The sequence below is a fragment of the Constrictibacter sp. MBR-5 genome (genome assembly GCF_040549485.1).
GTDB lineage: Bacteria > Pseudomonadota > Alphaproteobacteria > JAJUGE01 > JAJUGE01 > Constrictibacter.
Genome location: NZ_JBEPTK010000010.1, coordinates 56,356 through 168,062, shown reverse-complemented (window position 1 = coordinate 168,062; position 111,707 = coordinate 56,356). Strand labels below are relative to the sequence as shown.

105 protein-coding genes, 1 tRNA gene and 1 other RNA gene (1 of these 107 running past the window's edge) are annotated in these 111,707 nt (G+C 67.8%); 44 read left to right on the top strand and 63 right to left on the bottom strand.

The window, feature by feature from the left end; all coding sequences use genetic code 11:
- The first annotated feature begins 36 nt into the window (after nt 1-36).
- Both ABIE65_RS19390 and mdoH read left to right on the top strand, forming a co-directional pair.
- Nucleotides 37-285: a hypothetical protein gene (locus tag ABIE65_RS19390; RefSeq protein WP_354080034.1), complete on the top strand. Its 249-nt coding sequence runs from the start codon at nt 37-39 to the stop codon at nt 283-285.
- A gap of 37 nt (nt 286-322) precedes the next feature.
- Complete coding sequence (gene mdoH / locus ABIE65_RS19385; RefSeq protein WP_354080032.1) at nt 323-2,380, top strand: glucans biosynthesis glucosyltransferase MdoH; 2,058 nt, start codon at nt 323-325, stop codon at nt 2,378-2,380.
- A 45-nt stretch (nt 2,381-2,425) separates the two neighbouring features.
- On the opposite strand, the gene ABIE65_RS19380 is transcribed toward mdoH, so the two are convergent.
- The 7 genes from ABIE65_RS19380 to ABIE65_RS19350 all read right to left on the bottom strand — a co-directional run bounded on the left by ABIE65_RS19380 (nt 2,426) and on the right by ABIE65_RS19350 (nt 8,198).
- Complete coding sequence (locus ABIE65_RS19380; protein ID WP_354080031.1) at nt 2,426-3,292, bottom strand: isocitrate lyase/PEP mutase family protein; 867 nt, start codon at nt 3,290-3,292, stop codon at nt 2,426-2,428.
- A gap of 16 nt (nt 3,293-3,308) precedes the next feature.
- Nucleotides 3,309-3,881, bottom strand: coding sequence for a cold-shock protein (locus ABIE65_RS19375; protein ID WP_354080030.1), 573 nt, complete (start codon nt 3,879-3,881; stop codon nt 3,309-3,311).
- A 405-nt stretch (nt 3,882-4,286) separates the two neighbouring features.
- Nucleotides 4,287-5,036: an SIR2 family NAD-dependent protein deacylase gene (locus ABIE65_RS19370; protein WP_354080029.1), complete on the bottom strand. Its 750-nt coding sequence runs from the start codon at nt 5,034-5,036 to the stop codon at nt 4,287-4,289.
- A 46-nt stretch (nt 5,037-5,082) separates the two neighbouring features.
- Entirely contained in the window at nt 5,083-5,886 is an 804-nt protein-coding gene (locus ABIE65_RS19365) for a CDP-alcohol phosphatidyltransferase family protein (RefSeq protein ID WP_354080028.1), read from the bottom strand.
- On the bottom strand, nt 5,883-6,614 hold the full coding sequence (locus ABIE65_RS19360) for a phosphatidylserine decarboxylase (protein WP_354080027.1): 732 nt from the start codon (nt 6,612-6,614) through the stop codon (nt 5,883-5,885). Before ABIE65_RS19360 ends, ABIE65_RS19365 begins: the two co-directional genes overlap by 4 nt.
- 99 nt (nt 6,615-6,713) lie before the next feature.
- Complete coding sequence (locus ABIE65_RS19355) at nt 6,714-7,664, bottom strand: LLM class F420-dependent oxidoreductase (protein ID WP_354080025.1); 951 nt, start codon at nt 7,662-7,664, stop codon at nt 6,714-6,716.
- 60 nt (nt 7,665-7,724) lie between these two features.
- Nucleotides 7,725-8,198 (bottom strand): methylated-DNA--[protein]-cysteine S-methyltransferase, encoded by a 474-nt coding sequence (locus tag ABIE65_RS19350; protein WP_354080024.1) that lies wholly within the window; start codon nt 8,196-8,198, stop codon nt 7,725-7,727.
- A 138-nt stretch (nt 8,199-8,336) separates the two neighbouring features.
- Here ABIE65_RS19350 and ABIE65_RS19345 point away from each other — a divergent pair, with 138 nt between their 5' ends.
- Entirely contained in the window at nt 8,337-8,918 is a 582-nt protein-coding gene (locus ABIE65_RS19345; protein WP_354080023.1) for a DUF2889 domain-containing protein, read from the top strand.
- Here the strand turns inward: ABIE65_RS19345 and ABIE65_RS19340 are convergent.
- Both ABIE65_RS19340 and ABIE65_RS19335 read right to left on the bottom strand, forming a co-directional pair.
- Entirely contained in the window at nt 8,879-9,082 is a 204-nt protein-coding gene (locus ABIE65_RS19340) for a ribbon-helix-helix domain-containing protein (RefSeq protein WP_354080022.1), read from the bottom strand. The genes ABIE65_RS19345 and ABIE65_RS19340 overlap by 40 nt on opposite strands.
- 55 nt (nt 9,083-9,137) lie before the next feature.
- Nucleotides 9,138-9,386, bottom strand: coding sequence for a BolA family protein (locus ABIE65_RS19335; RefSeq protein WP_354080021.1), 249 nt, complete (start codon nt 9,384-9,386; stop codon nt 9,138-9,140).
- Nucleotides 9,387-9,786: 400 nt separating this feature from the next.
- Between ABIE65_RS19335 and ABIE65_RS19330 the strand changes: the two genes are divergently transcribed.
- The 3 genes from ABIE65_RS19330 (at nt 9,787) to cobT (ending at nt 13,106) form a co-directional block, all read left to right on the top strand.
- Nucleotides 9,787-10,155, top strand: coding sequence for a J domain-containing protein (locus ABIE65_RS19330; protein ID WP_354080020.1), 369 nt, complete (start codon nt 9,787-9,789; stop codon nt 10,153-10,155).
- Between the two features lie 76 nt (nt 10,156-10,231).
- Entirely contained in the window at nt 10,232-11,191 is a 960-nt protein-coding gene (gene cobS / locus ABIE65_RS19325; RefSeq protein ID WP_354080019.1) for a cobaltochelatase subunit CobS, read from the top strand.
- Between the two features lie 70 nt (nt 11,192-11,261).
- Nucleotides 11,262-13,106, top strand: coding sequence for a cobaltochelatase subunit CobT (cobT, locus tag ABIE65_RS19320; RefSeq protein WP_354080017.1), 1,845 nt, complete (start codon nt 11,262-11,264; stop codon nt 13,104-13,106).
- 41 nt (nt 13,107-13,147) lie between these two features.
- Here the strand turns inward: cobT and ABIE65_RS19315 are convergent, their stop codons facing one another.
- The 3 genes from ABIE65_RS19315 to ABIE65_RS19305 all read right to left on the bottom strand — a co-directional run bounded on the left by ABIE65_RS19315 (nt 13,148) and on the right by ABIE65_RS19305 (nt 14,432).
- A complete protein-coding gene (locus ABIE65_RS19315; RefSeq protein WP_354080015.1) occupies nt 13,148-13,483 on the bottom strand; it encodes a hypothetical protein in 336 nt (111 codons plus the stop codon).
- A gap of 371 nt (nt 13,484-13,854) precedes the next feature.
- Nucleotides 13,855-13,929: transfer RNA gene (locus ABIE65_RS19310), tRNA-Thr, on the bottom strand.
- 116 nt (nt 13,930-14,045) lie between these two features.
- Complete coding sequence (locus tag ABIE65_RS19305) at nt 14,046-14,432, bottom strand: DUF1465 family protein (RefSeq protein ID WP_354080014.1); 387 nt, start codon at nt 14,430-14,432, stop codon at nt 14,046-14,048.
- A 226-nt stretch (nt 14,433-14,658) separates the two neighbouring features.
- Here ABIE65_RS19305 and ABIE65_RS19300 point away from each other — a divergent pair, with 226 nt between their 5' ends.
- The 3 genes from ABIE65_RS19300 to glk all read left to right on the top strand — a co-directional run bounded on the left by ABIE65_RS19300 (nt 14,659) and on the right by glk (nt 18,416).
- Nucleotides 14,659-15,552 (top strand): N-formylglutamate amidohydrolase, encoded by an 894-nt coding sequence (locus tag ABIE65_RS19300; RefSeq protein ID WP_354080013.1) that lies wholly within the window; start codon nt 14,659-14,661, stop codon nt 15,550-15,552.
- A 490-nt stretch (nt 15,553-16,042) separates the two neighbouring features.
- Nucleotides 16,043-17,428, top strand: a complete 1,386-nt coding sequence (otsA, locus tag ABIE65_RS19295; RefSeq protein WP_354080011.1) for an alpha,alpha-trehalose-phosphate synthase (UDP-forming) — start codon at nt 16,043-16,045, stop codon at nt 17,426-17,428.
- A 1-nt stretch (nt 17,429) separates the two neighbouring features.
- Nucleotides 17,430-18,416, top strand: a complete 987-nt coding sequence (gene glk / locus ABIE65_RS19290; protein WP_354080009.1) for a glucokinase — start codon at nt 17,430-17,432, stop codon at nt 18,414-18,416.
- A 49-nt stretch (nt 18,417-18,465) separates the two neighbouring features.
- Here the strand turns inward: glk and ABIE65_RS19285 are convergent, their stop codons facing one another.
- Nucleotides 18,466-19,245: a glutathione S-transferase family protein gene (locus ABIE65_RS19285; RefSeq protein WP_354080007.1), complete on the bottom strand. Its 780-nt coding sequence runs from the start codon at nt 19,243-19,245 to the stop codon at nt 18,466-18,468.
- Between the two features lie 120 nt (nt 19,246-19,365).
- On the opposite strand from ABIE65_RS19285, the gene ABIE65_RS19280 reads away from it, so the two are divergent.
- From ABIE65_RS19280 to ABIE65_RS19265, 4 genes are all read left to right on the top strand, one after another.
- Entirely contained in the window at nt 19,366-20,520 is a 1,155-nt protein-coding gene (locus ABIE65_RS19280; RefSeq protein ID WP_502918551.1) for a quinone-dependent dihydroorotate dehydrogenase, read from the top strand.
- A 55-nt stretch (nt 20,521-20,575) separates the two neighbouring features.
- Nucleotides 20,576-21,796, top strand: a complete 1,221-nt coding sequence (locus ABIE65_RS19275; protein ID WP_354080003.1) for an EAL domain-containing protein — start codon at nt 20,576-20,578, stop codon at nt 21,794-21,796.
- A 121-nt stretch (nt 21,797-21,917) separates the two neighbouring features.
- Complete coding sequence (locus ABIE65_RS19270) at nt 21,918-23,096, top strand: LLM class flavin-dependent oxidoreductase (protein WP_354080001.1); 1,179 nt, start codon at nt 21,918-21,920, stop codon at nt 23,094-23,096.
- Nucleotides 23,097-23,115: 19 nt separating this feature from the next.
- Nucleotides 23,116-23,991, top strand: a complete 876-nt coding sequence (locus ABIE65_RS19265; RefSeq protein WP_354079999.1) for a TIGR01459 family HAD-type hydrolase — start codon at nt 23,116-23,118, stop codon at nt 23,989-23,991.
- 7 nt (nt 23,992-23,998) lie between these two features.
- Here the strand turns inward: ABIE65_RS19265 and ABIE65_RS19260 are convergent, their stop codons facing one another.
- From ABIE65_RS19260 to ABIE65_RS19250, 3 genes are all read right to left on the bottom strand, one after another.
- Nucleotides 23,999-24,883 (bottom strand): RNA polymerase factor sigma-32, encoded by an 885-nt coding sequence (locus ABIE65_RS19260; protein ID WP_354079997.1) that lies wholly within the window; start codon nt 24,881-24,883, stop codon nt 23,999-24,001.
- A 230-nt stretch (nt 24,884-25,113) separates the two neighbouring features.
- Nucleotides 25,114-25,611: a CarD family transcriptional regulator gene (locus ABIE65_RS19255; protein WP_354079995.1), complete on the bottom strand. Its 498-nt coding sequence runs from the start codon at nt 25,609-25,611 to the stop codon at nt 25,114-25,116.
- Nucleotides 25,612-25,874: 263 nt separating this feature from the next.
- Nucleotides 25,875-26,519: a DUF938 domain-containing protein gene (locus ABIE65_RS19250; RefSeq protein ID WP_354079993.1), complete on the bottom strand. Its 645-nt coding sequence runs from the start codon at nt 26,517-26,519 to the stop codon at nt 25,875-25,877.
- 74 nt (nt 26,520-26,593) lie between these two features.
- On the opposite strand from ABIE65_RS19250, the gene ABIE65_RS19245 reads away from it, so the two are divergent.
- Nucleotides 26,594-27,094: a tellurite resistance TerB family protein gene (locus ABIE65_RS19245; RefSeq protein WP_354079991.1), complete on the top strand. Its 501-nt coding sequence runs from the start codon at nt 26,594-26,596 to the stop codon at nt 27,092-27,094.
- Nucleotides 27,091-27,426: a ferredoxin FdxA gene (gene fdxA, locus ABIE65_RS19240; protein ID WP_354079989.1), complete on the top strand. Its 336-nt coding sequence runs from the start codon at nt 27,091-27,093 to the stop codon at nt 27,424-27,426. Before ABIE65_RS19245 ends, fdxA begins: the two co-directional genes overlap by 4 nt.
- Nucleotides 27,427-27,459: 33 nt before the next feature.
- On the opposite strand, the gene ABIE65_RS19235 is transcribed toward fdxA, so the two are convergent.
- From ABIE65_RS19235 to sdhC, 5 genes are all read right to left on the bottom strand, one after another.
- On the bottom strand, nt 27,460-28,716 hold the full coding sequence (locus tag ABIE65_RS19235; RefSeq protein WP_354079987.1) for an SLC13 family permease: 1,257 nt from the start codon (nt 28,714-28,716) through the stop codon (nt 27,460-27,462).
- A 110-nt stretch (nt 28,717-28,826) separates the two neighbouring features.
- Nucleotides 28,827-29,609: a succinate dehydrogenase iron-sulfur subunit gene (locus ABIE65_RS19230; RefSeq protein ID WP_354079985.1), complete on the bottom strand. Its 783-nt coding sequence runs from the start codon at nt 29,607-29,609 to the stop codon at nt 28,827-28,829.
- 96 nt (nt 29,610-29,705) lie between these two features.
- A complete protein-coding gene (sdhA, locus tag ABIE65_RS19225) occupies nt 29,706-31,496 on the bottom strand; it encodes a succinate dehydrogenase flavoprotein subunit (protein ID WP_354079983.1) in 1,791 nt (596 codons plus the stop codon).
- 3 nt (nt 31,497-31,499) lie between these two features.
- Nucleotides 31,500-31,883 carry a succinate dehydrogenase, hydrophobic membrane anchor protein gene (sdhD, locus tag ABIE65_RS19220; protein ID WP_354079981.1) on the bottom strand — a complete coding sequence of 128 codons (384 nt, stop codon included), beginning with the start codon at nt 31,881-31,883 and terminating at the stop codon, nt 31,500-31,502.
- A 4-nt stretch (nt 31,884-31,887) separates the two neighbouring features.
- The gene (gene sdhC / locus ABIE65_RS19215; protein ID WP_354079979.1) at nt 31,888-32,277 is read right to left on the bottom strand and encodes a succinate dehydrogenase, cytochrome b556 subunit; all 390 of its coding nucleotides are present in this window, start codon (nt 32,275-32,277) and stop codon (nt 31,888-31,890) included.
- 222 nt (nt 32,278-32,499) lie between these two features.
- Between sdhC and pdxY the strand changes: the two genes are divergently transcribed.
- The gene (gene pdxY / locus ABIE65_RS19210) at nt 32,500-33,360 is read left to right on the top strand and encodes a pyridoxal kinase (RefSeq protein WP_354079977.1); all 861 of its coding nucleotides are present in this window, start codon (nt 32,500-32,502) and stop codon (nt 33,358-33,360) included.
- 81 nt (nt 33,361-33,441) lie between these two features.
- Here the strand turns inward: pdxY and ABIE65_RS19205 are convergent, their stop codons facing one another.
- The 8 genes from ABIE65_RS19205 to ABIE65_RS19170 form a co-directional block, all read right to left on the bottom strand.
- Nucleotides 33,442-34,401 (bottom strand): hydroxymethylglutaryl-CoA lyase, encoded by a 960-nt coding sequence (locus ABIE65_RS19205; RefSeq protein ID WP_354079975.1) that lies wholly within the window; start codon nt 34,399-34,401, stop codon nt 33,442-33,444.
- 158 nt (nt 34,402-34,559) lie between these two features.
- Nucleotides 34,560-34,979 carry a F0F1 ATP synthase subunit epsilon gene (locus ABIE65_RS19200; protein WP_354079973.1) on the bottom strand — a complete coding sequence of 140 codons (420 nt, stop codon included), beginning with the start codon at nt 34,977-34,979 and terminating at the stop codon, nt 34,560-34,562.
- Between the two features lie 29 nt (nt 34,980-35,008).
- Complete coding sequence (atpD, locus tag ABIE65_RS19195; RefSeq protein WP_354079972.1) at nt 35,009-36,451, bottom strand: F0F1 ATP synthase subunit beta; 1,443 nt, start codon at nt 36,449-36,451, stop codon at nt 35,009-35,011.
- A gap of 86 nt (nt 36,452-36,537) precedes the next feature.
- Nucleotides 36,538-37,425, bottom strand: a complete 888-nt coding sequence (locus ABIE65_RS19190) for a F0F1 ATP synthase subunit gamma (RefSeq protein WP_354079971.1) — start codon at nt 37,423-37,425, stop codon at nt 36,538-36,540.
- Nucleotides 37,426-37,466: 41 nt separating this feature from the next.
- The gene (atpA, locus tag ABIE65_RS19185; RefSeq protein WP_354079969.1) at nt 37,467-38,996 is read right to left on the bottom strand and encodes a F0F1 ATP synthase subunit alpha; all 1,530 of its coding nucleotides are present in this window, start codon (nt 38,994-38,996) and stop codon (nt 37,467-37,469) included.
- A gap of 4 nt (nt 38,997-39,000) precedes the next feature.
- On the bottom strand, nt 39,001-39,558 hold the full coding sequence (locus tag ABIE65_RS19180; RefSeq protein ID WP_354079968.1) for a F0F1 ATP synthase subunit delta: 558 nt from the start codon (nt 39,556-39,558) through the stop codon (nt 39,001-39,003).
- 235 nt (nt 39,559-39,793) lie between these two features.
- A complete protein-coding gene (locus tag ABIE65_RS19175) occupies nt 39,794-41,026 on the bottom strand; it encodes an acyl-CoA dehydrogenase family protein (RefSeq protein WP_354079967.1) in 1,233 nt (410 codons plus the stop codon).
- Between the two features lie 10 nt (nt 41,027-41,036).
- The gene (locus ABIE65_RS19170) at nt 41,037-42,146 is read right to left on the bottom strand and encodes an acyl-CoA dehydrogenase family protein (protein WP_354079965.1); all 1,110 of its coding nucleotides are present in this window, start codon (nt 42,144-42,146) and stop codon (nt 41,037-41,039) included.
- A gap of 109 nt (nt 42,147-42,255) precedes the next feature.
- Here ABIE65_RS19170 and ABIE65_RS19165 point away from each other — a divergent pair, with 109 nt between their 5' ends.
- From ABIE65_RS19165 to ABIE65_RS19130, 8 genes are all read left to right on the top strand, one after another.
- Nucleotides 42,256-42,741 (top strand): response regulator, encoded by a 486-nt coding sequence (locus ABIE65_RS19165; RefSeq protein WP_354079964.1) that lies wholly within the window; start codon nt 42,256-42,258, stop codon nt 42,739-42,741.
- 101 nt (nt 42,742-42,842) lie between these two features.
- Entirely contained in the window at nt 42,843-43,889 is a 1,047-nt protein-coding gene (locus ABIE65_RS19160; RefSeq protein ID WP_354079962.1) for an ABC transporter substrate-binding protein, read from the top strand.
- A gap of 83 nt (nt 43,890-43,972) precedes the next feature.
- Entirely contained in the window at nt 43,973-45,727 is a 1,755-nt protein-coding gene (locus tag ABIE65_RS19155) for an ABC transporter permease (protein WP_354079960.1), read from the top strand.
- 1 nt (nt 45,728) lies between these two features.
- Nucleotides 45,729-46,799 carry an ABC transporter ATP-binding protein gene (locus tag ABIE65_RS19150; protein WP_354079958.1) on the top strand — a complete coding sequence of 357 codons (1,071 nt, stop codon included), beginning with the start codon at nt 45,729-45,731 and terminating at the stop codon, nt 46,797-46,799.
- A gap of 52 nt (nt 46,800-46,851) precedes the next feature.
- Nucleotides 46,852-47,520: a CDP-alcohol phosphatidyltransferase family protein gene (locus tag ABIE65_RS19145; protein WP_354079956.1), complete on the top strand. Its 669-nt coding sequence runs from the start codon at nt 46,852-46,854 to the stop codon at nt 47,518-47,520.
- A 170-nt stretch (nt 47,521-47,690) separates the two neighbouring features.
- A complete protein-coding gene (locus ABIE65_RS19140) occupies nt 47,691-48,887 on the top strand; it encodes an MFS transporter (RefSeq protein WP_354079955.1) in 1,197 nt (398 codons plus the stop codon).
- A gap of 66 nt (nt 48,888-48,953) precedes the next feature.
- On the top strand, nt 48,954-50,543 hold the full coding sequence (locus tag ABIE65_RS19135) for a gamma-glutamyltransferase family protein (RefSeq protein ID WP_354079953.1): 1,590 nt from the start codon (nt 48,954-48,956) through the stop codon (nt 50,541-50,543).
- A 125-nt stretch (nt 50,544-50,668) separates the two neighbouring features.
- Nucleotides 50,669-52,432, top strand: a complete 1,764-nt coding sequence (locus ABIE65_RS19130; RefSeq protein WP_354080082.1) for a sensor domain-containing diguanylate cyclase — start codon at nt 50,669-50,671, stop codon at nt 52,430-52,432.
- A gap of 15 nt (nt 52,433-52,447) precedes the next feature.
- Here the strand turns inward: ABIE65_RS19130 and ABIE65_RS19125 are convergent, their stop codons facing one another.
- The 3 genes from ABIE65_RS19125 to ABIE65_RS19115 all read right to left on the bottom strand — a co-directional run bounded on the left by ABIE65_RS19125 (nt 52,448) and on the right by ABIE65_RS19115 (nt 56,654).
- Nucleotides 52,448-53,941, bottom strand: coding sequence for a M81 family metallopeptidase (locus tag ABIE65_RS19125; RefSeq protein WP_354079951.1), 1,494 nt, complete (start codon nt 53,939-53,941; stop codon nt 52,448-52,450).
- A 70-nt stretch (nt 53,942-54,011) separates the two neighbouring features.
- Nucleotides 54,012-54,347, bottom strand: coding sequence for a heme-degrading protein HmuQ (hmuQ, locus tag ABIE65_RS19120; protein WP_354079949.1), 336 nt, complete (start codon nt 54,345-54,347; stop codon nt 54,012-54,014).
- 36 nt (nt 54,348-54,383) lie between these two features.
- Complete coding sequence (locus ABIE65_RS19115; protein ID WP_354079948.1) at nt 54,384-56,654, bottom strand: TonB-dependent hemoglobin/transferrin/lactoferrin family receptor; 2,271 nt, start codon at nt 56,652-56,654, stop codon at nt 54,384-54,386.
- A 203-nt stretch (nt 56,655-56,857) separates the two neighbouring features.
- On the opposite strand from ABIE65_RS19115, the gene ABIE65_RS19110 reads away from it, so the two are divergent.
- The 4 genes from ABIE65_RS19110 to ABIE65_RS19095 all read left to right on the top strand — a co-directional run bounded on the left by ABIE65_RS19110 (nt 56,858) and on the right by ABIE65_RS19095 (nt 60,652).
- Complete coding sequence (locus tag ABIE65_RS19110; RefSeq protein ID WP_354079947.1) at nt 56,858-57,769, top strand: heme/hemin ABC transporter substrate-binding protein; 912 nt, start codon at nt 56,858-56,860, stop codon at nt 57,767-57,769.
- Nucleotides 57,756-58,835 (top strand): FecCD family ABC transporter permease, encoded by a 1,080-nt coding sequence (locus tag ABIE65_RS19105; protein WP_354080081.1) that lies wholly within the window; start codon nt 57,756-57,758, stop codon nt 58,833-58,835. The genes ABIE65_RS19110 and ABIE65_RS19105 overlap by 14 nt, the downstream gene beginning before the upstream one ends.
- Nucleotides 58,832-59,662, top strand: a complete 831-nt coding sequence (locus ABIE65_RS19100; protein WP_354079946.1) for a heme ABC transporter ATP-binding protein — start codon at nt 58,832-58,834, stop codon at nt 59,660-59,662. The genes ABIE65_RS19105 and ABIE65_RS19100 overlap by 4 nt, the downstream gene beginning before the upstream one ends.
- A gap of 87 nt (nt 59,663-59,749) precedes the next feature.
- Nucleotides 59,750-60,652, top strand: a complete 903-nt coding sequence (locus ABIE65_RS19095) for an HpcH/HpaI aldolase/citrate lyase family protein (RefSeq protein WP_354079944.1) — start codon at nt 59,750-59,752, stop codon at nt 60,650-60,652.
- A 6-nt stretch (nt 60,653-60,658) separates the two neighbouring features.
- Here the strand turns inward: ABIE65_RS19095 and ABIE65_RS19090 are convergent, their stop codons facing one another.
- The gene (locus ABIE65_RS19090; protein WP_354079942.1) at nt 60,659-62,233 is read right to left on the bottom strand and encodes a PAS domain-containing sensor histidine kinase; all 1,575 of its coding nucleotides are present in this window, start codon (nt 62,231-62,233) and stop codon (nt 60,659-60,661) included.
- A gap of 247 nt (nt 62,234-62,480) precedes the next feature.
- Here ABIE65_RS19090 and ABIE65_RS19085 point away from each other — a divergent pair, with 247 nt between their 5' ends.
- The gene (locus ABIE65_RS19085; RefSeq protein WP_354079940.1) at nt 62,481-63,224 is read left to right on the top strand and encodes a hypothetical protein; all 744 of its coding nucleotides are present in this window, start codon (nt 62,481-62,483) and stop codon (nt 63,222-63,224) included.
- A 23-nt stretch (nt 63,225-63,247) separates the two neighbouring features.
- Here ABIE65_RS19085 and ABIE65_RS19080 read toward each other — a convergent pair whose 3' ends face one another.
- Together ABIE65_RS19080 and ABIE65_RS19075 are read right to left on the bottom strand one after the other, a co-directional pair.
- Nucleotides 63,248-65,380 carry a histidine kinase dimerization/phosphoacceptor domain -containing protein gene (locus tag ABIE65_RS19080; protein ID WP_354079938.1) on the bottom strand — a complete coding sequence of 711 codons (2,133 nt, stop codon included), beginning with the start codon at nt 65,378-65,380 and terminating at the stop codon, nt 63,248-63,250.
- Nucleotides 65,381-65,405: 25 nt separating this feature from the next.
- Nucleotides 65,406-66,014, bottom strand: coding sequence for a biliverdin-producing heme oxygenase (locus ABIE65_RS19075; RefSeq protein WP_354079936.1), 609 nt, complete (start codon nt 66,012-66,014; stop codon nt 65,406-65,408).
- Nucleotides 66,015-66,137: 123 nt separating this feature from the next.
- On the opposite strand from ABIE65_RS19075, the gene ABIE65_RS19070 reads away from it, so the two are divergent.
- The 3 genes from ABIE65_RS19070 to ABIE65_RS19060 are packed head-to-tail and all read left to right on the top strand — an operon-like array spanning nt 66,138 to nt 69,172.
- The gene (locus tag ABIE65_RS19070; protein WP_354079934.1) at nt 66,138-66,500 is read left to right on the top strand and encodes a hypothetical protein; all 363 of its coding nucleotides are present in this window, start codon (nt 66,138-66,140) and stop codon (nt 66,498-66,500) included.
- A 45-nt stretch (nt 66,501-66,545) separates the two neighbouring features.
- Nucleotides 66,546-68,348 carry a translation elongation factor 4 gene (gene lepA, locus ABIE65_RS19065; protein WP_354079932.1) on the top strand — a complete coding sequence of 601 codons (1,803 nt, stop codon included), beginning with the start codon at nt 66,546-66,548 and terminating at the stop codon, nt 68,346-68,348.
- Complete coding sequence (locus ABIE65_RS19060) at nt 68,348-69,172, top strand: sugar phosphate isomerase/epimerase family protein (RefSeq protein WP_354079930.1); 825 nt, start codon at nt 68,348-68,350, stop codon at nt 69,170-69,172. The genes lepA and ABIE65_RS19060 overlap by 1 nt, the downstream gene beginning before the upstream one ends.
- 21 nt (nt 69,173-69,193) lie before the next feature.
- On the opposite strand, the gene ABIE65_RS19055 is transcribed toward ABIE65_RS19060, so the two are convergent.
- Complete coding sequence (locus ABIE65_RS19055; protein WP_354079928.1) at nt 69,194-70,225, bottom strand: GSU2403 family nucleotidyltransferase fold protein; 1,032 nt, start codon at nt 70,223-70,225, stop codon at nt 69,194-69,196.
- Nucleotides 70,226-70,383: 158 nt separating this feature from the next.
- On the opposite strand from ABIE65_RS19055, the gene ABIE65_RS19050 reads away from it, so the two are divergent.
- The 7 genes from ABIE65_RS19050 to hpxZ all read left to right on the top strand — a co-directional run bounded on the left by ABIE65_RS19050 (nt 70,384) and on the right by hpxZ (nt 76,540).
- Nucleotides 70,384-71,427: a TauD/TfdA dioxygenase family protein gene (locus ABIE65_RS19050; protein WP_354079925.1), complete on the top strand. Its 1,044-nt coding sequence runs from the start codon at nt 70,384-70,386 to the stop codon at nt 71,425-71,427.
- An 85-nt stretch (nt 71,428-71,512) separates the two neighbouring features.
- Nucleotides 71,513-72,424 carry a LysR substrate-binding domain-containing protein gene (locus ABIE65_RS19045; RefSeq protein WP_354079923.1) on the top strand — a complete coding sequence of 304 codons (912 nt, stop codon included), beginning with the start codon at nt 71,513-71,515 and terminating at the stop codon, nt 72,422-72,424.
- A 135-nt stretch (nt 72,425-72,559) separates the two neighbouring features.
- Nucleotides 72,560-73,204 (top strand): glutathione S-transferase family protein, encoded by a 645-nt coding sequence (locus ABIE65_RS19040; protein WP_354079921.1) that lies wholly within the window; start codon nt 72,560-72,562, stop codon nt 73,202-73,204.
- Between the two features lie 58 nt (nt 73,205-73,262).
- A complete protein-coding gene (locus ABIE65_RS19035; RefSeq protein WP_354079919.1) occupies nt 73,263-74,504 on the top strand; it encodes an MFS transporter in 1,242 nt (413 codons plus the stop codon).
- 73 nt (nt 74,505-74,577) lie between these two features.
- Complete coding sequence (locus ABIE65_RS19030) at nt 74,578-74,766, top strand: DUF4089 domain-containing protein (protein WP_354079918.1); 189 nt, start codon at nt 74,578-74,580, stop codon at nt 74,764-74,766.
- Entirely contained in the window at nt 74,763-76,154 is a 1,392-nt protein-coding gene (locus ABIE65_RS19025) for an AtzE family amidohydrolase (protein ID WP_354079916.1), read from the top strand. Before ABIE65_RS19030 ends, ABIE65_RS19025 begins: the two co-directional genes overlap by 4 nt.
- Nucleotides 76,155-76,156: 2 nt before the next feature.
- Nucleotides 76,157-76,540: an oxalurate catabolism protein HpxZ gene (gene hpxZ / locus ABIE65_RS19020; protein ID WP_354079914.1), complete on the top strand. Its 384-nt coding sequence runs from the start codon at nt 76,157-76,159 to the stop codon at nt 76,538-76,540.
- Between the two features lie 3 nt (nt 76,541-76,543).
- Here hpxZ and ABIE65_RS19015 read toward each other — a convergent pair whose 3' ends face one another.
- On the bottom strand, nt 76,544-77,818 hold the full coding sequence (locus ABIE65_RS19015) for an LLM class flavin-dependent oxidoreductase (RefSeq protein ID WP_354079913.1): 1,275 nt from the start codon (nt 77,816-77,818) through the stop codon (nt 76,544-76,546).
- 161 nt (nt 77,819-77,979) lie between these two features.
- On the opposite strand from ABIE65_RS19015, the gene rpmE reads away from it, so the two are divergent.
- Both rpmE and ABIE65_RS19005 read left to right on the top strand, forming a co-directional pair.
- Nucleotides 77,980-78,204, top strand: a complete 225-nt coding sequence (rpmE, locus tag ABIE65_RS19010; RefSeq protein ID WP_354079911.1) for a 50S ribosomal protein L31 — start codon at nt 77,980-77,982, stop codon at nt 78,202-78,204.
- Between the two features lie 405 nt (nt 78,205-78,609).
- Nucleotides 78,610-80,223 carry an AMP-binding protein gene (locus ABIE65_RS19005; RefSeq protein WP_354079909.1) on the top strand — a complete coding sequence of 538 codons (1,614 nt, stop codon included), beginning with the start codon at nt 78,610-78,612 and terminating at the stop codon, nt 80,221-80,223.
- A 33-nt stretch (nt 80,224-80,256) separates the two neighbouring features.
- On the opposite strand, the gene ABIE65_RS19000 is transcribed toward ABIE65_RS19005, so the two are convergent.
- From ABIE65_RS19000 to ABIE65_RS18985, 4 genes are read right to left on the bottom strand one after another with little or no spacing between them, the layout of a single operon-like run.
- Nucleotides 80,257-81,714 (bottom strand): thermonuclease family protein, encoded by a 1,458-nt coding sequence (locus ABIE65_RS19000; RefSeq protein WP_354079907.1) that lies wholly within the window; start codon nt 81,712-81,714, stop codon nt 80,257-80,259.
- Complete coding sequence (locus ABIE65_RS18995; RefSeq protein ID WP_354079905.1) at nt 81,714-82,853, bottom strand: methyl-accepting chemotaxis protein; 1,140 nt, start codon at nt 82,851-82,853, stop codon at nt 81,714-81,716. Before ABIE65_RS18995 ends, ABIE65_RS19000 begins: the two co-directional genes overlap by 1 nt.
- Nucleotides 82,854-83,675, bottom strand: a complete 822-nt coding sequence (locus tag ABIE65_RS18990) for a hypothetical protein (protein WP_354079903.1) — start codon at nt 83,673-83,675, stop codon at nt 82,854-82,856.
- The gene (locus ABIE65_RS18985; protein ID WP_354079901.1) at nt 83,656-85,101 is read right to left on the bottom strand and encodes a hypothetical protein; all 1,446 of its coding nucleotides are present in this window, start codon (nt 85,099-85,101) and stop codon (nt 83,656-83,658) included. The genes ABIE65_RS18990 and ABIE65_RS18985 overlap by 20 nt, the downstream gene beginning before the upstream one ends.
- A gap of 786 nt (nt 85,102-85,887) precedes the next feature.
- On the opposite strand from ABIE65_RS18985, the gene ABIE65_RS18980 reads away from it, so the two are divergent.
- Nucleotides 85,888-86,316 (top strand): hypothetical protein, encoded by a 429-nt coding sequence (locus tag ABIE65_RS18980; RefSeq protein ID WP_354079900.1) that lies wholly within the window; start codon nt 85,888-85,890, stop codon nt 86,314-86,316.
- Between the two features lie 117 nt (nt 86,317-86,433).
- Here ABIE65_RS18980 and lpxC read toward each other — a convergent pair whose 3' ends face one another.
- The 20 genes from lpxC to ABIE65_RS18885 form a co-directional block, all read right to left on the bottom strand.
- A complete protein-coding gene (gene lpxC / locus ABIE65_RS18975) occupies nt 86,434-87,393 on the bottom strand; it encodes a UDP-3-O-acyl-N-acetylglucosamine deacetylase (protein WP_354079899.1) in 960 nt (319 codons plus the stop codon).
- A 212-nt stretch (nt 87,394-87,605) separates the two neighbouring features.
- A complete protein-coding gene (ftsZ, locus tag ABIE65_RS18970) occupies nt 87,606-89,381 on the bottom strand; it encodes a cell division protein FtsZ (RefSeq protein WP_354079897.1) in 1,776 nt (591 codons plus the stop codon).
- 88 nt (nt 89,382-89,469) lie between these two features.
- Complete coding sequence (gene ftsA / locus ABIE65_RS18965; protein WP_354079895.1) at nt 89,470-90,726, bottom strand: cell division protein FtsA; 1,257 nt, start codon at nt 90,724-90,726, stop codon at nt 89,470-89,472.
- 22 nt (nt 90,727-90,748) lie between these two features.
- The gene (locus tag ABIE65_RS18960) at nt 90,749-91,606 is read right to left on the bottom strand and encodes a cell division protein FtsQ/DivIB (RefSeq protein ID WP_354079894.1); all 858 of its coding nucleotides are present in this window, start codon (nt 91,604-91,606) and stop codon (nt 90,749-90,751) included.
- Nucleotides 91,594-92,505 carry a D-alanine--D-alanine ligase gene (locus ABIE65_RS18955; protein WP_354079892.1) on the bottom strand — a complete coding sequence of 304 codons (912 nt, stop codon included), beginning with the start codon at nt 92,503-92,505 and terminating at the stop codon, nt 91,594-91,596. The genes ABIE65_RS18960 and ABIE65_RS18955 overlap by 13 nt, the downstream gene beginning before the upstream one ends.
- Nucleotides 92,502-93,431: a UDP-N-acetylmuramate dehydrogenase gene (gene murB, locus ABIE65_RS18950; RefSeq protein ID WP_354080080.1), complete on the bottom strand. Its 930-nt coding sequence runs from the start codon at nt 93,429-93,431 to the stop codon at nt 92,502-92,504. Before murB ends, ABIE65_RS18955 begins: the two co-directional genes overlap by 4 nt.
- Nucleotides 93,431-94,858, bottom strand: a complete 1,428-nt coding sequence (murC, locus tag ABIE65_RS18945; protein WP_354079891.1) for a UDP-N-acetylmuramate--L-alanine ligase — start codon at nt 94,856-94,858, stop codon at nt 93,431-93,433. The genes murB and murC overlap by 1 nt, the downstream gene beginning before the upstream one ends.
- Complete coding sequence (gene murG / locus ABIE65_RS18940; RefSeq protein ID WP_354079890.1) at nt 94,855-95,997, bottom strand: undecaprenyldiphospho-muramoylpentapeptide beta-N-acetylglucosaminyltransferase; 1,143 nt, start codon at nt 95,995-95,997, stop codon at nt 94,855-94,857. Before murG ends, murC begins: the two co-directional genes overlap by 4 nt.
- Nucleotides 95,994-97,118, bottom strand: coding sequence for an FtsW/RodA/SpoVE family cell cycle protein (locus ABIE65_RS18935; RefSeq protein WP_354079889.1), 1,125 nt, complete (start codon nt 97,116-97,118; stop codon nt 95,994-95,996). The genes murG and ABIE65_RS18935 overlap by 4 nt, the downstream gene beginning before the upstream one ends.
- A complete protein-coding gene (gene murD, locus ABIE65_RS18930) occupies nt 97,115-98,503 on the bottom strand; it encodes a UDP-N-acetylmuramoyl-L-alanine--D-glutamate ligase (protein ID WP_354080079.1) in 1,389 nt (462 codons plus the stop codon). Before murD ends, ABIE65_RS18935 begins: the two co-directional genes overlap by 4 nt.
- 2 nt (nt 98,504-98,505) lie before the next feature.
- Nucleotides 98,506-99,594 carry a phospho-N-acetylmuramoyl-pentapeptide-transferase gene (gene mraY, locus ABIE65_RS18925; RefSeq protein ID WP_354079887.1) on the bottom strand — a complete coding sequence of 363 codons (1,089 nt, stop codon included), beginning with the start codon at nt 99,592-99,594 and terminating at the stop codon, nt 98,506-98,508.
- Nucleotides 99,595-99,598: 4 nt separating this feature from the next.
- Nucleotides 99,599-101,005, bottom strand: a complete 1,407-nt coding sequence (locus ABIE65_RS18920) for a UDP-N-acetylmuramoylalanyl-D-glutamyl-2,6-diaminopimelate--D-alanyl-D-alanine ligase (RefSeq protein WP_354079886.1) — start codon at nt 101,003-101,005, stop codon at nt 99,599-99,601.
- Entirely contained in the window at nt 101,002-102,468 is a 1,467-nt protein-coding gene (locus ABIE65_RS18915) for a UDP-N-acetylmuramoyl-L-alanyl-D-glutamate--2,6-diaminopimelate ligase (RefSeq protein WP_354079884.1), read from the bottom strand. Before ABIE65_RS18915 ends, ABIE65_RS18920 begins: the two co-directional genes overlap by 4 nt.
- A 4-nt stretch (nt 102,469-102,472) precedes the next feature.
- Nucleotides 102,473-104,233 carry a peptidoglycan D,D-transpeptidase FtsI family protein gene (locus ABIE65_RS18910; protein WP_354079883.1) on the bottom strand — a complete coding sequence of 587 codons (1,761 nt, stop codon included), beginning with the start codon at nt 104,231-104,233 and terminating at the stop codon, nt 102,473-102,475.
- Nucleotides 104,230-104,595 carry a cell division protein FtsL gene (ftsL, locus tag ABIE65_RS27890; protein WP_502918552.1) on the bottom strand — a complete coding sequence of 122 codons (366 nt, stop codon included), beginning with the start codon at nt 104,593-104,595 and terminating at the stop codon, nt 104,230-104,232. Before ftsL ends, ABIE65_RS18910 begins: the two co-directional genes overlap by 4 nt.
- Nucleotides 104,592-105,545, bottom strand: a complete 954-nt coding sequence (gene rsmH / locus ABIE65_RS18905; RefSeq protein ID WP_354080077.1) for a 16S rRNA (cytosine(1402)-N(4))-methyltransferase RsmH — start codon at nt 105,543-105,545, stop codon at nt 104,592-104,594. Before rsmH ends, ftsL begins: the two co-directional genes overlap by 4 nt.
- Nucleotides 105,546-105,562: 17 nt before the next feature.
- Nucleotides 105,563-106,087 carry a division/cell wall cluster transcriptional repressor MraZ gene (locus tag ABIE65_RS18900; protein WP_354079881.1) on the bottom strand — a complete coding sequence of 175 codons (525 nt, stop codon included), beginning with the start codon at nt 106,085-106,087 and terminating at the stop codon, nt 105,563-105,565.
- 250 nt (nt 106,088-106,337) lie between these two features.
- Nucleotides 106,338-106,734, bottom strand: an RNA gene (rnpB, locus tag ABIE65_RS18895) — RNase P RNA component class A.
- Nucleotides 106,735-106,778: 44 nt separating this feature from the next.
- Complete coding sequence (locus ABIE65_RS18890; RefSeq protein WP_354079880.1) at nt 106,779-107,966, bottom strand: CaiB/BaiF CoA transferase family protein; 1,188 nt, start codon at nt 107,964-107,966, stop codon at nt 106,779-106,781.
- A gap of 219 nt (nt 107,967-108,185) precedes the next feature.
- Nucleotides 108,186-108,386 carry a DUF1674 domain-containing protein gene (locus ABIE65_RS18885; protein WP_354080075.1) on the bottom strand — a complete coding sequence of 67 codons (201 nt, stop codon included), beginning with the start codon at nt 108,384-108,386 and terminating at the stop codon, nt 108,186-108,188.
- A 112-nt stretch (nt 108,387-108,498) separates the two neighbouring features.
- On the opposite strand from ABIE65_RS18885, the gene htpX reads away from it, so the two are divergent.
- Both htpX and ABIE65_RS18875 read left to right on the top strand, forming a co-directional pair.
- Nucleotides 108,499-109,377 (top strand): zinc metalloprotease HtpX, encoded by an 879-nt coding sequence (htpX, locus tag ABIE65_RS18880; RefSeq protein WP_502918550.1) that lies wholly within the window; start codon nt 108,499-108,501, stop codon nt 109,375-109,377.
- The gene (locus tag ABIE65_RS18875; RefSeq protein ID WP_354079878.1) at nt 109,368-110,699 is read left to right on the top strand and encodes an RsmB/NOP family class I SAM-dependent RNA methyltransferase; all 1,332 of its coding nucleotides are present in this window, start codon (nt 109,368-109,370) and stop codon (nt 110,697-110,699) included. Before htpX ends, ABIE65_RS18875 begins: the two co-directional genes overlap by 10 nt.
- Nucleotides 110,700-110,734: 35 nt before the next feature.
- On the opposite strand, the gene ABIE65_RS18870 is transcribed toward ABIE65_RS18875, so the two are convergent.
- Both ABIE65_RS18870 and ABIE65_RS18865 read right to left on the bottom strand, forming a co-directional pair.
- Entirely contained in the window at nt 110,735-111,028 is a 294-nt protein-coding gene (locus tag ABIE65_RS18870) for a hypothetical protein (RefSeq protein ID WP_354079876.1), read from the bottom strand.
- Nucleotides 111,029-111,180: 152 nt separating this feature from the next.
- A protein-coding gene (locus ABIE65_RS18865; protein ID WP_354079875.1) for a lysophospholipid acyltransferase family protein crosses the window boundary here: on the bottom strand, nt 111,181-111,707 show its 3' portion. Its footprint extends 196 nt past the window's final position; the window shows 527 of its 723 coding nt (coding positions 197-723); its start codon lies off the right edge, out of view; the stop codon is at nt 111,181-111,183.

The window sequence follows — 111,707 nt, the reverse complement described above, 5'->3', positions numbered from 1 at the left end:
AGTTGGCAGAGTCGCAATCGCCGTTGAGAGGGACGAATGGTGACTAAGGTCGCGGAAGATCAGCAGGGGTCCTGGGACGACGCGATGGATATTCCGGGCGTTCGCGGAAAGCTGGCGCCGTCGCCGGACGATCATCGCGCATGGACGGCATGGCTGAGCGCGACGGCCTTGCCGCAGGTGCAGCCGATGCGGATGCCCCAGCAGCGCTTCGAATATTGGCGGCTCGAGCGGCCGAAGACGACCGGGATCGCCGACGAGGCGGCCCCGGAGGGAGCGCTGGGCTGAGGCGACCCGCAGCAACCCATTCGGAGGTAAAGGGCCCATGTCGCATCGCGACCTCCTCGCCCTTCTGACCGTCGGGACGGCGGCGGCTTTCATCGTGGCGTTCGGCCACATCGTGACGGCGGACGGGCTCGACTGGCTCGACGCCGGCATGATCCTGTTGCACGCTGTTCTGACATTGTGGCTGGTGCACGGCCTCTGGCTCGCGATCGCCGGCTTCTGCGTCGTGGCCTCGCGCCGGCTGCGCGAAAGGTTCGGCGATCAACGGGCGGCGGAGCCGCTGCATGTGCGGCGGCAGCGGCGAAGCACATCGTCTGCCCGCACCGCCATCACCATTCCCGTCTACAACGAGGACGCGGTACGCGTCTTCTCCGGCATCCGCGCCATGCTCGAGTCGATCGACGCGACCGGCCACGGCGACGAGTTCGACATTTTCGTCCTCAGCGATACCCGCGACGGCGATCTGTGGCTGCGTGAGGAGGCGGAGTGGGCGGCCTTGCGGGCGGTCGATTCCCCCCGCGCCCGGCTGTTCTACCGCAGGCGACTGCGCAACGTCGGCCGCAAGAGCGGCAACATCAAGGACTTCCTAGAGCGCTGGGGCGGCAACTACGAGTATATGATCGTCTTCGACGCGGACAGCATCATGTCCGGCGAGACGCTCGTCGAACTGGTCCGCCGCATGAACGATGCGCCCGGCGTGGGCCTGATCCAGGTGCCGCCGCAGCCGACGCGCGGCGAGACTCTCTTCGCGCGTCTCCAGGAGTTCGCCTGCAGCGTCTATGGCCCGCTCTGCTCGGCCGGCCTTTCCTGGCTGGCACGCGGCGACGGCAATTTCTGGGGCCACAACGCGATCATCCGCGTGCGCGCCTTCGTCGAGAATTGCGACCTGCCGCACCTGCCAGGCCGCGCGCCACTCGGCGGCGAGATCCTCAGCCACGACTTCGTCGAGGCGGCCCTGATGCGTCGCGCCGGCTGGGAACTGCGGATGGCCGACGACCTCGGCGGCAGCTGGGAAGAGACGCCGCCGACGATCATCGACTTCGCGAAGCGCGACCGGCGCTGGTGCCAGGGTAACCTGCAGCACTTCCGCCTGCTGTTTGCGCGTTTCATGCATCCGTCGAGCCGCTACTATTTCGGCACCGGCGTCATGGCTTACGCGTCCTCGCTCGCGTGGATGAGCTTCCTGCTGGTCGGCGGCTACGAGATCGTTCGTCGGAGCCTGACCGAGCCCGTCTACTTCCAGGGCGACTCGTCCCAGCCCATATGGCCCGTGTCCGTCGAGCACGAGGCGGTCGCGTTGCTGACCCTCACGCTCTGCGTCCTCTTCGTGCCGAAGATTCTCGGGCTCATCCTGGTCCTGATCGACCCGCACCGGCGGCGCGCCCAGGGCGGCGCCATCCGCGTGACGCTCAGCGTGCTGATCGAGAGCATCTACTCCGCGCTGATCGCGCCGGTGATGATGATGTTCCACGCCAGTTTCGTCCTGTCGGTCCTCATCGGCGGCAGTGTCGGATGGGGAACGCAGCGGCGCGGCGTCGGCGGCACGGCGCTGGGGGAGGCGATCCAGGCCCACTGGCTGCATACGCTGATCGGCGTCGTCGCCGGCGTCGGTGTCTATGTTCTGGCGCCCGACGTGTTCTGGTGGACGCTCCCCATCGTTCTGGGCCTCGTCCTCTCGATTCCGCTCACGCTGCTTTCGAGCAGCACGAGGATCGGTCTGGCGCTGCGCCGCGCCGGGTTCCTTCTCGCCGAGGAAGAGGGCGCCCCGTCGCCGGTCCTCGCACGGCTCGAGCACATCCTGCGCCAGCGGGAGAAGCAGTCGCAGGAGCCGATGGACTTCCCGCGCGCCATCGCGGACGAACGGATGGCTTCGATCCACGCCGGTCTGGTACGGGCCTATGGCGAAGAAGCCGACGTGGATCCGACGGCGCTCGAAGCGATCGAGTCCAAGCTCCGGACCGAAGGGCCGGGGGCGCTGACCGGACAGGAGCGCGTGACGATCCTTCAGAATGCCGGCGCCTTTGAGCAGCTGCATCGCAGCTGGGCCGAGGCAGTTGCGAAGATGAAGCCGGCAGCGAGCCTCGACCCGGCAGCCTGAGCCGGGGCCGTGGCGATCATACCGTCATGAATTGAAGGGCGGCGTTCAGCCGCCGCCCAGATACTCGCCCATCCAGCGCCTGTAGTCGGCGTCGCGGGTAACGCGGTCGAGCAGGTCTTTCGGCGCCACGCCGGGCAGGGTGTCGGGACAGGCGCCGTCGCGGATCGCCTTCAGCGTATCGTGCACCGTCTTGATCGCCGCCATGAACGGCTGGTGGCCCAACAGGCAGATTCGCGCGCCGGTCCTGCCGAGCCACGCGCGGTCACGCAGGTCGCCCGACGCCGTTCCCAGCATCAGCGGTAGTTTGACCTCGGCATGGATCGCTTCGAGTTCCGCGCGGGTTCGCACGCCGACGAAGAAGAGAGCGTCGACGCCGGCGGCCTCATAGGCCTTGGCCCTGGCGATCGTGTCGTCCAGCCCGGTCACGCCGGGGGCGCTCGTCCGGCCGATGATCGTCAGGGATTTGTCCTGGCGGCCGGCGAGGGCGGCGCGCATCTTGCCGACCCCCTCTTCGATCGGCAGGAGGCGCGTTTTCCCAACCTCGCCGAATGGCTGCGGCAGGTCGGTGTCCTCGATCGTCAGCGCGGCGGCGCCCGCCGTCTCGAGTTCCTGAACGGTCCGCATGACGTTGAGCGCGTTGCCGTAGCCGTGGTCGGCATCGACCATCAGCGGCAGGGAACCGGCCCGGCAGATGCGGTGTGCCTGGGCCGCGAACTCCGAGAGCGTCAGCACGATAAGGTCCGGCGCGCCGAGGACGGTCATCGAGGCGACGGAACCGGCGAACATGCCGACCTCGAAGCCGAGATCCTCGGCGATGCGGGCCGAGATCGGGTCGAAGACCGATCCCGGATGCACGCATTCCGTTCCCGCGAGGACGGCGCGGTACCGTTCGCGCTGACGAGCCCAGTGCATCCGAGAGGTCTTCCGCTCAGATGACCGTGATGGAGGCGACCTCGGGGCCCTTGCGGCCCGCCTGGGTGGTCACGCTGACACGGTCGCCCGCTTCGAGCGTATCGAGGCCCGCGCGCTGCACGGCCTTGATGTGCACGAAGACGTCCTTGCCGCCGCCGTCGGGTGTGATGAAGCCGAACCCCTTCTCGGAGTTGAACCACTTCACCGTTCCCTCGAGCGGGCCGGTCGGGACGTCGGCATCGCCGCCGTAGCCGCCGCCATAGCCACCGCCGCTGGGGCCGGCGCCGAAGTCGCGCCGCGGCGGACGATCGGAGACCACTGCGGTCGAGGTGTCGACTTCCTGGACGGCGACGACCTGCGGGCCACGCTGGCCGCGGCCGATGTCACAGATGAGCGTCGTGCCTTCGGGCACTTCCGACAGGCCGGCGCGCTGCAATGCCGACACGTGCAGGAACGCATCGGGCCCGCCGGCGGCCAGGGTGACGAAACCGAAGCCCTTCTGAGCGTTGAACCACTTCACCGTGGCGCTGACGCCGGCCTGGTCGACGGCGATCGAATCGCCACCTCCACCGCCGGTCCGCGGCCGCATCGGCGGGGTTGATGTCGGCTCCCGGCCCATCGCGCGGGGAGGAAAACCCATGTCGGGGGGGGCATCGTCCCAACTCTCACGGGTGCGCCGGCGGCGCCGGCCATCGGTATCGCGAGACCAGTTCATTTCTTTCCGTCGTCCATGATAACAGCCTGAAAAAGCCCGGCGCCAAACTCGATCTCGTAAACCCGGACCATTCGTCTCACCTGAGAACGTCACCGCCCGCTTGACCGCCCTTGGCGGTATCGGCCGACGATCGACGATGCAGATACCTTGCCACGATGCGTCCGGCAATCGGCAATCCCGGAAGGCACCTTTTCCACGCACCGGCGAGGTTATACACAGTGTGCCGCAGTTGTGCGGCCGAAGTCCAGTGCGGCATTACGCCGAAGAACTCTGGAGATATCAATTGAGGCCGACCGCGCCGCCGAGCGTCGGACCGATCTCCGCGTTCACCACCAGGTCCGCCATGTCGTCCAGGTCGGTGGCCTCCCTGTTGACGATCGCGAGCTTCGCACCGTTCCGCTTGGCGACCACGGGGAAGCCGGCCGCCGGATAGACCACCAGCGACGATCCCACGGCGATGAACAGGTCGCACTCCAGGGTGGCGGCCTCGGCGCGCCGCATCTCGGCTTCCGGCATGGCCTGGCCGAACGAGATGGTGGCGGTCTTCACGAGGTCGCTTTCGCAGGCGTCGCAGATCGGCAGGGTTTCGTCGCTGGCGAAGGCGGCCTTGATCGGCCCGATCTCGTGCCGCTGCCCGCATTCCAGGCATTTTGCATAGGTGGCGTTGCCGTGCAGTTCGATCACCTGCTCGGCCGGAATGCCGGAGCGCTGGTGCAGTCCGTCGATGTTCTGGGTGATGACGTGGCTCACGACGCCGCGCCGGACCAGGGCCGCGACGGCGAGGTGGCCGCGGTTGGGTTCCGCCACGGTCATCGACTTGTCGGTTTCGATCTTCCGCCGCCAGGTCTCCCGGCGCGCCTCCACCGAAGAGACGAAGTCCTGATAGTCGATCGGCTTGAACCGGGTCCAGATCCCGCCGGGGCTGCGGAAGTCGGGAATGCCCGACTCGGTGCTGATGCCGGCACCGGTGAAGACGACGGCGCGCCGGGCGCTTCGGATGAGTTCGCGGAGTTGGTCCACCGGCGTCATGCGATCCTCCTTCCGCCACCGTGGGGCGTATGATGGTGTCGCCGGCTCAATGCGCCTCGCCGGAGGAGGCTGCAGGTCCGCCGCCGAGATGGGCGGCGACCGCCTTGCGGTGTGCGAGCATGCTGAACGGAATGCTCGCGGCGTAGACGAGGCCGATGACGGTCAGCGTCGCCCAGGGCACGCCAACCAGGAAGGCCGCCGTCAGCGCGCCGAGCAGCAGCACCGGCAGGACCGCCCGCGGCGGCACGCGCACCCGCTTGAACGAGAAGGTGGGCACCCGGCTGACCAGCAGGAAGGCGACCGTCACCAGCACGATGCCGTTCGGCAGCCAGTGCTGGAGGAAGTCGGCGCCGATCTCTTCCTGGAAGCTGAGCACCATCGGCAGCAGGACGAGCCCCGCTCCGGCCGGCGCCGGGACGCCGGTGAAGAAGCGGTGGGCGAAGGGCAGGGGCGCCGGATCGTCCAGTGCCGTATTGAAGCGCGCGAGCCGCAGGGCGACACACACGCAGTAGAGCAGCACCAGTGCCCAGCCGAGCGTCCCCGCGGTGTTCATCGTCCAGACGTAGAGGATCACGGCCGGCGCCACGCCGAAACTGATCACGTCTGACAGCGAGTCGAGCTCGGCTCCGAAGCGAGAGCTGCTGTTCAGCAGCCGCGCCAGCCGTCCGTCCGAGGCGTCGAGGATGGCGGAGACGATGATCGCCAGAACCGCGTTGCGCCAGTGACCGAGCAGCGCGAACTGGATGCCGGTGAGGCCGGCGCACAGCGCCAGCACCGTGATCAGGTTCGGCATGAGGCGCGCGAGCGACTGCGTGCGCAGCCGCCGCGTGCGGACGCGACCCCGCCTCATCTGCTGACCCCGGCCCGCGGCGCCTCGGACGATGCCAGGTCCGCGACGACCGTCTCGCCGCCGATCATGCGCTGGCCCGGTATGACCAGCGGCGACGTTCCGGGCGGCAGATAGAGGTCGGTCCGGCTGCCGAAGCGGATCATGCCGAAGCGCTGGCCGGCCAGGAGCTGGTCACCCTGGTTGGACCAGAGGATGATGCGCCGGGCGACGAGGCCGGCGATCTGCACCACCGCCATATCGCCCTGGCCGGTCTGAAAGTCGGGTTTCTGGAAGTCGGGTTCGACGCGTAGGGCCATGCGCTCGTTGTCGACGCTCGCCTTGTCGAGAGCCGCATTGACGAACTTTCCGGGTCGGTAATGCGTGCGCACGATGCGGCCGTCGCAGGGCATCCGGTTCACGTGCACGTCGAACACGTTCAGGAAGATGCTGATCCGCGGCAGCGGCGCATCGCCCATGTCCAGTTCCGGCGGCGGCGGCGCGTCCGTCACCTGCACGACGATGCCGTCCGCCGGGGCGACGACGATGCCGTCGCGGATCGGGGTCACACGGTCGGGATCGCGGAAGAAGAAGACGCACCAGACCGTGGCGAGCACGCCGAGCCAGCCCAGCGGCTCCCAGAGCCAGAAGAGGAGGAGGGTGACGACCGCGAAGATCGCGATGAAGCGCCACCCCTCGCGGTTGACCTTGAAATAGTCGAGTTCGAGCCGTTCAGGCGTTCCGAGCCGCAATCCGCCGGCCTCCGATCAAGAGTAAAGTCACACGCAAGAGATTGAGCTGCCGCGCCGCGGGCGCAAGGCGCCGCTGCCGCAAGGGGCGACGGCCGGATGCTAGGGCCGGCCCGCCACCTCGCGCATGAATGCCGTCATCCGGTCGATGGTTTCCGCGCGGGTGGGGCTGTTGAAGTTGAGGACGAGGTCGCTCACCCCCGCCTCGGCGAGTTTCGCCACATCGTCCTGTAGGGCGGCGGTCGGCCCGGTCAGCAGCCGGCGCCCGCCATCGTCGGTCTGCGCGGCCGTGGGATCGCTGAACCAGTTGGCGCTGTAGGCGAGGCCGATTCCGGCGGGGTCGCGGCCTGCCGCCACCGCCGCCCGGTGCAGGTCGGCGACGCCGGCGCGATAGCGCTCGATCGTGTCCAGGGGGTGGCGGGGATTGCTGCCGATCGGGTACCAGGCGTCGCCCAGGCGTGCCGTGCGCCGCAGTGCCGCCGGGCTCTCGCCGCCGATCCAGAAGGGCGGATGCGGCTTCTGCACCGGCTTCGGCGCGAAGGCGATTCCCGAGAAGCGCACGAATTCCCCGTCGAACGACGGATCGTCGGCGCGCCACAGCTCCTTGAACGCCGTCAGATATTCGTCGGCCATGCGGCCGCGCGCGGCGAACGGCACGCCCAGCGCCTCGAACTCCTCCTTCATCCAGCCGACGCCGCAACCGATGAGCAGGCGGCCCTTCGACAGCACGTCCACCGTCGTCAGCAGCTTCGCCTGGAGCAGGGCCGGGCGATACGGGATGACGATGATCGACGTCAGCAGCTTCACCCGCTCCGTCGCGCCAGCAACGAAGCAGAGGAGGCCGAGCGGGTCGAGCCAGTCGCCAACGCTGCCGCCGGGCCATTCGCCGGTCTCGCTGTAGGGGTAGCGCGAGTCGACCTGCCGCGGCAGGACGATCTGGTCGTTGACGGTGCAGTGTCCGAAGCCCAGGCGTTCGCCGGCCCGGGCGATCGCCGAGACGTCTTCCGGGGTCGCGAGCGGGCCCCGGGTCGGAAGGCTGAAGCCGAAGTGCATGCGCTGTCTCCCCGTCTTGTTCTATGCGGCCGCTCCCGCCCCGTCGGCGGCGCGATCGGATCAGATCAGCATCGCGCCTTCGAGCTGGAGCAGCGCCCGTTTCGTCTCGACGCCGTCGCCGCCAGAGAAGCCGGTGAGCCGTCCGTTGCCGCCGACGACGCGATGGCACGGTATCACGATGGGAATGGGGTTGCGCCCGCACGCGGTGCCGACGGCCCGGGCCGTCCCGTCCAGTTCGCAGGCGATGTCCCCATAGGTGCGCACCGCGCCATAGGGAATGGCGCACATCGCCGCCCAGACCGCTTGTTGAAAGTCGGTCCCGGCGGGCGCCAGCGGCAGGTCGAAGCGGCGCAGCCGCCCTGCGAAATAATCGAGGATCTGCCGCCGCGCCTCCGCCAGCAGTGGCGTCTCGTCCCGGGCGCCGTCGGCCGACCCCACCCAGCCGATGCCGACGACGGCGTCTGCGGTGGCGCGCACGGCCACCGGGCCGGTGCGTGTCTCGATCCGTATCTCCGCGAAGCATCTGTCCGACATGTCGGCCTCCTTCCCGGCAGTGTCCGCATCGTACCGCGCATGGCTGTCATTACCGGCACGGCCTTTGCGATCGCGCTGTCAGCACGTAGATAATTCCGCACCTCCCGCCGCGTCGCCAGCCTTCAGCCAGGATCCCCGATGCCTCTCTCTCCGTCCGCTCCGCGCCGGCACATCCATACCCGGCGGATCGAATGCCGCGGCTACCTCCGCGAGGATGGCCTCTGGGACGTCGACGCCTGGATCGAGGACACGAAGACCTATCCCTTCGAGAGTGAGCTGCGAGGAACGGTGGAGGCCGGCGGGCAGGTGCACGACATGGTGGCGCGCCTGACCCTGGACGACAGGCTGCTGATCCATGCGGCGGAGGCGGAGTCGCGCGCGACGCCCTACAGGATCTGTCCGGCCGCGGCCGCAGGCTTCTCGCAGCTCGCCGGCCTGCGAATCCGCCCCGGCTGGATGCGCGAGGTTGGCAAGGTCTATGGCGGCCGCGAGGCCTGTACCCATCTGTTCGAACTGATCCGCCCGATGGCTACGGTGGCGTTTCAGACGATCTATCCATGGCGCGAGCGTGAGGCGCAACTCGCGGGTCGGCCCGCCGCCGGTCGCTTCGCCGGGCCGCCGGTCGATTCCTGTTACGCCTATGCCTCCGACCGCGAGGTCGTCGCCAAGCTGCGCGCCGATCAGGCGCTCGGCTGTTCGACCGCCGCGTCGCGGAAATAGGTGATGACGTAGACCCGCACGGCTGCGGTCAGCGACGCCGTTCCGCGTTTCCGGCCCACCAGCGTGCAGATCTGGTTCACGGTCATCCCCTGGCGCTCGCAGATCACGTCCAACGCCTGCCAGAACTCCACTTCCAGCCGCATGCTCGTGCGCTGTCCGTTCACCACGATGTTTCGTGATTCCTGCCCCTGTTCAGGCATCGCCCCCCGCCGCCCCCGATCAGCCTCGTTCCTGCGCTCTCGAGGCTTCCTCCGGCGTTTCGGCCCGGATCTGCAGCGCGTGCACCGGGCCGGCCATCTCGTCCGCCAGAATTCCGTAGATGCGCCGCTGTCGTTCGACGCGCGTCGCGCCGTCGAACGCGGCGGCGACCACGTGAACCCTGAAATGAGTCTCCCCTCCCGGCCGCGCGCCCGCGTGGCCGGCATGCTTGTGCGAATCGTCGTGGACCTCCACGGCGACCGGGGACAACGCGTTCTCCAGTTTTCGCCTGATCGTCGTCGCTACGGACATTTCGAGTAAGCCCCTACTGTCGATACTACTGCCGTATTCTGCGTGTGTCGATACAACCCGGGTTACACAGGTGTGGTCTGCGTCGCGGTCGGTCGACGCGTACGTCGTGGCCCCGTGGGTCAGCTTGCAAGGCCGCTGGCGAGCGACCATACTTCATCACGTGGATCAGGCGAGACGGCATACCGACCTGCCGCCCTTCGTCGCCCGGCAGAGTGGGGCCCGCCGTTGCGATCATGACGGCTGTTCCGAGCCGGCGACCAACCGGGCGCCGCGGACGCGTGAGAATCCGGAAGAATTCTTCTGGTTCTGCCGCGAACACGCGCGCGCGTACAATGCGTCCTGGAACTGGTGCTCGGGCATGTCCCAGGAACAGATTGAGAAGCGCGTGCGGCGCGACACGGTGTGGGACAGGCCGACCTGGCCGTTCGCCGGGCGGCGCGTCGAGCCCGATCCCGAACCGGAGGATCCCTTCGAGCTGTTCGGCCGCCGCAGGCGCCGGCAGACCAGCCCCACCGAGCCTCTCTGGCCGCGGGGCAGTCCCGAGGCGCGCGCCCTCGACGTGCTGGAGTTCGACGGCCCCGTGACTCTGGCCGCCATCAAGGTGCACTACAAGGAGCTGGCGAAGAAGCTCCACCCCGACCGCACCGGTGGCTGCGCCGTGTCCGAGGACAAGCTCAAGCAGATCAACGAGGCATACGCGACTTTGCGCAAGAGCCTTTCGCCCTGACCATTTGCCCAGAAGCTGGAACCCATTGATGACTGCTCCGCAAGCCTCCGGAAACGGCGCCAAGATCCCTGCCGGCATGCCTGACACCAAGCTCTCGGTCCGCGAGACCTTCGGCATCGATACCGATATGGAGGTCCCCGCCTTCTCGGAGACCTCCGAATACGTTCCCGACCGCGACGAGGCGTACCACTTCGACCCGGACACCACGCTCGCGATCCTGGCGGGGTTCGCCTACAACCGTCGCGTCATGATCCAGGGCTATCACGGCACCGGCAAGTCGACCCACGTGGAGCAGGTCGCCTCGCGCCTGAACTGGCCCTGCATTCGGGTCAATCTCGACAGCCACATCAGCCGCATCGACCTCGTCGGCCGTGACGCCATCGTCGTGCGCGACGGCGTGCAGATCACGGAGTTCCGCGAGGGCATGCTGCCCTGGGCGCTGCAGCACCCGACGGCGCTGGTGTTCGACGAGTACGACGCCGGCCGTCCCGACGTGATGTTCGTCATCCAGCGCATCCTGGAGGTCGAGGGCAAGCTGACCCTGCTCGACCAGAACCGTGTGATCCGGCCGCATCCGGCCTTCCGCCTGTTCGCCACGGCGAACACGGTCGGCCTGGGCGACACGACCGGCCTCTATCACGGCACGCAGCAGATCAACCAGGGCCAGATGGACCGCTGGAACATCGTGGCGACGCTGAACTACCTGCCGCACGACGAAGAGGCGAAGATCATCCTGTCGAAGACACCGTCGATGCGGGACGAGAAGGGCCGCAAGACGATCGGCCAGATGATCAGCCTCGCCGACATGACGCGCCGCGGCTTCATCAACGGCGACATCTCCACCGTGATGTCGCCGCGTACGGTGATCACCTGGGCCGAAAACGCGCGCATCTTCGGCGACCTGGGGCTGGCGTTCCGCCTCACCTTCCTCAACAAGTGCGACGAGGCGGAGCGGCCGATCGTCGCCGAATACTACCAGCGGTGCTTCAACCAGGAACTGCCCGACTCCGTGCTCCGCGGCAGCCGGCCGCACTGAGCGGCCGGACGATCGGGAGCGGCGCGGGATGCGCCGGGGTGTCGCGCGACGGTGAATTGAGAGGCTGCAGATGAAGGAAGCGGAAACGCCGATCGAGGCATTTCGCCGTTGCACGACGGCGACCATGCGGGCGATGGCGGACCGGGGAACCCTGGAGGTGTCGTTCGGCCCGGAGGGCGCGACACGCCAGGGCGACCAGGTGAAACTGCCGATGCCGGCCCGCGATCTGCCGCGCGAGGAGGTCGCCCAGGTCCGCGGCGAAGCCGATGCGATCGCATTGCGCCTGCGCCATCACGACGGGGAGGTCTTCCGGCGCACGGCACCGGCGTCCGGTCCGGCCCGAGCGGTGTTCGAGGCGGTCGAGCAGGCGCGGGTCGAGGCTGTCGGCGCCCGCCACATGCAGGGGACGGCGGAGAACCTGACGGCCGCCCTCGACGAGCGGTGCCGCCGCCAGGGCTATGCGCGGATCCTCGACAAGGCCGACGCGCCGCTCCCCGAGGTCGTCGGCATGCTGGCGCGCGAGGCGCTCACCGGCCGTGCGCCGCCGGAGGCGGCTCGCCACGTCGTCGATCAGTGGCGGGGCGATTTCGAGGGCGCAGCCGGACGGTCGCTTGCCAGCCTGCTCGAGCATGTCGAGGACCAGGAGGCCTTCGCCCGGATCGCGCGGCAGCTCATCACCGACCTCCATCTGATGGACGAGTCCGAGAGCGACGAGAGCGAGGGCGACGAGAGCGAGGGCGAGCAGGACGGCACCGGAGAGGGCGACGCCGACAGCAGCGAGGGCGATTCGGCCAACCCGCAGGCGGCCCAGGGCGAGGACTCCGAGGAAGGCGAGGGCGAGGACGGAGCCGAAGCCGGCGCCGACGAGGCGGCGACCGAGATGATGCCGGGTGCCGGCGACGAGGAGCCGGGCAGTTCCTCGCCGCAGAACCTGCCGCCGGGCTTCGGTGCGAACGATCGGCGCCAGCCGGCCTACGCGCCCTATTCGGCGGAGTTCGACGAGGTCGTGCGTGCCGAGGACCTGTGCGATTCGGAGGAGCTGACGCGCCTGCGCCAGCACCTCGACCAGCAGCTGGCGCATCTCCAGGGCGTGGTCACCCGACTTGCCAACCGTTTGCAGCGCCGCCTCATGGCGCAGCAGCAGCGGTCGTGGGAGTTCGACCTCGAGGAGGGCCTGCTCGACGCCGCCCGTCTCGCGCGCGTCATCGTCAATCCGATGCACTCCCTGTCCTACAAGTTCGAGAAGAAGACCGAGTTCAAGGACACGGTGGTCACGCTGCTCATCGACAATTCCGGGTCGATGCGCGGCCGCCCGATCTCGGTGGCGGCGATGAGTGCCGACATCCTGGCCAGGACGCTGGAACGCTGCGGCGTGAAGGTCGAGATCCTGGGCTTCACCACCAAGGCCTGGAAGGGCGGCCAGTCGCGCGAGAAGTGGCTCGCAGAGGGCAAGCGGCCGAACCCCGGACGTCTCAACGACCTGCGCCACATCGTCTACAAGGAGGCGGATTCGCCGCTGCGCCGGTCGCGCCGCAATCTCGGCCTGATGCTGCGCGAGGGCATCCTCAAGGAGAACATCGACGGCGAGGCGCTGCTCTGGGCGCATCAACGCCTGATCGCGCGGCCCGAGGAGCGTCGGGTCCTGATGGTGATCTCCGACGGCGCGCCGGTCGACGATTCGACCCTGTCGGTCAACCCTGGCAACTATCTGGAACGCCACCTGCGCGAGGTCATCCAGTGGATCGAGCTGCGCTCGTCGGTCGAACTGGTGGCCATCGGCATCGGCCACGACGTGACCCGCTACTACCGCCGCGCGGTCACCATCTTCGACGCCGATCAGCTCGGCGGCACGATGATGGAGCAGCTGGCCGACTTGTTCGAGGAAGACAATCGCCGCGGCCGGCGTGCGGCCTGATCGCGCGTGGAGGCTGACGGGGCGGCCGGTTGGCGCAGGGCCTAGGAGCCCCAGCGTCGCCGGCGTTCCATGGCCTCCAGCTCCAGCCGGACGCAGTCGTGCAGGGTGGCGTAGGTCCGGTCGTATGCATGTGCCGCCCAGAGGCAGCGCCCCTGGGCCGCAGGCGAAAGAGTGGGCCAAGTCTGCGTGAGGATGGCGTGCGCCTCCTGCTCGCGCCGCTCGCAGGCTTCGCGCATCTCCGGAGAGCGTGCCTTGCCGGCGACGACCGCGACACGGCCGCAATGTCCGGAAACGTCGTAGCGCGGCAGCCCTTCGGCCACCGCCGGCCATGCCGGACCCGTCAGCAACAGTGCGGCAACGGCCAGCCGGATCCCCATGGGCCCCTCCGAGACGTCACGTCTCGTCAAGAACGACAGCATCGAGGCTCCGGTTTCCCACGATCGTGGTCCCGTTCAAGAGCAGCCGGCCGCGCGGGACTGCGCCGTCCCACGCGGCCACTCGCGACCCGCACCATCCTGACGCTGGGTCCCTGCTGCCGCCGATCGCAACCATCACCGGACGGACGAAGTATCTCCCGACATATGCCGTCGCGGTGTGAGCTGGATCACATGCGGCGGGCGGAACCCGCGGCGTCTCCGCGTGCGGCATGACACGCGCGATGGCTGTGCGCGGCCAAAGGCTGGCGCGACACCGAGGGGGGCATGCAGACATTATAAAGGGAGGTGCCAGCGCAGGGCGCTGATGTCGATGGTGCCGCCGGACAGAATTGAACTGTCGACCCCACCCTTACCAAGGGTGTGCTCTACCCCTGAGCTACGGCGGCTCCGATCGAAGCGGGCGGACAATGCCACAGCGTCCGTTCCGCGGCAAGCCGAGCGATCCCGTCCCGGCTGCGCGGCAGACATGGTGGATTTCGCCGCGGCTCGCAAGCGTAAAGCGTCAGGCGTGGCCGACGGCCTGTGCGGCGACGAGCTCGTCGAGCCGGCTGACGCGGACATAGAGGCGGTGGCTCCGTTCAAGCAGCACGCGCAGTTCCTCGGGCAGCTGGGCGTTGCCGCTGGCATTGTCGAAGCAGACCGACCGGCCGCCGAGCCGATGCTCGGGGCGTGTGGCTTCGCTCCACGCGAGTTCGCCCTCGGCGATCGCCTTCTGCACCATCAGCCAGGCGATGACCTGGGTGATCTGCGTCGTCATCCGCGTCGCCTCCAGGGTCATCGACAGGCGGTCGGCCGACGCCAGGCGATCCCGTTCTGCGGGCTCGGCGCGGATGAGCCAGTCGCGCGCCTCGATCAGGAGGTCGATCGCTTCGTCATAGGTCCGGTTCATGAAGGTAACCGGTCCGCCTGCGTGTCGAGGCTCTGCCATGGTCCCCGTGGTCTCCAGTGTGTTCTCCATTCCCGGAGGCTACCATGCGCCGCCGGTGCCGGATCGGCCGCGACGGGCTATAAGATCGGTAACGAAGGCTTAACCGTCCGGTTCGCCCTGCTCGCGGTCGGGCCGTCGGCTGCAACGGGGCGATGACACCGCCCGGAGTTGCGCTAGACTTCCGGACATGGAACCGCGCGACGACATCGCCTCCTGGCTTGCCGAGTTGCCCACGCCCTACGAGGTGCTGGCACCGGCCGAGCAGTCGCTGCCGGTGGTCGTGGCGTCGCCGCACAGCGGCAGCATCTACCCCCGCGCCTTCGTCGCGACTTCCCGCCTCGATCCGATGACGCTGCGACGGTCGGAGGATTGTTTCGTCGACGAGATCTACGGTCGCGTTCCCGACCTCGGCGCGCCGCTGATCCGGGCGCTCTTCCCGCGCGCCTTCCTCGACGTCAACCGGGAACCGTTCGAGCTCGATCCGCGCATGTTCGAGGACGCCCTGCCGGGCTGGGTCGTCAGCCGCTCGCCGCGCATCAGCGCCGGCCTCGGAACGATCGCCCGGGTGGTCGCCAGCGGCTGCGAGATCTATCGCAGCAAGCTGCGATTCGAGGAGGCGCTGCAGCGCGTCGGCCGCCTCTATCGGCCCTACCATGAGGCTCTGGCCGACCTGGTGCGGGAAACCCGTCGCCGGTTCGGCTACTGCATCCTGATCGACGCCCATTCCATGCCGTCGATGGGCGGCCGGGCGGGGGACGAGCTCGGCGACAGTGGTGTCGACTTCGTCATCGGCGACTGTCACGGCGCATCCTGCGCCCCGGAACTTCCGGACCTGGTCGAGGGCCTGCTGAGCGGCATGGGGTACAGCGTCGTGCGCAACGATCCCTATCCTGGTGGCTTCACGACCCGACACTACGGCCGCCCGGCGATCGGCGTCCACGCCGTCCAGATCGAGGTCAATCGCGCCCTCTACATGGACGAACAGAGCTATGTGCGGCGTCCGGAACTGACCCGACTGGCGATGGACCTGACCCGTCTGGTCGGCGCCGTGGGCGGCACGCGCCCCTCGCCGATGGAGTGAGCCGTTCCCCGCCCATCCCTTGCCGGCCGATCGTTCGGCGGCCGCCGCTTTCGTTCCGAAACGCGGGACAAAAAAAGGGGCCGTGCTTTCGCACGGCCCAAGTTCAGGGAGGAAACGCCCAAGATGGGTGTACGACAGAGCGGCGGGCGCCGCCCGTGTCGCACTGCAAAAACTAGTGTCTCGCACATGCGGTGTCAAGCGGTAAGGGAAAGCCGCGATATTTCCGTATCTTCCAGGATTTCTGCCGGCGTCGTCCCGGAATTCGCCGCACAATCTGCTGCAATGCAATAAACGCATGGCGCCCCTGCATTCGATGCACGCATGTGCAGATGGTCGAATGTGCGGCGCTGGCAACCCGGTGCGTGGCATAATGGCGAGAATGCTTCGTGAACGGTGGCCTCGATATGACGTTGGTCACACGGAACCGACGAGGCATTCGAACCACCCTCGCGGCCGCATTGGCATCCCGTCCGGAGACAGCAGAGCCCTCATGAGCCGACTGATCGTGATCTCGAACCGCGTCGCCCGGGTCACCGAGGGCAAGGCGGCCGCGGGCGGCCTCGCCGTCGCGATGCTGGCGGCTCTCAAGGCATCCGGGGGGATCTGGTTCGGCTGGAGCGGCGAGACCAAGGCTAGCCCGCCCGAGCAGCCGCACATCCATCGTGTCGGGCGCCTCACCTACGCCACGATGGATCTCAGCCAGCAGGACCTGGACGAATATTACAACGGCTTCGCCAACAGCACGCTCTGGCCGCTGTTCCACTACCGCGTCGACCTGATGAGTTACGCCCGCACGAACTTCGCGGGCTATAGGCGGGTGAACAGCCTGTTCGCCCGCAAGCTGAACCCCCTCCTGCGCGGCGAGGACATCATCTGGGTCCAGGACTATCACCTCATCCCGATGGGGGAAGAACTGCGCCGCGCCGGGGTGCGCAACCGGATCGGCTTCTTCCTGCACACGCCCTTTCCCGCCTACGAGATTCTCACGGCGCTGCCCGAGCACGAGACGCTGATCCGCGCGCTCTGCGCGTACGACCTCGTCGGCTTCCAGACCGAGAACGACCTCAATGCGTTCCGCGACTACATCCGCTTCGAGGCGCGGGGCGAGGTCCTCGGCGACGGACTGTTCCGGGCCTATGGTCGTACCTTCCGCGCCGCCGCCTATCCGATCGGGCTCGACACCGACACCGTCGAGGCGCAGGCGGCGGAGGCTGCCGGCAGCCGGCACACGGAGCGCCTGCGGGCCAGCCTGGGCGGGCGCTCGCTGATCATCGGTGTCGACCGCCTCGACTACAGCAAGGGAATTCCCGAGCGATTCCAGTCGTTCGAGAACCTGATGAGCGCCTATCCCGCGAATCGCGGCCGGGTGACGTTCATGCAGATCGCCCCGCCGTCGCGCACCGACGTGCAGCAATATTCCGAACTGCGCGAGCGGCTCGAACATATGGCAGGCAGCATCAACGGACGCTTCGCCGAGTTCGACTGGGTGCCGGTGCGCTATCTGAACAAGGGCTTCAACCGCCGCACCCTGACGGGGTTCCTGCGGACCAGCGCCGTGGGACTGGTGACGCCGCTCCGCGATGGGATGAACCTCGTGGCGAAGGAGTATGTCGCGAGCCAGGACCCGGAGAACCCCGGCATGCTCGTGCTGTCGCGCTTCGCTGGTGCCGCCCGCGAGCTCGGTGCCGCCCTGATCGTGAACCCGCATGACTGCGAAGGCGTCGCCGACGCCCTGCAGCGCGCGCTCGACATGCCCTTGGGGGAACGTCGCGAGCGCTGGGAGGAGATGATCGCGGTGCTCCGGCGCAACGACATCACCGCCTGGCGCGAGCGCTACGTCGATGCGCTGTCGGCCATGCCCGAGGGAGCGTTCTGACATGTCGGGTGTCGGAGCGGCGGACGGCGCGGCGCTGGTGGCCGACATCGGCGGCACGAACGCCCGCTTCGCCCGGGTCGGGACGGACGGCCGACCGGTCGGGCCGCTCACCCTCCGCGCGGAGGATCATGACGGCCTGGCCGAGGCTGTGGAGGCCTACCTGGAGGCGCTGCCCGCGTTTCCCCGGCCGCGGCGCGCGGCTTTTGCGGTGGCCAGCCCGATCATCGGCGACCGCGTATCGCTGACGAACCGGAACTGGGCCTTCTCGATCGAGGCGGTGCGCCGCCGGCTAGGACTCGACCGGTTGGAGGTCATCAACGACTTCACGGCTGTCGCCCTGTCGCTGCCCCGTCTGCAGCCGCATGACCTGCGTTCCGTCGGTGGCGGCAAGGCTGTCGCTGGCGCACCGCTCGCGGTCCTCGGACCAGGGACCGGGCTCGGGATGTCCGGCCTCGTGCCGGCGATGGGCCGCTGGGTGGCGCTGGCGGCGGAAGGCGGGCACGCGACCATGTCGCCCGCCGACGATCGGGAGAGCGAGGTCCTGCGCCTGCTGCGAAACCGCTACCACCACGTGTCGGTCGAGCGGGTCGTGTCGGGGCAGGGGCTGGTGAACCTCTACGAGTCGCTGGCTATGGTCGAGGGGGCGCGTGCCGACGCCCTCGATCCGGAGGATATCACCCGCCGGGGCGCCGCCGGCGACCCGCTCTGCCGCGAAGCCGTGGACATGCTGTGCTGTATGCTGGGCACCGCCGCCTCAAACCTCGCCCTCACGCTGGGCGCGCGGGGCGGCGTCTTCATCGCCGGCGGCATCGTGCCCAGGCTGGGCGACGTATTCCTGCGATCGGGGTTCCGCGAGCGGTTCGAGGACAAGGGTCGATTCCGCGCCTATCTCGCCGCGATCCCGACCGCGGTCATCGTCGATCCGGTGCCCGCCTTCCTCGGTCTCGCGGCACTGCTCGAGGACGAGAAGCCGGGCGTCGCCGCCTGAGTCCGGTCGTCCGGACGGTCTCTGCTTTCGGAAGCGCGTTGCGGACGCTTCAGCGCGGCAGGGTCGAGAAGCGGATGGTCCCCTCGGCCAGCCCCCGCTCCACGATCGCGCCGCCGCCGGCGCGCAGCATGAACTCCAGCCGATGGTCGCGATATTGCCGCGGCCGTTCTCCCGACAGGGCCTTCGCGCGGATCTCCGCGGCGGTCGTGGTCAGGGCGGCCTTCGCATCGGCGAGCACCCGTCGCGTGCTCTCCCGCGCCCGCATCCGCGCGAGCCAGAGCGCCAGCGGCGACCCCGGCTCGGCACCATGGCCGTGGAAGGTCGCGCTGGCGAGGTAGGGGAAGACGGTAATGTCGCACATGCCGAACCGGTCCCTGCCGAACCAGTCGTGATCGCCGAGTGCCCGCGCGAGCCACCCGCGCAGGCCCGCGAGTTCTTCGCCGGCGCGTGCCAGCATACGCTCGGCCAGTTCGCCCTCGGCGCGGTGCATGACGCGGATCTCCGTCAGCGCCCAGTTGATGGCCTCGAACTGCGTGTCGCAGACTGCGGCGATCATGCGCCATCGGGCGGCGGCCTCGGGCGAGGCCGGCCGCAGCGCGGGCTCCGGCCATTTGTCCTCGAGATAGTCGAGGATCACGTTCGACTCGAAGACCGCGAAGCCGTCGTCGATCAGGGCAGGGACCTCGTGGCGTGGGCTCGCGGTGGCGAAAGCATCGTCGGGCGCCCCCAGCGTCGGCACCCGCACGTCGAATGCCAGGCCCTTCTCGATCATCGCCATCTTCACCTTCTGGGCGAATGGCGAGAGCGCGACATCGTAGAGCAGCAGCATGGCGGGTCCGGTTGACGGTCGGCAGACGCCACGATCCCGCACCACGCCCGGGGCGATGTCAACCGGCCGGCAGAGGGCCGTGCAATCGATCCCTTCGTCCGCGCCCGCGATCGGCATAGCATGCGGTCTCACGAGCTCCCGAACCCGCGAACGACGGCCGGCATTCCCATGAACCTGTCCACCTCCCGGGCCCTGGTACGGCTCGCCGCGCTGCTGCCGCCGGAGACGGCGCACCGCCTGGCGCTCCGCGCCCTGGCGAGCGGCCTGCTGCCGCGCGACACCACTCCCGACGACCCCGTCATGGCGGTCGAACTGTTCGGCCGCCGCTTCCGCAATCCGGTCGGCATCGCCGCGGGCTTCGACAAGCATGCTGAGGCGATCGCCGGGATGCTGGCGCAGGGCGCCGGCTTCGTCGAGATCGGCGGCGTGACGCCGCTGCCGCAGCCGGGGAATCCGCGCCCGCGCCTGTTCCGGCTCGCCGAGGACCGCGCGGTCATCAATCGCATGGGGTTCAACAGCGAAGGCTCCGCGGCGGTGGTCGAAAGGCTGGCGCGCTTCCGGCGCGACGACCCGGCCGCGACCGGCATCGTCGGCGTTAACATCGGCATGAACAAGGAGACGCGCGACCCGGCGGCCGACTTCGCCCACGGTGTGCGCGTCTTCGCACCCCACGCCGACTTCCTGGTCATCAACGTCTCGTCGCCCAACACGCCGGGATTGCGCAGCCTCCAGGGGCGGGCGGCTCTGTCGTCGCTGCTCGGCCGCGTGGGCGAAGCGCTGGGGGAGGCCGTCTCGGCACGCGCCCCGGCCCTGCTGGTCAAGGTGGCGCCCGACCTCGACGAGGCGGGGGTCGCCGACGTCGCGGAGGTCCTGCTGGACCTGCGGCGGCCCGCCGGCGCCCTGCTGGTCCAGGGGCTGATCGTCGGCAATACCACGATCGCCCGTCCCGACGGGTTGCGCAGCCCGCACCGCAAGCAGGCGGGCGGGCTCAGCGGCCGTCCGCTGTTCGACCTGTCCACACAGGTTCTCGCCCGGTTCCACGGTGCGCTGGGCGGGGCGATGCCCTTGGTCGGGGTCGGCGGAATTTCCAGCGGTGCGGACGCCTATGCGAAGATCCGCGCTGGGGCGACCCTGGTGCAGCTCTACTCGGCCCTGGTGTATGACGGGCCGGCGCTGATCGGGCGGATACGACGGGATCTCGCGGCGCTCCTGAAGGCCGACGGCTTCACGTCGGTCGCCGAGGCCGTCGGCACCGCCGCGGTCCGTCCAGTTTAACTCAAAATTCAGCATGGCCGCCCCACTGTCGGGGCATCCTCATCGGAACCGCTTCATGTCCCTCGTCGCGCACGTCTTCATAGCGATCGGTTACGCCGTGTTCGCGATCGGTGGCGCGGTCGGGCTTGCGGCGGAAAGCCCGGATGTCGGCGCGGCGACCGCCGCGGCACTCGGCGGCTGTGCCGCTTTGGCGATCGCCGTCATGCATCTCGGCTGGCTCGGCTGGCGCAGCGAGACGGCGCTGCGCCGGCAGCTCGACGGCCTGCGCGACGACCACGACAAGGTTGCCGCGGAACTCGATCGGGCGCGCGACGAGGCTCGCCAGATCTTCGCCGCGCTGGAGCGCGCCGGACACGCGGGCGGCGGCCTGAAGGAGGTCATGGCCGAGGTGCGTGTGCTGCAGAGGCTGGTCGAGCAGCTGTGGGCGCGGGAGGGCAGTCCGGCCGCACCGCCGCGGATCGTGTCCCAGAACGGTGCTGCCCCGGTTTTGACGCCCCTGGCGTCCGCTTCGGGTCCGACGGCGGAGGCGGACGAGCATTCGGTGCTGGACACCGTGCGCCGGTCGCTCAGCGCCGGCCGGGTCGAGCTGTTCCTGCAGCCGGTGGTCGGCCTGCCGCAGCGGCGCCGGCGCTTCTACGAGTGCTTCTCGCGCCTGCGCGCCGAGGACGGTACCTTCGTCAATCCGGAGGCCTATCTGCCGCTCGTGGCGCGCGAGAATCTGCTCCCGGCGATCGACAACATGCTGCTCTTCCGCTGCATCCAGTTGATCCGCAAGGCACGCACGAAGAATGCCGGGGTCGGCTTCTTCTGCAACATCTCGCGCCGCAGCCTGGCCGACAGCGACTTCATCGGCGACTTCATCGATTTCCTGCGTCAGAACGACGACCTCGCGTCCAACCTGATCTTCGAGATCGCGCAGCCCGACGCCGACCTGTCGGACCCCACGATGATCGGCCATCTCGACCGGCTCGCCCGCGCCGGCATCCGCTTCTCGCTGGACAATGTCGAGGATCTGACGGTCGATCCGGCGATGCTGGCGCAGCGCAATTTCGGCTTCGTCAAGGTCGCCGCGTCGCTGTTCCAGGACGCCGACACCCAGGGCCCGTGGGAGGGCTCGCTCTTTCAGCTGCGGCGCCGGCTGGCGGATCACGGGATCGTCCTGATCCTGGAGAAGATCGAGACCGAGCGGCAGCTCGTCGAACTGCTTGAGTTCAACATCGAACTCGGTCAGGGCTACCTTTTCGGCGAGCCCCGCCTCAGTTCCGACGCCGCCTGAGGGCGTTCCGGGGTCACGTTTACAATCCGCGAGGCCGCCACTTAGAGTCGCTGCCAAGCCGCGCTCAACGGCGACCGGTCGCACGACGGCCGGAGTGGAAACGGCCGAAGGAAACGCCCCGTTGAAGACATCCCTCTTCTACCTGCCGTCGATCGGCAGCCGTGCCGAGATCGAGGCCGGCATGGCCGGCCTGCGCGGCGACCTCTACACGCGCATGCTGGCCGAGCTCTCCGGCCAGGCCCGTCTCGCCGACGACCTCGGCTACGACTCGATCAGCTTCACCGAGCATCATTTCCAGATCGAGGGAATGGAACTCTCCAACAATCCGGTCCTGCTCGATCTCTACATCGCGATGCAGACGAAGCGGATCCGGGTCGGCCAGCTCGGCATCGTGCTGCCGGCCGAGAACCCGCTGCGCGTGGCCGAGAACATCGCCATGCTCGACCACATGACCGGCGGACGCGCCAATGCCGGCTTCGCGCGCGGCTACCAGCGGCGCTGGGTCGACATCATGGCGCAGCAGACGCACGGCATCCACGGCGCCGCGCCGAACCAGCACGACGAGATCGACGCCGCCAACCGCGCCGCCTTCGAGGAGAATTTCCGGCTCATCCGGAAATGCTGGACCGAGGACCTGATCGCGTTCGACGGCACCTACTGGAAAGTGCCGGCCGACGGCACGCCCTGGCGCCTGCCGGCGACCGACATGTTCGGCGGCGGCGTGGAGGATGGTATCGTCAAGGCGGTCGCGGTCGTGCCGAAGCCGCTGCAGAAGCCGCATCCGCCCCTGTTCCAGCCCTTCGCCTCCTCCGAGGCCAGCATCCGCTGGTGCGCGCAGGAGGGCGTCACCGCGATCCTGCCGCCGCTGCACCGCAAGACCGAGCGCCGCCTCTACGAGGTCTACGCTGCCACTTCCGGCCGGGCGCTCGGCGACGGCGTCGGCATCCTGCGCGACCTGGTGATCGCAGACACGGACGCCGAGGCCCAGGCGCTCTGGGAGAATTCCAGCCGCTTCGCCGCCAAGGTCTGGTTCGAGCCGTTCGGCTTCCGCCGCGGCATGGTCGACCCCGACGACGGCAGCATGCCGTCGCCGGAGGAATTCCTGCGCGACGGCTACGCCCTGGTCGGATCGGTCGACACCGTCTGTCGCCAGCTCGAGGCGGCGGCGGCGCGCGTCCCGCTCGACTGGCTCTTCTGCTGGATGTTCAACGGAATGATCCCGCACGAGAAACTGATGCGGACCATCGAATTGTTCGCTACTCAGGTCCTTCCGCGGTTCGGCGTGAAGCCGGCCGCATGAGCGACGCACAAGGCAGGCGATGACCGACACGGCAACGAGGCATATCGAGGGGCTGCGGCAGATCGCGTCCTCGTACGACGGCTATCTGGTCGACCTCTGGGGCACGGTGCACAACGGCGTGGCGCCGCTCCCCGGCGCGCCCGAATGCCTCGCCGCGCTGAAGGCGGCCGGCAAGAAGGTCTGCCTTCTCTCGAATGCGCCGCGGCGCGTACGCTCGGTGACCGCACGGCTCGACGAGATGGGAGTGCCGCGCAGCAGCTACGACCATGCCATGTCGTCGGGCGAGGCGACGCACCTAGCGCTGCGCGACCGCACCGACCCCTGGCATGCGGCGCTCGGCGCGCGGTGCTTTCACCTCGGCCCGCCGCGCGACAACGATGTGCGCGAGGATACGGGGCTCGAGATGGTGCCGAGCGTCGAGAAGGCCGACTTCGTCCTCGCCACGGGCATCGACGACTACGCCGATCCCATCGAGAAGTATGAGGGCGTGCTCGCCGAGGCGGCGGCGCGGCGCCTGCCGATGATCTGCGCCAATCCGGACCTGGTGGTGATCGTCGGCGAGCAGATGTCGATCTGTGCCGGCATGTTCGCCAAGCGCTACGAGGAATTGGGCGGCGAGGTCTTCTATCACGGCAAGCCGCATCCCTCGGTCTACCGGACGTGCCTGGAACTGCTCGACCTGCCGCCCGAGCGGGTTCTGGGCATAGGCGACAGCCTCCGCACGGACATCGCCGGTGCGGCGGCGGCCGGTCTCGACTCGCTGCTCCTCCTGGACGGCATCCACGGCGAGGAGATCGCCGCCATGCCCGGCGCCAGTCTGGACGAGCGCCTCCAGGCCATGGCACGCCGCGAGGGCGCCAGCCCGACCTATGCCGCCGGCAAGATGGTCTGGTAGGGGAAGCTCAGTCTTCGGTCAGCAGGTCGGCCGGTACGGGAAACCGCTCGTCGACCGACGCCTTCAGCCGGTTGAGCGCGCGCCGTTCCAGCTGGCGGACCCGCTCCTTCGAAACGCCGAGTTCGCGACCGAGCGCCTCCAGCGTCACCGGCTCCTCCGTGAGCAGCCGGCAGCGCACGATCCGCTGTTCCCGGTCCGGCAGGGAGGCGAGGGCGCTGCGCAGCCAGCGCCGCCGGTGCGCCCTGTCGTGCAGCCCGGTGACCACCGCTTCCGGCGATGGCCGCGTGTCGGGTAGCAGGTCCTGCCAATTGTCGTCGCCCTCGTCGCCGATCGGCGCGTTCAGCGATTGATCGATGGCGGCGATGCGCATCTCCATCGCCTCCACGTCCCGCCGCGGCACGCGCAATTCCCTGGCGATGCGTTCGCGGCCTTCGCCGTCAAGCGGGCTGCCCGACTGTCCTTCGATGCGCGCCCGCAGGCGGCGCAGGTTGAAGAACAGCGACTTCTGTGCCGAAGTCGTGCCCGTCCGGACGATCGACCAGTTGCGCAGGATGTAGTCCTGCATGGCCGAGCGGACCCACCAGGTCGCATAGGTGGAGAAGCGCACGCCGCGTTCGGGCTCGAAACGGGCCGCTGCCTGGAGAAGGCCGACATTGCCTTCCTGCAGGAGATCGCCGGCCGGGAGGCCGTAGTTGCGGAAGCGGGACGCCATGCCGGCGACGAGGCGGGCATAGGATCGCACCAGTTCGTGAAGCGCGTCCTCGTCTTCGTCCTCGCGCCACCGGATCGCGAGTTCCTGTTCTCGTTCCCGCGTGAGGAGCGGGGTCGACATCGCCGACCGGATGAAGGTGGCGCTGACCTGTCTCGCGGTCTGATTGTCGACGTAACCCATCGTGCTGGCTCCGAACCCGACCTGCCCACACCGGCTATCTATTTACGGTGGAGGGTGGGTTTCGGTTCAAAAAAGCCGAGAGGTATCGTCGGAGGGGCGGCGCACCGGCCGTTCAAGGCCCCGAGAAGCAACGAAGCGGCAGCCCTGGCTGCCGCTCCCTGCGTGGCGTCGATGGGCGGTCGAACAGCCCCCGGCCCGCTTTGCTTCGGCGGGCAGGGCCGCGAAGATCCTCAGATCTCCCTGAGGACCGCCTCGAGCTTCTTCTGGGCCTTGTCCTCGTCGATCTTCTCGACCGCAGCCAGTTCGCGGCTCAGGCGTTCCAGCGCGGCCTGATAGATCTGCCGCTCGCTGTAGGACTGGTCGGGCTGGTCGGCGTTGCGGTGCAGGTCGCGCAGCACCTCGGCGATCGATACCGGGTCGCCCGAGTTGATCTTCGCCTCGTATTCCTGGGCGCGGCGGCTCCACATCGTCCGCTTGGCGCGCGAGCGGCCCTTCAGGGTCTTCAGCGCGTCCTGCATCTCCTTGCGCGAGCAGAGGCAGCGCAGACCGGCGGCCTGCACCTTCCCGGTCGGCAGCCGCAGCGTCATCTTTTCCTTCTCGAACTCGATGACGAGCACCTCGAGACGCATACCGGCGATCTCCTGGTTCTCGATCGTGAGCACCTTGCCGACCCCGTGGGCGGGGTAAACCACGTGATCACCAGCCTCGAACTTCATATGCTTCGCCATCTATGGTTACCCGCTCGCTCTGCCTCGGACACGCGGCTTCCCGACACGCGCCGTTCCGGCACACCAACGAAACGGCCCGCGCGTTCGAGAACGAACGACGATCCTGGATATCGAGGGGTGGCAACGCGGGCGCACGCGTCCTTGGAAAGCGGCGAAGATAATATCACAGAAATGTCACCCGATACAGACCGCGCTGCACTCAGATTCGGCATTTTTCAACCTTCGCCGTCTCTGTTCCGCCGATAAAGCGGGCGATCGCCGGTCTACCGATGCCGGGCGAAGATCAGCGACAGATTGTTGTTGGGCATGCGCACGACCTCCTCCAGTACCAGTCTGTGCGCTGCGCCGAGGTCTGCCACATCCTCGAAGTCGCGCACACCCCAATCCTCGTTCTGCGATCTCAGGTCGCGGTCGAGTTGCGCGTTGCCCATCGAGGTGTGCTGGCCGCCGCGCCGGAAGGGTCCGTAGAGATAGAGCAGCCGGTCGGGCATGAGCAGGCTGGCGGCACCGGCGAACAGGTGGACGGCCGCCGCCCAGGCGCTCGCCTGCAGGACGTTGATGGCCACCACCGCGACCGGATAGGCAGCCTCCGCCGGTACGTCGGCCGGCCAGTCCTCCTTCGCCAAGTCGATCCGGACCGGCGGCAGCAGGTTGGGCAGCGGCCCGGCGAGCCCGGAGCGCATGCGCCAGGCCTCGATACTGGCCAGGGAGGCGTCGTCGCGCTCGCTCGGCTGCCAGACGATCCCGGGCAGCTTCGAGGCCATGTAGACGGCGTGCTCGCCCGACCCGCTGCCCACCTCCAGCACGGTGCCGCGGCGCGGCAGGATCTCGTCCAGGACGCCGAGGATGGGCGCACGATTCAGCTGCGCGGCCGGTGCGTACCGGCGCCGGTCGCCGCTGTCGTCCATGGTTCCGCGCTCTTCCGGTGATTGCTGCATCTGCGAGAGTTGATCTGCTCGGGCTGCGACCGTATCTGACCCCGATGCTGGACAGGATCAAAGAATTTTTCCGCGAATCCGCGCGACCGCAGCACAAAGGCGGTCATGGATTCGACGACCTGCAGTTCGCGGCGGCTGCGCTGATGGCGGAGGCGGCCCTGCTCGACGGCGGCCTGGGCGAGGACGAGCGGCGGCGGATGACGGAGTTGCTGCGCGAGCGGTTCGCCCTGTCGGCCGACGATGCGCGCTCGCTCGTCGCCGAGGCGACCGTCACGATGCAGGACACCCAGCAGCTCCACCCGTTCGTGCGCGCCGTGACGGACGGTTTCGACGATTCCGAGCGCGTCCGTCTCGTCGAGATGCTGTGGGAAGTGATCTATGTCGACGGCCGCGTCCATGATTTCGAAGCCAATCTGATGCGGCGCATCGGCGGCTTGATAAACGTCACGGACCTGGATATCGGATCTGCACGGCGCCGAGTGCTCGCGCGGATCGGCGGCGCGGATGGTGCAGGGGCGATCCGCCGCCCGGGGGAGACAGGATGACCTATATCGTCACCGATCTGTGCATCAAGTGCAAATACATGGATTGCGTCGAGGTCTGTCCCGTCGACTGCTTCTATGTCGGCGAGAACATGCTGGTTATCCATCCCGACGAATGCATCGATTGCGGCGTCTGCGAGCCGGAATGCCCCGCCGAGGCGATCAAGCCCGACACCGAGCCGGACAGCGACAAGTGGGTCGAGTTCAACCGGCAATATTCCGAGGCGTGGCCGAACATCACGCGCAAGGGCGAGGCGCCGGCCGACGCCGACGACTGGAAGGACGTCCCGGGCAAGCTCGAGAAGTACTTCAGCCCGAAGCCCGGCACCCCCTGACGGCCCGCGGCGTTCGTGCGGCGATGCTGCCGTTCAGCTGAGCGGCAGCACCCCGAGTCCCCATAGCCAGAGTATGGCGAAGACGAAGGACAGCAGCGTCATCGGCACGCCGCAGCGAGCGTGGTCGAGGAAGGTGAGGCGCACGCCGACGCTGGCCGCGCGCTCGGCGACGATCAGGTTGGCGAGGCTGCCGATCAGGACGAAGTTGCCCGCCAGCGTCGTCAGCACGGCCAGCGCGTAGAGCGTCCCGGCCGGCATCTCCGGCCAGATCGACAGGATCATGATGACCGCCGGCACGTTGCCGATCGTGTTGCTCGCGATGAGCGCGAGCGGCGCCATCGTGACGAGCCGGTCGGGCAGCAGGCCCGCCGCCGTGATCTGCTCGACCCCCAGCGCGATCAGGCCCGTCTGCGCCAGGGCATCGGTGACGATGAACAGGCTGACGATCAGCACCAGCAGGTGCCAGTCGACCATGCCGATCATGTCGCGGCTGCGCAGCTTGCGGCTGATCAGCAGCGCGCCGGCGACCAGCAGGACGCCGTTCTCGTCCGCAACCGGGCTGGCGAACAGGAAGAGCAGCACGGCCGTCGCGAGCAGCGCCTTGCCGAGCTGGAAGCGGTCGAAAGTCTCGGAGGGCAGCGCTTCCGACGGTGCGTCCGGTACGTGCAGCCGCTTGCGCCACACCGCCCAGACCACGGCGAAGACGCATCCGAGCCCGACCAGGGCCGGGACGCCGCAGACGCCGAGAAAGGCCCAGAAATCGAGCTGCCCGACCTGTCCAATGACGATGTTCTGCGGATTGCCGATAATCGTGGCGGCCGATCCGGCGTTCGCGGCACCCGCCACGGCGATCAGGTAGGGGCGCGGGTCGAGCCCGCGGCTGCGCAGCCCGATGCAGAGCAGGGGGGTCATGGCGAAGACGACGACGTCGTTGGCCAGCATCGCCGAGAGCCCGCCGGCGACCGCCACGGTGCTGGCCAGCAGGACGGCCGGCGATCCCCGCGCGGTGGATACCCGCAGCGAAACCCAGTCGTAGAAGCCGCTGGCGGCGAACTGCGCCGACAGGATCATCAGGCCGAAGAGGATGACGAGGGTCGGGAAGTCGACGGCTTCGACGATGCGGTCGCCGCTGCTGGCACCGGCGACGAACATCACGATCGCCGCCACCAGCGCGATGCCGGTCCGGTCGACGCGGAAGCCCGGAACCCGGCCGACCGCCATCCCGACATAGGTCAGGACAAAGACCGTGAGCACGAAGCCGGGCGATACGGCGAGCCAGTCTTCGGCCAACGAGCTGTCCTGGGCGATCGGGTTATGTCGGGTGACTATAGCCCGTTAGTGCGGAGCCGTCACCGGGCCGGCGCGGGTGCGCCCGACCCGGGGAAGCCGGATGCGGCGGATCAGACCCGTCGCGCCACCATCAGCTTCTTGATCTCGCCGATCGCCTTGGCGGGATTGAGACCCTTAGGGCAGGTCTTCGTGCAGTTCATGATCGTGTGGCAGCGATAGAGCCGGAACGGATCCTCGAGATTGTCGAGGCGCTCACCGGTCATCTCGTCGCGGCTGTCGGCGATCCAGCGATAGGCCTGGAGCAGCACCGCGGGACCCAGATAGCGCTCGCCGTTCCACCAGTAGCTCGGGCAGCTCGTCTGGCAGCAGAAGCACAGGATGCATTCCCACAGGCCGTCGAGCTTCTCGCGCTCGGCCTCGCTCTGCAGGCGCTCGCGGTCCGGCGGCGGCGGCGACGCCGTCTGCAGCCACGGCTCAATCGACGCCAACTGCGCGTAAGGTACCGTTAGGTCGGGGACGAGATCCTTGACCACCGGCATGTGCGGCAACGGGTAGATCTTCACCTCACCGGCGACCTCGTCGATCGGCTTGGTGCAGGCCAGGGTGTTGGTGCCGTCGATGTTCATGGCGCAGCTGCCGCAGATGCCCTCGCGGCAGGAGCGGCGGAACGTGACGGTCGTGTCGACCTCGTTCTTGATCTTGATCAGCGCGTCCAGAACCATCGGCCCGCAATCGTCGAGATCGATCTCGAACGTGTCGAGGTGCGGGTTCTTGTCGTCGTCGGGGCTCCAGCGGTACAGCTTGAACGCCTTGACGCGCTTGGCGCCCGCGGGTGCCTTGTGGGTCTTACCGGGCTGAACCTTGGAATTACGGGGCAGCGCGAATTCGGCCATCGTCCTGGGTTGCCTTCTCGGTGCTTAGGGGCGCCGGCATCGCCGCCGGCCCCGGCCGGGAAGCCCCGGCCGCTGCGTCGCTGGGTTGAACGGCGGTCAGTACACCCGCTTCTTCGGCGGGATGTACTCGACCTCGGACGTCAGCGTGTTGGTATGGACCGGCCGGTAGCCGAGCGACACCTTGCCGTGCTCGTCGACCCAAGCGAGGGTGTGCTTCATCCACTCGTTGTCGTCGCGGTCCGGATAGTCCTCGTGCGCGTGGGCGCCGCGGCTCTCGTGCCGGGCCTCGGCGGAGAACATCGTGACGACGGCGCAGGCCATCAGGTTCTCGAGTTCCAGCGCTTCGACCAGGTCTGAGTTCCAGATCATCGAACGGTCGTTGACCCGGATGTCCTGCATGCTGGCATAGGTCTGGTCGATCAGCTGGCAGCCTTCCTTCAGGACCTCGGAGGTCCGGAAAACGGCGGCGTTGTTCTGCATCGTCCGCTGCATGCTGTCGCGGATCTGGCTGGTGCGCAGCGACCCGTTGGCGTTACGCAGGCGATCGAGGCGCGACAGGGCCATGTCCGCATGGTCCTTCGGCAGCGGCGCCTGGGTGGCGCCCGCCTTCAGCGTCTCGCCGCAGCGCAGGCCCGCCGCCCGGCCGAACACCACAAGGTCGAGCAGCGAGTTGGTGCCGAGGCGGTTGGCGCCGTGCACCGACACGCTGGCGCACTCGCCGACGGCCATCAGGCCCGGCACAACGGCGTCGGGGTCGGCCTCCGTCGGCCGCAGCACCTCGCCGTGAATGTTCGTCGGCACGCCGCCCATGTTGTAGTGGACGGTCGGCAGGACCGGGATCGGCTCCTTCGTCGCATCGACGCCGGCGAAGATCTTCGCCGTTTCGGTGATACCCGGCAGGCGCTGGTGCAGGACGTCGGCGCCCAAATGCTCCAGGTGCAGGTAGATGTGGTCCTTCCCCGGTCCGACGCCGCGGCCTTCGCGGATCTCCATCGTCATCGACCGCGAGACCACGTCGCGCGAGGCGAGGTCCTTGGCCGACGGGGCATAGCGCTCCATGAAGCGCTCGCCCTCGGAGTTGGTGACGTAGCCGCCTTCGCCGCGCGCGCCCTCGGTGATCAGGCAGCCCGCACCGTAGATGCCGGTCGGGTGGAACTGGACGAATTCCATGTCCTGGTTCGACAGGCCGGCGCGTGCCGCCATGCCGTTGCCGTCGCCCGTGCAGGTGTGCGCGCTGGTGCAGGAGAAGTAGGACCGGCCGTAGCCGCCCGTCGCCAGGATGGTCGTCTGGCCGCGGAACGCGTGGATCGTGCCGTCGTCCAGGTTCCAGGCCATGACGCCCCGGCAGCTGCCGTCGGGGTCCATGATCAGGTCGATGGCGAAATACTCGACGAAGAACTCCGCCTGATAGCGCAGGCTCTGCTGGTAGAGCGTGTGCAGCAGGGCGTGGCCGGTGCGGTCGGCGGCGGCGCAGGCGCGCATCGCCGGTGCCCCGCCGAAGTCCTTCGTGTGGCCGCCGAACGGCCGCTGATAGATCTTGCCGTCCTTGGTGCGGCTGAACGGCATGCCGAAATGCTCGAGCTCGACCACCGAGGGCACGGCGTTACGGCACAGATACTCGATCGCGTCCTGGTCGCCGAGCCAGTCGGCGCCCTTGACGGTGTCGTACATGTGCCACTGCCAGCTGTCCTCGGACATGTTGCCGAGCGCGGCCGAGATGCCGCCCTGCGCCGCCACGGTGTGGCTTCGCGTTGGGAACACCTTGGTGATGCAGGCGGTCTTCAGGCCGGCCTGGACCGTGCCCAGCGTGGCGCGCAGGCCGGAGCCGCCGCCGCCCACGACGACGACGTCATAAGTATGCTCGATGACGGGGTAGGCTTGCGTCATGGCTCAAGCGCCTCCGACGGCGATCTTCAGGACAGCCAGGACGCCGATCAGTCCCAGCAGGATGGCGACGGCCTTCATGACCAGGATCGCCGGAATCTTCATCGCCTCGTCGTGGACATAGTCCTCGATCACGACCTGCAAACCGAGCTGGGCGTGGTGGAATGTCGCGACGATCAGCAGGATCATCATGGCCGCCACCGATGGGCTCGACAGCCATTCGATGAACTCGAGATAGCCCGCACCGGCGATGCCGATCACCGAGACCACGAACCAGACCACCAGCGGCACGAGGGCGAGCGCGGTGACGCGCTGGGCCCACCAGTGACCGGTGCCGTCCTTCGCCGAGCCGAGGCCGCGGATCCGGCCGAGGGGAGAACGCATCGACATCCTATCAGCCTCCCACCGCGAGACCGACGATCCAGCTCAGGACCGTCAGGCCGCCCGCCGCACCGACGACCATCCAGCCGGACCGGTAGGCGTCGGGCAGCTCGAAGCCGTAGCCCGCGTCCCAGAACAGGTGCCGGATGCCGTTGCACAGATGGTAGTAGAGGCAGAAGGACCAGCCGAACAGCAGCAGCATCCCGAACCAGGAGCCGATGAAGTCCTGCGCGTCGTCATAGGCCTCGGGTCCTGCGGCTGCCGCCGCCAGCCACCAGACGAACAGCAGCGTTCCGACCGACAGCGCCACGCCCGTGGCGCGGTGGCTGATCGAGAGGACGCTGGTGAGCTGCGGCTTATAGACCTGGAGATGTGGGGAGAGCGGCCGGCTACGGGCTTCCATCGGGCTGGCTGTCCTTGGTCTTGGCTGAACGGCGTCCGGAGATGACGCCGAAGTCCCGGTAACGTGCGGAATTCCTAAAGCGCCGGGGTGGTCAAGTCAACGCGCCCGGCACCCCGATTGTGGCTGTTTCGTGTCGTGCATGCATCCCCCAACGCGCGGTTTCGCCGGTGGGCTGCGGTCTGTTAGGGTCTCGTGCTACCTACGCAGCGCGGCGGCCGCCGGATGAATGCTCCCGTTTTGACGATCCAGTCCGCCGTCGCCTGTGGCCATGTCGGCAACAGCGGCGCCGAGTTCGCGCTGCGCCGGCTCGGCTTTCCGACGGTGCGGCTCGATACCGTCCAGTTCAGCAACCATCCGGCCCATGGTGGCTTCCGTGGCGGTCCGGTGGCGACGGCCGTGCTCGCCGACCTCCTGGACGGCCTGACCGAGCGCGGCATGCTCGCGCGTTGCGGCGCGGTCCTCAGCGGCTATCTCGGCACCGGCGGCAACGCGGCGGTGGTCGAGACGGCCGTGACGCGCCTGCGCGCGGCCCGGGAGGGAGCGGGGACCGGCGTGGACACCGTCTTCTGCTGCGACCCGGTGCTCGGCGACCATCCACGCGGCCTCTATGTCCGGCCCGACATCCCGGAGGTGATGCGACGTCTGGTCGCGCTTTCGGACATCGCGATTCCGAACCGGTTCGAACTGGGATTCCTGACCGGGCGGCCGGTGGAGACCGTGGCGGAGGTCGCCGCCGCCGCGCGCGCGCTCGCTGCGACCGGGCCCGCTCTGGTGGTCGTCACGGGGGTGCAGGCGGCCGGCGATCTCGGCGCACTCGCGGTCACCTCTGAGCGCGCCTGGCTGTCGGTTGCGCCCTATGTCGACGCGCCTGCATCGGGTGCGGGCGACGTCTTCGCGGCCGTTTTTCTGGCCCGGTGGCTGGAGAAGCGCGACGCGGCGCGCGCTCTGTCGCTGGCGGTCTCCTCGATCCACGCCGTCATCGCCGCGACAGCGGCCGCGGGCGGCGACGAGCTCGCCCTGATCGCCGCCCAGGACATGCTGCCCGCGCCGTCGCCGATCTGGCCGGTGCAGCCCGTGGACTAGCCGCCGCCGGAGCGCCGGCGTCCCTCCGTCTCGGGGGTGAAAGGGGCGGGCGAGACGCCCGCGCTGCGATAGGCGACCGCCTCAGTGTGCCGTCGCCGCCCGATGCTTCTTCAGGCTGCCGCCGCGGATCATCTCGCTGGGCAGGATGTGGCCGACGATGTCCTCCGCCAGGTGCGCGCAGTCGAGCAAGCGGTCGAGGTCGATGCCGGTCTCGATGCCCATCTCCTCGCACAGGAAGACCAGTTCCTCCGTGGCGACGTTGCCGGCGGCACCCTTGTGCGCGGCGAACGGGCAGCCGCCCAGGCCGCCGACGGTCGAGTCGAACATGTCGACGCCCATCTGCAGCCCGGCATAGGCGTTGGCGACGCCCATACCGCGCGTGTCGTGCAGGTGCAGGCCGATGCGCTTCTCCGGCCAGCGCTCGCGCACCGCGCCGACGCGACGCTTCACCGACTCCGGGTTGCCCCAGCCCATCGTGTCGGCGAGGCTCAGGACCTCCAGTTCGAGGCCCTCCTCGCGGGCCAGATCGATCAGGCTGGCGCAGGCGTCGACCACCTTCGACACCGCGATCTCGCCCTCGTAGTTGCAGCCGAAGGCGGCCATGACCGAGGCGCGCTTCACCGGGATGCCGTGCTGCTTATAGGTGGCGATCTGGTTGCGCTGCACCTGGAGGTTCTGTTCGAAGCCGCGGTCGGTGTTCCGCCGCATGAAGGTCTCCGAGCAGGTGGTCGAGATCGACCCCACCATCTCCAGGCCCTCATAGTCGAGCGCGCGCTCCAGCCCGCGCTCGTTCAGCCACAGCACGTGATAGTCGACGCCTGGCTTGCGGGCGAAGCCGCGGATCACCGCGTCGGCGTCCGCCCAGCCCGGTACCTTCTTCGGGTTCACCAGCGACGCGACCTGGATCTTGCTGACGCCCGTTTCGGACAGGGCGTCGATCAGCTCGATCTTGCGCGCCGTGGCGATCGGGCCGGGCTCGATCTGGAAACCTTCGCGGGGGCCTTCCTCGTTGATCTGGACGCGGCGGGGCAGGTCGGTCATCGGGGCATTCTCCGTGCGTTTCCCGGAGCGCCGGCGGCTGCGACCGTCGCTCCGTGTCCAGTAAACCCTGTCCGGGGCCGGCGCGCCATGCCGGGCTGCGGGCACAAAAAAAGCGGATGCTCGGGAGCATCCGCTTTCGTACGGCCGACGGCCGGTGTTCAGTGCACGGCGACGCGCCGCACAGCCTCCAGTTTCGCCTCGGCGAGACGGGCGAGACGTTCGGCGGCGCCGCGCTCCTCGTCGTTCTTCGCCTGCGACTCTGCCTCGCGGGCCTCGCGCAGCTGCTGTTCCGTGCGGGCCGCGTCGATCTCGGCGACCGGCATGGCGAGTTCCGCCAGCACGGTGCAGCGCTCTGCGGTCACTTCGGCGAAACCACCCGCGACAAAGATGCGGTCGGTGATTGCGCTGCCCTCGTAGATCTCGATGACGCCCGAACGGACGGTCGAGATGAGCGGGGCATGGCCGGGCAGGACGCCGAAGTCTCCGTCGCCGCCCGGCACGACGACCATGTCGACGGGCTGCGAGACGAGAAGACGCTCCGGCGATACGAGCTCGAAGTCGACCTTGCCCTCGGTCATTGGCGTTCGTTCCTTCTCGGGTGTGCGCGTCAGGCGGCTTCGGCAGCCATCTTGCGCGCCTTCTCTACGGCCTGCTCGATGGTACCCACCATGTAGAAGGCCGCCTCGGGAAGGTCATCGTAATCGCCATTCACGATTCCCTTGAAGCCCTTAATCGTGTCCTCGATCGCGACGAAGACGCCCGGAGAACCGGTGAAGACCTCGGCGACGTGGAACGGCTGCGACAGGAAGCGCTGGATCTTGCGGGCGCGGGCCACGACCAGCTTGTCGTCTTCGGACAGTTCGTCCATGCCCAGAATGGCGATGATGTCCTGCAGCGACTTGTAGCTCTGCAGCACGCGCTGCACGCCGCGGGCGACGTCGTAGTGCTCCTGGCCGACGATGCGCGCGTCGAGAATGCGCGACGTCGAGTCGAGCGGGTCGACCGCCGGATAGATGCCGAGTTCGGCGATCTGGCGCGACAGAACCGTCGTGGCGTCGAGATGCGCGAAGGTCGCGGCCGGCGCCGGGTCGGTCAAATCGTCCGCGGGCACGTACACGGCCTGCACCGAGGTGATCGAGCCCTTGTTGGTGGAGGTGATGCGCTCCTGCAGGCCGCCCATGTCGGTGCCCAGGGTCGGCTGATAGCCCACTGCGGAGGGAATGCGGCCGAGCAGGGCCGACACTTCCGAGCCCGCCTGGGTGAAGCGGAAGATGTTGTCGACGAAGAACAGCACGTCCTGGCCTTCCTGGTCGCGGAAATACTCCGCGAGCGTCAGGCCGGTCAGGGCGACGCGCGAACGCGCGCCCGGCGGCTCGTTCATCTGGCCATAGACCAAGGCGGCCTTGGACTGGTCGTTGTCGAGCTGGATGACCCCGGACTCCATCATCTCGTGATAGAGGTCGTTGCCCTCGCGGGTGCGCTCGCCGACGCCGGCGAACACGGAGTAGCCGCCGTGGCCCTTCGCGATGTTGTTGATCAGCTCCATGATCAGCACGGTCTTGCCGACGCCGGCGCCGCCGAACAGGCCGATCTTGCCACCGCGCAGGTACGGGGTCAGCAGGTCGACGACCTTGATGCCCGTGGCCAGCTGCGAGGCTTCCGTCGACTGCTCGATGAACTCCGGCGCGCTGCGGTGGATCGGCAGGGTCATGGTGGCGTTGACCGGGCCGCGCTCGTCGATCGGCTCGCCCAGCACGTTCATGATGCGGCCGAGGGTGCCCGGACCGACCGGCACGGTGATCGGCGCGCCGGTGTCGATGGTCTCGGCGCCACGGACGAGACCCTCCGTCGCATCCATCGCGATGGTGCGGACGGTGTTCTCGCCGAGATGCTGAGCGACCTCGAGCACCAGGGTCCGCCCGTCGGGGCGCTTGACGTGCAGCGCGTTCAGAATCGCCGGAATGTCGGCGTCGAAGCGGACGTCGACGACCGCGCCCATGACCTGGGTGACGCGGCCGATGGCATTGCTGGGCGTCGGATTGGTCGCCATGTCCCTCTGCTCCTCACATCCTCAAAAGGCCCGGTGAAGCCGGCGCCACCCGCGTGGGGCGGCGTCGGCGGCCGGGCCGAGCGGTCTTAAAGGGCTTCTGCGCCCGAAATGATCTCGATCAGTTCCTTGGTGATCATCGCCTGACGCGTCCGGTTGTAGCTCAGGGTCAGGCCCTTGATCATGTCGCCGGCATTGCGCGTGGCGTTGTCCATCGCGCTCATCCGGGCGCCGTGCTCGCTCGCCGAATTCTCCAGCAGCGCCCGGTAGATCTGGACCGAGAGGTTGCGCGGGAGCAGTTCGGACAGGATTTCCTCCTGCGACGGCTCGAACTCGTACAGCGCTGGCGCACCGCCGGCCACCGGCTCGTCTTCCTTGGCCGGGGGCAGGGGAGCCGGAATGAGCTGCTGCACGGTCACGATGTTGGCGATCGCCGACTTGAACTCGGCATAGACGATCGTCGCGACGTCGAACTCGCCCGCCTCGAACATCGCCAGCAGGCGCTTGCCCAGCTCGTCGGCTTCGGCGAACGCCACCTGCCTGCGGCCGATGCCCTCGATCGTATCGCCGATCAGGGCGCGGTGCGTCCGGCGCAGCTGGTCGCGGCCCTTACGGCCGACGGCGAGGATCTTCACCGTCTTGCCCTCGGAGACCAGCTGGTCGATCAAGCGGCGCGCCCGCCGGGCGATGCCCGTGTTGAAGCCGCCGCAGAGGCCCCTGTCCGCCGTGGCGACCACGACCAGGTGGACCTGGTCGCTTCCCGTGCCCGCCAGCAGCGGCGACACGTCGCCGCCGCTCGCCGCGCCGCCGAGGGACGCCAGCATGCGCTCCATCCGCTGGGCATAGGGGCGTGCGGCTTCGGCCTGCTCCTGGGCGCGGCGCAGCTTCGCGGCCGCGACCATCTTCATGGCCGAGGTGATCTTCTGGGTCGCCTTGACGCTGGCGATCCGGCTCCGGAGTTCCTTGAGGCTGGCCATCCGCGGCTCGTGCTTTCCGGTCTATCGTGCGGACGGGGCGATCACGCGAACTTCTTCGTGAAGTCCTCGTAGAACGCCGTCAGCGCCTTGTCGGTGTCACCGGAAAGCTCCCCGGTGGTGCGGATCGTCTCGACGATCTCCGGCTTGGTCGCCTTGATCTCTTCGAGGGCCGACTTCTCGAAGCGGCGGACGTCCTCGATCTTCAGGCGGTCGAGGAAGCCGCGCACGCCGGCGAAGATCGAGATGACCTGCTCTTCCATCGACAGCGGGCTGTACTGCGCCTGCTTCAGGAGTTCGGTCAGGCGCTGGCCGCGGTTCAGCAGGCGCTGGGTTGACGCGTCGAGGTCGGAGGCGAACTGCGCGAACGCCTCCATCTCGCGATACTGCGCCAGTTCCAGCTTGATGGTGCCGGCGACCTTCTTCATCGCCTTGGTCTGCGCGGCGGAGCCGACGCGGCTGACCGAGAGGCCGACGTTGATGGCCGGACGGACGCCCTTATAGAAGAGGTTCGTCTCCAGGAAGATCTGGCCGTCGGTGATCGAGATGACGTTCGTCGGGATGTAGGCCGACACGTCGTTGGCCTGGGTCTCGATGATCGGCAGCGCCGTCAGCGAGCCGGCGCCGAGCTCGTCGTTGAGCTTCGCGGCGCGCTCCAGCAGGCGGGAGTGGAGATAGAACACGTCGCCCGGGAAGGCCTCGCGTCCCGGCGGGCGGCGCAGCAGCAGCGACATCTGGCGATAGGCGGTCGCCTGCTTCGACAGATCGTCATAGACGATGACGGCGTGCATACCGTTGTCGCGGAACCACTCGCCCATCGCGCAGGCGGCGTACGGCGCCATGAACTGCATCGGCGCGGGGTCGGAGGCGGTCGCGGCGACGACGATGGTGTATTCCATCGCGCCGTTCTCTTCGAGCGTGCGCACGACTTCGGCGACGCTGGAGCGCTTCTGCCCGATCGCGACGTAGATGCAGTAGAGCTTCTTCTTCTCGTCGGTGCCGGCGTGCGCCGCCTTCTGGTTGATGAAGGTGTCGATCGCGACGGCTGTCTTGCCGGTCTGGCGGTCGCCGATGATCAGCTCGCGCTGGCCGCGGCCGACCGGGACGAGGGCGTCGAGCGCCTTCAGGCCCGTCTGCACCGGCTCGTGCACCGACTTGCGCGGGATGATGCCCGGCGCCTTCACGTCGGCCAGGCGGCGCTCGCCGCCTTCGATCGGGCCCTTGCCGTCGATCGGGTTGCCGAGGCCGTCCACGACGCGACCGAGCAGGCCCTTGCCCACCGGCACGTCGACGATCTCGCCCGTGCGCTTGACGATGCCGCCTTCGCTGATGTTGCGGTCGGCACCGAAGATCACGACGCCGACATTGTCGGTCTCGAGGTTGAGGGCCATGCCCTTCGTGCCGTCGGCGAACTCGACCATCTCGCCGGCCTGGACCTGGTCGAGGCCGTAGACGCGCGCCACGCCGTCACCGACGGAGAGGACGGTGCCCACCTCGGCGACGTCCGCCTCGGTGCCGAACTGCGCGATCTCCTGCTTCAGGATCGCGGAAATTTCCGCGGCGCGAATATCCATGGCCTCAAGCCCCTCTAATGGCCTGCTGCATACGCTGCAGCTTTGTGCGAATGGAACTGTCGAAGAGACGCGAGCCCACCTTCACGACCAGCCCGCCGAGCAGCGACGGGTCGACGGTGAGGTCGACGGAAACCTTGCCCGCGACCACCTGGCGCAGCGAATCCTGCAGCGCCGCCATCTGGGCGTCGCTCAGCGGCTTTGCCGCGGTCACCTCGGCGGTGATCTCGCCGCGGCGCCGCGCCAGGATCTGCAGGTACCCCGCGATCATGCCCTCGATGGCGAACAGGCGCCGGTTCTTGGCGACCACGCCGATGAAGTTGCGGGTGAGCTGCGACAGGCCGGCGCGATCGGCCACGGCCTCGATGGCGCGCGCCTGATCCTCGCTCTTGACGACCGGGCTGCGGACCAGCTTCCGCAGGTCGGCGCTATCGTCGAGCATGCGCTTGAGCGAGCGGAGATCCTCCGCGACCTCGTCGAGCGCCTTGCGCTCGTCCGCGAGATCGAAAAGAGCGTTCGCATAGCGCTCGGCGATTCCGGAGACCGGTCCAGACTGAGCTGCCACCGTGGGAATACCTCGGGTGATTGGGCGGCGGAGCCGGCTCGCGAGAGCGCGCCGCCGTGGACGACAGACGAACGACGCGACCGCAGAAACGTGTCCGGCGGAAGCGGCGGGTTGGTAACACAGCCACCGCGGGCGCGCAACCCGGCACGGGGGCGGAAAGGTCCGGAACGGGCCGTCCCCCTGCGCGGCGCGATGCCGCTCCAGGGGCGCGGTCCACCGCCTTCCGGCCCTCCGCCTACCGGCCCTGGGCGACGAGGTCCTGGAACGGGATGTCCTTGTCGACGCGCACGTCCTGCGGCAGGCCCAGCACACGCTCGGCGATGATGTTGCGCAGGATCTCGTCGGTACCGCCCGCGATGCGGTTGCCGGGGGCGGAGAGGATGGCCTCCTGCATCATCGCCTTGAGCGGGGCGAGGCCCGGGTCCGCGACCGATCCCGCGGCTTCCATCAGCTCGATGCCGAACTGCGCGATCGCCTGGCGCTTGTTGGCGCTGACGATCTTGGTCATCGAACTCTCGGGACCCGGCGTCTCGCCGCGCGACAGCGCGGTCATCGTCCTGAAGCGGGCATATTTCAGGCCCTGCTGCTGGACGTACCAGTCGGCCAGCTTGTCGCGCACCAGGGCGTTCCGGATCGCCGGCCCGTCTTCCAGTTCGAGTTGCCGGCACAGCTGGAAGATCTCGGGGAAATCCGGCGCCGGCGTCTGCCCGACCGCAAGGCGCTCGTTCATCAGGGTGGCGATCGCGACCCGCCAGCCTTCGCCGACCTTGCCCAGGCGCTGGGCGTCCGGCACCCGTACGTCGGTGAAGAAGACCTCGTTGAAGTTCGACGTGCCGGCGATCTGCTTGATCCGCTTCACCTCGATGCCCGGCGACTTCATGTCGAGGAAGAAGAAGCTCAGCCCCTTGTGCTTCGGCGCCGCGGGGTCGGTGCGCACCACGATGATGCCCCAGTCGGAGAAGTGCGCGCCCGACGTCCAGATCTTCTGGCCGTTGATCACCCAGTCGTCGCCGTCGCGCACGGCGCGCGTGCGCAGGCCCGCCACGTCGGAGCCGCCGGCGGGCTCCGAGAAGAGCTGGCACCAGACCTCCTCGCCGCGCAATGCCGGGCCGACGAAGCGCTGCTTCTGCTCCTCGGTGGCGAAGGTCATCATCGTCGGGATGCACATGCCGAGCCCGATCTCGAAGACGCCGCGCGGGACCAGATACTCCGCTTCCTCCTGATTGTAGATGACCTGGTGGATCTGCGGCTGGCCGCGGCCGCCATATTCGGTCGGCCAGGTGATGCCGGCGAGGCCCGCCTCCGCCTTGCGGCGCTGGAAGTCCTTCGCCACCGGGACGAGCTCGTCCGAGCCGTAGCCGATCCTGAAGCTGTGCTCCTCGCCGGTCTTGCGCTCGGCGTTCGCGTCCAGGAAGGCGCGGACCTGGGCGCGGAATGCGGCTTCTTCGGGCGTGTCGTTGAAGTCCATTCTGTCCTCCTCAGGCGGTGTTGCGCGTCTCGAGGCGCGCGATCAGCTTTTCTTTCCAGGTGCGGCGGCTGCCGATCTGCAGCCCCAGCAGGTTCGCCCGCCGGTAGTACAGGTGGCAGTCGAGTTCCCAGGTGAATCCCATGCCGCCGTGCGTCTGGATATTCTCCTTCGATGCCTGCCAGAAGGCCTCGCTAGCGCCGACCCGTGCCGTCGCCGCGGCGACGGCCAAGTCCGCCGCGTCGTTCGCGAGCGCCCAGGCACCGTAATAGGCGTTCGAGCGGGCGATCTCGATCGCCACCCAGACGTCGGCCAGCTTGTGCTTGATCGCTTGGTAGGAGCCGATCTGCCGGCCGAAGGCGTGCCGCTCCAGCGCGAAGTCGCGTGCCATGTCCAGGCAGCGCTGCGCCCCGCCGATCTGCTCGAACGCGAACAGCACCGCTGCGGCATCCATGACGCGCTCGACGGTCTCCCAGCCGGAGGCGGCCGCCAGCGCTTCCGCCGGCGCGCTCTCGAAGGTCACCCGCGCATGGCTGCGGCTCGGGTCGATGCTCTCCACCGCCTCGACTGCGACGCCCTCGGCCTTCAGGTCGACCACGCAGAGCGCCGTGTCGCCGCGTGCGTCGCGCGCCGCCACCACGGCGAGGCCGGCCACGTCGGCGTCCAGGACGGGCAGCTTCGTTCCGGTCAGGCGACCGCCGTCGAACCGCGCGGCGAGGCTGGCGGGCGTCGCCGGCTTCGGCCCCTCGGACAGGGCGATGGTGCCGATCGTCTGCCCGCTCGCGAGGCCGGGCAGCCACTTGCGCTTCTGCGCCGCGTCGCCGCCGCGCAGGATGGCTTCGGCCGCCAGATAGACCGACGAGGAGAAGGGCACCGGCGCCACGCAGCGCCCCAGTTCCTCGGCGATCACGCAGAGGTCGACATAGCCCAGCCCCACGCCGCCATACTCCTCCGGCACGGCGGCCCCGGCCCAGCCCATGTCGGCAATGCCCTTCCACAGGTCGGGATCGGGCGGCGCGCCTTCCAGGCGGGCGCGGGCCGCGCGGGTCGAGCAGCGGTCGTCGAGGAAGCGCCGCACCTGTTCGCGCAGCTGCTTCTGGTCGTCGGAGAAGTCGAAGTTCATGCGTTCCCCATCGCTTCGTGCGGTTTCTGCCGCAGGACCGGGCGGCCCGTCCGGCGACCGCTTCGTCGGATACGTCCACCGATCATCGGCCGGACGTCCGGACATCTCAATGGCCGTGCGCGGCCGGCGCCCGCCGCCGCGCCGATCGGCATCACCGGCTGCTATTCCGCAGGCCATCGGCTATGATGTTATGCACAATGAACAACGACGGGCCGCCGATGCACACGGCCCGGGAGAAGGGGCGGTGCGGATTCTGCTTGGAGAGGACGAGGGACTCATCGCCCTCGATCTGGAGACGGTGCTCGTCGATCTCGGCTACGAGGTCGTCGGGCCCATGAGTTCGCTCGCCGACGTGATGGCTGCCGCCGACGACTGCGACGGCGCCCTGCTCGACGTGAACCTGCGTGGGGAGCTGGTGTTTCCGGCCGCCCGGGTGATGCTCGCGCGCGGCGTGCCGGTCATCTTTTCCTCCGGCTACGACGAGGCCGGTCAGTTCCCGGCCGAGTTCCGCGACGTGCCGCGGCTGATGAAGCCGTACGACAACAGGGCGCTGCGTGATCTCTGTACCCGGGCTTTCGGCGCGGCGACCGCCTGACTCGCGTACGCTGACCGGACATTTGGTTGCGGTCGGGGTTTGACCGGGCCGCTGACGGCGTTAGGCTACCTCCCACAAGAACACGTAAACGGGAGGAAACGATGAGGATGGCCCTATCCGTCCTGTGCGGTATCGCCGCCGGGATGTTCGCCATGTCGCCGGTCGCGGCGTCCGCCAAGGATATGACCGCCGCCGAGAAGACCCTCTACGAGGCGGCGAAGAAGGAAGGGGAACTCACCTGGTACACGGCGCACACCAGCGCCGAGGTCGCCGAGGCGATGGGTTCCGCATTCACCGAGCAGTATCCCGGCGTGAAGGTCAACGTCGTCCGCTCCACCGCGCAGGTGGCCTTCCAGCGCCTCTCCCAGGACCTGCGCGCCGGCGTCGCGCAATGCGACGTGTTCAGCTCCACCGACATCGGCCATTACAGCTTCCTCAAGGACGAGAAGCTGCTGATGCAGTACCGGCCCGAGAACGCCGACGAGGTCATCGACGCGTTCAAGAACCTCGACCCCGACAACTACTTCCACACCACGTCGGCCGGCCTCGTCCTGATCAACTACAACAAGAGCCTCGTCAAGGAAGACGAGCTGCCGAAGAACTGGACGGACCTCGTCGACCCGAAGTGGAAGGACAAGGTTACGGTCGGCCACCCCGGCTTCAGCGGCTATGTCGGCACCTGGGTCGTCCAGATGCGCAAGCTCTACGGCTGGGAGTTCTTCGAGAAGCTCGAGGAGAACAACCCGCAGATCGGCCGGTCGATCAACGACACGGTGACGATGCTGAACGCCGGCGAACGCTCCATCGGTGCCGGCCCCTCGGCGACGACCCTGATCAGCGCGTCGCGCGGCAACCCCCTCGGCCTCATCTATCCCGAGGACGGCACCCTGCTGATGATCTCGCCGTCGGGCATCCTGGCGAACAGCAAGCACCCCAACGCCGCCAAGCTCTTCATGAACTTCCTGCTGAGCAAGGAAGGTGTTGAGGTCTACGTGAAATACTTCGGCGAGGCGCTGCGCGCCGACGTCGAGCCCGCGCCCGGCGCCAAGCCGCTCGACCAAGTGAAGCTGATCCGGCCGAGTACCGAGGAGATCGAGAAGGGCATCCCCGAGGTCAAGGAACTCTGGCGCGACACGTTCGGCATCTGAGCCGCCGTCACGACCGCCCCGGCGCGTGCGTCGGGGCGGCTCTCTGACCCGAGCGTGATGACCCGAGCGTGGAGCCGCCAGCGATGAGATCCTCCGCCGCCACCCTGCCGGGCGTGGCCGCCGCCGAGAGCGACGGCCGTTTCAGCGCCCTGCTACGCCGCCTTCGCCATCTGGAGCCGGCGACCCTGGTCTGGGTCGCCCTCGTCGCCGTCCTGCTGGTGCTGGTCGTCAGCCCGATGGCCAAGCTCCTGCTGGTCAGTTTCGAGACCCGGGGCACCGGTGCCTTCACCCTCTCGAACTACGTCACCGCCTACGGCCGCGAGCGCTATCTCGATGCCCTGTTCAACTCGCTCATGCTGGGCGGGCTGTCGGCCCTGCTGTCGCTGATCTTCGCCCTGCCGATGGCCTGGGCGGTCTCGCGCACGGACATGCCGTTCCGCGGCGTCACCTGGGGCGTCGTGCTCGGCGCCTTCATCATGCCGCCCTATCTGGGCGCCATCGGCTGGATCCTGCTGGCGGGGCCCAATGCCGGCTGGATCAACCAAGCCTGGACCTTCGTGACCGGCGATCCGGATTCCATCGTCAACGTCTACACCTTCACCGGCCTGGCGCTCGTCATCGCGCTCAACTCCTTTCCCTTCATCTTCATCTTCGTTAAGGCGGCGCTCGACATGGTGTCGTCGGAGATGGAGGATGCCGCCAACATCCTCGGTGCCGGCGCGTGGCGCACCATGATGACGGTAACCCTGCCGCTCGTCTGGCCGGCCATCCTCGCCGGGATCATCATCGTCTTCCTGGAGACGATGGCGCTGTTCGGCACGCCGGCGATCATCGGCATTCCGGCGCGCATCAACGTCGTCACGACGCAGCTCTGGCAGTTCTTCGAGTTCCCGACGCGGGTCGAGGTGGCCGCCGCCTACGCCATCCCGCTGCTGCTGATCACCGTGGCGCTGATCGCGGTGCAGCGGCTGGTCCTGTCGCGCAAGGGCTTCGTCTCGCAGACCGGCAAGGGCGGCGAGCGGCGGCCGGTGCAGCTCGGCGCGTGGCGCTGGGTCCTGTTCGGCTGGTGCGCCTTCGTCGGCCTGCTCGCCGTGCTGATGCCCCTCGTGGTCCTGCTCCAGGCGTCCTTCGCCGAGGCGTGGGGCAGGGGCTTCTCCTTCGACAACCTGACCCTGAGGAACTACTACTATCTGATATTCCAGCACGACATGGCGATGCCGTCGGTCTGGAACACGATCTACTTCTCGGCCGCGGCGGCGACGTTTGCGCTGATCATCGCCCTGCTGGTCGCCTACATCCAGCACCGCAAGCTGGTGCCGTTCGCCGGCGTTCTGGGCTTCCTCGCCATGGCGCCCTTCGTCATCCCTGGCATCGTCATGGCGATCGGCTTCTATGCCGCCTATGCCTCGCCGCCGCTGGCGCTCTACGGCACGGCGGCGCTGATGATCCTCGCCTTCACCGCCCGCTTCCTGCCGATCGCCTATGCCAACTGCTCGGCGGCGGTCCGCACCGTCCATCCGGAGATGGAGGAGGCGGTGCGCATCCTCGGCGGCGGACGGATGCGGGCGATCCGCTCGGTCGTGGCGCCGCTGATGAAGAAGAGCCTGTTCGGCGCCTGGCTGATCGTTTTCATCATTGCTACGCGCGAGCTCTCCGCCGCGGTCTTCCTGGTCGGGCCGAACACGCGGACGATGTCCGTGATGCTCTACGACCTCAGTGAGGAAGGCAATTTCGAGGTCCTGTCGGCCCTCGGCGGCATCCTGCTGGTCATCACCGTTACCCTCGTCGCCATCGGCATGAAGCTGCTGGGGCGCGATTTCATGCTGCGGAGAGAATGAGATGCCGCGCCTCGTACTGAAGCAGATCGTCAAGACGTTCGGCGCCTTCACCGCCGTCGACCATCTCGACCTCGACCTCGCCGACGGCGAATTCGTCTCGCTGCTCGGCCCTTCCGGCTGCGGCAAGACCACCACCCTGCGCATGATCGCCGGCTTCATGCCGCCGACCGAAGGCACGATCGAGATCGACGGCAAGATCCTGTCCTCGCCGTCGAGCGTCATGCCGCCGGAGCGCCGCGGCATGTCGATGATCTTCCAGAGTTACGCCATCTGGCCGAACATGACGGTCTTCGAAAACGTCGCTTTCGGCCTGAAGCTGCGCAAGCTGTCGGGCGACGAGATCCGCGACCGCGTCGGCCGCATCCTCGACGTCGTGCAGATGGGCCATCTCGCCGGGCGCTACCCGTCGGAACTGAGCGGCGGCCAGCAGCAGCGGGTGGCGCTCGCCCGGGCCATCGTCGTCCAGCCGGCGGTCCTCCTGCTCGACGAGCCGCTGTCGAACCTTGACGCCAGCCTGCGCGAGGAGATGCGGTTCGAGATCCGCCGTCTGCACGACGAGTTCCGCATCACCACCGTCTACGTCACCCACGACCAGGGCGAGGCGATGGTGACGTCGGACCGGATCGCCGTGATGAACGCCGGCCGCATCGAGCAGATCGACGATCCGTTCAGCCTCTACAACCGGCCGCGCACGCGCTTCGTCGCCGGCTTTATCGGCCGCACCAACTTCATCGAGGCGCGGCGCGAGGCGAACAGCGTGACGTTCGACGGCTTCGCCGTGCCCGCCGGACGCTTCAACGGCGAACTCGATGGACGGACGGGGGCGGTCACCTTTTCGGTCCGTCCGCAGAACATATCGTTGCACGGCTCACAGCCGTCGGGAACGAATGGCCTGGCTCTCCCGGGCCGGATCGTCGAGCGCGCCTATCTCGGCGAGTTCTGGGACTATGTCGTGGCGCCGGCGGACAGCGGCCTGCGCCTCAGGGTGGTGGCGCCGCCGCGCGAGGTGTTCGAGGCGGGGCAGACCGTCTGGATCGGTCTCGCACCGGATCAGATGACCCCACTGGCCTGAGCCCCCGGCGCACCTGCCGATCCGCTCGCATCGATCCCCGACGGCCGCGCCCATGCTCGACGCACGCCTCGGCCCCGGGTTGCGGGCGGCCCTCGATCCGGCCGCCCGCCGCCTGATCCGCCTCGGGGTCGGTGCCGATGCGCTGACCTGGACGGGGTTCGCCTTCGGCCTGGCGGCTGCCGCCGCAGTTGCAGCATCATGGTACGGCATCGGCCTGGCCCTGTTTTTGTGCAATCGCCTGTTCGATGGGCTCGACGGTGCGGTGGCCCGCCGGGTCGGGCCGACCGACCGCGGCGGCTTCCTCGACATCACCCTCGACTTCATCGTCTACGCCGCCTACCCGCTGGGCTTCGCGCTGGCGGCGCCGTCGCAGAATGCGCTGGCAGCGGCCATCCTGCTGTTCTCTTTCATCGGAACGTCTGCCTCTTTCCTGGCTTTCGCCTCCATTGCGGCGCAGCGTGGGATCGTCGGCACCCGGCACGGACCGAAGGCGATCCACTATCTCGGTGGCCTGACCGAAGGCACCGAGACCATCCTGGCCTTCGTCCTGTTCGCGCTGTTTCCGGGTTGGTTTCCCTGGCTGGCTGCGGGCTTCGGCGCCCTTTGCCTCGCCACCGCCGCTGCCCGGATCCTCCAGGGCGTGCGCACCTTCTCCGCCATGCCGCAGCCGCCCGTTGCACAGAAAAAAAGGCCGTCGACTGATGCCGACGGCCCGAGTTGAGGGAGGAAACGCCCGCCAGAAGATCTGGCAGTAACTGTACAGCAAGGGGCGTGCCAAGTTCGTCCGCGCGCGTCGACCGGGTCCGGAGGTCGCCCCGCGCAGCCGCCGCGCGACATGGCGCGCAGCTTGCGCTACCTCTGGCGCTCGGCGAGCGGGGGCGACGATCAGGCATGCTGAAGAGAACGGACGGTCCGGCCTTCGTCGCGACGCTGGGCATGCTCGCCGCCGTCACCGCGACGGCCATCGACATCTCCATCCCGGCCCAACCGAAGATCGCCCAGGATTTCGGCGCGGCACCCGGTGCGGGCGGTGCGATCGTGACCGCCTATCTGCTCGGCTTCGGCGCCGGGCAGATGGTCTGGGGCCTGCTCGCCGACCGGTTCGGCCGTCTGGCGCCGCTCTACGTGTCCCTCGTCTGCTTCGTCGTCGCCAGCATCGTCTGTGCGATCACCGAATCCTTCACCCTCCTGCTCGTCGCGCGCGGCGTGCAGGGCGTCATGGGATCCGCCGCACCGGTGATCGCCCGCGCCATCGCCCGTGACCAGGGCGGCGGCATCCGCAGCGCCCGCCTGCTGTCGACCATGACGATCATTGTCGGTCTGGCGCCGCTGCTCGCCCCCACCGTCGGATCCGGCCTGCTGACCCTGTTCGCTTGGCCGGCGATCTTCTGGTTTCTCGCGACCTTCGGCGGGATCGCCCTCCTCTGTTCCGTCGTCGTGCTGCCGGAGACGCTGCAGGTCGCCGATCAGGCGGCCCTGTCGCTCCGGCGCATCCTCGCCGGTGCGGCGGCGCTCTTCCGGTCGCCCGATTTCGTCGGCGGCGTCGCCGTGACCTCCAGCATCTTCTTCGGCTACGCCTCGCTGCTGGCGATCGGTGCTGCGGTGGCGGACGTGCGCTACGGCGTGCCGCCGGAGGCGTTCGGCCCGGTCTTCGCCATCGCGGCGGCGGCCTTTCTGGTGGGGTCGACGACGGCCCGCACGCTCGCCGGCAAATACGGCATCGAACGCGTCCTGATCTGTGGCGGCATCCTGGCCGCCAGCGTCGGCGTCACGATGCTCGTCCTCTCGGCCGCCGAGCCCAGCCTGCCCGTGCTCTGGGCGGGCGTGGCGGCCTATGTGGCGGCGTTCGGCTCGCTGATGCCGGCCGGCACGGCCAAGGCGCTGGAGCCGGCGGGCGGCATGGCGGGGCTCGGCTCCTCGCTGATCGGCACCTCGAACATGCTGGCGGGCGTGGCCGGCTCGGTCCTCGCGGTCCAGCTCTTCGACGGCAGCCACCGTGCCCTGACGATGGTGATGGCGGGGGGCGCGCTGATGGCGGCGACCGCGGTGCTGGCAGGGCTGCTGCGCCGCCGCCGCCACGCTCCTTAACTCGACTTGCTTGTCCTTCCGCCGGCCGCCGCGCATCTTGCCGGCCTCTGATCGGCGGGAGCGGACATGCGCACGAGGCTCGGTTTCGGCGGCACCATCACGGCGCCGCACCATCTGGCGGCTGAGGCCGGCGCGGAGATCCTGCGTGCCGGCGGCAACGCGGTCGAGGCTATGGTGGCGGCGGCCGCCGCCATCGCCGTGGTCTATCCGCACATGAACGCGATCGGCGGCGACGGCTTCTGGATCGTCGCGGAGCCGGGCCGTGATCCCGTCGGCATCGATGCGTGCGGTGCCGCGGCCGCCGCTGCGACGCGCGACTTCTATCGCGAGCGCGGCCATGTGGGGACGATCCCCAGCCGCGGACCGCTCGCCGCCCTCACCGCGGCGGGCACGATCTCCGGCTGGGCCGCCGCCCTCGATGTGGCGCGGCCCTGGGGCAATCCGATTCCGCTGGCGGACCTGCTCGGCGCCGCCGTCGATCTCGCCCGCGACGGCGTGCCCGTCACCCCCAGCCAGCATGGGCACACGGCGGCGAAGCTCGCCGAACTGCACGACGTGCCGGGCTTCGCCGAAACCTTCCTGATCGGCGGCGCGGTGCCGCGCGCGGGTGCCCGCCTCGCGAATGCCCGTCTCGCGGCGACGCTCGAACAGCTCGGCACCGGCGGCCTCGACGACTTCTACCGCGGCGACCTCGCCCGTTCGATCGCGGCCGACCTCGCCGCCGCGGGCAGTCCGGTGGCGCTCGCGGATCTCGAATCCCATCGCGCCCGGCGCGTGACGCCGCTCGCGGCGGACCTCGCCTGCGGCCGCATCTGGAACATGCCGCCGCCGACCCAGGGCCTCGCCTCGCTGATGATCCTCGCGATCTTCGAGCGGCTCGCCGTCGCCGAGGCGGAGAGTTTCGACCATCTGCACGGTCTGATCGAGGCGACGAAGCAGGCCTTCCTCATCCGCGACGCGCACGTCACCGACCCCGCGCACATGACCGCCGATCCGGCGTCCTTCCTGGCCCCGGACCTGCTTGACGCCGCGGCCGCACGCATCGACCGCGGCCGGGCGCTGCCATGGCCGCAGTCGGCATCCAAGGGCGACACGATCTGGATGGGCGCCATCGACGCCCAGGGCCGCGCCGTCAGCTTTATCCAGAGCATCTACTGGGAGTTCGGCTCCGGCATCGTCCTGCCGGAGAGCGGCATCCTCTGGCAGAACCGCGGCATCAGCTTCGGTCTGACCGACGGCGCGCCGCATCCGCTGCGCCCGGGGCGCAAGCCGTTCCACACCCTCAATCCGGCCTTCGCCCGGCTGAAGGACGGGCGCACCATGGTCTACGGCACCATGGGCGGCGAGGGCCAGCCGCAGACCCAGGCGGCCCTCTTCAGCCGCTACGCGATGTTCGGTCAGGACCTGCAGGACGCGATTTCCGCGCCGCGCTGGCTGCTGGGCCGCACCTGGGGCGCGGAGAGCACGACGCTCAAGCTGGAAGACCGGTTCGATCCGGTCCTGGTCCGGCGCCTGCGCGACGTCGGCCACGCGGTCGAGACCGCACCGCCGCTGACCGATCTGATGGGCCATGCCGGTGCCGTGGTGCGCCACGCGACCGGCCTCTTCGAGGGCGCCACCGATCCCCGCTCCGACGGAGCGGCCGTGGCCCTGTAGCGGCCGCCGCAGGGAAAGCATTCCAGGCACGGGTCTGCCTACCTCTTGATCATTGCCGCGGACCCGCCAGAGTAGGGAAGACTGACGCGCCCGAAGAACCGAAGGGGACATGCGGCTTGGCCTCCGTGCAGGAACCAGAGCTGCTGAGGAGCCGGGAGCTCCTGCAGGCGATCATCAAGGATGTTCCGGACGCGATCCTGCTGACCAACGCCCATCGGCAGATCGTGGTCGTGAACGCTGCCGCCGAACGGATCTTCGGCTATGCGCGCGACGAGTTGGTCGGCCAGTCGACCATGCTGCTCTACCGCGACCGCACTGACTTCGAACGACAGGGTGCGGAACGGTTCGCCGGCCCGCGCCGTGTCGACGGCGAGCGGCTGGAACTCCAGCTGCGGCGCCGATCCGGAGAGTTGTTCGATGCCGAGGCGATCGTTACCGGCATCGGTGGCGCGAGCGGTACGCGGATAGGGTATCTGGGGATCGTGCGGGACGTCACTGCGCGCAATGCGGTCGCCGCGGAACTGCGCGAGACCCGGCGGCGCCTCGCCGATGCGGTGGAGGCATTGTACGAAGGGCTCGTGATCTTCGATGCCCAGGACCGTGTGATCCTCCGGAACGGCCGGTTCAAGGAACTGTACCCGATCGCGGGGGACATCCTGGAGCCGGGGATCCGTTACGAGGATGCGCTGCGCGAGGCCGTGCGCCGGGGACAGTTCGACATCCCGGCAGGCCAGGAGGAGACGTGGCTCACGCAGAGGATCGCGAACTTCCGCTCACCCGCCCAGGATCCGTTGGAGACGCGGCTTCCCGATGACCGCTGGACGCTGGTCAGCACCCGCCGGACGACGGACGGCGGTACCGTCGCATCTTATTTCGAGATCACGCGACGCAAGCGGCTCGAAGCCGCGCTGACCGAGCTGACGCAGGTCAGTGCGTCGTCGGAAGGCAGAATTCGGGAGCGGATCTGCGCGGGACTGGCGGTCGGAGCCCGCTATCTCGGGCTCTCGACCGGCCTTGTCGGAACCGTCGCATCGGACAGCTTCACGATCATGTTCGCGTCTCCCTCCCTCGCGGACCTTCAGCCGGGCACCGTTTTCGATCTGGATAGAACGCACGCGAAGCCGATCGTCGAGACGGGCTGCGGATTCGATTTCGTCGGATGCGCCGGTTCGGAGGCGATCGCGCCGCCGCTGCGGTGCAAAGCGTTCATCGGCGCGCCGCTCCACGTCGATGGCGTGATGTCGGCGATGATCGGCTTCTTCTCCTCCGTCCACCGGGCGCACCCGTTCGACGAGACCGAGCGTCGCTTCCTGGCGGTCCTCGCCGATTGGGTCGGCGGAAAGATCGCGCGGATGCGTCACGAGGAACATCGTCTCGAACTGGAGGCGGAACTGGTCCGTCTGGCGACGACCGACGAGCTGACCGGCATCGCCAACCGCCGCGCCCTGCTCGGCGATGCGGAACGGGCGGTGGCGCAGGCGCGCCGATATGGCCGGCCGCTGACTCTGGCGCTGGCCGATCTGGATCACTTCAAGTCGGTGAACGACCTCTACGGTCACCCGGTGGGCGATGCGGCCCTCCGGCTGTTCACCCGGGTGGTCGGCGAGGAGCTGCGAAGCGTCGACCTCTTCGGCCGGATGGGCGGCGAGGAGTTCTGTCTGGTTCTGCCCGAGACCGACCGTGCCGGGGGGCTCGCGCTGATGGATCGGATTGGCGCCAGCCTCCGCCGGCGGGACATGGCCGTCGATGGTGCCAGCATCCGTATCACGGCCAGCTTCGGCCTCGTGCAGTGCACGCCCGAGGACATGCTGGACGATCTCCTCCGGGAAGCGGATGCCGCCCTCTACGACGCCAAGCGCCGCGGACGCGACCGCGCCGTCGCCCGCTGATCCGCCGAATGCGGATCAGCCGAAGGCGGCGCCACCCGGCGAGAGGCGCAGGCCGGGGCGCAGCCGGGTGAAGGGCAGGCGGGCCGGGTCCATCACCATCGGGCCCGGCGCCGCGACCAGCAGCACCGCCGCGGCGATCGGCTCGAAATCGGCGCGGAAGTGAACCGAGCTCTTCAGCGCCAGGATGCGCTGCTGCTCGGGCGCGATGCCGACATGGCGGAACATCTCGCGGTCGGCCGCCTGGACCTTCTTGCCGGCGACGACCACGCGCACGCCGCCGATCCGTAGGCAGGCCATCGGCGCCAGTTCCATCCGCGCGCCGCCGTAGAAGGGGCCGGTGCAGGTGAAGCGGCCGTCCACCTTGCGGTCGACGGTAAAGGTGGCATCCAGAGAACTGTCGCCCGGGACGCCGTGCTTGCCGCCCAGGCTGACGCGCACCTCCGCGCCCTCGCCGCAGCGGTGGGCGATGGTCGCAACGTGCGGGTCGTAGACCAAGCCCAGTGCGGCATCCTCGACGCCGGCCGCGACCAGCGCCTTCAGCAGGCCCATCGTGTCGGCCGTGCCGCCGGCGCCCGGATTGTCCTGCACGTCGGCCAGCACGACGGGCCGCCGGCCATCGTAAAGCCGCAGCGCCTCGCGCACCGCCTCGTCCGGCGTCAGCGGGGTGCTGTGCCATTCCCGCTCGGCGGCCTCGATCTCCTCCGCCAGCCGCTCCACGGCATGCGTGGCGGCGGCCCGATCGGGGCCGAAGGCGTACACGCTGGCGCCGCAGTCGGCGAAGTCCGCCGCGGGAAAGCCGGCGGCGAAACTCAGCAGCGCGCCGGTCTCCGCTTCCAGTTCGGGCAGGCGCGCGACGATGCGCGCGGTGGGCTGCACCGTCGTGCAGCCGTCGGTCAGCGGTATCAGGAACGGGTTCTGCCGCCACGCGCCGTATAGGGGGCGCGGCGCGCGCAGCAGCCCGTCCAGGAACGCGGCCATCCGCTCGCCGGTGGCCGCCATGTCGACGTGCGGATAGGTGCGATAGCCGAGCAGGGCGGTCGCCTGCGCCATCATCCGCGCAGTCATGTTGGTGTGATAGTCCAGCGTCGCGACCACCGGCACGTCCGGGCCGACGACCCGGCGCACGCGCGCCAGCAGTTCGCCCTCGCCGTCGTCGACATGCTCGGCGACCATCGCGCCGTGCAGGCCGAGATAGACCGCGTCGAACGGCCCCCCCGTCTCCAGGTCCTCGATCAGCAGTCCGACGATGCGCTCGTAGGCGTCCTCGGTCACTGGTCCCGACGGGCTCGCCGAGCCCCAGATCAGCGGCACGATCGCGTGGCCCAGCCCCTCTGCCGCCGCCAGGAAGCCCGAGATCCCGAGATTGTAGCCGCGCAGCGCCTCGATCATGTCCTCGCCGCGGGTCAGCGGCGGCCAGCTGTAGCCGCGCTCGAACTCGTCATAGGTGGCGAGCGTCGGCGAAAAGCTGTTGGTCTCGTGCCTGAACCCGGCGACGGCGATGCGCGCCATCCCTCTCTCCCTGCATGCGGCGTCGCCCAACATAGCTGGCTGCGCGCCGCGGGAGCAGGGGGCACGGTGGTTACTCGGCGGCCTTCGCGTGGCCTACCGTCTGGATCACCTCGAAGCCTTCGAACTGGGGGTGGCCCAGATAGAGCGGCTTGTTGCCGCCGGCCCCCCGGTGCGCTGCGCGGAACGCCTCGGACTTCGTCCAGGCCTCGAAATCCTCCTTGCTGCGCCAGATCGTGTGCGACGCGTAGAGGACGTGGTCGTCGCGCACGGGACCACGCAGCAGGTGGAACTCGACGAAGCCGGGCACCGTGTGCAGGTGCGTCTCGCGGTTCATCCAGACGTCCTCGAAATCCTTCTCCGATCCCGGCTGGACCATGAAGCGGTTCATGGCGATGAACTGTGACATGCTGCTTGCCTCGCTCTGTGTGTTGCTCGCTGCGGCTCAGAACTGGTGGGTGAGGGTGACGCGGAACGAGCGGCCGGGCTCGGTATAATAGTCCTCGCGGGTCGCCGCCGTATCGTCCGGCACGTCCAGCGCGTTCCAGTACTTCTCGTCGAAGACGTTGAACAGGCCGGCCTGGACCATCGCGCCTGGGACGAACGCCGGCTTCCACCACGCCGTCAGGTCGACGACCTTGTAGCTCGGCGCCTCGAAACCGCCACCGGACACGTCGTCGCGCGCTGCGGCGGCCGTGATCGAGGCATCCGCGCCCCAGGCTTCCGTGGCATAGCCTAGTCCGAGGATGGCGCGCAGTGCCGGGATCGAGTTGACGTATTCGTCCTCGTCCGTGTCGCGGCCGACCGCCCAGGCGAACGACGCCCAGGTGCGCCAGTGCTCGGTGACGTTCCAGTAGCCGCTCGCCTCGGCGCCGTAGATCTCGACGCGCGCGCGGTTCTCGTAGCCGATGACGCCCCCGATCGGATAGTCGCCGCCGGGTGGCGCCAGCTGCACCTCATCGATGAAGTTCTTGTAGAAATTGTAGAACCCCGTCACCGATCCGCCGAAGTCGCGGCGGTTCAGCTTCGCGCCGATCTCGAAACCGTTGCTCGTCTCGGTCTTCAGGTCGGGATTGCCGACGCGGGCGTAGGATCCCGGCGCGCCGTAGTCCTGGTACAGTTCGGTCGCCGACGGTGCCCGGAACGCCTGCGCCCACTGCCCGAACACGTCCAGTTCCGGCGTCGCGTGCCATGTGGCGCGCAGCTTCGGCGAGAGCTTCGAATCGCTCGTCGAATCCGGCATCGTCCCGTCGAAGTTCGGGCCGTTCACATAGTCCGACGTCTCCTGCGGCTTGTGCTCGTACCAGTCGAAGCGGACGCCCGGAGTCAGGCTGAAGCGGCCGTCGGCCGTGCCGATCTCGTCCTCGACATAGAAGCCGAACGCCAGGCTCTCGACGTCGGGCATGTCGGAAGCGTTGGTGTGCAGGAAACGGCAGGTCTGCGGTCCGTAGGGCTGCGGAATCGTCGTCCAGTCGACGTCAGGGCAGTTGTCCTCGCCGTGGGAATACTGCGTCGTGTCCTGGCGATAGACCTCGCCGCCGAACCGCACGGTGTGGGTCGTGCCGCCCATGGATCCGCCGGTATCGAGCAGCTTCTTCGCGTCGCCCTGCAGGCCGTAGGACGTCTGCTCCAGCTCGTTGTCGCGCTTGTACGTGCCGAACGGCTGCGCATAGTACTGGCCGCCGGGCGCAAAGCCGCGCGGATCCGGGTCGCGGATCGCGTTCACGGTGTTGTTCAGGGTCTGGCGCTGCCAGTAGGCGATGACGTTCGCCTGGTCGAGGACATCGCGCCGGTCGGGCGACGTGAAGTCGTAGGACAGCGAGACGCGCTTGCGGTCGACCTCCTCGCCGGTGTCGTAGTTGCCGATCTGATACGTGCCGGTCTGGCCGACCCTGTTGTCCTCGGTCTCGTCGCGGTTGAACAGCTCTCCGGTCAGGCCGATGCGGTGGCCGCCGTCGAAACGCTGCGCCAGCTTGAACAGAAAATCATACTGCTCGTAGTCGGCCGGGTTCGATTTCGTCCGCGCATCGCCCGTCCCGCCGACGTCGCCCTCGTTGTCCAACGCGTGGCCGCTGCGGAAGCCGCCCTGCAGCAGGACGAACGTGTCGCCCACCCGGCCCGCGACGGCCGAACTGGCGCGCCAGCTGTCGTCGGCGCTGTCGTAGCCCGCCTTCGATAGCGCCCCGAACAGCGTCTCGCCCGGCAGCAGGTCCTCCGGATCCAGCGTCTTCAGCGCTACTACGCCGCCCAGCGCGCCGGAACCGTACAGGCTGGAATCCGCACCGCGGACGATGTCGATGCGCGACAGGCTGTCGAACGCGAAGGCGTTCACCCCGCCGCTCACGCTGCGCGGGTCTTCCATCCAGGTCTGGCGGATGCCGTCGATCGTCGTCAGCACGCGGTTCTCGCCCAGGCCGCGCAGGTTGATGCTGTTGGTCGCCCGGCTGTAGCCGACGCCCGCGTCCAGCCGCCGGCCCAGATCCTGGATGCTCTGCACCATGTGCTGGTCGAGCGCCTCCTTCTCGATGCGGACGGTCGTCTCGTCCGTCTCCGGCGGTGCAGCGCCTTCCACCTCGAGCGGAGCCAGTTCGACCGCCGCCGGCGCCTTTCCGGTCCGCTCGCCCGTCTGCTGTGCCGCGGCGCCCCCCGCGCCGAGGACGAGGAGCGACGCCGTGCCGCACAGCAGCCGTATGCGTGCCGATCGTGCCGAAACCATAGCTGAACCCCCGTGCCGAATGCGATGCCGTGATCGATGTCTCGGCTGACTCGCGGCATCCGGGTGCGGCGGCTGGCTCGGCCACGGGTGTAACGGAAGCACCTGCGGCCGGTCAAGGTGTTGCGATTGACTCTCATTATGAGTTATTCGATGGCATCTGCCGCCTTCGTGTGGCGGCGCAACCGCGAACGGGAGCGGTGAAGATGCTGAACCAGTCGCGGCCGCCACTGCGCGCCGCAGGGGCGCTGATCGGGTTCGCGCTGGCGCTCGCGGCCGGCCTGTCGGTGACGGGTACGGCGCTGGCGGCGCAGGCGCAGCGGGTCGTCACGATCGGCGGCGCGGTGACCGAGATCGCCTACGCGCTCGGCCAGCAGGACCGCATCGTCGGCGTCGACGCCACGTCCTTCTTCCCGGCCGACGCGACCGAGAAACCCAATGTGGGCTACATGCGCGCGCTCTCGCCCGAGGGCGTGTTGGCGCTGCGGCCCGACCTCATCCTGGCCGTCGAAGGCTCCGGGCCGCCGGGCGCCGTCGACATCCTGAAGAGCGCCTCGGTTCCCTTCGTGACGGTCCCCGAGGGACGCACGCCGGAGGGCATCGACCGCAAGATCGAAAGGGTCGCCGACGCGCTCGGCGTGCCCGAGGCGGGCAGGGACCTCGCCGCCCGGGTACACGACGACCTCGCCGCCGTGCTGGACAAGACCCGCGGCGTGTCCGCACGCAGGCGGGTCCTCTTCGTCATGGCCCTGACCGACGGCCGGCCGATGGGCGCCGGGCAGGACACCGCCGCCGATGCCGTCATAAGGCTGGCGGGTGCCGAGAACGCCCTCGAGGGCGTGTCCGGCTACAAGCCGGTCTCCCCCGAGGCGATCGCCGCGACGGCACCCGACATCGTACTGGCGATGCGCCGGTCGGACGGCGTCGAACTCGATCCCGACCAGCTCTTCGCGACGCCGGCGCTGAAGTTCACGCCGGCCGCGCGCGACCGTGCGCTGGTGGTCATGGACGGCCTCTATCTGCTGGGGTTTGGCCCCCGCACGGCCTCGGCCGTCCGCGACCTCGCCGCGCGGCTCTATCCGGACCTGGACCTGCCGGGTGGCCATGCGAGCCGCTGATCCCGCGCTGACGCTGCCGGGCGGCGTGGCTGCCGGCGACCGCCGGACAGTCGCCCGCACCTTCGTCGGCCTTCTCGCCCTGCTGCTCGCCGCGACCATCCTCCTGTCCGCTGCCGTGGGGCCGGCGGGGTTCGGCTTCGACGTGCTGCGCCCGCTCTTCGCGGGCGACACGGCGGCGGATGCCAATGCGCTGATCCTGTGGGAGATCCGCCTGCCGCGCACCCTGCTCGGCGTCATGGTCGGCGGTTCGCTGGCGATCGCGGGGGCGCTGATGCAGGGCCTGTTCCGCAACCCGCTCGCCGATCCCGGCCTCATCGGCATCTCGTCGGGCTCGGCACTCGGCGCCGTGACCATGATCGTGCTGGGCGCGGGACCGCTGGCACCGGTCGCACTGGCCCTCTCGATCTACGCGCTGCCGACGGCGGCGTTCGTCGGCGGGCTCTCCGTCACCATCCTCCTCTACGCCATCGCCACCCGCGAGGGCCGCACGTCGGTCGCGACGATGCTGCTCGCCGGCATCGCGCTTGCGGCACTCTCCGCCGCGGCCACCGGCCTGCTCATCTTCGGCTCCGACGACCAGCAGCTGCGCGAGATCACCTTCTGGAGTCTCGGCAGCCTGGGCGGCGCCACCTGGATCAAGGTCGCGACGCTGGCGCCGGTCCTGCTGGCGGCGGCCCTCGTCGTCCCGCTGCTGTCGCGCGGCCTGAACGCGCTGCTCCTCGGCCAGGCCGAGGCGTTCCACCTCGGCGTGCCGGTCCAGCTGGTGAAGCGCACGGTGATCGTGGTCGCTGCCGCCCTCACCGGGGCGGCCGTCGCCTTCACCGGCGTCATCGGGTTCGTCGGGATCGTCGCGCCGCACCTGCTGCGGCTCGCCATCGGCCCCGACCACCGCTACCTGCTGCCGGGCAGCGCGCTGCTGGGCGGCATCGTGATGGTCGCCGCCGACATGGTGGCGCGCACTGTCGTCGCCCCGGCGGAGCTGCCGATCGGCATCGTCGCCGCGGCGATGGGCGCGCCCTTCTTCCTCTGGATCCTGCTGCGCCAGCGCGGTGTGGTGGACCTGTGAGGGACGCCCCTGCGACCTTCGCGCCGCTGATCGAGGCGCGCGGCGTCTCCGTCCGGTACGGGCCGCACACCGTCCTCGCGCCGACAGACCTGACGATTGGCGCCGGTGCCACCACGGTGATCGTGGGGCCGAACGGCGCCGGCAAGACGACATTGATGCGCGTCCTGACCGGGGAGCTGGCGCCCTCGAGCGGCACGGTGCGGTTCGGCGGCGCCGACATTGCGACGCTCTCCGCCGCCGCACTGGCGCGCCGTCGGGCGGTGCTGCCCCAGGCGACCCGCCTGTCCTTTCCCTTCACCGTGCACGAGGTGGTCCGGCTCGGCTGCCCCGCCGGCCGCGACGACCCCGCGCGCATCGCCGCCTTGCTGGAGCGCGTCGACCTTACCGGCTTCGGCCACCGCTACTACCAGCAGCTGTCGGGTGGCGAGCAGCAGCGCGTCCAGCTCGCCCGCGTCCTCGCCCAGCTCGATACCGGCCGGGACGGCGCCGGGGAGGGCGATCTGCCCCGTGCCCTGTTTCTCGACGAGCCGACCTCCAGCCTCGACATCCGCCACCAGATCGCGGTGCTGGAGATCGCCCGCACCTATGCCGCCGCCGGCTGGGCGGTGCTGGCGATCCTGCACGACCTGAACATGGCGGCGATGTTCGCCGACCGGATCCTGGTGGTCGATCGCGGTCGCGTCGTCGCGGACGGCCGCCCGGCCGCGGTGATCACGGCGGAGCTCGTTTCCCGGGTGTTCGGCGTGAACGCCGACATCGGCGCGCGCGACGGTATCCCCTACGTCCTGCCGCCGCGCCCGGCAGGTCTGCCGGACGGCCGGATATAGCCGTGCGGGTCGACGGCGTTGCTGACGCCGCGCTATCAATGCGCAGCGAACCAGAAGCTCCGTCGATCCTGCAACGAGGAAACCCCGATGACGCCACGCGCACTGCCGGTCTGGCGCTCCGTCCTGTTCGTTCCGGTCAATGTCGAGAAGTTCGTCGCCAAGGCGGCCGGGGTCGGCGCCGACGCGCTGAAGCTCGACCTGGAGGACAGCATCGGCCCCTCCGACAAGGACAGTGCCCGCAAGATGGCGCCCGACGTGGCGCGCCGCCTGAACGAGGCCGGCGACGAGGTGATGGTGCGCGTCAACCGGCCCTGGCGCCTGCTCGTCCGCGACCTGGAGGCGGTGGTCGGGCCGCACGTGTCTACGGTCGTCCTGCCGAAGGCCGACAGCCCCGACCTGATCAAGGCGGTGAGCGAGGTGATCGGCGAGATGGAGCTGGAGCGCGGCATGGCCGTAGGCTCGACCCAGCTGATGCTGCTCATCGAGAGCGCCGAGGGCTATCTGCGCATGCCGGAGATCGCCAGGGCCGACCCGCGCGTCGTCGCGATCACCCTGGGTTCGGAGGATTTCGGCCTGTCGCTCGGCATGACCGCCGATCCGGAGACGCTCTATGCGCCGGCGACGCAGGTCGTCGTCGCGGCGAGCGCCGCCGGCGTGATCCCCTGGGGCTTCGTCGGTTCGATCGCCGAGTACAAGGACATCGACCGCCTGCGCGGCATCGTCCAGCGCTCGAAGCGGCTGGGCTTCCGCGGCGCCAGCTGCATCCACCCCAACCAGGTGCGGATCTGCAACGAGGAGTTCGGTCCCTCCGAGGAGGAGGTGGCCGCGGCGCGCCGGCTCGTCGCGGCCTATGACGAGGCGCTGGCCCAGGGCCGCGGGTCGGTGGAGATCGACGGCAAGATGGTCGACATCCCGATCGCCGAGCGCGCGAAGGGCGTCATCCGGCTGGCGGACGCCCTGGCTGAGCGGGCGCGCAGCCGCAACCGCTGAACCGGTTCATGCCGGACCGGCCGACGTCGGCCGGTCCGTGGCGGTCGTGCCGAGTGCAGCCGCGCCGGCGCTCGGTTGATCCGCTCCGGACTCGATCGGGTCGTCGGACGTATGGTCGAAGGCCGGCGGGATCGTGACGGTGACGGTCGTGCCCGCGCCGAGCTCGCTCTGGACCGTGACCTCGCCGTCGTGCAGGTCGACGAGCGCGCGGACGATCGCGAGGCCGAGGCCGGTGCCGGCCTCGGCGCGCCCCATCGCGTTGCTCGCCTGGACGAACGGCTGAAAGATCGTCGGCAGGTCGTCTTCGGGGATGCCGATACCGTTGTCCTTCACCGTGAGGATGGCGGCGCCGGCGTCGGATCGTCGAACCGAGACGATGACGGTGCCTCCGGCTTCGGTGAACTTCACTGCATTGCTGACGAGGTTCAGCGTCAGCTGCCGCAGCGCACGCTTCTCGCCCCACGCCCGAACGGCAGCGTTTACGTCGATCTCGATCGTCACGTCCTTCCGGCGGGCCGTCTCGCTCATCATCTTCGTCGTCTCTGCGGCCAGCCGGCCCAGATCCAGCCACTCCTTGCTGATCTGCACCCGTGCCGCCTCGATCCGCGTCAGGTCGAGGATGTCGTTGATGATGGTGAGCAGATGCTCGGCGCTGCGGCCGATCTCACGGGCATAGTCGAGATAGCGGGGGGCGAGCGGGCCGAACATTTCGGCCGACATGACCTGCGAGAATCCCATGACGGCGTTGAGCGGTGTCCGCAATTCATGGCTCATCAGGGACAGGAACTCGGCCTTCGACCGCGCCCCGACCTCGGCCTCCGACCGCGTCTGGATCAGCTCCCGTTCCAGAGTGCGCGCTGCCGTGACGTCGCGGTCGATATGGAGGATCTTGGGACGGCCCGTACCATCGTCCATGCACCGTGAATGCCGCATGACATAGTGCATCTTGCCGCTGGGGCCGATGATGCGGAACTCGCTCTGGATCTCGCCGGTCGTCGCTTCGCAATCGAGCACGTCACGGATGTCGTCCGGATTCACGACGGCCAGGAAATCTCCGAGCGTCCGCTGCGAGGTGGTTCCGGGCAGCCCCCAGAGGCGGAGCGCACCATCCGAAACGACCTGACAGCCGGATGCCGGATCCGACCAGATGTGACCGGATCCGACGGACTGCTCGATCGCCTCGAGGATCGCCGGCTCTGTCGGGCGCAAGTCGGCGGCGGGCTGCGCATCGGTCGCGACGGCAACGATGCAGGGTGCCTCGTCGGACGATGAGAGTGGCCAGGCGGCTACGCGCCAGGCAATGCCGCCGGAGACACCGTCGGCGCTTACGTCGAAGCTGACTGCACCTCTGGGATAGGGGGCGGCGAAGTGCCGGGCATCGCTGCCGAACCTGCGGATCGCGGCCTCGTCGAGTGCGTTCCAGGCGCCGTCGCCGGCCGTCGCTCCGATAAGCGCGTTCGCGGCCGTCGCGTTGGCGAACAGCTGCATCGGCCCGGCGCTGTCGGAAGCCGTGATCACCAGCACCGGCCGGCCGCACAGGGCGAGCGCCTGCAGGTCGGCCCGTGTTTGCGCGGGGAACATCATGGGCGCCGGGGCAAAGCGGAGGATGACATGACCGCACTTTCCGGCGGTTATCGTTGATGATCGGTAAATATGTGAAATTTAGGTCGTGCAGGTGAGGTCCCAACCATGCCCGCGGCGCGACGGCCGCATGTGATCCCAGGGGCACACGGCAGCGGGCCTGATCGGGTTAATACCAGTTTAAATTACCTAAAATGTCGTTAAAACCCGTATGGTCTGCCCATCACACCGACAGCGGAGCATCGCGATGAGCGTGGAGACCAATACAAGACTTCTCAACGCCGTCACGATCAAGCACGGGCCGATCGATTTCCTCTCCCGGTTCTTTCTCGAGGCGGACGAATATATCCGCGACCGCGGTATCAGGCTGACGGTGAGCCATGACTTCGACGCGCTGGCGAGGCTGAACGAACGTCAGGTGGCCGCCGGCACGTGGTACCCGCTGGTCCGCGCCTTCGACACGCGTTTCGGCGATATCGGGCCGGACAACGGCTACTGGATCGCCGGCATCGACGAGCATGGCGAGGTCGTGAGTTCGCAGTGCGGACGCTTCTACGAGTGGCACGACACCTGCCTGGCCGACCACATGGAACAGTTGCTGTTCGGCGACCGCTCCCACGGGGCCGAGGTGCACGTCACGGCACCGGTCGCCAGGATCATCCGCGGCAAGGTGTTGTTCAACGGCGGTGCCTGGATCCATCCCGCATACCGCCGCCACGGCGTGGCCAGCATCGCCGCGAAGGTCGGCCGCACCTTCGGAACCGCGAACTGGGGCTGCGATTGGATCGTCGGCACCCTCCAGCAGGACAAGTACAAGCTGGGCATGCACCGTCACTACGGCTTCTCGCAGATCAGTTTCGCGCTGCACGCCCCGGGTTCGCCGTGGGGGGACGAACCGATCGGGATCACCTATCAGAATCCGATGGAGCTGTTGGCCGAGGCCGAACTCTTCGTGAAGCACAAGGCTCGCCGGGAGGAACAGGCGGCCTGAGGACTCCGGACCGGTGCCTTCGGCTAGGTGCCGGTCGATCTGACGGCGAAGACCGCCCCGGCCGCGCGGTTCTCTGCGGTGAGGGTGGCGCCGAGTTGGCTCGACAACCCCTCGACGATCTGCATCCCGAGAGACTGCCCGTTGCGGGCGGCGAATCCTTTCGGCAGGCCGACGCCGTCGTCGGCGACGTGCAGGCACCATTTCTGCTCGTTACCGGTGAACTTCACGCTGACCAGTCCCGCGCGACCGTCAGGGAAAGCATATTTGAAGGCGTTGGTGACCAGTTCGTTGGCGATCAGCGCCAGGTTGATCGCCGTGTCGGCCGGCAATTGCACCCGCCGCGCGTCGACCACCACCTTCGCGTCGCCATAGGTCCGCGCGAGGTCGTCGCACAGCTCGCGCAGATAGGTCCCGAACTCCACGCTGGTGCCGTCATGGTCGCGGTAGAGCCGCTCGTGCGTGCGCGCCGTGACGCGGATCCGCTGCACCGCCTGGGCGAACAGTTCGCGTGAGGCCGGGTCGGTGACGCGCCGGCTCTGCAGGTTGATGATGCTCGATGTCAGCTGCAGGCTGTTCTTCACCCGGTGGTTGATCTCCCGGATCAGCACCTCGCGATGCTGCGCCAGCTCCTGGTTGTGCGCCAGCGCGGCGCGCAGACTGCGCTCGACGATCGACACGCGCAACGCGTCCGCGACGCTCATCTCCTCCTGATCCCAGGGCGCCGAGGTCTCGCGAACCTGTTCCTCGTACGCCGCGAAGGAACTGCGCGGGCTCAGCGGCTTGCCCGGATCCAGCAGGCCGGCGGCCGCCTTGCGCGGGTCGCCGGCCCATCGGATCGTCTTCAGGATCTCGTCGCGGAACCACAGCAGATGGTCGTCGGTGCCCGGTGCGATGCGCATCGCCAGCACGCCCGCGCCATGCGCCCATCGTGCGGCCGGCGGATAGCAACGGCTCAGCTTGTCGGTCACGAACACCGCTTCGTCGCCGCGCTGCGCCAGCCAGGTGATCAGCCGGCGGATCTGTGCGGGGCGCGGCGTGCGTCCGGACGTGCGGATTTTCCCGTCGGTGCAGACCGCCACGCCCTCCGCGCCGACCAGGTCGATCAGGTCTTGCGCATTGGCGTACAGGCCGGAGGCCAGGTCGGTGTGCTGCTCCATGGTCTCGGACAGCGCGCGCCTGATCCGCACGTCGCGCGTGCGTCGCATCTCGCGATCCGCCGCCACGCGCTTGCCCACCTCCAGCGCGATCAGCTGGCCGAGCAGCGCGCAGACGGCCCGGACCGCATGGGGCACATGCCGTGGCGTGCGGTGATGGCAGGCGATCAGCCCCCACAGCGCCCCGTCCTTGACGATCGAGATCGACATGGAGGCGCCGACCTCCATGTTCTTCAGATATTCCAGGTGGACGGGCGACACGCTCCGCAGCACGCTGAAGCTCATGTTGAGCGGCGACGTCGCCGCGCCGCGCATCGGCTGCGGCGTATAGCCGGCGTCCGGGATCAGGCGGATCCAGTTCTTGACGTAGAGCGCGCGCGCCTGCGGCGGAATGTCGAAGGCCGGAAAGCGCAACCCGAGATAGGGCGCCATCTCCGGCAGTCGCGCCTCCGAGATCACCGTTCCGCTGTCGTCGGGCAGGAAGCGGTAGACCATCACCCGGTCGAACCCGGTCAGGCGCCGCACTTCCACCGGCACCCGCTCCAGCAGGATGTCCAAGGTCTCCGCCGCGTGCAGGCTGCTCGTCGTCGCCAGCAGCTTGGCGAAGATGTCGCCGGTGTCGGGCGCGACGGACAGGTTCTCCAGCTCGACGATCAGCTGCCCCTCGATGCGGTGGACGAAGACGTCGAACAGCCGGCCCGGGCCCCCCATCCGGTGTTCCGCGAGGTGCATCGGCTTGCGGTCGATATCGTGCTCGCGCAGGCAGCGCTCTATCGCCTCCGCCAGTCCGCCCGGCACGATCTGGTCCAGCTTCCGGCCGACGATGGCGTCCGTGCCCAGTCCGAGCAGGCGCTCCGTGTCGCCGCCGCACTGCGTGACGCGCATGTCCGACGGCCGCAGGGCCAGCAGCACGCCATGCGGCTGCACCGCGCCCGGAACGTGTATCGGTTCCTGGTCGCAGTTCATGACGTCCGGCCGGCGGAGGAGATCTTGGGACAGCATGGAAGAGCCTCGGGGACGATCGGACCTAACGGCGCAGCCACCGCTCCAGGGCGGAGAAGGTGGCTTCTGCGGCAGCGGGTGCCGTGGCGAGAACGTTCGGGTCGCCGGAATGGCTCCGCAGAAAGCTGCAGAACGTCCGCCAGCGCTCTCCCGTAGCGTCGCCATACGCCGAAAAGAAGGCAGCGGGCAGCGCGTCGTCGTCCGCCTCCGCTTCGCGCCGCATGCGCTTCAGGATCACCCGTCCGCCCAGCGTCGATCCTTCCAGGACGTAGTGGCAGCCGATCGCCTCGCGCCAGCCGCGTATCGGCGGCAGGTGGGTGCAGACGGGCAGGGTGCCCGGGTCGGTCACGCCGAGCGCCTTCAGGTCGGCCGCCAGCAGCGGGCCTTTCGCGCCGATACCCCCGGGCGCCGCACCGTCGGGCCACGACACGGCCGCGAGTGCCGCCTCCAGCGGCGCATAGAAGCCCCAGAACCGTCCGAGCAGGCGGCGATAGCCGCCCCGGTCGGCCAGATGCGCGTCGATGTCGACGGCATCCTCCGTCCGCCGGTGATCGTTCTCCGTGCGGGCGCGCAGCGCCGCCAGCAGCGGGTTGGCCGCCGGCGGCGGGTTCGTGATTTCTTTACGCGCGGTCAAGAAGATGCAGTCCGCGATCCAGCGAACGACGCCACGACCATCTCCTGTGGAATGCCCCGCGCAGAGTCTGGGGCGCAGGTGGTGCGATCTCAACCACACCGAGGTAGGACAGGGGCCCAGGCGATGCCGTTTTATGTCCGATTCATAAGTCGTTACGGCAATGGGCTCGTCATCATCCTCTTCGGCCTGATGGCGCTGGCGATGCTGTTCGGCAGGAAGTCCAGTCTCACCGGGACACTGGTCTTTGCGCTCCCGGCGGCGATGTGCACGTTCAACCTCTGGACGCTGCGGCGCGCGGCGCAGGCGCTGTCTGAGGAGGAATGGCTGAAGAGCGAAGTCCGCAAGGCGGAGCTGCGCCGCAGGCTCCACGACATGGCCATGGAAGACGCGACGCGCCGGCCGCCGCCCATGCCCGTTCTCAGCCTTCCGGCCACGTCGTCGTCCACGCTCCCCGCCGACCGGAGCGGCGGTTCCACACCGGACTGAACTGCACGATTTGCGCGGCGCGGGGGCGATGCTACATACCGTCCCATGACCGACCTCGCACACATCCGGAACTTCGCGATCATCGCGCACATCGACCACGGCAAGTCGACGCTCGCCGACCGGTTGATTCAGATCTGCGGCGGCCTGACCGACCGCGAGATGCGCGAACAGGTGCTCGACAACATGGAGTTGGAGCGCGAGCGCGGCATCACGATCAAGGCGCAGACCGTCCGCTTGGACTACACGGCCAAGGACGGTCAGCAGTACGAGCTGAACCTCATCGACACGCCCGGCCATGTCGACTTCGCCTACGAGGTCAGCCGCAGCCTCGCCGCCTGCGAGGGCTCGCTGCTCGTCGTCGACGCCACCCAGGGCGTCGAGGCGCAGACGCTCGCCAACGTCTATCAGGCAATCGACAACAATCACGAGATCGTGCCGGTCCTGAACAAGGTCGACCTGCCGGCGGCCGAGCCCGACCGCATCAAGCAGCAGATCGAGGACGTCATCGGCCTCGACGCCTCGGACGCGGTCGAGATCTCGGCCAAGACCGGCATGGGCGTGCCCGACGTGCTGGAGGCGCTAGTCCAGCGCCTGCCGCCGCCGACGGGCGAGCGCGACGCGCCGCTCCAGGCGCTGCTCGTCGATTCCTGGTACGACCCCTATCTCGGCGTCATCACCCTGGTGCGGGTGAAGAACGGCGTGGTGCGCAAGGGCATGCGCATCCGCATGATGGCGAACGATTCCGTCTACGACGTCGACGACGTCGGCATCTTCAAGCCGAAGAAGATGAAGGTCGACGAACTCGGCCCCGGCCAGATCGGCTACATTAACGCCGCCATCAAGACGGTGGCCGACTGCCAGGTCGGCGACACCATCATCGACGACCGCAACCCGGCCGCCGGCCCGCTGCCCGGCTTCAAGCCCAGCGTGCCGGTCGTCTTCTGCTCGCTCTTCCCGGTCGACGCCGCCGATTTCGAGCATCTGCGCGAGAGCCTCGGCCGCCTGCGCCTGAACGACGCCAGCTTCGCCTTCGAGGCGGAGAGTTCGCCCGCCCTGGGCTTTGGCTTCCGCTGCGGCTTCCTCGGGCTGCTGCATCTCGAGATCGTGCAGGAGCGGCTCGAGCGCGAGTTCAACCTCGACCTCATCGCGACGGCGCCGTCGGTCGTCTACCGCCTGCACATGAACGACGGCTCGATCAAGGAACTGCACAATCCGGCCGACATGCCGGACGTGGTGAAGATCGCCAAGATCGAGGAACCCTGGATCAAGGCGACGATCTTCGTTCCGGACGAGTATCTGGGCTCGATCCTAAAGCTGTGCGAGGACCGCCGCGGCCAGCAGCAGGAACTCACCTATGCCGGCGCCCGCGCCATGGTGGTCTACCGCCTGCCGCTGAACGAGGTGGTGTTCGACTTCTACGACCGGCTGAAGTCGGTCAGCCGCGGCTATGCCAGCTTCGACTATGCCATCGAAGGCTATGAGGAGGGCGACCTCGTCAAGCTGTCGATCCTGGTCAACCTGGAGCCGGTCGACGCGCTCTCGATGATCGTCCACCGCAGCCAGGCCGAGCCGCGCGGCCGCGCCCTGTGCGCCCGCCTGAAGGACCTGATCCCGCGCCAGCTCTTCAAGATCGCCATCCAGGCGGCGATCGGCGCCAAGGTGATCGCCCGCGAGACCGTCAGCGCGATGCGCAAAGACGTGACCGCGAAATGCTACGGCGGCGACATCACCCGCAAGAAGAAGCTCCTGGAGAAGCAGAAGGAGGGCAAGAAGAAGATGCGCACCTTCGGCAAGGTCGAGATTCCGCAGTCCGCCTTCATCGCCGCCCTGAAGATGGGCGAGGGCTGATGGGCCCGGCGGCTCCCGCACTTTCCCTGCGGGACCGCATCGGCATCGATTTCGGCCGCAGGCTGCCCGCCGAGGAAGCCGTCGCCTGGGCGGCGGCGCACGGCATCCGCTTCGCCGACGTCGAACTCGACCTCGCGCCCAACGCGCTGGAGAGTTTCGACGCCGACCGCTGCGCCCGCCTGCGCGACGCCTGCGCCGAGCACGGCGTAGCACTCGGCCTGCACACCCTCTCGGCCGTCAACGTCGCCGAGGTCTCGCCCTTCCTGCGCGACGCCGCCGACGCCTATCTCAGGGCCTATATCGACGTCGCCGCCGCGACCGGCGCCGGCTGGATCGTCGTCCACGCCGGCTACCATTTCACCGCCGACCGCGACGCGCGCATGACCGCCGCCCTCGACCGCCTGAACCGCGCCGTCGATCACGCCGAGGTGCGCGGCGTCCGGCTCCTCCTGGAAAACACCAACCGCGAACCCGACCGCGCCGAGGTCCACTATCTCGCCCACTCGATCGAGGAATGCCGCTTCTTCTTCGACCGCATCGCCTCGCCGCACCTCGGCTGGTCCTTCACCGTCAACCACGCCACCCTGGAACCAGAAGGCATCGCCGGCTTCCTCGACGCCTTGCCGTTCGACCGCTGCAGCGAGGTGCGGCTGGCCGACAGCAACGGCGAATACGAGCAGCACCTGCCCCCCGGCGACGGCATGATCGACTGGCCCGACCTGTTCCGCCGCACCGAGGGGGCGGGGTTCGCCGGGCACTATATGTGCGCCTGGGGAACGCCGGACGACATGGTGCGGGGGCGAGAGTGGATGGCGGCGCGCTGAAGCGCGGCTGACGGACGTCAGTCATTGCCAGCGCGGAGGCACCCGCTCGGGCCGGCGGCTTTTCCAGGCGGCGTAATGCGGCACCAGTTCGTCCGGCAGTTCCGCCGCGAACGCCGCGTCCAGCGGGAACTGCGGCATCGTCTCCGCGACCGCGTCGAGCAGCGCCGTTCCCTGCTTCGCGTCCTTGGGCCGCTTCAGCGGGTTCCGCTTCGCCTGCGCCGACATCCACAGCTTGTGCAGGGCGAACCAGCGCGGGTCGGGTGCGACGATGCGCGCGGGCGATCCGTCGCGCGCCACCACGGTGCGGGTCACCGGCCGCCCCGGCAGCAGCCATTCCTGCTCCTCCAGCGGCGTCGGCCGCGGCCGGTCGGTTCGCGCCATGCCTGCGGCGCGCGAAGGAGCGGTCAGTATCTCCACCTCGTACGCGGCAGCGTTGCGCGCCTGGAAGCTGCGTTCCGTGTTCACAGTATAGGTCGGATCGACCGCCTTCAGCATCGTCCAGACCGGCGCGGCGGGATCGCCGTCTTCCGATTGCCGTGCGATCCACGCCATGTCGAAATCCTCGGTCTCCTCCGGCGCGCCGCGGATCAGGCCGCCCGCCTCCACCGCATAGGCCGGCATCGCGTTGGTGCCGATCACCATCAGGTGCGTGCCCAGCAACTGGCGCCGGTCGGCCTCGCGCAGGATGCGCGCCGCCTCGGACGCCAGCAGCGGCAGCCGCAGCGCACGATAGAGCCGCGCCGTCTCGGCAAGCCGCGCCGCACTCAGGTCGCGCCGCTCCGCCGCCTCCGCCTTGTCGCGGCGATAGGTTTCGTACGCCGCCTCGTTCTCCGCCGACCGCGGCCCCAGGCTCCGCCCGTTGCCCACCCGGTCGGTGACCGCGTAGAGGTAGTCGCGGCCGGAGATCCGCTTCCACTTCAGGCCATAGGGCAGGGCGAACAGCCGCCGCTCGGCCTCGATCCAGACCTCGTACTGCTGCTCCAGGTTCACGAGAAGCCGCAACTGCTCCTCGCTGAACGGCACGACCGCACCGGGCGTCGCGGCGTCGGACATGAATTTATCCCGCAAATGGCAATTTCGCCGATATGCGGGATAAATGACCCCGGCGGGCTCTGGGACAAAGCAGAATCCCACGGTGTCCCCAGCCCGCTATTTGCATGTCCCCCGCGCGCGCCGCACTCTTTCGGGCGGCACCATGGCGGAGGCATGCGATGACCCGGACCCTCGAACTCTCCACCCCCCTTCCCACCGCCGGCTTCGGCGGCACGGTGCGCCTCGCGGAGGCACCGGGCGACGCCAATGCCCTGGTCGCGGCGGCCGAGGCGGTGCCGGAGACGCTGCCGCGTATGCTGGCCGAGGCGGGCGGGGTGCTGGCGCTGCAGGGTCTAGACGGCATTTCCGACGATCCCATGCTGCTGCTGCGGCTCTCGCGCCTGTTCGGGCCGGAGGTCGAGGACTATCGCCGCACGCTGACCGCGCTGAACATGGTGCACGGCGCGGTGCCGGAGATCTTCATCGTCTCCAACGTGCCGCCGGTGAAGCGGGCGCCGCCGAAGCGGCCGGAGCCGCCGCTGACCGCCGACGGCCGTTTCCCGGTGCAGTATCCGCAGCGCAGCGGCTGGCACACCGACCAGAGCTATCGCCGGCCGCCGCCGGACATCTCGCTCTTCTACTGCAAGGTGGCGGCACCGCGCGACCAGGCGCAGACCCTGTTCGCCGACGGCACCGCCGCCTATGCCGCCCTGCCGCCCGACCTGAAGGCCCGCGTTGACGGGCTGGAGGCGCTGCACGTCAAGCCGCACAGCGGCCGCACCCGCGCCGACATGCTGGCCGGCGCCACCCCCGGCCCGCAGGAGCCGCTCGCCCGCTCGCAGCGCCAGCCGGTGGTGCGCGCCCATCCGGTCACCGGCCGCCCCGCCCTCTATCTCTGCGAGTCGAGCCAGCTCGACTGGTTCGAGGGACCGTTCGTCGGATTGGAGCCCGGCCCGCACGGCGAGGGTGCCGCCCTGCTCGACGCGCTGATGACCCACTACACGCGGCCGGAATTCGTCTACGTCCACGAATGGACGGCCGGCGACCTCGTCGTCTGGGACAATCGCTGCACCGTCCACACCGCCACCTGGTTCGACGCCGACCATGTCGACCGCGTCATGTGGCGCACCACCGTCCGCGGCAACCCCGGCGCCCTCTACGACGGCGAGGCGCGCAGCTGGCTGCCCCCGGAAGCAAAGGGCGACGCGGCGGCGGCGGAGTAGGGCGGCGCACCAGCGGCCCACCGGCGGTTCACTGGCGGCCGGGGCAGGCTCGACAGCGGCGGCGGCGGAGACCTACTCTGCCCGCATGCGACGACTTCCCCTCGGTCCCATGGATGCCTTCGTCGCGGTGGCGCGGGCGGGGAGCCTCGCCGGCGCCGCGTCGGACATGAACCTCACGGTCCCGGCCCTCAGCCGCCGCATCGGCATGCTGGAGGCGGAACTCGGCGTCCGCCTGTTCCGGCGCCACGCGCGCGGCCTCGATCTCACCGAAGCGGGGGCCGCCTATTTCGCAGCACTCGCCCCGGCCTGGGAGGGCATGCGCGACGCGACCGAGGCCGTCCGCGCGCAGGGGAGGGACGGCGCGATCAGGGTCAGCGTCATGCCGACCTTCGCCGCGAACTGGCTGGTGCCGCGGCTCGGCCGGCTGCGCGGGCGCCACGCCGATCTCCGGGTCGAGTTCCACACCTCAGCGGACCTCGTGGACCTGGAGGCGCGGCCGGATATCGACGCCGCGATACGGCTGGGCAGGGGGCCTTGGCCGGGACTGGATTGCGAGCCCTTCCTGCCCGTGCAGGCCTTTCCCGTGGCGAGCCCCGCCTTCGTCGCCACCCTGCCGGCGGAACGCCGACCGCGCGACCTGCTGCTCGGGCACCCGCTGATCGGCACCTCCCACCAGCCGGCGTTCTGGCGCGACTGGTTCGCCGGCGCGGGCGTCGACGGGCCGCTGCCGGAGGTGCGCGGCTTCGACAATCTCCAACTCGTCTACGAGGCGGCGGCGGCCGGGATGGGCGTCGCGTTGGGGCTCGATCCTCTCGTGCGCCCGTATGTCGAGCAGGGCCGGCTCGTGCGCCTGTTTCCCGGACAGGTCGCCTTGCCGTCGCGCTTCCATCTGCTGCGCCGCCGGGGTGGCACGCCGGACCGCCGCTTCCGGCAGTTCCGGACATGGCTGCGCACCGAGGCGGCGGCCTTCGCCCCGACGCCGGCCGCGACGGTCTGAGCCCCCGCATGTTGCACGGAACTGAGCCCTCGCGTCTGCGAACTGAATGGTGCCGCGGCACGCGCCCGTCTAGCGTCCCGGCCAGGGCAACAGCGCGCGGAGCACCCGGCTCCCGCCGGCCGGGATGCACCGCCGATGAGGACGTACCGCCTTCACTACTTCCCCGAGTCCGGGAACAGCTTCAAGCTGGCACTCATGCTGACGCTCTGCGGCGCATCGTTCGAGCCGGTCTGGACCGATTTCGGCGCCGGGGTCACGCGCACCGCCGACTGGCGCGCGCGCGTCAATCCGATGGGCGAGATCCCGGTGCTGGAGGAGGACGGCGTCCGGTTCACGCAGACCGCGCCGATCCTGCTGCGCCTCGCCGAGCGCTACGGCCGCTTCGGCGGCCGGGACGAGGCGGAACGGTTCGAGGTGCTGCGCTGGCTCTTCTGGGACAATCAGAAGCTCAGCGGCTTCCTGGCGGCCTACCGCTACCGGCGCGCGTTCACGCCCGCCCCGGATCCGCAGGTGCAGGCCTATCTGCGCGGCCGGGTCGACGATTTCCTCGGCATCCTCGACGCCCAGGTGCGGGATCGGGCGTTCGTCGTCGGCGACCGGCCGACGGTCGCAGACCTGTCGATGTGCGGCTATCTCGCCTTTCCGCCCGAGGAGGCCGGTTACGATCTGCCCGCCGCCTACCCGGCGGTGGCCGCCTGGCTGCAGCGGCTGGCCACACTGCCGGGCTGGCAGGCACCATACGCACTTTTGCCGGGCAAACGCCTGCCACGCACCGTCTGACCGGCGCCGCGGACGGCGGCCGCAGGGGCATTGCCCTCGGCACCGCCGGTCGTCCCGCGTGAGCGACGCCGGCACACCATCCAGGGCGGGTCGTGCGGGCGCCGTCCGTCTGACCGCGATCCTCTCCCTCGGCCTCGTCCTCAACCAGATCGGCCTCATGGCCTTTCCCGCGGTGCTGCCGACGCTGGTGCCGCTCTGGGACCTTACCGAGACCGAGGCGGGATGGATCGGCGGCATCTATTTCGCCGGCTACGCCGCCGCGGTGCCCTTCATGTCGGGCCTCACCGACCGCATCGACGGTCGGCGCGTCTGGGCGGTGGCGTCGGTCATCGGTGCCGTGGCGTCGCTCGCCTTCGTCTTCGCCGAGGGCTTCTGGGGTGGCCTGGCAGCCCGCTTCCTCAGCGGGGTCGGCCTCGCCGGGGTGCACATGCCGGGGCTAAAGCTGCTGGCCGAACGCACCGCCGGCCCGGCGCAGGCGCGCGCAACCGGCATCTATACCGCCGCCTATGCCGTGGGCAGCGGCGGCTCCTTCGTCGTCGCCGGCCTAGTCGCCGCAGCCTGGGGCTGGGAGTGGGCGTTCGTCGCCGGTGCCGTGGGGCCGCTGCTGGCGGTGCCGCTGTTGCTCCTCGTGCCGCCGGTGGAGCGGCACGCAAACGCTGCGACCGCGCCGCCCCTGGCGATGCTCGACGTGCGGCCCGTGCTGCGCAACCGCGACGTCGTCGCCTGGATCGCGTGCTATGTGGGCAACACCTGGGAGGTGTTCGCCATCCGCACCTGGTTCGTCGCCTTCGTCGTCTTCAACGCCGGCCTGCCCGGCAATGACGGCTTCGGCTGGAATCCGGCGCTGCTGTCCGGCATCTCGGCGCTGCTCGCCGTGCCGGCGACGATCCTGATCGCCGAACTGGCCGTGCGGGTCGGCCGGCCGCGCATGGTGCTGGCGGTCACCGTCGCCTCGGTCCTGGTCTGTGTGGCACTCGCCGTGCTGCGCGAGGCGGCGTTCCCGCTGGTCCTCGCCCTGCTGCTGCTGCACGGCAGCACCAGCTTCGGCGACACCGGCTCCATCGCCGGCGGCGTGGTGGCGTCGGCCGATCCGCGCCGCCGCGGCCTGACCCTGGCGCTCTACGGCTTCTGCGGCTTCGTCGCCGGCTTCCTCGGGCCCCTGGCGGTGGGCGTCACGCTCTATCTCTTCGGCGGGATGAGCGATCCCGACGCCTGGTCCGCCGCCTTCCTGGTGATGGCGCTCGGCTCGGCTCTGGGCGCCGTCACGGTGCTGCTGCGTTTCGGCTGGCGCGCGCGCTAGGCTGGGCCGGCTCGGCCGCGGGAGCGGTTGCACGGGACTTGCTTGCCCCAGAACGACAGCCAGGGAGGACGCGATGTCCGCAGACGAATTCGACGCCGAGGCGGTGCTGGCGGGTGCCGCCGCCATGCTGGACCTGACGATCACGGCGGAGCAGCGCCCCGGCGTGCTGATGCACCTCGCCAACACGCGCCGCGTGGCGCAGGCGGTGCTCGACTTCCCGCTGCCGCCCGAGACCGAGAACGGCCCGGTGTTCCGGTCATGAGCATCCTCGAAGGCACCGCCGCCGGCATTGCTGCGGCCGTCCGCGCCGGCGACGTCACGGCCGCCGCCGTGACCGAGGCGGCCCTGCTGCGCATCGAGCGGACCAACCCGCACCTGAACGCCTTCACCGACGTGACGGCCGAGCGCGCCCGGACCGAGGCCGCCGCCGTCGACGCGACCATCGCCGCCGGCCGCGATCCCGGCCCGCTCGCCGGCGTGCCGTTCGCCGTGAAGAACCTGTTCGACATCGCCGGCCTGCCGACGCGCGCCGGGTCGAAGATCAACCGCGACCGCCCGCCGGCCGCCGCCGACGGCCCGCTGATCCGGCGCCTGAACGGTGCGGGCGCCGTGCTGCTCGGCGGTCTCAACATGGGCGAGTACGCCTACGACTTCACCGGCGAGAATGCCCATGACGGGCCGGCGCGCAACCCGCACGACCCGACCCGCATGACCGGCGGTTCGTCCGGCGGCTCGGGCGGCGCCGTGGCGGCCGGCATGGTGCCGCTGGCGCTGGGGTCGGACACGAACGGCTCGATCCGCGTGCCGTCCTCCTTCTGCGGCATCTTCGGCCTGAAGCCGACCTATGGCCGCCTGCCGCGCACCGGCAGCTTCCCCTTCGTCGACAGTTTCGACCATCTCGGCCCCTTCGCCCGCTCGGTCGCCGACCTCGCGGCGGCCTACGACGCGATGCAGGGGCCGGACGCCGGCGACGCCGCCTGCACCGCCTGGGGCGTCGAGCCGGTCGCCACGGACCTGGCCAAGGGCACCGACGGCCTGCGCATCGCGGTCGCCGGCGGCTACTTCCGCCGCGGCGGCGAGGCCCAGGCCTACGAAGCCGTCGACCGCTGCGCCGCCGCCCTCGGGGTGTCGCGCGAGGTCGAGATCCCCGAGGCGGCCCGCGCCCGGGCCGCCGCCTTCGTCATCAGCAACGTCGAGGGGGCGGCGCTGCATCTCGACACCGTCCGCTCCCGCGCCGACGACTACGACCCGGAGGTGCGCGACCGGCTGATCTCCGGCGCCATGATCCCCGGCACTTGGTACGTGAAGGCGCAGCGCTTCCGCCGCTGGTTCCACGCCCGCATGCTGGAGGTCTTCCGCGACGTCGACGTCATCCTGGCGCCGGCGACGCCGGTGACGGCGCCGAAGCTCGGCCAGAAGACCATGGTGCTCGACGGGGTGGAGATGCTGCTGCGGCCGAACATCGGCATCTACACCCAGCCGATCTCCTTCATCGGCCTGCCGGTCGCCGCCGTGCCGCTGCACGGCCTGGGCGCAATGCCCATCGGCGTCCAGGTGATCGCCCCGCCCTGGCGCGAGGATCTGGCCCTGCGCGTCGCCCACACGCTGGAGGCGGCCGGTGTCGCCACGGCACCGGTCGCGGGAGCATGAGCATGGAACGCGACATCCCCGACGTGGTGGCCGAGGTCGAGGCCGTCTTCGCCCGGTACGAGGCGGCGATCGTCGCCAACGACGTCGCCGTCCTGGACGAACTCTTCCTCGACGACCCGCGCACCATCCGCTACGGCATGGCCGAAAACCTCTACGGCCATGCCGAGATCAGGGCCTTCCGCGCCGGCCGCGACCCACGCGGCCTCGCCCGGACGCTGCACCGCACGGTCATCTCGACCTGGGGCCGCGACTTCGCGACGGCGATGACCGAGTTCCGCCGCGACGGCACGCCCAAGGTCGGCCGCCAGAGCCAGACCTGGGTCCGCACCCCCGCCGGCTGGCGGGTCGTCGCGGCCCATGTGAGCCTAATCGACCCGCCGCGCTGAGGTCTACTCGCCCGCCTTCAGCTTGTCGGCGTTCAGCTTGTCGAAGTCGGGCGTGTTGGAGCCCGACACGGCCAGCCGGTTCGACTTGGTGTTGGCGAGCGCCGCCGCGGCGCGTTCGTTCTCCTGGATCTTGGCCATCACCGCCTGGCTCGCCCGCTCGAACGAGGCGCGGTTCTCGATCACGTATTTCTGCGAGCGGCGCAGGCCGTCCATATAGCCGTTGATCTCCGGCACGACGTAGCGCGCCACCATGTCCCAGCTGCGGAACGTGTCCTCGGGGTTGGCCCAGTCGTGGGCGAAGCCGATCACCGTGCCGAAGCCGCCGCTCTTCTCGCGGATGTCGCGGATGCGCGCGATCAGGTCGTCCGGCGTGCCGATGGTCGACGCTGCGTTGCGCGAGAAGCCGGTCTTCTCCACCGCCTCCTCGGGCGACTTGAACGGCTTGGCGCCCGGCCGCTGCAGCGTGCCGACGATATATTCGTTGTGCCAGCGCATCAGGCCGCGGCCGGCCTGTTCGGCCGCCTTCTCGCGCGTCTCGGCGATGTGCCACATCAGCACGACGCGCCAGTTCTTGCGGTCCACCACCTGGCCGTGCTTGGCCGCCGCCTCCTCGGCGAAGCTCCACTGCATGGGGAGCGCGGTCAGGCCCTCGGTCGAGGTCGAGCCGACCGAGATGATGCCGATGCCGTGCTTGCCGGCCAGCGTCATGCCCGACGGGCTGATCTGCGAGGCGACGGCGAACGGCATGTCCTCCTGCAGCGGAAGGAGCTGCAGCGCCGCGTCGCGCATGGTGAACCAGTCGCTCTCCGCGGTGACGCGCTCGCCGCGCATCAGGCGGCGGATGACGCCGATCGCCTCGTCCTGGCGGTCGCGCTGCACCATGGGGTCGATGCCGAGCGCGAAGGCGTCGGAGGAGAGGGCGCCGGGGCCGGAGCCGAAGATCGCGCGCCCGCCCGTCATGTGGTCGAGCTGCACCATGCGCTGCGCCACGTTGAACGGGTGGTGATAGGGCAGGGAGACGACGCCGGTGCCCAGCATGATGCGCTTGGTCCGCTCGCCCGCCGCCGCCAGGAACATCTCCGGCGAGGCGATGGTCTCCCAGCCGCTGGAGTGATGCTCGCCGCACCAGAACTCGTCGAGGCCCAGCCGGTCGCAATGCTCGGCGAGGTCCAGGTCGCGGCGGAACTGGAGCATCGGGTGCTCGCCGATCGGGTGGTGCGGCGCCAGGAACGCGCCGAAGCGCATGCGGGGGTTGGGGCTCGCGGTGGGCTGGGACATCGGGGCGGATCTCACTCTTATTGTGCGTGGTGCGAAGATGCCGTGCCCGCGATTTCCGGTCGAGTCCCCCACCCTCCGGTTGCTCGGTGCAGATCGGGGTGCGGTTGCGGTTGCTTCCGGGGGATTTGGCCGCTATATAGCCGCGCTTCACGGAGGGCGCGATGAAAGCCGACATTCACCCGGATTATCACGAGATCACGGTCATCATGACCGACGGGACCGAGTACAAGACGCGGTCGACCTACGGCAAGCCGGGCGCCTCGCTGCGTCTCGACATCGACCCGCTCGTGCACCCGGCCTGGACCGGCGGCACCGGCCGCATGCTCGACACGGGCGGCCAGGTCGCGCGCTTCAACAAGCGCTTCTCAGGCCTCGGCATAAAGTAGGCCGCGCGTCGATGCCGCAGGATCCCTCCGCAGCGCGCCCCGGCGCCGCCGCGAAGGGTCGCGGCATGACGCGTGAAGAGAGACAGGCGGCAGCGCTGCGCGAAAACCTCCGCCGCCGCAAGGACCAGTCGCGCGCCCGCACCCAGGCGGACGCCGCCGGCGAACCCGCGCCCGACGAGAGCTGACGCTTCGTAGTCCCACCTTCCCGGCCGGAGGGGCGCAGCCCCGGAGCGCCGGGACCCAGAGCCCGCGCACCGCCCCCCTGGGCCCCGGCGCGCGACGCCTGCGGCGCCGCGTCCGGGGAGGTGCGGATGAGTGCCTCCACCCGCACAACCCGCCGTTCCCGCCGCCCCCGCGATCCCGCATAATCCCCTCCAAGCACGAAGCACCGACGGGGGGAAGCGCATGTATCCGGGTCTGCACGACGAGGCGCGGTGGAGCCTGCCCGAGATCCTCGCCTGGCAGGCGGAGCGTCGCGGCGACGCCCTCTTCGTGCGCACGGTAGACGGCTCCGACCTCACCTACGCCCAAACCGCCGCCGCCGCCGCCCGCATGGCCGGCTTCCTCGCCGCCCTGGGCATCCGCCCCGGCGACCCGGTCGCCGTCATGCTGCCGAACGGCCTCGACTTCGTGCGCGTCTGGTTCGGCCTCTGCCGCCTGGGTGCCGTCGCCGTCCTGCTCAACACCGAACTGAAGGGCGCCTTCCTCGAGCATCAGGTCGCGAACAGCGGTGCGGCGCTCGCCATAGCCGACGCGTCCGCCGCCGCCCGCTTCGCCGAGATCGCGCCGCGCATCCCCGGCCTGAAGACCCTGCTGACCACCGAATCCCTGCCCGACGGTCCCGAGGCGCCGCCGCCGTTCGAGACCGTCCCCCTCGACGGCTGGCGCGCCGCCGCCCCCTATGACGGCCCCATGCCGCGGGCGCGCGACACCGCCTGCATCATGTACACCTCCGGCACCACCGGCCCGTCCAAGGGCGTGCTGATGCCCCAGGCGCACTGTTTCCTGTTCGGCCTGTCGACGGTGGAGCGGCTGCGCATGACGCCGGCCGACCGTTACTATGTCGTCCTGCCGCTGTTCCACGCCAACGGCCTGCTGATGCAGCTGGGCGCCACGCTGATCGCCGGCGCCTCGGCCGTCGTGCGCCCGCGGTTCAGCGCGTCGGCCTGGGTCGAGGACATCCGCGCCCACGGCTGCACCCTGACCAACATGCTGGGGGCCGTCGGCGCCTTCGTCTGCGCGCGGGCCCCCACCGCCGGCGACCGCGACCATGCCTTGCGCGCCGTCACCGCCGCCCCCAACCCGCCGGCGCACGAGGCCACCCTGCGCGACCGCTTCGGCGTGCCGGAGGTGGTCAGCGTCTACGGCATGACCGAGGTCAACATCCCCCTCTACGGCGAGGTCGGCCTCGCCCGCCCCGGCACCTGCGGCCGGCCGCTGGAGCGCTGGTTCGACGTGATCGTCGCCGATCCGGAGACCGACGTGGCCTTGTCGGCCGAGGCCCTGTCGGCGGGCGCGGTGGGCGAGCTGCTGGTGCGGCCGCGCACCGCCTTCGGCTTCATGGCGGGCTATCACCGCATGCCGGAGGCCACGGTGGCGGCGTGGCGCAACCTCTGGTTCCACACCGGAGACGCGGTGACGATGGCCGAGGACGGCTATGTCGTGTTCGTCGACCGCATCAAGGACTGCATCCGCCGCCGCGGCGAGAACATCTCGTCGTTCGAGGTGGAATCCGCCATCGAGCGCCTGCCCGGCGTCGCCGAGGCCGCCGCCTATGCCGTGCCCTCCGGCATCGACGGCGGCGAGGACGAGGTGATGCTGGCCGTCGTGGCTCAGCCCGGCGCCACCCTGGACCCCGCCGCCATCGCCGCCCACGCCGACCGCGAACTCCCCCGCTACGCCCAGCCCCGCTTCATCGAGATCGTGCCGGACCTGCCGAAGACCCCGACGGCCAAGGTGCAGAAGGCGAAGCTGCGCGCACGCGGGGTGGGGCCGGGGACGTGGGATCGGGTGGGGTGATAACGGGCTATCGCCAGAGGGAGCCGAAGAGCCTCAATTTCGCCGGGATCGGCGCCAATCCCATGGCGCGTCAAAATCGCTCTGCCAGATCCCACGACTGGCCGCTTTGGCGACCCGTTCTTCCTCTACGTAGTCACTGGAATATTTGACATAGGCGAGTGCCCAACCATTCTCGACGAGCCAACCGCCGATGTCATCGGTCGCCTTGGTCGCGCACCTACCGATAGATCGGCCATATCTGTCTGTGTCCAGGATAACGCAGTCCAGGGGAGCGCGATCGATCAGCTTTGTCAGCGCCAAGGTCGCCTGCTCTCCACACGACCACGCAGTGCTTCGAGTGCCGCAGTTCTGTGCGGCCTCAGGCGCATCGATTCCATGCAACCGGACGACCTCCGCGCCAATCTCAATCGTGTCGCCATCAATCACACGGGCATCACCTGCAACGGAGGTTCGTGAAGCCGCTTCAGTACTACGGTCAAAATTCGCGGACCGGCGAAGGCGTATTTCGATCCTCCGTCTAGATTTCTGATCACCCGTCGGTGCATTGACGCTTATCTGATCGGTAGGAAAGAGAAGCTGCCCGGCGGAGAGGGGGAGTATGGTGAGATCCTTCAAAGACGCGTGCTTATTTAACACATCGACAACCGAAACCGCTCGCGCTAGACCGAGTCCAGCGTTGTCGCCAGGCGCCAATCGCTCGGCTGGCGCCTTATTTTGCAAGACAGACAAGATGTTTGTATCGAGATTCGAGTTGCGCCCGATGATCGGTTGATCATCGGTGTGGCCGATTACTTCGATTATATCGACATTGTATTGATCGACCAATCGGATGATGTGGTCCGCAATCCTGCCAGATAGCTGTTGCTCGAATTCGGGTGAAACGGCAGCGCGGCCGGTCTGGAAGCTATAGCCGTCCGCTTCGCTAAGACTGATTATTGGCGGTAGGTCGTTATCCCCTGTCCTGGGGGCACTACGCGCAGCGCCAGCGGCCACAAGTTTACCAACCTGAGCCGGACTCGCGCCCGACAGCCCAAGGGGCTGAAGTTCATCCCGCAACGCTCGGCCATAGTCAGCATCAGCGGCTACTTCCACTAAGTCCTTGTCGGAACGTATCAACTGGTTCGCCGACGCAAGCTGGGCTGCATTGGCTTCTATCATCCTCGATGTAAGGCCCTTCTCGGCTGCCTGCTGCAAAATTTTCTGCGCGCGCACTAGATCACGCCACTCCTCGGCAATCTCGCGACCGGAGCGAGGGTCGTCGGGCTTCACGGCGAGGTTAATTAAATGAGAAAGCTCTACGATTTCCGTATGTTGTGAGGCGACTTTCGCTTGTAGCTCGCGCTTAGCATCCGCTTCAGCCTTAAACAAGATCGCGCTGGTGATGAGGAGACAAAAAATAACGAGTAGTAGCGCCTCCGCCATTGTCAAACCTAGGATGATGCCACGGCCATACCCTGCGCGGTTCTGGTTAATTGAAGTGCCGTGGCGCATTACCACCACCGCTTAGGGCGTGCGGGCGGTGGACCGTCGGCAGAGGCGTCATTCGAGGCTGTCTCTGCCTCATCCCTGACGGCGTACAATGGGGCGGTAGGTCTCGCTCGCTGGATTTCGAGGGAGGTACTGATCTGAGTGGCCACCTTCTCCATCGAATCCAGCGACTCCCTAAGCGCGCTGGTTGACTCCGTAAGACCTGCTGAAACAGCTACGAGCTCCGCGCTGGCATGGCGGCTACTTTCAAGCGCCTCGCGTGACAGCCGCGCGTTATCGTCTATCGTGCGGCTGAGCCGTTCGAGGATTTCGGACACGGGCTTAAGCTGTTGCTCGATAATATCGCCTGGGGTTTTTATCGCGAGGATCTGTTGTGCCACGGCTAAGATGGCATCGTTGACCGCATGCGAGGAGGCGGAAAGGCGCTCCGACTCCTGCGATAGCTTATCACCGGCTTCCTCAAGGCGAGCTCTGATCATCGATGTCATGGTACCGATCGTGTCGCCCGCGGCATGTGTTGCTTTATCCAACGGCTCGCGCGTTGCGGCGAGTGTGCTGTCAAACTCTGAACTCACCCGCTTCGTGAGGGACGCAACTTCTTTGCCCACTTCGTCATAAGCTTCGGTCAGGGATTGCTGGAGCGACCTTCGAAAGCCGGAGAGCTCTAAGGCGGTATTATCCAATTCGCGCCGCACTTTCCGTGAAGCTTCTGCGAGTTCCAATCGGGCAGAGCGTTCGACGTCGAGCGGATCCCTCCGCATCTGATTGAAAAGTACCCGCAGCGCTATCCCGGCGATTGTCGAGGCAATGGCGATGCCGAAGTTACGAACAATGTTTTCTGCGCCGGAAGAAGTGTCGAATTGATAGAGCGAGACGCCAAGGCTGCAGAGAGTGAAAAGAAAACCCATGTAGTAAAGGTTGTCGCCCGCCTGGTCGTCCCGCAGCGAAAAGCGCCGCAGCAAAACAGTAAATCCGGCGTAGGCAAGCATGAAGCATACGGGCACACCGGTAACAATATAGGGGGCAAGCCCGCTGAACTTGGAGACAAGTATGAAGGCGGCCCCAGCGGTAACGAATGCAAAAAAGACGAGCGCATTAATGTAGGGCCGGTCAATGTCATCAGTGCTACGTTGGCGGCGCATTTATGACGCTCCCTGAACTCGCTTGGCGGCCACTAATGTTCCGTTGCTGGCATTAATCCAGCGTTCCCAGAAAGAAAGATGCGACACAGAGTTAATATTCACGCCACTTCGCGGCACATAAATGATAGAGACTGCGGCACCGTATAGGTTGGCCTGAAGTCGCTGGTAGGCGCTAGACTTCTGGAATCTCTCATATGAAAGGTCGCCTTTATACTGGCTGTAGCCATCGGAATTCTGGATCATATCGGACGCGATAATCAGGCGCCGTTCCTTCAGCTGGTCCACGTCGCTGGCAAAACGTTCCGCGGTTATCTGTTGTATTGACTCCATAATCGGGGAACTTTTCGCGTCAGCGCCGTCGAACCCCGCTCTGAGCGCCTGTTCAAGGGGCTCTCTGAAGCCGGCTTGCCAGCGACGTCGAACGAGCTGCGGCGCTGCGGTTATCTCGCTAAGATTCGATCCATCGCCAGGGTTACACTTCGAAAACGCGATTGTCCCCCCTGGGTTAGGTGACGGGATCACGCGGAGTTCGAGCAGTCCGTGAATCGGCGTCTTGTATGCGAGGTCCTCAAGTGCAACCTTTAGTTCGGTCCGTGCAAGGACGGAAAGGCTGTCAGAGGTATCCAGCAGGACGACCGTGACCGACCGTGGGCCATCACTGGGGCACAGTGTTTCGCGGTCGAGAGTGGGGGCCGACGGCGTGGACGCATACAAATAAATGATTGCCCCGAGAACCAAGAGGCTGACCGCAAAAAGACTGGTCGCTACCGCTATGGCGGATAGATTGCGTGCTGGTGGTCTGCTACGCCTGCGGCGCGCCATTATGCGTCTCCGGTATAAGATCATCCAACTGGCGATAATGATCGATCGCGGTGTCAAACTCCCGATGTACGCCCTTGATATTGTCGCTTAATACTTGTTGAATTTCATGAATCCGTGCCTGCAATGTTTCCGACTCCCATCCAGTGGGTGGGTTGGCCGGGATAGATATCCGTTCTAACTGAAAGGGCATTGTGTAGCGCTTTGGTGGCTTGGTCGTTCGCGCGCTGACGTTCGCTTCCCGGTAGGTAGTGAGGAGTACCCCGCCGGTTCGCTCAAGATGGTTCTGATGCTGGTCGAATAAATGTACGAGGCGCGCTCTCGCAGCAAGGATCGAATCGTGCTCGGCTCGCCGGTCTGCCAGATCAGAGTAAATCTCCTTCAGCGCGTCATCATAGGAGTCGCGAACATCAATCAGCGTGTCGATGGCGTACTCCTTCTTCCGACTATAATCGGCCCGCGCTTTTCGCAGTCTCTGCTCCAGGTGGCCGTAGCCGGGGTAAGGATCGAAAAGAAAGAGAGCGTCAATAAATGCAATTAGAGAAAACAGAACGCCTAGAAAGAGTAAGATGGCAGACCGGATGTCGCCAAGGCCCAAGGGGTCGTTCGAGAGTTTTTCCAGGACAAGTTGAGCGCCGCCGTCAATAAATGTCGCGGTTATGTCTCGATAGTGTGCGAGAGCGAGGTTTAATGCAAGCGCGATGCCCGCGTATATTGGTATCGACAGTAGGCCGAAAAGCTTTCTGAAATAATTCCTGTGATTTAGGTTGCGTGCGCCGAAAACGGCCAAGACGATGGCGCTACCGATGTTTATTGCGGAAAATGAGAGTGCCTCAACGAATCCCCCGACCAAGCCTTGTTCGTTGCCTTTTGCAAGAAAGACGCTATTCGCGAGGGTCTCGACGACCAAAAGGGTAAATATTATCGAGATTTTAACGAAATAAATAGCGCCTTCTTGAACTCGCGCGGAGCGCCGCAACCCATTATCGGCCTTGAACGTATTTCGTTCTTCTTCAAGATCCTTTAAGTCGCGCCGGGCTCCATGTAGATCGTCGCGGCCTTTGGCCACCTCTGCCTTAAACGTGCCTACGCATGCCTGCGCAGCTTGTTCGATGGCCGAAAAGCGGCCTTCAAAGTCGAGGGCGGAAAGGCGGTCGGCATAGGTCTGCAACTCGTCTTCAAGAATTCCATGAGCGCGCTTCTTCTCCTGCTCCACGCGCTCCACGATCCGAGCTTCGACCTCATCAAGGGTTGCGGACGACGTTAGCGGCTCGCCCCGCCCACCGCGTTCCTTTCCAAAACGCTCTAACTGTAGGTCCGCGGCCACGCGGTTCACATCGAGGTCAGGGAAGACCTCGATCGATGGGCGACGATCATGCGAAGGCCGTTTGACCGTCTCCAGAAGGCGTGAGAGGGGTGTTGTTGGCACGTTGTCGGTCCTGTTCGACTACTGGCTCCGTGGCTTGCGCGATCACACTAGTGGAGGGAGATGAAGCCGGAAACCCCGGTTGCATCCAGCGTGATCCCGCCCGGAAAGGTAGCTCTAAGAGTTGTGGAATAAGAAAAAAAGCTCTATCTTGTCAAGGCCCCTGCGGGGTGCGCTGTCGGACCTGTGAATATGCCCAGCACGGACGGAAACGGCCGACGGTGCCCTTTGCGCTCCGCCTCCGTTGCGCACCGCCGCCATGGCCCGAGCGGGAGCCAGCCGCCCAACCCACCCGCCTACCCACAAAAAGGAATGTTCCGGTATCGCCGTCCGCCGGCCCGGCGCGCGGCCTGCCCCCGAAAAGGGAACGAATCGGGATGAACGCCAAGGCCGCACCGCCGCCGCGGCGGGCGGCCACCCCGGAAAAGGAATGAAAGGGAAGGTTCGGCAACCTGCCGCTCGCCGGCACCGGCCGCCGGCGCTCGGTTCCGGTCGGGGCGGTTCGGCGCCGGGCGCCGGCTCTCCGCTTCGCCGGAGCTTGCCCCGGACCTGATCCGGGGGCCGGGGCAGCGGGGAACGAGGCTGCCGCGGATGCCTGCCCACGAAAGGGAAGGTTTGGGAAGGAAAGGGAAGGTATCGGTATCGACCGGCACCGTCCCGACGCCCGCCGAGCCCGCACGGCGCCCCCCGCGCTCCATCCCTAGTCGACCCCGGCGGCGGTGCCGCCCCGCCGCGGATGCGAAGGGGGGGTGGACGCACCATATAGGGACTCGGTCAAAGGAGGGTCGGATGGCACATGTGGTCGGCGGATACGATCTCTGGTTCACGGGCAAGGCGTATTGGAAGGCGCATCGCAGCGTGGCCGGCGGGGAAGCGGACATGGTGCCGGTGACCTGGACGAAGGGCTGGCGGCGGGATTCGAACGGCTCGAACTTCCTCGAGGTGTGGTTCGAGAACGCGGACGAGGCGCAGGCGCGGTCGGGCGAGGCGGGGCCGTTCGTCGTGGCGCTGGCCGAGGCGAAGGACTTCGAGGTGGTGCCGCGGGTGTTCAAGGAGTTCCGCGGCCTGTTCGAGGTCGAGCCGACGGGGACGATCCTGAGCCCGAACAGCCTGGAGACGCGGATCCTGCGCCGGGTCGACGCGAACAAGACGGCGGTCGCGGCACCGGCGCCCGCGGCGGCGAAGAAGGCGAAGGCGAAGAAGTCGAAGATGGGCTGACGCCGCAGGGGCGCCGGCCGGGCCTTCACGGCCCGCGGCGCCCTCGGTTACGGAGAGCCTGGGGCACGGCGAGCCCCGCAGCGCCCCGTCCCTTAGTCCACCCAGACGGCGGTGCCGTCAGTGGAGGCCGGGGGTCGGCGTGGTGGCGGGGGCGGGCTCCCAGGTCCAGGCGGTGGGGTCGGCGAACAGGGCCTTGAGCAGGCGGTTGTTCAGGGTGTGGCCCAGGCAGACGCCTTCGAAGCGGCCGAGGATCGGCGCGCCGGCCAGGAACAGGTCGCCGATGGCGTCGAGCATCTTGTGGCGCACGAACTCGTCGGGGAAGCGCAGGCCCTCGGGGTTCATGATGGTCTGGCCGCAGATGACGACCGCGTTCTCCAGCGAGCCGCCGCGCGCATAGCCGGCCGCCTGGAGTTCGGCGACCTCCTCGAAGAATCCGAAGGTGCGGGCGGGTGCGATGTCGCGGCGGAAGGCGTCGCGGCGCAGGCTGCACGCGACCGTCTGGCGGGCGATGGCGCGGTTGGGGAAGTCGATCGTGACGTCCAGGCGATAGTCGGGTGCGGGCGACAGGGCGACGCGCTTGCCCGGCTCGGTGACGCAGACCGGCTTCAGGATGCGGATGGCGCGGCGCACGGTGTCCTGCTCGACGGTGCCGGCGGCGGCGAAGAGGTCGAGGAACGGGGCGGCGCTGCCGTCCATGGCGGGGATCTCGGGGCCGTCGATCTCGATCACGGCGTTGTCGACGCCGGCGCCGACCAGGGCCGCCATCAGGTGCTCGACGGTGGCGATGCGGGTGCCGTGCCGGTTGCCCAGGACGGTGCAGAGCTTGGTGTCGACGACGGAGTCCCAGCGCGCGAGGATCTCGCCGGCGCCGCGGGCCACGTCGGTGCGGCGGAAGCGGATGCCGCTGTCGTCGTCGGCGGGCAGGATGCGCATCTCGACCGGCCGACCGCTGTGCAGGCCGGCGCCCTCGCAGCCGATGGCGCGGGCCAGCGTGCCCTGGCGCGCCTTCAGCGCCGTGCGCGGCGCCGTGGCGGCGGTCGGTCCGGTGTGCAGGCCGATCTGTCCCGATGCGGGCATGCGGTTCTCCGTTCCGATTGCGTGGCCGAGTAGGGGGGCCGTGTGAGGGTGCCGATCGGGCCGGGCCCGAAAAGCGAAGTGCTCCGACATCGGGTTTATCGCCCGGCGCCGGAGCACTCAAATCACTTACTGTTACCGCCTGTTACACCCAGTCGGATGTAAGCGGGCGTGCCGGGTTGACGGGGAGGCCGTCCGCGCAACCCGGTCGCCTCCTAGTTGGCCTGGCGGCGCAGGAAGGCGGGGATGTCGAGCAGGTCCTCTTCCTGGCGCGACACGGCGAGGCGGTCGGCCGGGTCGAGCCCGCCGAGCTGCTTCTGGGCGTCGGGCTGGGCCGTTTCCCGCTGGGCCACCTCGCGCTGGGCCGTTTCACGCTCGGGCCGGCGCTCCGGCTGCGGCTGGTAGTGGGCCGCGGGCTGCTGGTAGGCCGGTTCGTGGTGCTGCGGCTCGCGCTGCTGGAGCTGGCGCTCGGGCTGGCGCTCGGGCGCCGGCTCCTGGCGGGCGCGGGCGTGGCCGGTCATCCGCTCGATCAGGCCGGGGAAGCCGAGCCGGCTGCGGCGCGGTTCCTCGGGCTCGGCGGCGCGCGGTGCCACCCGGTTCGACTGCACCGGCTGGCGCGGCTCGGTCGGCTGGATCGGGCGCGGGGCGATGAACGGCCGGTCGCTCGCCGTCGCGTCGTCCTCGGCCTGGTGCTGCGGCGCCGGGGCGGTGCCGCCCCAGGTGGCGCCGCCCGTCATACCACCCGTGGTGCGCTGGCCGAAGCTCGGCATGCGCGGCAGCGGCGCCGGCTGCTCGGGCTGGGCCTGGGCGGTGCCCGGCTGGTGCTCCGTCTGCTGGGCGGTGGCCACCGGCTCGTGCTGGACGGCGTGCGCCGTCGCCTGGGCGCTGCCCGGGTTGCGCGCGATCACCGGGGCTGGGCCCTGGCGCAGGTTCGGCTGCGGCGGCCGGATCGGGAAGGGCATGACCCGCGCCTGGGCGTTGGTCGTGGCGGCCGCCTCGGTCTGGCGCGGCAGCAGGTCGAGCTGGGCGTCAATGCCGGTGGCGACGACCGAGACGCGCATGACGCCTTCGAGGTTCTCGTCGAAGGTGGCGCCGAAGATGATGTTGGCGTCGGGGTCGACCTCGTCGCGGATGCGGTTGGCCGCCTCGTCGACCTCGAACAGCGTCATGTCGAGGCCGCCGGTGATGTTGATGAGGACGCCGCGCGCGCCCTTCATCGACATGTCGTCGAGCAGCGGGTTGGAGATCGCCGCCTCGGCCGCGTCGACGGCGCGCTTGTCGCCCGACGCCTCGCCGGTGCCCATCATGGCCTTGCCCATCTCGCTCATGACGGTGCGGATGTCGGCGAAGTCCAGGTTGATGAGGCCGGGCATCACCATCAGGTCGGTGACGCCGCGGACGCCGGAGTAGAGGACGTCGTCGGCCAGCTGGAAGGCCTGCGCGAACGTCGTCTTCTCGTTGGCGATGCGGAACAGGTTCTGGTTGGGGATGATGATCAGCGTGTCGACGAACTTGGCCAGTTCCTCGAGGCCGGAGTCGGCCAGCTTCATCCGGTGCGAGCCTTCGAAGTGGAACGGCCGCGTCACCACGCCGACGGTCAGCACGCCCTGCTCGCGCGCGGCGCGGGCGATGACCGGGGCCGCACCCGTGCCGGTGCCGCCGCCCATGCCGGCGGTGATGAACACCATGTGGCTGCCGGTGAGGTGCTCCAGGATCTCGTCGATCGCCTCCTCGGCGGCGGCGCGGCCGATATCGGGGCGCGAGCCGGCGCCCAGGCCGTGCGTCAGGCCGAGGCCGAGCTGGATGCGGCGCTCGGCACGCGACATCTCGAGCGACTGGGCGTCGGTGTTGGCGACCAGGAACTCGACGCCGCTCAGGTTGGAGCGGATCATGTTGTTGACCGCGTTGCCGCCGGCGCCGCCGACGCCGACCACGGTGATCCGGGGCTTCAGTTCCCGGGGTCGATCCGGCATGGACAGGTTTATGGTCATTGACGCCTCCCGCTGCAAACGTTGGATAGGGGGGTGGTGGGGGTCGGTCGGGGTGCCGCTCGGTCGCGGCACCGTTCGTGCTCTGCGCTCACATGTGCTCCCTCAGCCAGGTGCCGACTCGCGATAGGAAGCCGGCCGATTGGTCGAACGTTTCGAGGCTCTGGTAGGCGTGGCCGCCCTGCTCGCGGCCGGCGTAGATCAGCAGGCCGGCGCAGGTGGCGAAGGCGGGCCCGCTGGTCGCCTCGGCCAGGCCCATCACGCCAGTCGGGCGGCCAATGCGGACCTGCTTGTCGAGTGCCAGTGCGGCCATCTCGCGGGCGCCCTGCAGCTGCGAAGCGCCGCCCGTCAGCACGACCCGGCGCCCGGCGACGCGGTCGAAGCCGCTGGCGTCGAGGCGCGACCGCACCAGCTCGAAGATTTCCTCGATGCGCGGCTGGATGATGCCGATCAGCAGGGACTTCGGGACGTGGTGCGGGTTGGTCAGCGGGTCCTCGCCGATCGGCGGGACGTCGATGATCTCGCGCTCGTCGGTGGCCGAGGCCATGCAGCTGCCGTAGAGCGTCTTCAGGCGCTCGGCGTGGTTCACCGGCGTCGACAGGCCGCGCGCGATGTCGTTGGTGACGTGGGCGCCGCCGACCGGGATCGTGTCCGTGTAGACGACGCTGCCGTCGTAGAAGACCGAGACGCCGGTGGTGCCGCCGCCCATGTCGATCAGCGTGACGCCCAGGTCCATCTCGTCCTCGACCAGGGCCGCGAGCCCGGCGGCATAGGGCGAGACGACGAAGGCCTCGACGTCCAGGTGCGCGCGGCCGACGCAGGTCGCGATATTGCGGATCGGGCCGGCCTCGGCGGTGATGACGTGCATGTCGACGCCGAGCTTCTCGCCGAACATGCCGCGCGGGTCGCGGATCCCGCGATTGCCGTCGATCGTGTAGCCGAGCGGGATGAAGTGAACCATCTCGCGGCCGTTCGGCGCGAACTGCGCGCGGCCCTGGGCCAGCGCGCGACGGACGTCGACGTCCTCGACCTCGTGGCTGCTGAGCGCCACCTCGCTGGCGATGCTGTGCGAGGCCGGCTTGCCGCCGGAGATGTTGACGACGACTTGGCGCACGGTCTCGCCGGCCATCTGCTCGGCGGCGTGGATCGTGTTGATGATGGTGGCCTCGGCCGCCTCCATGTCGACGATGACGCCGTTGCGCAGGCCCCGCGACTCCTGGTGCCCGATGCCGACGACGCGCGGGCTCCGGTCGGCCTGCGGGCGCGCGACGAAGCAGCAGCACTTCGTGGTGCCGATGTCGAGCGCGGCGATCAGCCCGCTCCGTGCCTTGGCGTTCCCCTTGCTCACCGCAGTGCCCCGCCTGCTGCTGTCATGTGGACTTCCCCGGACCCGCGGTCCGCAGTTTTGCGCCCGGTGCCAGCTGGACGATGGTCCGGTCAGGCAGGCGCAGATCGACGGCGACGATGTCGCGTCCGAGAACCGCGTTCGTGCGCTCCATCGCCGCCAAGCGGCTCCAGGCGACGCCGATGTCCTGCGCCGGCAGCCGGATCTCGACGCGGTCGTCGAGCCTTATGTTCCAGCGCCGCTCGGCCACCCGGATGGCCGCGGTCATACGCTTTGCGAGGTCCGGCTCGCCGCCGAGCAGCTGCAGCAGGCCGGGCGCGTGGGTCGCGGCGTCCGGCCCGACGATGACCGGCAGGTTGCGGAACGGCCGCTTGTCGGCCACGCGGATGACCTGGCCCTGGTGATCGATGATCTGGAGGCGGCGGTCGACCTGCCAGAGGGCGAGCGGCTGGCGCTCGACGATGTCGACCCGGACGACATCCGGCAGAGAGCGCTCGACCCGAGCGCTCCGCACCCAGGGCAGTCCCTCCAGGCGCTCGCGCGCGGCCTGCGGGTCGAACCCGATGATCGGATCGCCGCGTCGGACGTCGAGAGCGGCGAGCAACTCGTCGCGCGTGGTCCGCTCACGACCGCTGACGGCCACATCCGCGACCTTGAGGCCCAACTCTGCCGAAGCTGCGACGGCTCCCAGCCGCAGCGCGGTGACGCGCTCGCCCAGCCAGCCGGATGCCTGCAACTGCATGACGCCGCCCGTCAGCACGGCCAGGACGGCGGTGGCGGCGGCGACCTGGATTGTCGGACGCAGCCAGGGCGGGGCTGGGCGCTTTCGTGTCGGGCGTCGCCGGCCTTGCCGGTCGTTGCTGCCGACGCTCAGGAGTCGCATCGTGCCGCCTCCACCATCCAGACGCAGAGCTGCTCGAAGTCCATGCCGATGTGCGCAGCCTGCTCCGGGACCAGGGAGAGGGGAGTCAGGCCGGGCTGTGTATTGATTTCCAGCATGTACAGCGTTCCGGGCGGGTCGCCCGCGTCGTCGTAGCGGAAGTCGCAGCGCGTGACGCCGCGGCAGCCGAGTGTGTCGTGCGCCAACCGGGCCCACTCCATCGCCTGTGCGGCGATCGCTTCGGGCACCGGCGCAGGAACCAGATGCTCCGTCTTTCCATCGGTGTACTTGGCTTCGTAGTCGTAGAAACCCTGGAGCGGCCGAAGTTCGGTCACGGCGACCGGCCGGCCGTCCATGACGGCCACGGTCAGTTCACGGCCTGGGATGTACTTCTCGACGAGCACGTTCCTCCCGAAGGCCCAATCCACCGTCTTCAGCGGTGCGGCGTTGTCGCCCTCCGGGACGATGAGCACACCGACGCTCGACCCCTCGCTCGCCGGCTTGACGACATAGGGTGCCGGCATGGCGCTGTGCGCTTCCGCGACGGGCACCTCGACGCCTTCCGGACAGCGGATCCCGACCGACGCGAAAATCCGCTTGGCGGCAGGCTTATCCATCGCGATCGCCGACGCACGCACCCCGGAATGCGTGTAGGGGATGCCGAGAATTTCGAGGACCCCCTGGATGCAGCCGTCTTCGCCGAACCGGCCGTGCAGCGCATTGAAGACCACGTCGGGGCGGGGCGTCAGGTCCGCGAGCAGGGCCGTGAGATTGCGTTGCAGATCGATCGAGGTGACGCGATAGCCCGCGTTCTCCAGCGCGCGAGCAACCGCGTCGCCGGTCACGAGCGAGACGGCGCGCTCGGTCGACCAGCCGCCCTTGAGCACGGCGACGTGCTTCATGGCGAACCTCCTGCGCTGACGCCCAGCCGGCGGATCTCCCACTCGAGCAGGACGTCGGTTTCGATCTGAACGCGTCGCCGGACCTCTTCGCCGAGCGCTTCGATCTCTGCGGCGGTCGCGTCACCCGTGTTGATGAGAAAATTGCAGTGCTTCTCGGAGACCACGGCGCCGCCGACGGAAAGGCCGCGGCAACCAGCCCGGTCGATCAGCTCCCAGGCCTTCGCGCCGGGTGGATTTTTGAACGTTGATCCGCCGGTCCGCGCACGCTGCGGCTGGCTCGCTTCCCGCTCCGACTGGATGGCGCCCATCCGCTCACGAATATCCACCAGCGACCCGGGGCGGCCGTGCAGGCAGGCCTGAACGAAGATCCAGTCGCTTGGAGCGGCATTGTGTCGATAACTCAGAGTCATATCGGTCGCGGTTGCTCGGTGCAGCACTCCGGCTCCGTCGACAGCTTCCGCCCAGACGAGACAGTTGCGGATCTCAAGGCCGAAGGCCCCAGCGTTCATACGAACGGCGCCGCCGATCGTCCCGGGGACACCGGTCAGGAACTCCAGTCCTGCGAGAGAGGCGTCGGCCGCTGTCAGCGCCGCATTCGGACAGAGGACCGCTGCCCCGACGAGGAGCGATTCGCCATCTGCTTCGGCCTGATTGAAGCCGCGTGCCAGACGGATCACGACGCCGGGTATGCCGCCGTCGCGGACGAGAGTATTCGACGCGACACCGAGAATCGTGACTGGCACGTCGGCCGGACGGTTGGCCAGAAACATCGCCAAGTCCTGCGTGTCGGCCGGACGGAAGAGCACTTCGGCCGGGCCGCCGACGCGGAACCATGTCGTCGGTGCCAGCGGCGCATCCGCGGTGTAGCGGCCGCGCACCGGCGGCAACCTTTCGACAAGATGGTGGCCTACGCGCTGTGCTGCCATCATCGTGCGGCCCTCGCGGGGGCAGCCAGTGCATCGAGCTGGCCCGGAAGTGCATAGGCCCAAGTCGTGATGCTGCCGGCGCCCAGGCAGACCACCAGGTCGCCAGGTCGGGCGAGGTCGCCGACCATGCCGGCCAATTCCTCCGGGCCGCCGAGCGGCAGGGCGTGACGATGGCCACGCTGTTTCAGGCCCGCGACGAGTGCATCGCGATCAACGCCTTCGATCGGAGTCTCTCCGGCGGGATACACAGGGGCGACGAGGACGGTGTCTGCGTCGTTGAAGCAGGTGCAGAATTCTTCGAAAAGGTTCTGAAGTCGGGAGTACCGATGCGGCTGCACCACGGCGACGACGCGTCCCTGCGTTGCCGACCGCGCTGCCTTGAGGACCGCTGTGATCTCCACCGGATGATGGCCATAGTCGTCGATCACCGTGATGCCGCCCGATTGCCCGGTCTGTGTGAAGCGGCGTTTGACGCCCGAGAACCCGGCCAATGCCGAGCGCAGGACATCGTCCGGGATGCCCAACTGGTGCGCTATGGCGACCATCACGAGTGAGTTCTGGACGTTGTGCTCGCCCAGCATCGGCAGTTTGAGGCCTTCGATCGTGCGTGCGGGTCCGTTTGCCCGGGTGGCGACGGTGACGTCGTAGACCATGACGCCGTCCTCGGCCCTGACGCGGCTTGCCCGAATGTCGGCCTGCGGATTGAGCCCGTAGGTCAGTACGCGCCGGTCAACGACCCTGGCGACCAGCTTCTGCACCTCTGGATGATCCGTGCAGAGCACTGCGAAACCATAGAAGGGGATATTCTCGACGAAGGCGTGGAAGGCGTCGCGTACGCGCTCGAACGTGCCGTAATGGTCCAGATGCTCCGGGTCGATGTTCGTGACGACCGCGACAGTCGCCGGCAGCTTTACGAACGTGCCGTCAGACTCGTCGGCCTCAACGGCCATCCATTCGCCCTGGCCCAGCCGTGCATTGGTGCCATAGGCGTTGATGATGCCGCCGTTGATCACTGTTGGATCGTAACCCGCGGCATCCAGGAGGGCGGCCACCATCGAAGTGGTCGTCGTCTTTCCGTGCGTTCCGCCGACGGCGATGGACCATTTCAGGCGCATCAACTCGCCGAGCATCTCGGCACGCCGCACCACCGGCAGAAGCTTTGCACGCGCCGCATCAACTTCCGGGTTGCCGCCACGGATGGCCGAGGAGCAGACGATAACCTTCGCCGCGCCGAGATTCTCAGCGCGGTGACCGACATGAACCTCGATTCCGAGGTCGCGCAAGCGCTGGACGTTCGCGCCGTCGGAAACGTCGCTGCCTTGCACGCGGTAGCCGAGATTGTGCATGACCTCGGCTATCCCGCTCATGCCGATTCCGCCGATCCCGACGAAGTGCAGGGGGCCGATATCGAAGGGCATCGCGTTCATGCCGCTACTCCTCGGAGTGGCAGCGCGCCAGCGCCGACACCTTGTGCGGTCAACTCCGCTTCGACGAGATCGGCCAGCAGGCGTGCTGCGTCTGGTCCCCCGAGGTTCGCGCTGGCTGCTGCCGCAGCGCCCAACTGGGCCGGATCTGTGAGAATCGCAGCGAGACGGTCGGTCAGTGTCGAAACCGTAAGCTCCCGCTGTGTCATGACCCACGCAGCGCCGGAGACGGCTCTCGCATTGGCGGTCTGGTGATCATCCATGGCGAAGGGGTAGGGGACGAGTATTGCGGGGCGACCGGCCGTCGTTAGCTCCGCGACTGTCGAAGCGCCGGCCCTTGCGATGACCAGGTGCGCCCACGCTAGACGTTCCGGAATATCCGCGAAGAACGCCGCGAGTTCGGCGTCTGCCTCGCAGTCGGCATAAGCTTCGCGCACCGCGTCCAGATCCTCGGGTCGGCACTGCTGGACAATCCGCAGGCGCTTGCGCATCTGCGTGGGCAGTGCGGCGATAGCTTGCGGGACGACTTCACTGAAGACGCGCGCGCCCTGGCTTCCTCCGGTGATCAGAAGCCTGAACTCACCGTCGGCCGCCGGAGCGTCGTAGGAGATACCGCGAAGCGCCGCGACCGCCGGTCGTACTGGATTGCCGGTGCGAGCGAGCTTCGCCACTGTGCCGGCCGGGAGGGCGGACATGCTGTCAAACGCCGTCGCAATGCGCCTGACGCGGCGGGCCAGGAGGCGATTTGCCCTCCCCAGTACCGCGTTCTGCTCGTGGATGAGCGTCGGAAGCCGGAGCCAACCCGCCGCGAGCATCGTCGGCACCGAGGCGTAGCCTCCGAAGCCGACGACCGCCGACGGCTTCAGCCGGCGGAGCAGCCGCCATGCGGCAATCGTGCCGAGAGCGATATCTCGGCCCGCTTTCAGCATCGCCCCCGCCGTCCGGCCCGGCGTAGCGGCCCGAATGCGATAGACCTCCGACGCTTCATCGAAGGCGCCGCCGCGAGCGTCGGTGACCAGAACGACGCGGTGACCACGTGCACTCAGTTCTTGAGCGAGTGCCTGTGCGGGGAAAACGTGGCCCCCCGTTCCTCCCGTCGCGAGAACAATGGGACCATCGCCCCCGTAACGTGCGGCGCTCATAGCATGCCTCCCGGCTCGACGCGGCGGCGTGTCAGCGCCAGTGCCATGCCCATCGTGAGCGCCAGCGCCAGCAGCGAGGACCCGCCATAGCTTATGAATGGCAGAGTCATTCCCTTTGTCGGGAGGAGGTGTAGGGACGAGCCGATGTTGATGACCGCCTGGAGGCCGAAATTTGTTACGAGGCCTGCGACGGCGAGGAAGACGAACAGATTCTGTTCGGCCAGCAGGCGCGCGAAGCAGCGGATGACGAGAAACGCGAACAGGCCGACGATGATCAGGCAAACGATCGCGCCCATTTCTTCGCCAGCAACGGCGAAGACAAAGTCGGCATGTGCGTCCGGTATCGTCTCCTTGACACGGCCGACACCGGGGCCCCGGCCGAGGAATCCGCCATTGACGAATGCCGATAGCGACTTGTCGATCTGATAGCTATCGCCGCTCGCCGGATCAAGGAACCTGTCGATACGGCTCGTAACGTGCGGAAACATGAAGTAGGCGCCGAAGAGACCGGCGATCCCGGCCAATCCAAGGCCGATGACGAGCCACATCGACAGGCCGGCGAGAAAGAACTGCGCCAGCCATACCGACGTCACGACCATCGTCATCCCGAGATCCGGCTGAGCGATGATCAGGGTCACGACGAGGAAGTAGAGACCAAAGGCGATCCAGTGGCCCGGTATGGCCTTGTCGCGCTTGCCCTCGGCGAACAGCCAAGCAGCGACGATCGCGAAGGCCGGCTTGACGAACTCGGATGGCTGCATCGAGAAGCCGGCAATGTTGATCCAACGTCGCGCCCCTTTTGTCTCGACACCGACCACCAGCGTCGCGGCAAGGAGAAGGAGCGAGATTGCGAATACAACCGCGCCGACGCGCAAGACGCCGCGCGGCGACAGGAGAGACGCGCCGATCAGGATCGTCGCCGCCACCGGCAGCATGATCAGATGTCTCTTGGCGAAGTGGAACGACCCATAGCCGAGTCGCTCCGCGACCGGGGGACTGGCCGTTACGACCAGCCACGCGCCGACAAGCATGAGGATCACGAGAGCCGACAGGGCCCAGCGATCTACAGTCCACCACCAGCGGCCAATGACGCTGGTGTCGGTGCGCGCGACGAGCGTCATCCCGCATCCTCCGCGTTCAACGCCGTCGCGGCGGCCCTGAACGCATCGCCGCGAGCCTCGAAGTCGGGCCACTGGTCGAACGACGCGCAGGCGGGTGAAAGCAGGACCACGGCCCCTGGGCGCCGCTCGGATTGAGCTAGCGCGTGAGCATCGTTTACCGCCTGCTCAAGGGTGCCGCTGCGCGTGTGCGGGACTGTGCGTCCCAATGTATCCGCGAAGGCCTCGCTGGCTTGTCCGACCAGGAAGGCGTGTCGGATTCGAGGAAAGAAGCTCGCCAGGGAGGTGATGCCGCCCTCCTTTGGCAGGCCCCCGGCTATCCAATAGATGTTGTCATAGCAGGCCAGCGCCCGTGCCGCTGACTCGGCATTAGTCGCCTTGGAATCATTGACGTAGCGGATGCCATGAATGGTCGTCACCCGCTCCTGGCGGTGTGGCAGGCCCGGATAGCTCTGGAGTGCCCTCACGGCCTGCTCGGCCGGTACAGTCGCAGCCCGTGCAACGGCATAGGCAGCCGCCGCGTTCTGCCAATTGTGAGCGCCGGGAAGGGTTGGAATGGAAGTGAGATCGGCAACGGCTAGGCGTCTGTCATCGAGGTCGTCGATCAGAAGGCCGTTATCTGCCCACACGCCGCCAGGAACGGCCTGATGCGATGAAATCGGGATCACGCGCTGGCTCCTGCGATCCCGAAGATCCGCCAATACATGCCGTCCGAAGGCATCATCGGCGCCGACAACTGCAGTGTCGTTAGGCCCCTGTCCCTGAAAGATCCGCCTTTTCGCCGCGACATAGCCGTGCATTCCGCCGTGGCGGTCCAAATGGTCCGCGCTGACATTCATGAAGACGGCAGTTTCGAAGTGGATGGTGGGGACGAGTTCCAGCTGATAGCTGGACATCTCGATGACGTATGTTCCCTCCGGCCCAAACGGCCGAAGCGACATCGCCGGCTTTCCGATGTTGCCTCCCGCGTCGGCGGTCACACCGGCCTCGTTCAGGATGTGGGCAATCAAGGCCGTCGTGGTCGATTTGCCGTTTGTGCCGGTGATTCCGATGAAGCGGGCGTGCGGCTGGCTGCGCCACAGAAGCTCGATATCGCAGACGATCGGACACCCCGCAGCACGCGCCGCGAGTGCTGCAGCATGCGGGCGTGGGTGAAGATGCGGTACACCTGGGCTCCAAACGAGAAGGTCGGTGGCCGACCAGTCTCGGCCCTCAAGCGGCAGGACCCAAATGCCGGCCTCGGTTGCTGCAGCGCGGCGTCCGGCATTGTCGTCCCAGCAGGCAGCCAGTGCCCCGGCGCTTGTCAGCGCGCGCGCGGCTGCCAACCCCGACCGCGCGAGCCCCATCACCGCGACTGTCTTGTCCCTCATGCTCTCGGGGAGGATCATCGTCACCTCAATTTCAGCGTGGCGAGGCCGATGACGGCCAGCACCGAGGCGATGATCCAGAACCGGATGACGATGGTTGGTTCCTGCCACCCCTTCCGTTCGAAGTGATGGTGCAGTGGCGCCATCCGGAATACGCGTTTCCCCGTCAGCTTGTAGGAAGCGACCTGCACGATCACCGAGATGGTTTCGAGTACGAAGAGGCCGCCGATGATCGCGAGCACCAACTCGTGCTTAGTGACGACACTGATCGCGCCGAGCGCACCACCACACGAGAGCGATCCAGTATCGCCCATAAAGACCATAGCAGGCGGGGCGTTGAACCACAGAAAGCCCAGACTGGCGCCGACAAGAGCGCCGCAGAACACCGTAAGCTCGCCCGCACCTACTACATAGTGGAGCTGGAGGTAGTTGGAATACACGATGTTGCCGGCAAAGTAGGCGATGAGGCCGAAGCAGCCCGCGGCGATCATGACGGGTACGATCGCCAAGCCGTCAAGGCCATCGGTCAGGTTGACGGCATTGGACGCGCCGGTCATCACGATCACTGCGAAGGGAATAAAGAACCAGCCCAGGTTGAGCAGAACGTCCTTGAAGAAGGGTACCGCCATCCCGCTGGAGAGCGGTTCCTGCATCTCATAGGTGATGATTAATGCGGCGATCGTGCTGATCACGATCTGGCCGAGCATCTTGTATCGGCCCGCGAGCCCCTGGCTGTTGCGGCGTGTCAGCTTAAGGAAGTCATCTACGAAACCGACCAACCCGAAGCCGGCGGTCACCAGGAGTACGACCCAGACATAGGTGTTCCGGAGGTCGGCCCAGAGCAACGTGCTCAAAGTGAGCGCAAGCAGAATCAGTGCCCCGCCCATGGTCGGGGTGCCGCTCTTAGTCAACAGGTGCTCAGGGGGCCCATCGGTTCGAATGGGCTGACCGCCGCGCTGCTTTGAGCGAAGCCACGAGATCACCGAGGGCCCAAGGAGGAAGCTGATCAACAATGCGGTCAGCATCGCGCCGCCCGAACGGAACGTGATGTACCGGAATAGATTGGCGAAGATCAGTTGATCTGCGTGGGGGGTGAGGAGATTGTAGAGCATCGCCTCAGCCCTTGTTCTTGAAGTTGTCGGGCATCAGCGCCTTGACGACGCGTGCCATCTGCATGCCCAGCGAGCCCTTGACGAGTACGACGTCGCCGGACCGTACGATGCTCGTGAGTATCGGAAGCAGCGCCTCCGTACTCTCAGCATGACAGCCGCGGATAGAAGGCGGTAACGCCCTGTAGAGATGCATCATCGCAGGGCCAGCGGCATAGACGAGATCAACGCCGCAACGTTCAATCGCTTCAGCGAGATTGGAGTGGAGCGCCGGGGTGTCTGGGCCGAGTTCGAGCATGTCCCCCAGGATTGCGATGCGCCGGCCATGCGGCGCCGTTTCGCTCAGCGACAACGTCTCAAGAGCGGCGCGAACGGCGGCCGGGCTCGCGTTGTAGCTCTCATCGATCAGTGTGAAGCTGCCGTCGCGCAGCGGGACGTTCGCTTGGCAGCCGCGGCCTTGTGGCGCCCGTACATCGGCAAGCGATGCAGCTGCGCTTTCCACGTCGGCTCCGAGCGCTGAAACCGCCGCGAGAACGGCGAGGCTATTGATCGACCAGTGGCTGCCCGGGGCGCCGATGGTGAACGCGATGTGCCGGCCGTCAATTTGGGCTTCGACATCGCTCCGGTTCGGCAGCAGACGGACGTCCAACAGCCTTGCGTCCGCTTGGGGGTGCTGCCCGAAGCTGATCACGCGCTCGATGCCGCATCGGCGGGCGGCGGTCGATAGGTGCTCGTAGAAGGGATTGTCGCGGTTCAGTACGGCGGTGCCATCTGGCGTGACCCCTTCGAAGATTTCGGCTTTTGCGTCCGCAATCTGCTCCACCGACGCAAAATGCGCGACGTGTGCCGGTGCGATCGTGGTGATGATCGCCACGTGCGGCTGAACCAGCCGGGAGAGGGGGGATATCTCGCCCGCGTGATTCATGCCGAGTTCGAATATGCCGAACCGGGTTGATGATTCGAGACGGGCGAGGCTGAGGGGAACTCCCCAGTGATTGTTGAGATTGCCCGCGTTCGCCTGGGTCGGCGCCTGCTGCTCGAGAACGAGCCGGAGGGCCTCCTTGACGCCGGTCTTGCCGACGCTGCCGGTGACTGCTGCGATTCGCGCGCCGGAGCGCTGGCGCGCCGCGGCAGCCAGAGCGTAGAGGCCATGGAGCGTATCCGGCACCCTGAGCAGTGGGCCGGCTATCCGCGCGTCTTCCACTACGTCGCGTACCATTGCCGCCGATGCGCCGCGTTGGAGCGCAGCTGTCACGTAGTCGTGCCCGTCGTGGCTGGGGCCCTCCAAAGCGACGAACAGGTCGTCAGGCTCGACGGTGCGGCTGTCGATCGACACGCCGCGCGCGGTCCACTGCGCCGTGCTTCTCCCGCCGGTCGCTGCGTCCGCTGTGGACGATGTCCAAAGGGCGCTCATTCCCAGCCCTTTTCTGCTGCCAACCGGCGAACCGCTTCGCGTGCGACGGCGGCATCGTCGAACGGAAACGTCTTTCCGCCGACGATCTGTCCCCGCTCATGGCCCTTGCCGGCGATCAGAAGGACATCCCCTGCGCGGAGTTCTGAGACCGCCGCTGTGATGGCCGTCGCTCGGTCGCCGATCTCCTGGGCTCCAGGGCATGCGGACAAGATGGCCCACCGAATCGCCGCCGGATCCTCGGAGCGCGGGTTGTCGTCGGTCACGATGACTTTGTCCGCATGCTTGGCGGCGATACTGCCCATGATGGGCCGCTTTCCGGGGTCGCGGTCTCCGCCGCAGCCGAACAGCAACAGCAACCGGCGGCGCGTATGTGGCCGTAGTGCGTCCATGGCATTCGCGAGAGCATCGGGCGTGTGGGCGTAGTCCACGAAGATGGCTGCCGCCTCCGGGGTGCGGGCGACCAACTCGAGGCGCCCGGCTACGCCTTGCAGATGTTCCAGCGCCGCAATCACCTCGTCCGGCTTCTCGCCGCTTACGATCGCAAGGCCGGCAGCGCACAGAGCGTTGGCAGCCTGAAACGCTCCAACCAAAGGCAATCGCAGCCGGTAGCTGCGCCCAAAAGCTTTCAGCTGCAGAACCTGTCCATCGTGGTCTACTTCCGCCCCTTCCAGCTTCAGCCATAGGCCTTTTCGACCATAGGTCACGACGTGCTGACGCCGTTGCCGGCAGGCCTCAATCACAAGCTCAGAGGTGGTACTGTCCGCATTGATCAGTGCGGGCGCACCGGGCGGCAGCAAATCCCTGAAAAGCTGCAGCTTCGCTTCGAGATAGGCGGGCAGGCTTCCGTGGTAGTCGAGGTGATCTCGCGAAAAGCTGGTGAAGGCTGCAGCGGTGAGGCGGAGTCCGTCCAACCTATGCTGGCTCAGTCCGTGGCTCGATGCCTCGACAGCCAGATGGTCTAGGCCCATCGCCGCAATCTGGCCGACCGTTCGATATAGAGTGACGGGATCCGGTGTCGTCAGTGCAACGGGTCTGAGAAAGCCGTCGCCGATAGCGCCGAGGGTTCCGATGCTCGCGGCAGGGCGCCCAAGGCGCTGCCAGATTTGCCGTGTGAAATCGACGACAGACGACTTCCCGTTCGTGCCCGTGACGGCAACAAGCGTACGCGGCTGCCGACCATAGAACTCTGCGGCCATCATCGCGAAACGATGCCGCGGCCGCGGATCCTCAATCAATGTCGCGCCACCGAGCGTGTTGGCGCTCACGGTGCCGGGGGACGCCAGGATCGCTGATGCGCCCCGTTCGATCGCATCAGAAATGAAATCGGCCCCGTTCGCACGAGCCCCCGAGAGAGCGGCGAACAGGAACCCCGGGCGCACCTCGCGGGAGTCGCTGGTCAGGCCAGCGAACTTCCCGACGGGATGTGACGAGCGAGTCTCGAGGTTCAGGCGAGCCGCGATCATGTCCTCACTGCGTGACTGTCCGGCGGACTGAGGTGCTAGCCTCAACCACACGGTGGTCTTGTTGGGGTTGGGTCCGGGGTGGGAGACCGAGCAAAGCGCCAGCTTGGCTGACGACCGCCTTCACAACCGGCGCCGCCACCCAGCCACCGGTCGCGTAGCCGTAGGTATCTTTGGTTCCCTGCGGCTCATCGAGCATCGCAAGTATGACGAATTTTGGGTCGTCGATCGGGAATGCGCCGACGAACGACGATACGAGCGCCTTTCGTTTGTATCCCTTGCCGCCGACCTTCTCCGCGGTGCCTGTCTTGCCACCAACAGGATAAGCCTGCGTGTCGGCGTTCCTGCCCGTGCCTTCCGTAACGATCTGTCGCATCAGCCAGCGCATCTGGTCCGACACTCTCTCCGAGACGACCCTTGTCCCGTCGGGAGGGGCGTCGCTCGGGCGCCGCAGCAATGTCGGCGGGTACAGCAGGCCGCCGTTTACCAATGCCGAAACCCCACTCACGAGTTGGAGGGGGCTGACCGAGAGACCATGGCCGAATGCGATGGTCATGGTGTTGATCTCGCGCCATGGCGAGGGCACCAGCGGGGAGCCAACTTCTGGCAGCTCAAACGACGGCGCGCTGAGCATGCCGATCTTCTGCAGAAAGGCACGTTGCCGATCCGTCCCGGCATCGAGCGCCATCTTTACCGAACCGATGTTGGACGAGTAGATCATGATCTCCGGCACGCTCAGCCATCGTGCCTTCGCGTGATAGTCGGTGATCGTGAAGCGTCCGATTCGGATCGGTTGCGAGGCGTCGTAACCTCCTTTCAGCGAGGTCACGCCCGCGTCCAGCGCCATCGCCGCCGTGAACAACTTGAACGTGGAGCCCATTTCGTACACGCCGAGCGTGTTGCGATTGAACATCGCATCGTCGCTTGCCGCGCTTCGGGTGTTCGGATCGTAGTCCGGCAGGGAGACCATCGCGATGGTTTCGCCGTTTCGAGCGTCGACGATCATGCCGGCGGCACCGACAGCCGAGAACTTCGCCATGCTGCGGGCTAGTTCCGAATGCAGCACGTGCTGCACCCGCATATCGATCGAGAGCTTCAGTGGCTGGCGCGTGTTCAGCAGCAGGTCGTCTTGATACTTCTCGACGCCGGCCAGACCCTCGTTATCCATTCCCGTGAAGCCCAGGATGTGGGCTGCCAGAGGGCCCTGCGGGTAGATCCGGCGTTCCTCGCGCTGAAAGTAGAGTCCAGGAATACCGGCATTGTTTATCGTGATTTGCTGATTCGGAGTCAGGCCTCGGCGCAGCCAGATAAAGGCGCGGTCCAGTTCCAGCTTCGCGCGAACTTCGCTTTCGTTCAGGTCCGGCAGCAATTTGACGATCTGGCGGGCTGCAGTCGCCGAATCGAGGACTTTTCGAACCTCGCGTGGATTTGCGTATAGTGAAGGCGTCGTGAGGCTCGATGCCATCAATACGCCGTTACGATCGACAATGTCGGCGCGTTTGACGGAGAGGCGATCCGAGACTGCGGCCACCGCCGGACCGGCGGCATCTGCCGGCCGCTGCAGGGCGAGATCCACCAAGCGGACCCCGATGGCGAGGAACGCGACGAGGAACAGCGATCCCCCTAGAACCAAGCGATTGCGGCCCGTCTCGAGGGCGGCCTTCATCCGCCCATCGATCTGGCCGCGAAGGAAGCCATCGCCGGAGACGACTTGCGGCAAGGGGGCGCGCATCGCTTCTTCGACTTCGGAGAACGGCCAAAGCCTCATCGGACTTGCCTCCTCTCCGCGCGTACGATCATCAACTCCTTGCTGCTGGTTCTGTTGTCCGCCAAAAGTTCCGGTGCACGCTCGGCCTGCCGCAACGGTAGGTCTTCGAAGCGAACAATGCGGTCCGGTGATGCCGCATCCATGCCGAGATGGATTGCGCTGAGCTCCCGAACGCGCTCGAGGCGATTCAGGTAAGCCCACTCCGCTCGAAGTACGTGGCTCGCTTCACGAGCGGCGCTGATCTGAGCTTGGAGTTGGGCGTAGACCCGCTCCCTCTCGCGAACCTCTCGGGTGACGACGAGCAGTGCACTGCCCCCCGCGGCGGCGAGAAGAAGGCAAAGGGCTGTGGTGCGCCATATCATATCGAATCGCTCCAAGCCGCGGCATCCGTCCGCTCCGCCACCCGCAGCCGTGCTGAGCGGGCACGCGGATTGTTCCGGATTTCTTCGGCCGTCGGCACGGTGGGGCGGCGCGTCAGAACGCGGAACGTCGGTGCGAGACGTTCCGCGTCAGCGGGCACATGCCGCGAACCGCGAGGCTCGCTGCCACTGCGGCGGCGAAGGAAGTCCTTGGCGACACGGTCTTCCAGGGAATGGAAGGCGACTACGGCTAGACGGCCACGGTCGATGAGAATCCTTTCGGCTGCGGCGAGGCCGCGGTGGATCTCTTCGAGTTCGTCGTTCACTGCGATGCGCAACGCCTGGAAAGTGCGGGTGGCCGGGTCGATGCCGTCGTCGCTGCGACCGACTGCACGGCGAACGATCTCCGCCAACGTCGAGGTGGTCTCAATGGGGCCGTCGCGCCTGGCGGCGACGATCGCCCGCGCGACTCTCCTCGAACGCCGTTCGTCGCCGTAGCGCCAGATTAGGTCTGCAAGGTCCGCCTCACCGGCAGTGTTGACGAGATCGGCCGCAGATGCGCCTTGCCGATCCATACGCATGTCGAGTGGGCCGTCCGAGCGAAATGAGAAGCCCCTGTCGGCGCGGTCGATCTGCATGGACGACACGCCGAGGTCGAGCGCCACCCCTTGCACGGCGGAATGGCCCGCGTTCGCAAGGATTGCGTCCATATCTCCGAACCGCCCCAGACTTAGCAGCAACCGGCCACGGTAATGGTCGGCGAGCGACTGCCCCTCGGCGATTGCGTCGGGATCTCGGTCGATCGCGACCACCTTGCAGTCCGCGGCATCGAGAAGTCCGCGACTGTACCCACCCGCACCGAACGTTCCGTCTACGTATACGGCGCCGGCCCGGGGCTCGAGCGCGGCCAGCACCTCGTCGAGCATGACGGGGCGGTGACGGGATTCAGAGATGCGGCGGGGTGCGTCGGTCACGACGGCACCTGAGGCTTGAGGCGCAATGTGAGCTTCAGTTCGCGCGCCTTCTGAAGGCGCTCCTCCTCCTGGGCGTAGAAGAGGTCTGGATCCCAAAGTTGGAACGTGAGGCCGCGGCCGACGAAGGCGACGCGCTCGGTGATGCCGGCACGCTTCATTACCTTTTCGGGAAGAACAATTCGTCCCTCGGCATCCCATTGCAGTTGTACCGCCGCACCGAAGACGAGGTCTGCCATGACGTCCGTCTCGGAGAAGAGCTCCATGCTCTCCATGCTCGCGCTGAGTTGTTCGAGGAAGTCGCCCCGACAGCCTTCGTACGCGCCCGGCGAATTCCAGGACGGGAAAATGATGATGCCGGGAACGTTCTGGGTGCCGATGGCCGCACGGAAGGTCGCTGGAACGGAAACGCGCCCCTTCTTGTCGACCTTGTTTTCGTGCGTTCCGAAGAACATCGGTATGCCAGCTTGCCGGCGCTCGACCGCCCGCTTGCCTGCGCACGATCCCTCGCCATGGCTCTCCATGGGAAATCATGGGGCATCATGGGCAAATCTGGGCAATGATGGAAGCGAAAAGATATTCCCTGATGGGGAATCAAGGTTCACTCGTAGACGAGTGAGCGCTCATGAGGTCCATCGCCGCGGGTCCTGTGTTCCAGGCCAAAGCTCCCAGCCCTTTTTTCCGTGTTGTACTTGGTTTGTTCTCATGGTCCATCCGACTGATGCCCTTGCGTCACTGGGCAGGAACCGGCAGTCCTGAAGAATCGGGCGCAAAGTGGTCAGACGGCCTGTAAGCCGGGTTCTGTCCCCGGAATATCCGGGAGACGGTCATTCATCTGGGGCATCCGTCGCCGGATACCTCGCGCGACCAACCCGAATGACAGCGCGGAGCGCGCCTGACCGCTCACGCGGTCGTGTCATTCCTATTCGGTCTTGCTCCCGGTGGGGTTTGCCGTGCCGTCCCCGTTGCCGAGGCCGCGGTGCGCTCTTGCCGCACCCTTTCACCCTTACCCTCGGGGCCGGCGAGTCTCCTCGTCCGGCCGCGTGGGCGGTCTGCTTTCTGTGGCACTTTCCCTGGGGTCGCCCCCGCCGGGCGTTACCCGGCACCGCTTCTCCGTGGAGCCCGGACTTTCCTCCCCCCAAAAATAGGAGGCGACCGTCCGGCCGTCTGACCGCCCAAACATAGGGGAGGGAGGGCCCGGACTCCAGTACCTGCTCAGACGGCGCCGGTCTTGCGCAATTCCGCTATGGCGTCCGCACCGTAGCCAAGTTCCTGAAGCACAGTATCGGTATCTGCGCCGAGATCAGGCGTGGCGGACCGAATCGTGGCCGGCGTGCGGCTCATCTTTATCGCCTGACCGACGAGGTTGATCTCCCCGAGGCGTGGATGGGTTACCGGCACAGCCATCTGATCATGTTGCACTTGGGGGTCCGAAAACACCTGGTCGATCGTATAGATCGGACCGGACGGGCAGCCCGCCTTGTTCAGCATTTCGATCCAGTACGCACTCGGCTTCGTGCGCGTCAGTTCCGCAATCTCCGCATTCAGGGCGGCGCGGTTCTTCGACCTCAGGGCACCGGATGCGTATTCCGGTTTGGTCATCAGTTGCGGTGCATCCATCGCCTTGCAGAACCGCTCGTAAATCTCCTGGCCGGCGACCGCGATGTTGATATGGCCATCGGCAGTGGGAAACACGCCGGTCGGAATGCTCGTTGGGTGGTCGTTTCCAGCCTGCTTCGGCACCTCCCCGTCCATGAGATAGCGGGCAGCCTGGAAGTCTAGCATCTGGATTTGTGCCTCGAGGAGGGAAGTCTGTACCCACTGGCCTTCCCCCGAGTTCTCCCTTTCCAGAAGGGCTAGCAAGATGCCCTGCGCACAGAACATGCCGGCGCACAGGTCCGCGATCGGTATGCCCACCCGGACCGGCCCCTGGCCAGGAAGGCCCGTAATGGACATCAAGCCGCCCATGCCTTGGGCGACTTGGTCGAAGCCTGGACGCAGGGCATACGGGCCGTCCTGACCGAATCCGGAGATGCTGCCGTATACGATCCGAGGATTGACGGCGCGGCAGGCCTCGTAGTCGATTCCCAACCGGGACTTCACGTCCGGGCGGTAATTCTCCACAACAACATCCACGGCCCGGACGAGGTCGAAGAAGATCTTCTTCCCAGCCTCGGCTTTGAGGTTGAGCGTGATGGAGCGCTTGTTGCGGTGGAGGTTTTGGAAATCGAAACCGTCCCTCGGCCCGCCGAGTCCTTCACCCGCTGTCGCTTTCGGCGGCTCTTCGATCTTGATTACGTCTGCGCCCCAGTCCGCGAGCTGGCGGACACAAGTTGGCCCCGCTCGCACCCGCGTAAGATCGAGAACCTTGAAACGGGACAACGGCAGGCCTTGGCTCGACACGGGCACGATCCTTTCGAGTCGGAAGATCGCACTCTAGCCCATCATGCGGGGGCCGGTTCAACCCGCTTCCGAAGATGCACGTGACCAACTGTTGAAAAGCCGATGATCGTTCCTCATCGGCGTCGCTCACACTGTTGTGTGGAGAGGGCAAGAAGATGCGTGTCACCTCTCCAAAGAAGCCTGTCGCGAAGGGGCTCGTGCGGCTGTTTCAGCCGCACGCTAGAAGTCTATGCAGCGACCACCGATCTCCCAGTCGCCGTAACGTGTGGGATCGTCGTGCCTCGGCACTTTCGCGGATTCGTCGCGGCCCTGCGAAGCCCCGGAGGGGCGCGTACGCGAGTCCTTGTCGTCGATCGGCTGTCCCACATCCGCACTCGGGATCGGCGGGGTCGGCTCAGCGGGGGAGGGATCCTTGCGCATCGTCGTCATATGGACCTGAGCCCTTCTGGTGCCAAGACTTGAACGGCTTCCGGCGTCCCACAAGATGTGGGCCGTCGGCGGCATGCGCCGACTCCGTGGGGTTATCGCAGTGTTGAACCACGCCCGTACGTTCATGTTGCTCGCCGCCATGACCGCCCTGTTTCTCGGGATCGGATACCTCATCGGCGGTAGCGGCGGTATCGTGATCGCGTTCATGATTGCTGCCGCGATGAATGTCTTTGCCTACTGGAATTCGGATAAGGTCGTGCTCCGGATGTATGGAGCGCGAGAGGTCGACGCGCGGAGCGCGCCGGAACTGGTTGGCCTGGTGAGGCAACTCGCTCTGCGTGCGGGGCTCCCTATGCCACGCGTATACATCATGGATAACGACCAACCGAACGCCTTCGCAACGGGGCGGAATCCGCAGAACGCGGCGGTAGCAGCGACTACAGGCCTCTTGCGCAGCCTGACGCAGGAGGAGATCGCGGGGGTGATGGCGCATGAATTGGCCCATGTGCGGAACCGCGACACGCTGACGATGACTATCACTGCCACGATCGCCGGCGCGATCGGGATGTTGGCAAACTTCGCATTCTTCTTTGGTGCCGCTGGCGACAATCGGAACAATCCGCTCGGCATTGTCGGCGCGCTGCTCCTGATGATCGTCGGTCCGATGGCAGCAGCACTCGTCCAGTTCGCGATCAGCAGGACGCGCGAGTACGAGGCAGACAAATTGGGCGCGGAGATTTGCGGACAACCCCTTTGGCTGGCGAGTGCGCTCCAGCGACTGGAGCAGCTTGCCGGCCGCGTCGACAATCACGCAGCAGAGCGTAACCCTGCGACTGCTCACATGTTCATCGTGAATCCCCTTCACGGCGGGTCCATGGATAATCTCTTCTCGACGCATCCCGCCACAGCGAACCGCATCCGTCGTCTGAGAGAACTCGCTGGATCTGGAACAGTGGCCGGCAAGCGCGGCCCGTGGGGGTGACCTACTCTTCTTCTCGGGACGCGCCGATCTCCGGTGCGCTAAGTCGGGCGGTCGCCGTCGAACTGCTGCGGAGCGTCCTGCGCGATCGTCGGCCCTTGGATCATGCGCTCGAAGATCACCCTCTGCTCCCGTCTCTGGAGGGCCGCGACCGCTCACATGTGCGGATGATTGTGGCAACGACCCTTCGCAGGCTCGGGCAGATCGACCGGGCGATTGCTCGGCATCTACGCCGTCCATTGCCTGATCGCGCGAGCATCGTGCACGACGTGTTGCGGGTTGGATCCGCCGAACTCCTGTTTCTTAGAACGCCCCCTCATGCTGCTGTCGATACGGCGGTGTGGCTGACGGCACACCTTGGCTTCGCCGGGCACAAGGGCCTCGTGAATGCCGTTCTCAGGAGGCTTGCAGGCCATCACTCCGATGGGACTGAGGGACTGCCCGTAGGGATCAACACGCCGGGCTGGCTCTATGAATCATGGGTATCGGCATATGGCGAACACGCTGCGGAGGCTATCGCGGCAGCTCATCTCGATGAGGCGCCGCTGGATATCACACTAAAGCGCGACGATGACGCTCTCAGGTATGCGGAAGCGCTCGACGCGCAAACTCTCTCTACCGGGACGCTTCGGCGACGTGGCGGCGGCAGCATCCGGGATCTGCCCGGCTTCGAGGACGGTGACTGGTGGGTTCAGGACACGGCAGCGGCGTTGCCCGTTCGGCTCTTGGGAGACATAGCCGGCCGGCCCGTCATCGATCTTGCCGCGGCGCCTGGGGGGAAGACCGCCCAGCTTATCGCTGCAGGCGCAGTCGTCACTGCCGTGGACCGTTCGGCACCGCGGATGCTTCGGCTGCAGGGAAATCTCGATCGTCTTCGATTACGAGTAGCAGAGGCGGTTGTCGCGGATGCTGTGACTTGGCGTCCGGAGCAGATGGCGGAGCGAGTGATTGTTGATGTTCCCTGTTCTGCGACGGGGACAATCCGGCGTCACCCTGATCTGCCATACCTCAAATCAAGATCAGATGTCGCTCGGCTGGCGGAACTGCAACGGCGCATGCTGAGGGCTGCAGTCGATATGACGGTGCCGGGTGGAATTATCGTGTACGCATGCTGCTCGCTGCAGCCGGAGGAGGGGCGACAGCAGGTCGATGCCCTGATCGCTTCCGGCGCTCCAGTTGTCCACGATCCCGTCAATGCCGCAGACGTGCGCGATCATGCGGAGTTTATATCGCCGTGTGGGGATCTTCGTACGATGCCGTACCATTTAGGTACGCACGGCGGAATGGATGGCTTCTTCGCTTCGCGTCTGCGGCGTTTGCCCTGATAACCCGACCTGGTCGGCGGAAGCGAACCGGAGATTTACCTGTCGATATGCGCAGACCAAGCAACTTCGCTAAATGAGCGACTCGAGCGGCCACCGTAAACGGCGAAGCCGTTGACGCGCACGGGCTCCATCGTCTGCGGGTTCAGGTGGACATCGATAACTTTTGGCTGAGCCCACAAGGTGTCGTAATCGCGGGTGGCTGGGCGACTCACCTCCACCCGATCCTTCTGAACTGCGAGGCCGAGGTACGGTTTGGCTGTGAAGGGAACCCGCAGGTACGCGAGCGCGGCGAAGGAATCGCCCTCGTTTTCCTCCGCTTGCGCCGGCAAGGCTATCCCTCCTCCTAAGATAAGGAGCGCCGCGACAGCAATGCGTACCGACACCTGACTAATCCCCCGAAACACTGCGCCTGTATCTCGCAGTATCGCATCACGATATGACGAAAGCCTAAACCAAGCATGGGATTTGTGTCGAGTCCCGATCACCGGCCCGCCTCGCCTCGGGCCTCGGCTTCGAGAGAGCGTGTTGCCCCCTCGATACGCCCACTCAGTTCTGCCATGAAGGGGTCGCGGCGCATGCCGGGGGGAATCGATGGCAGAAACTCGATCACGATTCGACCAGGACGTTTCAGGACAGCGCGCCTTGGCCAGTAGAGACCCGAGTTCACCGCGACCGGCACCACTGGCCGCCCCAGCTGAAGATAAAGCGCGGCGACCCCCGGATGGTATACGCCGCTCTCGCCCGGGGCCGTCCTGGTGCCTTCCGGGAATATGACGATATGACGGCCAGTCGCCGCGACCTCCCGGGCGGCGCGAATCAGCGGTCTCAACGCGCGGCCACCAGCTGCCCGATCGACGGCGATGTGCCCCGCCTTCACAAAGCACCGACCGAGAAGCGGAATCAGGGTGAGTTCGCGCTTCAGGACGTATGCCGGATCGCCGAGTAGAATTGGAAACATGAACGTTTCCCACGACGACTGATGCTTGCTGGCGATGATCACGGGTTCGA

What these genes read in the sequence shown, in the direction of transcription:
- ABIE65_RS19125 (WP_354079951.1), bottom strand. Translation starts at nt 53,941, where the DNA reads ATGGCGCGCATCGCCGTCGCCGGGTTCAGGCACGAGACCAACAGCTTT.
- ABIE65_RS19150 (WP_354079958.1), top strand. Translation starts at nt 45,729, where the DNA reads ATGCCGCGCCTCGTACTGAAGCAGATCGTCAAGACGTTCGGCGCCTTC.
- ftsL (WP_502918552.1), bottom strand. Translation starts at nt 104,595, where the DNA reads ATGATATGGCGCACCACAGCCCTTTGCCTTCTTCTCGCCGCCGCGGGG.
- ABIE65_RS19330 (WP_354080020.1), top strand. Translation starts at nt 9,787, where the DNA reads ATGTCCCAGGAACAGATTGAGAAGCGCGTGCGGCGCGACACGGTGTGG.
- ABIE65_RS19265 (WP_354079999.1), top strand. Translation starts at nt 23,116, where the DNA reads ATGACCGACACGGCAACGAGGCATATCGAGGGGCTGCGGCAGATCGCG.
- ABIE65_RS19380 (WP_354080031.1), bottom strand. Translation starts at nt 3,292, where the DNA reads ATGCACTGGGCTCGTCAGCGCGAACGGTACCGCGCCGTCCTCGCGGGA.
- ABIE65_RS19030 (WP_354079918.1), top strand. Translation starts at nt 74,578, where the DNA reads ATGTCCGCAGACGAATTCGACGCCGAGGCGGTGCTGGCGGGTGCCGCC.
- ABIE65_RS19050 (WP_354079925.1), top strand. Translation starts at nt 70,384, where the DNA reads ATGACCCGGACCCTCGAACTCTCCACCCCCCTTCCCACCGCCGGCTTC.
- murD (WP_354080079.1), bottom strand. Translation starts at nt 98,503, where the DNA reads ATGATCCTCCCCGAGAGCATGAGGGACAAGACAGTCGCGGTGATGGGG.
- ABIE65_RS19355 (WP_354080025.1), bottom strand. Translation starts at nt 7,664, where the DNA reads ATGCACTTCGGCTTCAGCCTTCCGACCCGGGGCCCGCTCGCGACCCCG.
- ABIE65_RS19170 (WP_354079965.1), bottom strand. Translation starts at nt 42,146, where the DNA reads ATGAACTTCGACTTCTCCGACGACCAGAAGCAGCTGCGCGAACAGGTG.
- ABIE65_RS19285 (WP_354080007.1), bottom strand. Translation starts at nt 19,245, where the DNA reads ATGCTGCTGCTCTACGATGTCGCGCTCTCGCCATTCGCCCAGAAGGTG.
- ABIE65_RS19000 (WP_354079907.1), bottom strand. Translation starts at nt 81,714, where the DNA reads ATGCGCCACGGCACTTCAATTAACCAGAACCGCGCAGGGTATGGCCGT.
- ABIE65_RS18935 (WP_354079889.1), bottom strand. Translation starts at nt 97,118, where the DNA reads ATGACGCTCGTCGCGCGCACCGACACCAGCGTCATTGGCCGCTGGTGG.
- ABIE65_RS18955 (WP_354079892.1), bottom strand. Translation starts at nt 92,505, where the DNA reads ATGAAGCACGTCGCCGTGCTCAAGGGCGGCTGGTCGACCGAGCGCGCC.
- ABIE65_RS19245 (WP_354079991.1), top strand. Translation starts at nt 26,594, where the DNA reads ATGCTGGACAGGATCAAAGAATTTTTCCGCGAATCCGCGCGACCGCAG.
- atpD (WP_354079972.1), bottom strand. Translation starts at nt 36,451, where the DNA reads ATGGCGACCAATCCGACGCCCAGCAATGCCATCGGCCGCGTCACCCAG.
- murB (WP_354080080.1), bottom strand. Translation starts at nt 93,431, where the DNA reads ATGGCAGCACAGCGCGTAGGCCACCATCTTGTCGAAAGGTTGCCGCCG.
- ABIE65_RS19175 (WP_354079967.1), bottom strand. Translation starts at nt 41,026, where the DNA reads ATGGACTTCAACGACACGCCCGAAGAAGCCGCATTCCGCGCCCAGGTC.
- ABIE65_RS19255 (WP_354079995.1), bottom strand. Translation starts at nt 25,611, where the DNA reads ATGGCGAAGCATATGAAGTTCGAGGCTGGTGATCACGTGGTTTACCCC.
- ABIE65_RS19080 (WP_354079938.1), bottom strand. Translation starts at nt 65,380, where the DNA reads ATGCTGTCCCAAGATCTCCTCCGCCGGCCGGACGTCATGAACTGCGAC.
- hpxZ (WP_354079914.1), top strand. Translation starts at nt 76,157, where the DNA reads ATGGAACGCGACATCCCCGACGTGGTGGCCGAGGTCGAGGCCGTCTTC.
- murG (WP_354079890.1), bottom strand. Translation starts at nt 95,997, where the DNA reads ATGAGCGCCGCACGTTACGGGGGCGATGGTCCCATTGTTCTCGCGACG.
- ABIE65_RS19200 (WP_354079973.1), bottom strand. Translation starts at nt 34,979, where the DNA reads ATGACCGAGGGCAAGGTCGACTTCGAGCTCGTATCGCCGGAGCGTCTT.
- ABIE65_RS19305 (WP_354080014.1), bottom strand. Translation starts at nt 14,432, where the DNA reads ATGAACCGGACCTATGACGAAGCGATCGACCTCCTGATCGAGGCGCGC.
- ABIE65_RS18960 (WP_354079894.1), bottom strand. Translation starts at nt 91,606, where the DNA reads ATGCGACTCCTGAGCGTCGGCAGCAACGACCGGCAAGGCCGGCGACGC.
- ABIE65_RS19350 (WP_354080024.1), bottom strand. Translation starts at nt 8,198, where the DNA reads ATGTCGGACAGATGCTTCGCGGAGATACGGATCGAGACACGCACCGGC.
- ABIE65_RS19375 (WP_354080030.1), bottom strand. Translation starts at nt 3,881, where the DNA reads ATGCGGCCGCGGACCGGCGGTGGAGGTGGCGATTCGATCGCCGTCGAC.
- lepA (WP_354079932.1), top strand. Translation starts at nt 66,546, where the DNA reads ATGACCGACCTCGCACACATCCGGAACTTCGCGATCATCGCGCACATC.
- mraY (WP_354079887.1), bottom strand. Translation starts at nt 99,594, where the DNA reads ATGCTCTACAATCTCCTCACCCCCCACGCAGATCAACTGATCTTCGCC.
- mdoH (WP_354080032.1), top strand. Translation starts at nt 323, where the DNA reads ATGTCGCATCGCGACCTCCTCGCCCTTCTGACCGTCGGGACGGCGGCG.
- ABIE65_RS18885 (WP_354080075.1), bottom strand. Translation starts at nt 108,386, where the DNA reads ATGCGCAAGGATCCCTCCCCCGCTGAGCCGACCCCGCCGATCCCGAGT.
- ABIE65_RS19095 (WP_354079944.1), top strand. Translation starts at nt 59,750, where the DNA reads ATGACGCCACGCGCACTGCCGGTCTGGCGCTCCGTCCTGTTCGTTCCG.
- ABIE65_RS19230 (WP_354079985.1), bottom strand. Translation starts at nt 29,609, where the DNA reads ATGGCCGAATTCGCGCTGCCCCGTAATTCCAAGGTTCAGCCCGGTAAG.
- ABIE65_RS19025 (WP_354079916.1), top strand. Translation starts at nt 74,763, where the DNA reads ATGAGCATCCTCGAAGGCACCGCCGCCGGCATTGCTGCGGCCGTCCGC.
- ABIE65_RS19110 (WP_354079947.1), top strand. Translation starts at nt 56,858, where the DNA reads ATGCTGAACCAGTCGCGGCCGCCACTGCGCGCCGCAGGGGCGCTGATC.
- murC (WP_354079891.1), bottom strand. Translation starts at nt 94,858, where the DNA reads ATGAACGCGATGCCCTTCGATATCGGCCCCCTGCACTTCGTCGGGATC.
- ABIE65_RS19300 (WP_354080013.1), top strand. Translation starts at nt 14,659, where the DNA reads ATGGAACCGCGCGACGACATCGCCTCCTGGCTTGCCGAGTTGCCCACG.
- ABIE65_RS19205 (WP_354079975.1), bottom strand. Translation starts at nt 34,401, where the DNA reads ATGACCGACCTGCCCCGCCGCGTCCAGATCAACGAGGAAGGCCCCCGC.
- ABIE65_RS19070 (WP_354079934.1), top strand. Translation starts at nt 66,138, where the DNA reads ATGCCGTTTTATGTCCGATTCATAAGTCGTTACGGCAATGGGCTCGTC.
- ABIE65_RS19015 (WP_354079913.1), bottom strand. Translation starts at nt 77,818, where the DNA reads ATGTCCCAGCCCACCGCGAGCCCCAACCCCCGCATGCGCTTCGGCGCG.
- ABIE65_RS19105 (WP_354080081.1), top strand. Translation starts at nt 57,756, where the DNA reads ATGCGAGCCGCTGATCCCGCGCTGACGCTGCCGGGCGGCGTGGCTGCC.
- ABIE65_RS19045 (WP_354079923.1), top strand. Translation starts at nt 71,513, where the DNA reads ATGCGACGACTTCCCCTCGGTCCCATGGATGCCTTCGTCGCGGTGGCG.
- ABIE65_RS19040 (WP_354079921.1), top strand. Translation starts at nt 72,560, where the DNA reads ATGAGGACGTACCGCCTTCACTACTTCCCCGAGTCCGGGAACAGCTTC.
- ABIE65_RS19365 (WP_354080028.1), bottom strand. Translation starts at nt 5,886, where the DNA reads ATGAGGCGGGGTCGCGTCCGCACGCGGCGGCTGCGCACGCAGTCGCTC.
- ftsZ (WP_354079897.1), bottom strand. Translation starts at nt 89,381, where the DNA reads ATGACCATAAACCTGTCCATGCCGGATCGACCCCGGGAACTGAAGCCC.
- cobS (WP_354080019.1), top strand. Translation starts at nt 10,232, where the DNA reads ATGCCTGACACCAAGCTCTCGGTCCGCGAGACCTTCGGCATCGATACC.
- ABIE65_RS19115 (WP_354079948.1), bottom strand. Translation starts at nt 56,654, where the DNA reads ATGGTTTCGGCACGATCGGCACGCATACGGCTGCTGTGCGGCACGGCG.
- fdxA (WP_354079989.1), top strand. Translation starts at nt 27,091, where the DNA reads ATGACCTATATCGTCACCGATCTGTGCATCAAGTGCAAATACATGGAT.
- ABIE65_RS19315 (WP_354080015.1), bottom strand. Translation starts at nt 13,483, where the DNA reads ATGGGGATCCGGCTGGCCGTTGCCGCACTGTTGCTGACGGGTCCGGCA.
- ABIE65_RS19390 (WP_354080034.1), top strand. Translation starts at nt 37, where the DNA reads ATGGTGACTAAGGTCGCGGAAGATCAGCAGGGGTCCTGGGACGACGCG.
- atpA (WP_354079969.1), bottom strand. Translation starts at nt 38,996, where the DNA reads ATGGATATTCGCGCCGCGGAAATTTCCGCGATCCTGAAGCAGGAGATC.
- glk (WP_354080009.1), top strand. Translation starts at nt 17,430, where the DNA reads ATGTCGGGTGTCGGAGCGGCGGACGGCGCGGCGCTGGTGGCCGACATC.
- ABIE65_RS19280 (WP_502918551.1), top strand. Translation starts at nt 19,366, where the DNA reads ATGCGGTCTCACGAGCTCCCGAACCCGCGAACGACGGCCGGCATTCCC.
- ABIE65_RS18910 (WP_354079883.1), bottom strand. Translation starts at nt 104,233, where the DNA reads ATGAGGCTTTGGCCGTTCTCCGAAGTCGAAGAAGCGATGCGCGCCCCC.
- ABIE65_RS19345 (WP_354080023.1), top strand. Translation starts at nt 8,337, where the DNA reads ATGCCTCTCTCTCCGTCCGCTCCGCGCCGGCACATCCATACCCGGCGG.
- ABIE65_RS18915 (WP_354079884.1), bottom strand. Translation starts at nt 102,468, where the DNA reads ATGATCGCGGCTCGCCTGAACCTCGAGACTCGCTCGTCACATCCCGTC.
- otsA (WP_354080011.1), top strand. Translation starts at nt 16,043, where the DNA reads ATGAGCCGACTGATCGTGATCTCGAACCGCGTCGCCCGGGTCACCGAG.
- pdxY (WP_354079977.1), top strand. Translation starts at nt 32,500, where the DNA reads ATGAATGCTCCCGTTTTGACGATCCAGTCCGCCGTCGCCTGTGGCCAT.
- ABIE65_RS19260 (WP_354079997.1), bottom strand. Translation starts at nt 24,883, where the DNA reads ATGGGTTACGTCGACAATCAGACCGCGAGACAGGTCAGCGCCACCTTC.
- hmuQ (WP_354079949.1), bottom strand. Translation starts at nt 54,347, where the DNA reads ATGTCACAGTTCATCGCCATGAACCGCTTCATGGTCCAGCCGGGATCG.
- ABIE65_RS19190 (WP_354079971.1), bottom strand. Translation starts at nt 37,425, where the DNA reads ATGGCCAGCCTCAAGGAACTCCGGAGCCGGATCGCCAGCGTCAAGGCG.
- ABIE65_RS19055 (WP_354079928.1), bottom strand. Translation starts at nt 70,225, where the DNA reads ATGTCCGACGCCGCGACGCCCGGTGCGGTCGTGCCGTTCAGCGAGGAG.
- ABIE65_RS19085 (WP_354079940.1), top strand. Translation starts at nt 62,481, where the DNA reads ATGAGCGTGGAGACCAATACAAGACTTCTCAACGCCGTCACGATCAAG.
- ABIE65_RS19135 (WP_354079953.1), top strand. Translation starts at nt 48,954, where the DNA reads ATGCGCACGAGGCTCGGTTTCGGCGGCACCATCACGGCGCCGCACCAT.
- ABIE65_RS18980 (WP_354079900.1), top strand. Translation starts at nt 85,888, where the DNA reads ATGGCACATGTGGTCGGCGGATACGATCTCTGGTTCACGGGCAAGGCG.
- ABIE65_RS18900 (WP_354079881.1), bottom strand. Translation starts at nt 106,087, where the DNA reads ATGGAGAGCCATGGCGAGGGATCGTGCGCAGGCAAGCGGGCGGTCGAG.
- ABIE65_RS19165 (WP_354079964.1), top strand. Translation starts at nt 42,256, where the DNA reads ATGGCCGTGCGCGGCCGGCGCCCGCCGCCGCGCCGATCGGCATCACCG.
- ABIE65_RS19250 (WP_354079993.1), bottom strand. Translation starts at nt 26,519, where the DNA reads ATGGACGACAGCGGCGACCGGCGCCGGTACGCACCGGCCGCGCAGCTG.
- ABIE65_RS19275 (WP_354080003.1), top strand. Translation starts at nt 20,576, where the DNA reads ATGTCCCTCGTCGCGCACGTCTTCATAGCGATCGGTTACGCCGTGTTC.
- ABIE65_RS18995 (WP_354079905.1), bottom strand. Translation starts at nt 82,853, where the DNA reads ATGCGCCGCCAACGTAGCACTGATGACATTGACCGGCCCTACATTAAT.
- ABIE65_RS19005 (WP_354079909.1), top strand. Translation starts at nt 78,610, where the DNA reads ATGTATCCGGGTCTGCACGACGAGGCGCGGTGGAGCCTGCCCGAGATC.
- lpxC (WP_354079899.1), bottom strand. Translation starts at nt 87,393, where the DNA reads ATGCCCGCATCGGGACAGATCGGCCTGCACACCGGACCGACCGCCGCC.
- ABIE65_RS19370 (WP_354080029.1), bottom strand. Translation starts at nt 5,036, where the DNA reads ATGACGCCGGTGGACCAACTCCGCGAACTCATCCGAAGCGCCCGGCGC.
- sdhC (WP_354079979.1), bottom strand. Translation starts at nt 32,277, where the DNA reads ATGGAAGCCCGTAGCCGGCCGCTCTCCCCACATCTCCAGGTCTATAAG.
- cobT (WP_354080017.1), top strand. Translation starts at nt 11,262, where the DNA reads ATGAAGGAAGCGGAAACGCCGATCGAGGCATTTCGCCGTTGCACGACG.
- sdhA (WP_354079983.1), bottom strand. Translation starts at nt 31,496, where the DNA reads ATGACGCAAGCCTACCCCGTCATCGAGCATACTTATGACGTCGTCGTC.
- rpmE (WP_354079911.1), top strand. Translation starts at nt 77,980, where the DNA reads ATGAAAGCCGACATTCACCCGGATTATCACGAGATCACGGTCATCATG.
- ABIE65_RS19155 (WP_354079960.1), top strand. Translation starts at nt 43,973, where the DNA reads ATGAGATCCTCCGCCGCCACCCTGCCGGGCGTGGCCGCCGCCGAGAGC.
- sdhD (WP_354079981.1), bottom strand. Translation starts at nt 31,883, where the DNA reads ATGTCGATGCGTTCTCCCCTCGGCCGGATCCGCGGCCTCGGCTCGGCG.
- ABIE65_RS19090 (WP_354079942.1), bottom strand. Translation starts at nt 62,233, where the DNA reads ATGTTCCCCGCGCAAACACGGGCCGACCTGCAGGCGCTCGCCCTGTGC.
- ABIE65_RS18990 (WP_354079903.1), bottom strand. Translation starts at nt 83,675, where the DNA reads ATGGCGCGCCGCAGGCGTAGCAGACCACCAGCACGCAATCTATCCGCC.
- ABIE65_RS19060 (WP_354079930.1), top strand. Translation starts at nt 68,348, where the DNA reads ATGGGCCCGGCGGCTCCCGCACTTTCCCTGCGGGACCGCATCGGCATC.
- ABIE65_RS19160 (WP_354079962.1), top strand. Translation starts at nt 42,843, where the DNA reads ATGAGGATGGCCCTATCCGTCCTGTGCGGTATCGCCGCCGGGATGTTC.
- ABIE65_RS18920 (WP_354079886.1), bottom strand. Translation starts at nt 101,005, where the DNA reads ATGAGCGCCCTTTGGACATCGTCCACAGCGGACGCAGCGACCGGCGGG.
- ABIE65_RS19140 (WP_354079955.1), top strand. Translation starts at nt 47,691, where the DNA reads ATGCTGAAGAGAACGGACGGTCCGGCCTTCGTCGCGACGCTGGGCATG.
- ABIE65_RS19145 (WP_354079956.1), top strand. Translation starts at nt 46,852, where the DNA reads ATGCTCGACGCACGCCTCGGCCCCGGGTTGCGGGCGGCCCTCGATCCG.